Annotated in this window: 105 protein-coding genes, 9 tRNA genes and 1 pseudogene; 69 read left to right on the top strand and 46 right to left on the bottom strand. The window is 71.4% G+C overall.

The window, feature by feature from the left end; genetic code table 11:
• Nucleotides 1–29: 29 nt before the first annotated feature.
• On the bottom strand, nt 30–437 hold the full coding sequence (locus ACQEU8_RS17290) for an NUDIX hydrolase (RefSeq protein ID WP_433102463.1): 408 nt from the start codon (nt 435–437) through the stop codon (nt 30–32).
• 113 nt (nt 438–550) lie between these two features.
• On the opposite strand from ACQEU8_RS17290, the gene ACQEU8_RS17285 reads away from it, so the two are divergent.
• From ACQEU8_RS17285 to ACQEU8_RS17235, 11 genes are all read left to right on the top strand, one after another.
• Nucleotides 551–1,339 carry a GntR family transcriptional regulator gene (locus ACQEU8_RS17285; RefSeq protein WP_433101523.1) on the top strand — a complete coding sequence of 263 codons (789 nt, stop codon included), beginning with the start codon at nt 551–553 and terminating at the stop codon, nt 1,337–1,339.
• 201 nt (nt 1,340–1,540) lie between these two features.
• On the top strand, nt 1,541–1,891 hold the full coding sequence (locus ACQEU8_RS17280) for a hypothetical protein (protein WP_433101521.1): 351 nt from the start codon (nt 1,541–1,543) through the stop codon (nt 1,889–1,891).
• Between the two features lie 3 nt (nt 1,892–1,894).
• Nucleotides 1,895–3,262 (top strand): FtsK/SpoIIIE domain-containing protein, encoded by a 1,368-nt coding sequence (locus tag ACQEU8_RS17275; RefSeq protein WP_433101519.1) that lies wholly within the window; start codon nt 1,895–1,897, stop codon nt 3,260–3,262.
• Nucleotides 3,263–3,349: 87 nt separating this feature from the next.
• Nucleotides 3,350–3,961, top strand: a complete 612-nt coding sequence (locus ACQEU8_RS17270; protein ID WP_433101518.1) for a DUF2637 domain-containing protein — start codon at nt 3,350–3,352, stop codon at nt 3,959–3,961.
• A 14-nt stretch (nt 3,962–3,975) separates the two neighbouring features.
• Nucleotides 3,976–4,161 (top strand): hypothetical protein, encoded by a 186-nt coding sequence (locus tag ACQEU8_RS17265; protein ID WP_433101516.1) that lies wholly within the window; start codon nt 3,976–3,978, stop codon nt 4,159–4,161.
• A gap of 2 nt (nt 4,162–4,163) precedes the next feature.
• Nucleotides 4,164–4,355: a mobile element transfer protein gene (locus ACQEU8_RS17260; protein WP_433101514.1), complete on the top strand. Its 192-nt coding sequence runs from the start codon at nt 4,164–4,166 to the stop codon at nt 4,353–4,355.
• 22 nt (nt 4,356–4,377) lie between these two features.
• Entirely contained in the window at nt 4,378–4,572 is a 195-nt protein-coding gene (locus tag ACQEU8_RS17255) for a hypothetical protein (protein ID WP_433101512.1), read from the top strand.
• Between the two features lie 11 nt (nt 4,573–4,583).
• Nucleotides 4,584–4,856, top strand: coding sequence for a SpdD protein (locus ACQEU8_RS17250; protein ID WP_433101510.1), 273 nt, complete (start codon nt 4,584–4,586; stop codon nt 4,854–4,856).
• Nucleotides 4,857–6,335 (top strand): replication initiator, encoded by a 1,479-nt coding sequence (locus ACQEU8_RS17245; RefSeq protein ID WP_433101508.1) that lies wholly within the window; start codon nt 4,857–4,859, stop codon nt 6,333–6,335.
• A complete protein-coding gene (locus ACQEU8_RS17240) occupies nt 6,332–6,544 on the top strand; it encodes an excisionase family DNA-binding protein (RefSeq protein ID WP_433101506.1) in 213 nt (70 codons plus the stop codon). The genes ACQEU8_RS17245 and ACQEU8_RS17240 overlap by 4 nt, the downstream gene beginning before the upstream one ends.
• Complete coding sequence (locus ACQEU8_RS17235) at nt 6,544–7,707, top strand: tyrosine-type recombinase/integrase (protein WP_433101504.1); 1,164 nt, start codon at nt 6,544–6,546, stop codon at nt 7,705–7,707. Before ACQEU8_RS17240 ends, ACQEU8_RS17235 begins: the two co-directional genes overlap by 1 nt.
• A 50-nt stretch (nt 7,708–7,757) precedes the next feature.
• Here the strand turns inward: ACQEU8_RS17235 and ACQEU8_RS17230 are convergent.
• Nucleotides 7,758–7,831, bottom strand: a tRNA-Gly gene (locus tag ACQEU8_RS17230).
• Nucleotides 7,832–8,432: 601 nt separating this feature from the next.
• Between ACQEU8_RS17230 and dcd the strand changes: the two genes are divergently transcribed.
• The 3 genes from dcd to ACQEU8_RS17215 all read left to right on the top strand — a co-directional run bounded on the left by dcd (nt 8,433) and on the right by ACQEU8_RS17215 (nt 11,292).
• Nucleotides 8,433–9,008 carry a dCTP deaminase gene (dcd, locus tag ACQEU8_RS17225; RefSeq protein WP_433101502.1) on the top strand — a complete coding sequence of 192 codons (576 nt, stop codon included), beginning with the start codon at nt 8,433–8,435 and terminating at the stop codon, nt 9,006–9,008.
• A 75-nt stretch (nt 9,009–9,083) separates the two neighbouring features.
• Complete coding sequence (locus ACQEU8_RS17220) at nt 9,084–9,587, top strand: phosphoribosyltransferase (RefSeq protein WP_433101500.1); 504 nt, start codon at nt 9,084–9,086, stop codon at nt 9,585–9,587.
• A gap of 166 nt (nt 9,588–9,753) precedes the next feature.
• Nucleotides 9,754–11,292, top strand: coding sequence for a ricin-type beta-trefoil lectin domain protein (locus ACQEU8_RS17215; protein ID WP_433101498.1), 1,539 nt, complete (start codon nt 9,754–9,756; stop codon nt 11,290–11,292).
• 117 nt (nt 11,293–11,409) lie between these two features.
• On the opposite strand, the gene ACQEU8_RS17210 is transcribed toward ACQEU8_RS17215, so the two are convergent.
• From ACQEU8_RS17210 to ACQEU8_RS17195, 4 genes are all read right to left on the bottom strand, one after another.
• Nucleotides 11,410–12,381, bottom strand: coding sequence for a Yip1 family protein (locus ACQEU8_RS17210; protein WP_433101496.1), 972 nt, complete (start codon nt 12,379–12,381; stop codon nt 11,410–11,412).
• Between the two features lie 159 nt (nt 12,382–12,540).
• A complete protein-coding gene (locus ACQEU8_RS17205) occupies nt 12,541–12,945 on the bottom strand; it encodes an ATP-binding protein (RefSeq protein ID WP_433101494.1) in 405 nt (134 codons plus the stop codon).
• A complete protein-coding gene (locus ACQEU8_RS17200) occupies nt 12,939–13,091 on the bottom strand; it encodes a hypothetical protein (protein ID WP_433101492.1) in 153 nt (50 codons plus the stop codon). Before ACQEU8_RS17200 ends, ACQEU8_RS17205 begins: the two co-directional genes overlap by 7 nt.
• A 244-nt stretch (nt 13,092–13,335) precedes the next feature.
• Complete coding sequence (locus tag ACQEU8_RS17195; RefSeq protein ID WP_433101490.1) at nt 13,336–15,675, bottom strand: (Fe-S)-binding protein; 2,340 nt, start codon at nt 15,673–15,675, stop codon at nt 13,336–13,338.
• A 293-nt stretch (nt 15,676–15,968) separates the two neighbouring features.
• Between ACQEU8_RS17195 and dnaK the strand changes: the two genes are divergently transcribed.
• Genes dnaK through ACQEU8_RS17175 form a run of 4 tightly spaced genes read left to right on the top strand, consistent with a single transcriptional unit; the run spans nt 15,969 to nt 20,273 of the window.
• Nucleotides 15,969–17,840, top strand: a complete 1,872-nt coding sequence (dnaK, locus tag ACQEU8_RS17190; protein ID WP_433101488.1) for a molecular chaperone DnaK — start codon at nt 15,969–15,971, stop codon at nt 17,838–17,840.
• A complete protein-coding gene (gene grpE, locus ACQEU8_RS17185; RefSeq protein ID WP_433101486.1) occupies nt 17,837–18,577 on the top strand; it encodes a nucleotide exchange factor GrpE in 741 nt (246 codons plus the stop codon). Before dnaK ends, grpE begins: the two co-directional genes overlap by 4 nt.
• A gap of 27 nt (nt 18,578–18,604) precedes the next feature.
• Nucleotides 18,605–19,798 (top strand): molecular chaperone DnaJ, encoded by a 1,194-nt coding sequence (dnaJ, locus tag ACQEU8_RS17180; protein WP_433101484.1) that lies wholly within the window; start codon nt 18,605–18,607, stop codon nt 19,796–19,798.
• Between the two features lies 1 nt (nt 19,799).
• A complete protein-coding gene (locus tag ACQEU8_RS17175; protein ID WP_307808336.1) occupies nt 19,800–20,273 on the top strand; it encodes a heat shock protein transcriptional repressor HspR in 474 nt (157 codons plus the stop codon).
• Between the two features lie 131 nt (nt 20,274–20,404).
• On the opposite strand, the gene ACQEU8_RS17170 is transcribed toward ACQEU8_RS17175, so the two are convergent.
• Nucleotides 20,405–21,313: a D-alanyl-D-alanine carboxypeptidase family protein gene (locus tag ACQEU8_RS17170; RefSeq protein WP_433101482.1), complete on the bottom strand. Its 909-nt coding sequence runs from the start codon at nt 21,311–21,313 to the stop codon at nt 20,405–20,407.
• A 188-nt stretch (nt 21,314–21,501) separates the two neighbouring features.
• On the opposite strand from ACQEU8_RS17170, the gene clpB reads away from it, so the two are divergent.
• From clpB to ACQEU8_RS17155, 3 genes are all read left to right on the top strand, one after another.
• Nucleotides 21,502–24,171 (top strand): ATP-dependent chaperone ClpB, encoded by a 2,670-nt coding sequence (gene clpB, locus ACQEU8_RS17165; protein ID WP_433101480.1) that lies wholly within the window; start codon nt 21,502–21,504, stop codon nt 24,169–24,171.
• 101 nt (nt 24,172–24,272) lie between these two features.
• A complete protein-coding gene (locus ACQEU8_RS17160) occupies nt 24,273–24,803 on the top strand; it encodes a YbjN domain-containing protein (RefSeq protein ID WP_433101478.1) in 531 nt (176 codons plus the stop codon).
• 243 nt (nt 24,804–25,046) lie between these two features.
• The gene (locus tag ACQEU8_RS17155; RefSeq protein WP_433101476.1) at nt 25,047–26,339 is read left to right on the top strand and encodes a phytase; all 1,293 of its coding nucleotides are present in this window, start codon (nt 25,047–25,049) and stop codon (nt 26,337–26,339) included.
• A 171-nt stretch (nt 26,340–26,510) separates the two neighbouring features.
• On the opposite strand, the gene ACQEU8_RS17150 is transcribed toward ACQEU8_RS17155, so the two are convergent.
• Nucleotides 26,511–27,725 (bottom strand): pyridoxal phosphate-dependent aminotransferase, encoded by a 1,215-nt coding sequence (locus tag ACQEU8_RS17150; protein ID WP_433101474.1) that lies wholly within the window; start codon nt 27,723–27,725, stop codon nt 26,511–26,513.
• Between the two features lie 146 nt (nt 27,726–27,871).
• On the opposite strand from ACQEU8_RS17150, the gene ACQEU8_RS17145 reads away from it, so the two are divergent.
• The 8 genes from ACQEU8_RS17145 (at nt 27,872) to fbaA (ending at nt 35,656) form a co-directional block, all read left to right on the top strand.
• Entirely contained in the window at nt 27,872–28,135 is a 264-nt protein-coding gene (locus ACQEU8_RS17145) for a hypothetical protein (protein ID WP_433101472.1), read from the top strand.
• A 1-nt stretch (nt 28,136) separates the two neighbouring features.
• Entirely contained in the window at nt 28,137–28,364 is a 228-nt protein-coding gene (locus ACQEU8_RS17140) for a hypothetical protein (protein ID WP_433101470.1), read from the top strand.
• A gap of 379 nt (nt 28,365–28,743) precedes the next feature.
• Nucleotides 28,744–29,322: a DUF2617 family protein gene (locus ACQEU8_RS17135; RefSeq protein WP_433101468.1), complete on the top strand. Its 579-nt coding sequence runs from the start codon at nt 28,744–28,746 to the stop codon at nt 29,320–29,322.
• A 54-nt stretch (nt 29,323–29,376) separates the two neighbouring features.
• Entirely contained in the window at nt 29,377–30,870 is a 1,494-nt protein-coding gene (locus ACQEU8_RS17130; protein ID WP_433101466.1) for a polyamine aminopropyltransferase, read from the top strand.
• A gap of 831 nt (nt 30,871–31,701) precedes the next feature.
• Nucleotides 31,702–32,661: a hypothetical protein gene (locus ACQEU8_RS17125; RefSeq protein WP_433101464.1), complete on the top strand. Its 960-nt coding sequence runs from the start codon at nt 31,702–31,704 to the stop codon at nt 32,659–32,661.
• A 233-nt stretch (nt 32,662–32,894) separates the two neighbouring features.
• Entirely contained in the window at nt 32,895–33,719 is an 825-nt protein-coding gene (locus ACQEU8_RS17120) for an aldose 1-epimerase (RefSeq protein ID WP_433101462.1), read from the top strand.
• A 140-nt stretch (nt 33,720–33,859) separates the two neighbouring features.
• Nucleotides 33,860–34,402 carry an orotate phosphoribosyltransferase gene (locus tag ACQEU8_RS17115; protein WP_433101460.1) on the top strand — a complete coding sequence of 181 codons (543 nt, stop codon included), beginning with the start codon at nt 33,860–33,862 and terminating at the stop codon, nt 34,400–34,402.
• A gap of 222 nt (nt 34,403–34,624) precedes the next feature.
• On the top strand, nt 34,625–35,656 hold the full coding sequence (fbaA, locus tag ACQEU8_RS17110) for a class II fructose-bisphosphate aldolase (RefSeq protein WP_433101458.1): 1,032 nt from the start codon (nt 34,625–34,627) through the stop codon (nt 35,654–35,656).
• A 266-nt stretch (nt 35,657–35,922) separates the two neighbouring features.
• Here fbaA and ACQEU8_RS17105 read toward each other — a convergent pair whose 3' ends face one another.
• The 4 genes from ACQEU8_RS17105 to ACQEU8_RS17090 are packed head-to-tail and all read right to left on the bottom strand — an operon-like array spanning nt 35,923 to nt 39,589.
• Complete coding sequence (locus ACQEU8_RS17105) at nt 35,923–36,726, bottom strand: SDR family NAD(P)-dependent oxidoreductase (protein ID WP_433101456.1); 804 nt, start codon at nt 36,724–36,726, stop codon at nt 35,923–35,925.
• The gene (locus tag ACQEU8_RS17100) at nt 36,723–38,000 is read right to left on the bottom strand and encodes a kynureninase (RefSeq protein ID WP_433101454.1); all 1,278 of its coding nucleotides are present in this window, start codon (nt 37,998–38,000) and stop codon (nt 36,723–36,725) included. Before ACQEU8_RS17100 ends, ACQEU8_RS17105 begins: the two co-directional genes overlap by 4 nt.
• Nucleotides 38,001–38,033: 33 nt before the next feature.
• Nucleotides 38,034–38,951, bottom strand: coding sequence for a tryptophan 2,3-dioxygenase (locus ACQEU8_RS17095; RefSeq protein WP_433101452.1), 918 nt, complete (start codon nt 38,949–38,951; stop codon nt 38,034–38,036).
• The gene (locus tag ACQEU8_RS17090) at nt 38,948–39,589 is read right to left on the bottom strand and encodes a DUF6875 domain-containing protein (protein WP_433101450.1); all 642 of its coding nucleotides are present in this window, start codon (nt 39,587–39,589) and stop codon (nt 38,948–38,950) included. Before ACQEU8_RS17090 ends, ACQEU8_RS17095 begins: the two co-directional genes overlap by 4 nt.
• 351 nt (nt 39,590–39,940) lie before the next feature.
• Here ACQEU8_RS17090 and ACQEU8_RS17085 point away from each other — a divergent pair.
• The 5 genes and pseudogenes from ACQEU8_RS17085 to ACQEU8_RS17065 all read left to right on the top strand — a co-directional run.
• Nucleotides 39,941–40,579, top strand: a pseudogene (locus ACQEU8_RS17085) (YczE/YyaS/YitT family protein); the annotation flags it as partial.
• Nucleotides 40,580–40,630: 51 nt separating this feature from the next.
• Nucleotides 40,631–41,044, top strand: coding sequence for a DUF3151 domain-containing protein (locus ACQEU8_RS17080; protein ID WP_433102461.1), 414 nt, complete (start codon nt 40,631–40,633; stop codon nt 41,042–41,044).
• A 261-nt stretch (nt 41,045–41,305) separates the two neighbouring features.
• Complete coding sequence (locus ACQEU8_RS17075) at nt 41,306–42,127, top strand: tryptophan 2,3-dioxygenase family protein (RefSeq protein WP_433101448.1); 822 nt, start codon at nt 41,306–41,308, stop codon at nt 42,125–42,127.
• Nucleotides 42,120–43,373, top strand: coding sequence for a kynureninase (kynU, locus tag ACQEU8_RS17070; RefSeq protein WP_433101446.1), 1,254 nt, complete (start codon nt 42,120–42,122; stop codon nt 43,371–43,373). Before ACQEU8_RS17075 ends, kynU begins: the two co-directional genes overlap by 8 nt.
• Nucleotides 43,370–44,083, top strand: coding sequence for an alpha/beta hydrolase family protein (locus ACQEU8_RS17065; RefSeq protein WP_433101444.1), 714 nt, complete (start codon nt 43,370–43,372; stop codon nt 44,081–44,083). The genes kynU and ACQEU8_RS17065 overlap by 4 nt, the downstream gene beginning before the upstream one ends.
• A gap of 118 nt (nt 44,084–44,201) precedes the next feature.
• Here ACQEU8_RS17065 and ACQEU8_RS17060 read toward each other — a convergent pair whose 3' ends face one another.
• Complete coding sequence (locus ACQEU8_RS17060; protein WP_433101442.1) at nt 44,202–44,468, bottom strand: hypothetical protein; 267 nt, start codon at nt 44,466–44,468, stop codon at nt 44,202–44,204.
• A 205-nt stretch (nt 44,469–44,673) separates the two neighbouring features.
• Between ACQEU8_RS17060 and ACQEU8_RS17055 the strand changes: the two genes are divergently transcribed.
• On the top strand, nt 44,674–45,237 hold the full coding sequence (locus ACQEU8_RS17055; RefSeq protein ID WP_433101440.1) for an HXXEE domain-containing protein: 564 nt from the start codon (nt 44,674–44,676) through the stop codon (nt 45,235–45,237).
• A 172-nt stretch (nt 45,238–45,409) separates the two neighbouring features.
• Here the strand turns inward: ACQEU8_RS17055 and ACQEU8_RS17050 are convergent, their stop codons facing one another.
• Nucleotides 45,410–46,693 (bottom strand): adenylosuccinate synthase, encoded by a 1,284-nt coding sequence (locus ACQEU8_RS17050; RefSeq protein WP_433101438.1) that lies wholly within the window; start codon nt 46,691–46,693, stop codon nt 45,410–45,412.
• Between the two features lie 300 nt (nt 46,694–46,993).
• On the opposite strand from ACQEU8_RS17050, the gene ACQEU8_RS17045 reads away from it, so the two are divergent.
• Nucleotides 46,994–47,887, top strand: coding sequence for a hypothetical protein (locus ACQEU8_RS17045; protein ID WP_433101436.1), 894 nt, complete (start codon nt 46,994–46,996; stop codon nt 47,885–47,887).
• 94 nt (nt 47,888–47,981) lie between these two features.
• Here the strand turns inward: ACQEU8_RS17045 and ACQEU8_RS17040 are convergent, their stop codons facing one another.
• The gene (locus ACQEU8_RS17040; RefSeq protein ID WP_433102459.1) at nt 47,982–48,443 is read right to left on the bottom strand and encodes a GbsR/MarR family transcriptional regulator; all 462 of its coding nucleotides are present in this window, start codon (nt 48,441–48,443) and stop codon (nt 47,982–47,984) included.
• A gap of 108 nt (nt 48,444–48,551) precedes the next feature.
• On the opposite strand from ACQEU8_RS17040, the gene ACQEU8_RS17035 reads away from it, so the two are divergent.
• Nucleotides 48,552–49,550: an ATP-binding cassette domain-containing protein gene (locus ACQEU8_RS17035; RefSeq protein ID WP_433101434.1), complete on the top strand. Its 999-nt coding sequence runs from the start codon at nt 48,552–48,554 to the stop codon at nt 49,548–49,550.
• On the top strand, nt 49,547–51,211 hold the full coding sequence (locus ACQEU8_RS17030) for an ABC transporter permease (protein WP_433101432.1): 1,665 nt from the start codon (nt 49,547–49,549) through the stop codon (nt 51,209–51,211). The genes ACQEU8_RS17035 and ACQEU8_RS17030 overlap by 4 nt, the downstream gene beginning before the upstream one ends.
• A gap of 70 nt (nt 51,212–51,281) precedes the next feature.
• On the opposite strand, the gene ACQEU8_RS17025 is transcribed toward ACQEU8_RS17030, so the two are convergent.
• The 3 genes from ACQEU8_RS17025 to ACQEU8_RS17015 all read right to left on the bottom strand — a co-directional run bounded on the left by ACQEU8_RS17025 (nt 51,282) and on the right by ACQEU8_RS17015 (nt 54,506).
• The gene (locus tag ACQEU8_RS17025; RefSeq protein ID WP_433101430.1) at nt 51,282–53,297 is read right to left on the bottom strand and encodes a serine/threonine-protein kinase; all 2,016 of its coding nucleotides are present in this window, start codon (nt 53,295–53,297) and stop codon (nt 51,282–51,284) included.
• Nucleotides 53,298–53,457: 160 nt separating this feature from the next.
• Nucleotides 53,458–53,925 (bottom strand): MarR family winged helix-turn-helix transcriptional regulator, encoded by a 468-nt coding sequence (locus ACQEU8_RS17020; RefSeq protein WP_433101428.1) that lies wholly within the window; start codon nt 53,923–53,925, stop codon nt 53,458–53,460.
• Nucleotides 53,922–54,506, bottom strand: coding sequence for a DJ-1/PfpI family protein (locus ACQEU8_RS17015; RefSeq protein ID WP_433101426.1), 585 nt, complete (start codon nt 54,504–54,506; stop codon nt 53,922–53,924). The genes ACQEU8_RS17020 and ACQEU8_RS17015 overlap by 4 nt, the downstream gene beginning before the upstream one ends.
• A gap of 157 nt (nt 54,507–54,663) precedes the next feature.
• Between ACQEU8_RS17015 and ACQEU8_RS17010 the strand changes: the two genes are divergently transcribed.
• The 3 genes from ACQEU8_RS17010 to ACQEU8_RS17000 are packed head-to-tail and all read left to right on the top strand — an operon-like array spanning nt 54,664 to nt 56,889.
• A complete protein-coding gene (locus ACQEU8_RS17010) occupies nt 54,664–55,434 on the top strand; it encodes a DUF4956 domain-containing protein (RefSeq protein ID WP_433101424.1) in 771 nt (256 codons plus the stop codon).
• The gene (locus ACQEU8_RS17005) at nt 55,431–56,318 is read left to right on the top strand and encodes a polyphosphate polymerase domain-containing protein (RefSeq protein ID WP_433101422.1); all 888 of its coding nucleotides are present in this window, start codon (nt 55,431–55,433) and stop codon (nt 56,316–56,318) included. The genes ACQEU8_RS17010 and ACQEU8_RS17005 overlap by 4 nt, the downstream gene beginning before the upstream one ends.
• A complete protein-coding gene (locus tag ACQEU8_RS17000) occupies nt 56,284–56,889 on the top strand; it encodes a hypothetical protein (protein ID WP_433101420.1) in 606 nt (201 codons plus the stop codon). Before ACQEU8_RS17005 ends, ACQEU8_RS17000 begins: the two co-directional genes overlap by 35 nt.
• Before the next feature lie 3 nt (nt 56,890–56,892).
• On the opposite strand, the gene ACQEU8_RS16995 is transcribed toward ACQEU8_RS17000, so the two are convergent.
• Nucleotides 56,893–57,345 carry an Lrp/AsnC family transcriptional regulator gene (locus ACQEU8_RS16995; RefSeq protein WP_433101418.1) on the bottom strand — a complete coding sequence of 151 codons (453 nt, stop codon included), beginning with the start codon at nt 57,343–57,345 and terminating at the stop codon, nt 56,893–56,895.
• A 110-nt stretch (nt 57,346–57,455) separates the two neighbouring features.
• On the opposite strand from ACQEU8_RS16995, the gene ACQEU8_RS16990 reads away from it, so the two are divergent.
• On the top strand, nt 57,456–58,085 hold the full coding sequence (locus ACQEU8_RS16990; RefSeq protein WP_433101416.1) for a LysE family translocator: 630 nt from the start codon (nt 57,456–57,458) through the stop codon (nt 58,083–58,085).
• 9 nt (nt 58,086–58,094) lie between these two features.
• On the opposite strand, the gene ACQEU8_RS16985 is transcribed toward ACQEU8_RS16990, so the two are convergent.
• The gene (locus ACQEU8_RS16985) at nt 58,095–59,459 is read right to left on the bottom strand and encodes a sensor histidine kinase (RefSeq protein ID WP_433101414.1); all 1,365 of its coding nucleotides are present in this window, start codon (nt 59,457–59,459) and stop codon (nt 58,095–58,097) included.
• A gap of 6 nt (nt 59,460–59,465) precedes the next feature.
• Nucleotides 59,466–60,209, bottom strand: coding sequence for a response regulator transcription factor (locus tag ACQEU8_RS16980; RefSeq protein WP_433101412.1), 744 nt, complete (start codon nt 60,207–60,209; stop codon nt 59,466–59,468).
• A gap of 202 nt (nt 60,210–60,411) precedes the next feature.
• Here ACQEU8_RS16980 and ACQEU8_RS16975 point away from each other — a divergent pair, with 202 nt between their 5' ends.
• The 5 genes from ACQEU8_RS16975 to ACQEU8_RS16955 all read left to right on the top strand — a co-directional run bounded on the left by ACQEU8_RS16975 (nt 60,412) and on the right by ACQEU8_RS16955 (nt 64,893).
• On the top strand, nt 60,412–60,924 hold the full coding sequence (locus ACQEU8_RS16975; RefSeq protein ID WP_433101410.1) for a hypothetical protein: 513 nt from the start codon (nt 60,412–60,414) through the stop codon (nt 60,922–60,924).
• Nucleotides 60,925–61,108: 184 nt separating this feature from the next.
• The gene (locus ACQEU8_RS16970; RefSeq protein ID WP_433101408.1) at nt 61,109–62,530 is read left to right on the top strand and encodes an aspartate aminotransferase family protein; all 1,422 of its coding nucleotides are present in this window, start codon (nt 61,109–61,111) and stop codon (nt 62,528–62,530) included.
• The gene (locus ACQEU8_RS16965) at nt 62,527–63,264 is read left to right on the top strand and encodes a GntR family transcriptional regulator (protein ID WP_433101406.1); all 738 of its coding nucleotides are present in this window, start codon (nt 62,527–62,529) and stop codon (nt 63,262–63,264) included. Before ACQEU8_RS16970 ends, ACQEU8_RS16965 begins: the two co-directional genes overlap by 4 nt.
• Nucleotides 63,265–63,383: 119 nt before the next feature.
• A complete protein-coding gene (locus ACQEU8_RS16960) occupies nt 63,384–64,244 on the top strand; it encodes an alpha/beta fold hydrolase (RefSeq protein WP_433102457.1) in 861 nt (286 codons plus the stop codon).
• Nucleotides 64,234–64,893 (top strand): hypothetical protein, encoded by a 660-nt coding sequence (locus ACQEU8_RS16955; protein ID WP_433101404.1) that lies wholly within the window; start codon nt 64,234–64,236, stop codon nt 64,891–64,893. Before ACQEU8_RS16960 ends, ACQEU8_RS16955 begins: the two co-directional genes overlap by 11 nt.
• A 64-nt stretch (nt 64,894–64,957) precedes the next feature.
• Here ACQEU8_RS16955 and ACQEU8_RS16950 read toward each other — a convergent pair whose 3' ends face one another.
• Nucleotides 64,958–65,653, bottom strand: coding sequence for an SLATT domain-containing protein (locus ACQEU8_RS16950; protein WP_433101402.1), 696 nt, complete (start codon nt 65,651–65,653; stop codon nt 64,958–64,960).
• A 211-nt stretch (nt 65,654–65,864) separates the two neighbouring features.
• On the opposite strand from ACQEU8_RS16950, the gene purD reads away from it, so the two are divergent.
• The 4 genes from purD (at nt 65,865) to ACQEU8_RS16930 (ending at nt 72,498) form a co-directional block, all read left to right on the top strand.
• Nucleotides 65,865–67,145, top strand: a complete 1,281-nt coding sequence (purD, locus tag ACQEU8_RS16945; RefSeq protein ID WP_433101400.1) for a phosphoribosylamine--glycine ligase — start codon at nt 65,865–65,867, stop codon at nt 67,143–67,145.
• Between the two features lie 390 nt (nt 67,146–67,535).
• Nucleotides 67,536–69,614: a hypothetical protein gene (locus ACQEU8_RS16940; RefSeq protein ID WP_433101398.1), complete on the top strand. Its 2,079-nt coding sequence runs from the start codon at nt 67,536–67,538 to the stop codon at nt 69,612–69,614.
• Between the two features lie 132 nt (nt 69,615–69,746).
• Nucleotides 69,747–71,363, top strand: coding sequence for a N,N-dimethylformamidase beta subunit family domain-containing protein (locus ACQEU8_RS16935; RefSeq protein ID WP_433101396.1), 1,617 nt, complete (start codon nt 69,747–69,749; stop codon nt 71,361–71,363).
• Between the two features lie 214 nt (nt 71,364–71,577).
• The gene (locus tag ACQEU8_RS16930; protein WP_433101394.1) at nt 71,578–72,498 is read left to right on the top strand and encodes a phosphoribosylaminoimidazolesuccinocarboxamide synthase; all 921 of its coding nucleotides are present in this window, start codon (nt 71,578–71,580) and stop codon (nt 72,496–72,498) included.
• A 66-nt stretch (nt 72,499–72,564) separates the two neighbouring features.
• On the opposite strand, the gene ACQEU8_RS16925 is transcribed toward ACQEU8_RS16930, so the two are convergent.
• The 8 genes from ACQEU8_RS16925 to ACQEU8_RS16890 form a co-directional block, all read right to left on the bottom strand.
• Nucleotides 72,565–72,637, bottom strand: a tRNA-Gly gene (locus tag ACQEU8_RS16925).
• Nucleotides 72,638–72,739: 102 nt separating this feature from the next.
• Nucleotides 72,740–73,360: a response regulator transcription factor gene (locus ACQEU8_RS16920; protein WP_433102455.1), complete on the bottom strand. Its 621-nt coding sequence runs from the start codon at nt 73,358–73,360 to the stop codon at nt 72,740–72,742.
• Nucleotides 73,361–73,370: 10 nt separating this feature from the next.
• The gene (locus ACQEU8_RS16915; RefSeq protein ID WP_433101392.1) at nt 73,371–74,720 is read right to left on the bottom strand and encodes a sensor histidine kinase; all 1,350 of its coding nucleotides are present in this window, start codon (nt 74,718–74,720) and stop codon (nt 73,371–73,373) included.
• 76 nt (nt 74,721–74,796) lie between these two features.
• On the bottom strand, nt 74,797–75,627 hold the full coding sequence (locus ACQEU8_RS16910) for an ABC transporter permease (RefSeq protein ID WP_433101390.1): 831 nt from the start codon (nt 75,625–75,627) through the stop codon (nt 74,797–74,799).
• The gene (locus ACQEU8_RS16905; RefSeq protein WP_433101388.1) at nt 75,624–76,610 is read right to left on the bottom strand and encodes an ABC transporter ATP-binding protein; all 987 of its coding nucleotides are present in this window, start codon (nt 76,608–76,610) and stop codon (nt 75,624–75,626) included. Before ACQEU8_RS16905 ends, ACQEU8_RS16910 begins: the two co-directional genes overlap by 4 nt.
• Before the next feature lie 578 nt (nt 76,611–77,188).
• A tRNA-Gly gene (locus tag ACQEU8_RS16900) sits at nt 77,189–77,261 on the bottom strand.
• A 79-nt stretch (nt 77,262–77,340) separates the two neighbouring features.
• Nucleotides 77,341–77,412 (bottom strand) — tRNA-Gly (locus tag ACQEU8_RS16895).
• A gap of 164 nt (nt 77,413–77,576) precedes the next feature.
• Complete coding sequence (locus ACQEU8_RS16890) at nt 77,577–77,894, bottom strand: histone-like nucleoid-structuring protein Lsr2 (protein WP_433101386.1); 318 nt, start codon at nt 77,892–77,894, stop codon at nt 77,577–77,579.
• Between the two features lie 357 nt (nt 77,895–78,251).
• Here ACQEU8_RS16890 and purS point away from each other — a divergent pair, with 357 nt between their 5' ends.
• From purS to purM, 6 genes are all read left to right on the top strand, one after another.
• The gene (gene purS, locus ACQEU8_RS16885; RefSeq protein ID WP_433101384.1) at nt 78,252–78,560 is read left to right on the top strand and encodes a phosphoribosylformylglycinamidine synthase subunit PurS; all 309 of its coding nucleotides are present in this window, start codon (nt 78,252–78,254) and stop codon (nt 78,558–78,560) included.
• Nucleotides 78,557–79,240, top strand: coding sequence for a phosphoribosylformylglycinamidine synthase subunit PurQ (gene purQ / locus ACQEU8_RS16880; RefSeq protein WP_433101382.1), 684 nt, complete (start codon nt 78,557–78,559; stop codon nt 79,238–79,240). The genes purS and purQ overlap by 4 nt, the downstream gene beginning before the upstream one ends.
• Nucleotides 79,237–81,519 carry a phosphoribosylformylglycinamidine synthase subunit PurL gene (gene purL / locus ACQEU8_RS16875; RefSeq protein WP_433101380.1) on the top strand — a complete coding sequence of 761 codons (2,283 nt, stop codon included), beginning with the start codon at nt 79,237–79,239 and terminating at the stop codon, nt 81,517–81,519. The genes purQ and purL overlap by 4 nt, the downstream gene beginning before the upstream one ends.
• Nucleotides 81,520–81,620: 101 nt before the next feature.
• On the top strand, nt 81,621–82,451 hold the full coding sequence (locus ACQEU8_RS16870; RefSeq protein WP_433101378.1) for a sterol carrier family protein: 831 nt from the start codon (nt 81,621–81,623) through the stop codon (nt 82,449–82,451).
• 54 nt (nt 82,452–82,505) lie between these two features.
• On the top strand, nt 82,506–84,059 hold the full coding sequence (purF, locus tag ACQEU8_RS16865; protein WP_433101376.1) for an amidophosphoribosyltransferase: 1,554 nt from the start codon (nt 82,506–82,508) through the stop codon (nt 84,057–84,059).
• A 116-nt stretch (nt 84,060–84,175) separates the two neighbouring features.
• Nucleotides 84,176–85,243: a phosphoribosylformylglycinamidine cyclo-ligase gene (gene purM, locus ACQEU8_RS16860; RefSeq protein ID WP_433101374.1), complete on the top strand. Its 1,068-nt coding sequence runs from the start codon at nt 84,176–84,178 to the stop codon at nt 85,241–85,243.
• Between the two features lie 129 nt (nt 85,244–85,372).
• Here purM and ACQEU8_RS16855 read toward each other — a convergent pair whose 3' ends face one another.
• The gene (locus tag ACQEU8_RS16855; RefSeq protein WP_433101372.1) at nt 85,373–85,633 is read right to left on the bottom strand and encodes a DUF3073 domain-containing protein; all 261 of its coding nucleotides are present in this window, start codon (nt 85,631–85,633) and stop codon (nt 85,373–85,375) included.
• A 271-nt stretch (nt 85,634–85,904) separates the two neighbouring features.
• Nucleotides 85,905–87,020, bottom strand: coding sequence for a Leu/Phe/Val dehydrogenase (locus ACQEU8_RS16850; protein WP_433101370.1), 1,116 nt, complete (start codon nt 87,018–87,020; stop codon nt 85,905–85,907).
• A gap of 202 nt (nt 87,021–87,222) precedes the next feature.
• On the opposite strand from ACQEU8_RS16850, the gene ACQEU8_RS16845 reads away from it, so the two are divergent.
• Together ACQEU8_RS16845 and bldC are read left to right on the top strand one after the other, a co-directional pair.
• Nucleotides 87,223–88,098, top strand: coding sequence for a hypothetical protein (locus ACQEU8_RS16845; protein ID WP_433101368.1), 876 nt, complete (start codon nt 87,223–87,225; stop codon nt 88,096–88,098).
• Nucleotides 88,099–88,607: 509 nt separating this feature from the next.
• Nucleotides 88,608–88,814, top strand: coding sequence for a developmental transcriptional regulator BldC (gene bldC / locus ACQEU8_RS16840; RefSeq protein WP_003949541.1), 207 nt, complete (start codon nt 88,608–88,610; stop codon nt 88,812–88,814).
• Nucleotides 88,815–89,186: 372 nt separating this feature from the next.
• Here the strand turns inward: bldC and ACQEU8_RS16835 are convergent, their stop codons facing one another.
• The 3 genes from ACQEU8_RS16835 to hrpA all read right to left on the bottom strand — a co-directional run bounded on the left by ACQEU8_RS16835 (nt 89,187) and on the right by hrpA (nt 93,633).
• The gene (locus ACQEU8_RS16835; protein ID WP_433101366.1) at nt 89,187–89,357 is read right to left on the bottom strand and encodes a DUF6274 family protein; all 171 of its coding nucleotides are present in this window, start codon (nt 89,355–89,357) and stop codon (nt 89,187–89,189) included.
• A 144-nt stretch (nt 89,358–89,501) separates the two neighbouring features.
• A tRNA-Asp gene (locus ACQEU8_RS16830) sits at nt 89,502–89,576 on the bottom strand.
• Between the two features lie 88 nt (nt 89,577–89,664).
• Entirely contained in the window at nt 89,665–93,633 is a 3,969-nt protein-coding gene (hrpA, locus tag ACQEU8_RS16825; RefSeq protein ID WP_433102453.1) for an ATP-dependent RNA helicase HrpA, read from the bottom strand.
• 239 nt (nt 93,634–93,872) lie between these two features.
• Here hrpA and ACQEU8_RS16820 point away from each other — a divergent pair, with 239 nt between their 5' ends.
• From ACQEU8_RS16820 to ACQEU8_RS16795, 6 genes are all read left to right on the top strand, one after another.
• Nucleotides 93,873–94,631, top strand: coding sequence for a SanA/YdcF family protein (locus tag ACQEU8_RS16820; protein ID WP_433101364.1), 759 nt, complete (start codon nt 93,873–93,875; stop codon nt 94,629–94,631).
• A complete protein-coding gene (locus tag ACQEU8_RS16815; protein ID WP_433101362.1) occupies nt 94,628–96,754 on the top strand; it encodes a tetratricopeptide repeat protein in 2,127 nt (708 codons plus the stop codon). The genes ACQEU8_RS16820 and ACQEU8_RS16815 overlap by 4 nt, the downstream gene beginning before the upstream one ends.
• A gap of 36 nt (nt 96,755–96,790) precedes the next feature.
• Complete coding sequence (locus ACQEU8_RS16810; protein WP_433101360.1) at nt 96,791–97,192, top strand: hypothetical protein; 402 nt, start codon at nt 96,791–96,793, stop codon at nt 97,190–97,192.
• Nucleotides 97,193–97,266: 74 nt separating this feature from the next.
• Nucleotides 97,267–98,112, top strand: coding sequence for a DsbA family protein (locus ACQEU8_RS16805; protein ID WP_433101358.1), 846 nt, complete (start codon nt 97,267–97,269; stop codon nt 98,110–98,112).
• A gap of 6 nt (nt 98,113–98,118) precedes the next feature.
• Entirely contained in the window at nt 98,119–98,955 is an 837-nt protein-coding gene (locus ACQEU8_RS16800) for a cytochrome c biogenesis CcdA family protein (RefSeq protein ID WP_433101356.1), read from the top strand.
• A gap of 76 nt (nt 98,956–99,031) precedes the next feature.
• Nucleotides 99,032–100,156, top strand: a complete 1,125-nt coding sequence (locus tag ACQEU8_RS16795; RefSeq protein WP_433101354.1) for an ABC transporter permease — start codon at nt 99,032–99,034, stop codon at nt 100,154–100,156.
• Nucleotides 100,157–100,202: 46 nt separating this feature from the next.
• Here ACQEU8_RS16795 and ACQEU8_RS16790 read toward each other — a convergent pair.
• From ACQEU8_RS16790 to ACQEU8_RS16770, 5 genes are all read right to left on the bottom strand, one after another.
• A tRNA-Phe gene (locus tag ACQEU8_RS16790) sits at nt 100,203–100,276 on the bottom strand.
• A gap of 63 nt (nt 100,277–100,339) precedes the next feature.
• Nucleotides 100,340–100,414 (bottom strand) — tRNA-Asp (locus ACQEU8_RS16785).
• 134 nt (nt 100,415–100,548) lie between these two features.
• Nucleotides 100,549–101,163: a DUF2867 domain-containing protein gene (locus ACQEU8_RS16780; protein WP_433101352.1), complete on the bottom strand. Its 615-nt coding sequence runs from the start codon at nt 101,161–101,163 to the stop codon at nt 100,549–100,551.
• Between the two features lie 211 nt (nt 101,164–101,374).
• A tRNA-Glu gene (locus tag ACQEU8_RS16775) sits at nt 101,375–101,450 on the bottom strand.
• A 144-nt stretch (nt 101,451–101,594) separates the two neighbouring features.
• A complete protein-coding gene (locus ACQEU8_RS16770; RefSeq protein ID WP_433101350.1) occupies nt 101,595–103,163 on the bottom strand; it encodes a metallophosphoesterase family protein in 1,569 nt (522 codons plus the stop codon).
• Nucleotides 103,164–103,312: 149 nt separating this feature from the next.
• Here ACQEU8_RS16770 and ACQEU8_RS16765 point away from each other — a divergent pair, with 149 nt between their 5' ends.
• From ACQEU8_RS16765 to ACQEU8_RS16750, 4 genes are all read left to right on the top strand, one after another.
• A complete protein-coding gene (locus ACQEU8_RS16765; protein WP_433102451.1) occupies nt 103,313–103,678 on the top strand; it encodes a metallopeptidase family protein in 366 nt (121 codons plus the stop codon).
• Nucleotides 103,679–103,801: 123 nt separating this feature from the next.
• Nucleotides 103,802–104,437, top strand: a complete 636-nt coding sequence (locus tag ACQEU8_RS16760; protein ID WP_433101348.1) for a hypothetical protein — start codon at nt 103,802–103,804, stop codon at nt 104,435–104,437.
• Between the two features lie 218 nt (nt 104,438–104,655).
• On the top strand, nt 104,656–106,824 hold the full coding sequence (locus tag ACQEU8_RS16755; RefSeq protein WP_433101346.1) for a DEAD/DEAH box helicase: 2,169 nt from the start codon (nt 104,656–104,658) through the stop codon (nt 106,822–106,824).
• Between the two features lie 113 nt (nt 106,825–106,937).
• Nucleotides 106,938–107,010: transfer RNA gene (locus ACQEU8_RS16750), tRNA-Lys, on the top strand.
• A 395-nt stretch (nt 107,011–107,405) separates the two neighbouring features.
• Here ACQEU8_RS16750 and ACQEU8_RS16745 read toward each other — a convergent pair.
• The 6 genes from ACQEU8_RS16745 to ACQEU8_RS16720 all read right to left on the bottom strand — a co-directional run bounded on the left by ACQEU8_RS16745 (nt 107,406) and on the right by ACQEU8_RS16720 (nt 110,901).
• Nucleotides 107,406–107,606 carry a hypothetical protein gene (locus ACQEU8_RS16745; protein WP_433101344.1) on the bottom strand — a complete coding sequence of 67 codons (201 nt, stop codon included), beginning with the start codon at nt 107,604–107,606 and terminating at the stop codon, nt 107,406–107,408.
• Between the two features lie 54 nt (nt 107,607–107,660).
• Complete coding sequence (locus ACQEU8_RS16740) at nt 107,661–108,164, bottom strand: hypothetical protein (RefSeq protein ID WP_433101343.1); 504 nt, start codon at nt 108,162–108,164, stop codon at nt 107,661–107,663.
• A 254-nt stretch (nt 108,165–108,418) separates the two neighbouring features.
• Nucleotides 108,419–108,619, bottom strand: coding sequence for a hypothetical protein (locus ACQEU8_RS16735; protein WP_433101341.1), 201 nt, complete (start codon nt 108,617–108,619; stop codon nt 108,419–108,421).
• Nucleotides 108,616–109,002: a hypothetical protein gene (locus ACQEU8_RS16730; RefSeq protein WP_433101339.1), complete on the bottom strand. Its 387-nt coding sequence runs from the start codon at nt 109,000–109,002 to the stop codon at nt 108,616–108,618. The genes ACQEU8_RS16735 and ACQEU8_RS16730 overlap by 4 nt, the downstream gene beginning before the upstream one ends.
• A gap of 301 nt (nt 109,003–109,303) precedes the next feature.
• Nucleotides 109,304–109,510, bottom strand: coding sequence for a hypothetical protein (locus ACQEU8_RS16725; protein WP_433101337.1), 207 nt, complete (start codon nt 109,508–109,510; stop codon nt 109,304–109,306).
• 200 nt (nt 109,511–109,710) lie between these two features.
• Nucleotides 109,711–110,901: a helix-turn-helix domain-containing protein gene (locus tag ACQEU8_RS16720; protein ID WP_433101335.1), complete on the bottom strand. Its 1,191-nt coding sequence runs from the start codon at nt 110,899–110,901 to the stop codon at nt 109,711–109,713.
• Nucleotides 110,902–111,020 lie beyond the last annotated feature (119 nt).

Below are 111,020 nucleotides of genomic sequence, written 5' to 3'. Positions count from 1 at the left end.
TGGTGGCCGCTATGGGTGGTGGGTGTGTGCTAGACGAGTCGCACGCCGTCGTGGGCTCGGACGGCCGGCGGGGATGCCCCATCGAGCGCGTCCAGTACGCGGATTGCGTATGCCTCGTCGGCGAGCTGGGTGATCTCTTCGCGGGTGGCCCAGCGAAGGGCGTAGGTCTCCTCCCCGGTGGTCGGGGAGCCGTCCGCCGCCTCACAGCGGAAGACAAGCGAGACGATCAAGCCGGTCATGTTCTTGTAGACGCCGGTCAGTATCGCTGGGAGAGCGATCTTGAACCCGGTCTCTTCGAGGACCTCGCGCTGAAGCGCGTCGGGGATGGTTTCCCCGGGCTCCAGGACGCCGCCGGGCGGCTCCCACTGGCCGTTGTCGCGGCGCTGGATGAGCAGCGCTCGGCCCGCGTCGTCAACGATGACCCCTGCGACGCTCACGGAGTGGGGGCGCTCTACCGTGCTCACGTTCCTCGGTCCCCTCAGATGGCTAGGCTTCTCCACCGTAGCAACAGCACTCAGCATCTCGTCTAGATATCCAAAGGAGTACACACATGGCAGCTCTTCCCTCCGGCATTCTCGGTGCCCTCGACCCCACCAGCGATCGAGCGGTCTTCCGGCAGATCGCCGACCAGATCCGGGAAGCCATCGACAAGAGCCGCTTCAAGGAAGGCGCCAAGCTGCCCTCCGAATCCGAGCTCGTTGAGCACTTCGGCGTCTCCCGGATGACCGTCCGCAACGCGCTTTCGATCCTCCAGAGTGAGGGGCTGGTCTCCTCCGAGCACGGCAAGGGCGTCTTCGTCCGGCCACGGCCCCCAGTGCGGCGGCTGGCCTCGGACCGATTCGCGCGGCGTCATCGTGATCAGGGGAAGTCGGCCTTCACGGTGGAAGCGGAAGCCGCGGGGAGCAAGCCCGAAGTGGACAGTCTTGAGGTGAGGGAGGAGAAGCCCATCCCGGACATCTCCGCGCGGCTCGGGTCGGCCCGAAAGGTCCTCGCCCGGCGTCGGCGGTACCTGCTGGACGGACGGCCCGTCGAGTTCGCTGTCTCGTACCTCCCTCTGGACCTGGCGCGCGGTACGCAGATCGCCGAACCCAACCCCGGGCCCGGCGGTATCTACGCCCGGCTGGAAGAGTTGGGGCACCGCCTGGACCACTTCGACGAAGAGGTGCGCGCCCGAATGCCGTCTCCGGCCGAGGTGAAGATGCTTCGGCTGTCTTCCGGCGTTCCCGTCATCAGTCTGATCCGGACCGCCTACGACACCGAGGGCCGCGCCGTGGAGGTCTGCGACACCGTCATGGCTGCCGACGCCTACGTACTGGCCTACCAACTCCCCGCAAACTGAGGACTCTTGGGAGCTCTCGACGTCTTGGTGCGGGTCATCTCTCCGGACTCGTACACACCTAGAGGCATACTCGTATAGACGAGCAGCCAAGACTTGTGGCACAGTGGTCTGCATCCCAACGGCACGCCGGGATCTGCCACATGAGCTTGTCTAGACGACTAGCCATCGTAGTCCGGTGTACACACGAAGGAGAGAACGACCTTGCGCACCATTCGAGTTGAGACTTCTACCGCGACGATCCTGCTGACCGAGGCACCCGCGCCGAAGGTGCGGGATCGTCAGACTGGCGAGCGTGCCAAGGATGCGGTGAGCGGTGAGGCGTTGATGAAGGTCGGCGTTGTCTACATCGATGAGGGTGAGTCCTCGCTGATCCACGTGACCGTGCCCGAGAGTGGCATCACTGAAGGGCTGACGCTGGGGGCGCCGGTCTCCCTGCCGGGGTTGGTGGCTCGTCCGTGGGAGTCGGTGTTCAACGGGCAGCAGCGGCACGGCATCGCCTACCGCGCTGCCGCTGTCGCCCCGGGCGCCGTTCCGGCGGGCGTGGGGGCCTGACCCGTGTCCGAGCTGATGACACTGGTGGAGGTGGGCGGTCCGGTTGCCGGTCTCGGTGCTGGTGCTGCCTACCTCCGGGCCCGGCACCCGGCCGCGTACGGGTCCACGGTCGGCATGCCTGCCTCGGCCCTTCGGCTGGTGGGTTCCTACGGGTCGGTCATGGACTCGTGCGGGCTGACGGTGGAGCCCTCCCGCCTGCGGGCGCTGGCCGTCCGCGCCACCACTCGCCGGGAAGTGCGGCCGGTGCCCCCTCGGCGTGGGATGTTGCGGCCGACCTCGACGGGTCTGCGGCTCCGGCTGCGGCTGGCGGCGGGGCAGGAGCCTGCCGACATAGCCGCCTCGGCTGAGCGGCTGCGGCATGCCTGGGGCGTGCATGGCGTCTATGTCGAACCGGTCAAGCCCGGCGTGGTCGAGCTGCGGCTGGTCGCCTTCGATGTCCTGCGGCGGGTGCGGATGCCGCGTAAGGCGGGTGGTGGGTTTCTGCGGGTGCCGGTGGCGCTGCGGGAGGACGCGACCGCCTTCGTACGCGATTTCCGCGCTATCCCGCATGAGCTGGTGCTGGGGGCCACGCTGTCGGGCAAGTCCATGTACCTGCGGCACCTGATCGCCGGGCTTGCCGGTCAGCCGGTCGCGTTGGCCGGTATCGACTGCAAGCGCGGGGTGGAGCTGGCGCCGTTCGCGCCCCGGCTCTCCGCGCTGGCCACCGACCCGGGGCAGGCTGCCGAGCTGCTGCCCGTACTCGTACAGGAGATGGAGGACCGCTACGACCTGATACGCGCCCGGCAGGGCATCGCACCGTCCACACCCGATGAAGAGATCACCTCGGACGTGTGGGGCCTGCCGGAGGGCGAACGGCCGGTGCCGATCGTGCTGTTCGTCGACGAGGTGGCCGAACTCTTCCTCGTCGCTTCCCGCAAGGACGAGGAGCGGCGGGATGAGATGGTCACCCAGCTCATCCGGCTCGCCCAGCTCGGGCGGGCTGCCGGGATCTATCTGGAGGTGTGTGGGCAGCGCTTCGGCGCCGAGCTGGGCAAGGGCGCGACGATGCTGCGGGCCCAGCTCTCCGGGCGGGTCTGCCACCGGGTCAACGACGAGCCCTCGGCCAAGATGGCGCTGGGCGACATCGCTCCCGAAGCGGTCGGCGCCGCTTGCACCATCGCGCCCGAGCGGCCTGGGCTGGCCGTGGTCGGTGACACGTCTGGCGGTTGGTCCCGCATCCGCACTCCGTACCTGTCCCTGTCCGATGCTGCCGCGCGCTGTGAGAGCTCCGCCGATCTGGTGCCGGACCTGCCCGCACTCCAGCCCTTCCGGCCCGCCGCCTCGCTCGTCCGGTCTGCCTCGCTGACCAAGCCCCGGCCCGCTACCGCCTGACCCTTCCGTTCTCCGATTCGGCCGGCGCGTCCGCCTCGCGCCAGCTCCCTACCCCTCCCATGCCGGAAACAGAAAGGAGGTGCCCCTGTGCGCGCCCAACTCGCCCGGGTGGATGCGGTGCTGGTGCAGGCGGTGATTGCTGCCGCGCTGTCCTTCGCGCACCTGCACGACCTGGCCTCGGCCGCCGGGCAAGACGGCTGGAAAGCCTGGGCCTACCCGGTGTCGGTCGATCTGCTGTTGGTCGCGGCCTGGCGTCGGCTGCGCTCCGGCCACGATCGGGCGGCTGGCTGGTGCTGGTTTCTCGTCGCCCTGACGGCATCCCTGGGCGCCAACATCGCCACCGCCGGGCTCCTCGACCTGGGCGACGTGCCCGGCTGGCTGCGCATCCTCGTCGCCGGATGGCCTGCGCTGGCCTTCCTCGGCGGAACCCTCCTCGCCCACAGCACCCCGGCACCATCGCCGGACGCCACGGACAAGGAAGCGCCCGCGCCGGACGCCGAGCCATCACGCCCGGCTGCGGATGAACCGGCCGCACCTGCGCCGACGACGCCGGTACCGGCCGCCCTCATCGAGCACGCCCGCAGGATCGCCGACGCCCACCAGACACGCACCGGCGCACCCATCGACGCTGACACGCTCCGCGCCCGCCTCGGCGTCCCCGCGCCCCTCGCCGACCAGATCGCCGCCCACCTGACCTGACAGGGAGACCAGCCATGCCCGGACACACCCTGACCCGCGCCGAATTCCTCGAGGCCGCACACGAGATGGCCCACACCGGCCGCCCGTTCCTCGCCCGGCTGCTCGCAGAAGAAGCTGCCTCACTCACCAGTGATCCCGACGAAGCGGCCCGCATCCTGCGCCACTTCCCCAACCCCGCCCGCCTGCGCTCGGAGGACTGATCATGCCCCTCAACCGCCGCTTCCGCTCCGTGACCCGCATCGGCCCCGTACAGGTCGGCACCGCCCACGACAGCCGTGGCCGGGAGAAGCACACCGCCGCCTGCACCGCCCCACGTTGCGGCTTCTCGGCCGACTACGACTCGCGTGCCGCCGCCGAGCTGGCCGCCCGCACGCACCGCTGCCCCGTTCGCTGACCACAGACAGGAGATCCACCCCGTGAATGTAGAGCTGCCCCTGGTCGTTGTGCTGGGCCTGCTGGTCTGGGGCGCTGTGAAGTTCCTCGGCGTCCGCGTCTGGCTCGTCGTCGTGATCGCGCTGTTCGGCTTCTACCTCGCCGACACCTTCCTTGCCCCCGCCATCGACAACGGCACCCGCAACGGAGTCGAAACCGTCAACGGCACCCACGACTGAAGGAGTCATCCATGCTGCTGCGCCCCCAACTACCCCCGGCCCCGAACCTCCCGGCCACGACAGACGCAAATGAACCCGCCTGCTCTTGCCAGCCCTCCCACGCGCCCACGGCTCCGGCTCGCCGGTCGCTGCCTTCGGTCAGTACGGGCGCTGTCGGCCTGGTCCTGGTGGGCGGTGTCGTCCTGACGGCCCTGCTGACGGCTGTCGCCGTCTCGGCCGTCTCGGTAGCGGTCGCGGCCGTTGTGCTGCGCTGGCTGCTCAGCTCTCAGCACCACAACCGCTGAATGGCTCCCGGGGCGGCCTCGATACCGCCAAGCATCCGCCGCCCCGGCAGCCCTGCCCCTTCCCGACTCGCAAGCCTGAGAAGGAGTACTGCCATCATCACCCGACCCACCCCGCCCCCGCTCCCAGAGCTGGCGAACCTCGCAGCAACCGGCACCCTGCCCGGTATCCTCCGCCAGCTCTCCAGCCTGGGCGGCTGCACCAACCCCATCCGCCTGGCCGGCCACCGCACCGAACACCGCCTCAACACCACGACCGGCGAGATCGGCCCGGCTCTGCGCCGCCTCGACTCCGCCGAGCTGCCTGCCGGTGACCTCCTGATCCGCTGCGGCAACCGCCGCACAACCCGCTGCCCCGCCTGCGCCGAGACCTACCGCCGCGACACCTACCACCTGATCACCACCGGACTACGCGGCGGCAAAGGCACCCCAGAAGAAGTCACGACACATCCGCGCGTCTTCGCGACGTTCACCGCGCCGAGCTTCGGTCCCGTCCACAACCGGCCCGGCACACAGGGCCGTCCGCGTCCGTGCCGCTGCGGCCGTCGCCACCCCCCGGACGATCCCGCTCTCGGCACCCCGCTGGACCCGGAGCGCTACGACTACGAATCCGCGGTTCTCTGGAACGCCCACGCGGGCATGCTCTGGCGCCGCTTCACCATCCACCTCCGCCGCGAAATCGCACGCCGCGCCGGACTCACCCAACGAGAGCTCCCGGAGCGTGCCCGGGTTTCCTTCGCGAAGGTGGCCGAGTACCAGAAGCGGGGCGCGGTTCACTTCCATGCCGTCATCCGCCTCGACGGCCCCGCAGGCGGCGAATCCCGACCTCCGCACTGGGCCACGGCCGCGCTACTGACCGACGCCATCCGTGCGGCAGCATCCCGCGCGGTCGTGCCCGGTCCGGTCCTCGACGGCCGCACTCACACCTTCGCCTTCGGCCGCCAGCTCGACATCCGCACCATTCACGGCCCCGACCTCGACGTCGGCCAAGCCCTCACCGACCGCGCCGTGGCCGCCTACATCGCCAAGTACGCCACCAAAGGCGCCGAGACAGCCACAGGCACCCTGGACCGCCGTCTGCGCTTCATCGCCGAACTGGCAACCCTCAACCTCCCGGAACACGCCGAACGCCTCATCGGCACAGCCTGGGCCCTCGGCGCCCACAAAGACCTCGCACACCTCCGCCTACGCGCCTGGGCCCACATGCTCGGCTTCCGCGGCCACTTCTCCACCAAAACCCGCCGCTACTCCACCACTCTTGGCGCTTTGCGCACCGCCCGTGCCGAATGGCGCCGCCTCCAAGCCGCCATCGCACGCGGAGAAGACCCACAGCCTGTGGATGGTGCAGACGAGACGACAACCCTCGTGCTCGCTCACTGGGCCTACGCCGGAACCGGCCTCACCCCCACCGAGGAATGGCTGTCCGCCTCCCTCGCCGACACCCCAACGCCCACCGCCCCGGAAGGAGACAGCGCCCGATGACGGATCGGTACCTCAGCGTCGATCAGGTCGCCGAAGTCCTCGGCACCACACCCCGCTTCCCGCGCCGTCTCATCGCGGAGCGCCGCATCACCTTCGTCAAGGTCGGCCGTCACGTCCGCATCCCCGAGAGCGCACTGGCCGCCTACATCGAGGCGCACACAGTCCAGCCCCGCCACCGCACACGCTCCCGCTACGGGAGGGCTGCGTAATGGCGAAGAAGAAGCGGAGCTTCGGGCGCATTCGCAAGCTGCCCTCCGGCCGGTTTCAGGCGCGGTACCTCGGCCCGGACGGCGTGGACCGCCCGGCTCCTGTCACCTTCGAGAGCAGACGGGACGCGGACGACTGGCTGGCCGAGCAGCAGACCGAGCTGCGGCGCGGCGAATGGCGGGACCCGGACGCGGGCGCGGTCAACTTCGAGGAGTACGCGCTTCAGTGGGTGGCGGAGCGTGGTCTTTCGGCCACCACGGACGAGCTGTACCGCCGTCTCCTGCGCCTGCACATTCTGCCGACCTTCGGAGAGGTGGACCTGGACAGCGTCACGCCTCCGCACGTCCGCACCTGGCGTACCGAACGGCTCAAGGAGACGGGGCCGACGACCGTCGCCAAGTCCTACCGACTGCTGAAGTCCATCTTCGAGACCGCCGTGGATGACGAGCTGCTTCGCCGCAACCCCTGCCGTATCCGGGGAGCGGGCAAAGAGATGGCGGACGAGCGTCCTGTGGCAACGGTGGACCAGGTGGACGCCCTCGCTGACGCCCTCGGCCCTCGCTGGCGGCTGATGGTCTACATCCAGGCGTACGGGCCCGCCCGGCCGGAGGAACAAGCGGCGCTGCGGCGGCCGGATGTGGACCTCGTCCGCGTCGGCGTCTGGATTCGTACGGCCGAGCCGGAGCTGTGCACCGGCCGCCGTGCTCCGGGCGACACGAAGTCGGCGGCCGGAAAGCGGTTCATCGCGCTGCCTGCCTTCCTGGAGCCGGAGCTGCGGTTGCACCTGGAGCTGTTCGCCGAGAAGGAACCCGATGGGCTGCTGTTCGTGGGGGAGAAGGGCGCTCCGTTCCGGCGGTCCTCCTTCGGGCGGAAGTGGCGGAAGGCACGAGAGAAAGTGGGCCTGCCGACCAACTTTCGCTTCTACGATCTACGTCACACGGGCCACACGATCTCGACGCGATCGGGCGCCACCCTCAAGGACACCATGGTCCGAGCCGGCCAGTCCTCGGAGAAGGCGGCGCTGCGGTACCAGCACTCGAACGACGACCGGCAGCGCGAGGTGGCCGACGGCATCGACGCTTACGTACAGGCTCGTCGGGCACGCTCAAACAGCAACAAGACGGCGCCGCCACCATCGGGCACGCGACGGGCACGGGACACATAACCCGCCCCGGCAACAAATAAGACCCAGGTCTCTGACCTGGGTCTTCATCATGGAGCGGGCGACGGGAATCGAACCCGCGCTCTGAGCTTGGGAAGCTCATGTTCTACCATTAAACTACGCCCGCGAGGAGCCGGAAGTGGTGGTGGCTCGTCGTCGGACACTGTACCTCATGGGAGACCCAGGCCGCATATGGCCTGGGTTTTTCTGTTGTGGTGAGGGGGCGTTCCGGGTGTCTGGCAAGGGAGTTGGGGGGCGTACGGTGGGTGTGGAGTGCCGGGCGCGGGGGCGTCGGACTCATCCCCTAACGTGGCTTTTGTCGTCCACGCATCCACGTGACTGGGGAGAGGGAAGCGATGGAATCCACGGTCGTCCGGTGTGCCGAAGGGCACGTGTTCAGCACCACGACGTTCCCGATGCAGCAGCTGGGATCCTCCCGGATCGGACCAGGGCGGCTGTTGCGCTGTCCCCGGTGCGGGCGGCTCCGGCAGGCGGTGCCCGTGGGGCGGCAGCGGAAGGGCTGAGAGGGGCTTCCGATGACAGAGAGCTTCCGATGACAAGAGGGCTCCCGATGGTAGGAGGGCTCCGATGACAAGGGGCTCCCGCTGACTGGGGGGGTCCCCCGAGGCCGAGCCCCTCGGCTCGACAGAGCTCCCTCCCGGGATTCCCCACCCCCGCGGGGCCGGTCCGATTGGGCCGGCCCCGCTTCGTGCGCGTAGTCTCGGCCCGTGCTTCTCTCAGACAAGGACATCCGGGCCGAGATCGATGCCGGCCGGGTGCGGATCGATCCGTACGATCCGGCCATGGTGCAGCCCTCCAGTATCGACGTCCGGCTGGACCGCTTCTTCCGGGTGTTCGAGAACCACCGGTACCCGCACATCGACCCCGCCGTCGAGCAGCCCGATCTGACGCGGCTGATCGAGGCCGAGGGCGACGAGCCGTTCATCCTGCACCCCGGGGAGTTCGTGCTGGCGTCGACGTACGAGGTGATCACGTTGCCGGACGACGTGGCCTCGCGGCTGGAGGGGAAGAGTTCGCTGGGGCGGCTGGGGCTGCTGACGCATTCGACGGCCGGGTTCATCGACCCGGGTTTCTCCGGCCATGTGACCCTCGAACTGTCAAATGTCGCGACGCTGCCCATGAAGCTGTGGCCGGGGATGAAGATCGGCCAGCTGTGCATGTTCCGGCTGACCTCGCCCGCCGAGTTCCCGTACGGGTCGGCGCAGTACGGTTCCCGCTACCAGGACCAGCGCGGACCCACCCCCTCCCGCTCGTACCTGAACTTCCACCGGACCCACGTCTGAGCACCGGACCACGTCTGCACCGGACCACGTCCGAGTGGCCCGAAGCCGAGACGAGACAGCTGGAGAGCAACACCTGTGAGTGACGAGCGCGAGCGCGAGAACCTGACGTACGGCCTCTTCGGCCAGGCCATCCGGGAGCTGGCGCAGCGGGTGGCCGACGACGGGTATGAGCCGGACATCATCCTCTCGATCGCCCGCGGCGGTCTCTTCGTGGCGGGTGGGCTCGGCTACGCACTCGACGTGAAGAACCTCCATGTGATGAACGTCGAGTTTTATACCGGTGTGGGGGAAACACTTGCCATGCCAGTGATGTTGCCTCCTGTCCCGAACGTCGTCGACCTCAGCCGTAAGAAGGTGCTCATCGCCGACGATGTCGCCGACACCGGCAAGACGCTCAAGCTGGTGCAGGACTTCTGCGCCGAGCATGTGGCCGAGGCGCGCAGCGCGGTGGTCTACGAGAAGTCGCACTCGCTGGTGAAGTGCGACTACGTCTGGAAGCGTACGGACCGGTGGATCAACTTCCCGTGGTCCGTCGAGCCGCCTGTCGTCCGCCGTGCGGGTCAGGTTCTCGACGCCTGAGGACGGCCTGAGAGCGGCGCGGGACGCGTCAATTCCCCGGTGTCCGGCGGATGTCGGGGTTTGAGCGCTGCGCAGTGTTCTGGGCACGGGTGGTTCCCTTCTTCGGTACCTGCGGGTAGGTACCGCTGGTAACAACAACAGTTGCCAGCCGTAGGGAGACCACCTGATGGCGCGTATGAGATCCGCGACAGCGCTCGCGGCAGCTCTGCTCATGGTGTTCGGGGGTGCGGGTGCGGCGACTGCCGCGCCCACGAGCGGGGCGGGTACGAAGGCAGGCAGCGGCAGCAGCGCGAGCACGCCGCTGCCCGCTGAGCTGGAGAAGATCCGGGCGGAGGAGGCCAGGAAGCTCTACGGCAGCCCGGACGAGCGGCCCATGGCCGACCGCAAGACAGGTGTCATCTCGCTGGGCGACAGCGAGATCTCGGGTGAGGGCGTCGGTACGTACGAGCCGGGCACCGACGGGCCGGACAACTGGTGCCACAGGTCGCCGGATGCGGCCGTACACCGTACGGGCATCGGCGCGGACGTGACGTACAACGTCGCCTGCTCCGGCGCGAGTACCGAGAACGTACGGGTCGGCGGCACCAAGCAGTACGCCGACGAACTGGTGCAGAGCGACAGCCTCGCCATCAAGGCCCGCAACACGCGGCTCAAGCAGATCATGCTGGTCGTCGGCGCCAACGACGATCTCCAGTTCGGCCCTGTGATCACCGACTGCGTCACCCGCTACCTCACCCTCCAGGGCCCGTGCGAGTCCAAGTACGCCCCCGGCTGGCAGGGCCGTATCGACGGGCTCGTACCCAAGGTGGAGCGGACCGTGGGCGACCTCAAGGCCGTTATGCGGGACGCCGGTTACGCCGACGGCGACTACCAGCTCGTCCTGATGGCCTACCCCAGCCCCATCGGCCCCGACATCAAGGACAACCCCAAGTTCCCCGGCAAGCTCATCGGAGGCTGCGTCGGTTACACCAGTGACGCCGCCTGGGGCCGCAACGCGGCGGTGCCGAAGTTCGAGCAGGGCATCCGGTCGGTCGCCAAGCGCACCGGCGTCAGCTATCTGGACGCCTCGCGCCTCTTCCACGGCCACGAGGTGTGCATGGAGAACCCCTGGGCGCGCGGACTGTATGTGGACCTCAGCAATCCGTTCCCGCCGGACTCCAACTCCGTGCGCCAGTCCTTCCACCCGAACGAGCGAGGGCACGGCGCGTTCGCCGAGTGCTTCACCAAGATGTACGAGGCCGGCCGGCAGGGCGTACGGGAGGCCTCCTGCGCCGACCCCGCTGGCGCCGGCCAGCCGAAGCTGTACCAGCTGGCCTGGGACGACACCTTCAAGCCGCTGCGCAACGAGGGCACCGGCAGCTGTCTGGACGCCGACGGCGCCGCCAGCGCGGTCGGCACCGACGTACGGGGCTGGGCCTGCGGCGCGGACAAGCGCAACCAGCTGTGGTGGTACGACGCGGCGGGCAAGTCCCTCTACGCGGGACAGACGCACGACCGGTGCGTGCAGGGTGAGGGCGGCGTCAAGCAGGGGGCCGGGCTGGAGCTCGGCAACTGCTCCGGTGCCGCAGCGCAGCAGTTCGTACGGAACGGGGCGACCATCCGGCCCGCCTCGGACACGGGGCTGTGTGTGACGCTGCCGGGCGCGGAGGCACGGGCGAAGCTCGCCACGTGTGACGGCTCGGCAGCACAGCGGTTCGCCGGCTGAGAGGGACGGCGCTGCCCCGTCTCCTCCCGCTGTGCTGCGGGAGGGGGCGGGGCTCCGTTACGTACACCAAGTGCCGGGCACACAGCGCGTGCCCGGCACCTACCAGCGCGTCGACGCCTACAGCGTGCCCAGCTTGATCAGGAACAGCAGGCCCAGCAGCTGGATCGCCGAGGCGCCCAGCGCCTTCGGCCAGGGCAGATCGTGCGAGCGGCTCACCATCGAGGTGAACAGGAACCCGGCGAGCACCCAGGTCGCCCACCCGAGGGCCTGCACCAGGGTGGCCGTTCCGCCCAGGAACAGCGCGAACACCAGCCGCGGCGCGTCCGTCAGCGACATGATCAGCATGGCGAGCCCGACGGTGGGCTGCCAGGCCCCGTCGCCGCCGAACTGGCGGGCCAGCGTGTGGGTGACGGCGCCCAGGATGAGCCCGGCGATCACCACGGCGACGCCGGTGATCAGCACATAGGGCACGGCCTGCGAGAGCGTCGTGTTGAGGACGTCCTCGCGCGCCTTGTCCAGGCCGAAGACCGCCAGCAGCCCGTAGATGAACGTGACGATCAGCGCGGGGCCCCACATCGCGTAGTCCCGCATCTGCCAGAACGTGGCGTTCGGTCGCAGGACGACGCCGGTCAGCAGCTCCTTCCAGTGCAGCCGGGGCCCGGACGGCGGCGCGGGCGCGTTGCCCGCGTGGTACGTGCCGCCGTCGTTGTAGCCGTAGCCGTCCTGGCCGCCGCCCTGCGGACCGTGCCCGCCGTCGGGGCCGTACGGGTCGTGGATGCTGAACTGCTGGGTGTGACCCGGGTTGTTGGCGTACGGGTCCTGCCCGTGCCAGCCCTGCGGCCCCCCGTGCGGGGCACCTTGTGGGCCCCCGTGGTGCTGCGCGTGGGGGTCACCGAAGTACTCCGGCTCGTCGTGTCCCCGGCCGCCCTGCCAGGGTCCTGGCGGCCCTGGAACGGGTCCCGCTCCCGGGCCGGGCCCGGCGCCGGGACCCGGCTGCGGGTACGGCGGACCCGAGGGGTGCTGAGGGTACTGCCCATGCTGCTGCGCGCCCCGGGAGTCCCGGCCGCGTCCGCTCCTGAAACCAGCCACGCAATCGAACGTACCGTGTTCTGCGGTCCCCGCGTGCCACAGCCGGGCGAGATGACCGGACATCGCTGCTGACCTGTGACATCCCCTAGGGGAACCGGGTGGTGCGGCCCCCACCTGGGGTGGAGACGGCGCCGCCGGGCCCTTACCCGGGAGGAGGGCTCACTCCCCCGGAAGGCGGACGGCGAAGGTGACGACCGAGCCCTGGCCGGCCGCGTCGGCGACGGTCAGCCGGTCGGTCACCAGCTTGGCCAGCCACAGCCCGCGGCCGCTGGTCGCACCGTCGAGGCCGGGCAGCAGTTCGGGGATGACGTCCTCGGTGAAGCCGGGCCCCGAGTCGGCGACCTGGCACTCCAGCTCGTCGCCGAGGTGCCGCAGCACGAGCTGTCCGCCGCCGCCCGCGTGCTCGACCGCGTTGGTGGCCACCGCGTCGACCGCGACGACGAACTCACCCCTGCGCGGCTCGTTCAGCCCCGCCGAGGCGGCCCGCGCCTCGACCTCGGCGCGCAGCCGGGGCAGGTCACGGAGGGTGAAGCGGAGGCGGCACAGCAGCTCGGGGGTCAGCATCCGGCACCCTCCCGTACGGCGGGCAGGGGCCGGGCCCGTACGGCACGCGGGACGCCGGTGACCGCGCTAGCGTCGTGGCCCGGGGGCCGGTCGTTTTCGGCCGGTCCGTCCTGGGCCGTACGGCCCAGGGCCTCACGGTCCGCCACCTGGTGCTCCTCCTCGCCTGTCCAGCCGCTCCGCCGCGTGCGTAAGCGCGGTTAGGAGGCTAGGCCCGGCACGCTGCAATGGGTATACCGCGACAGCGGTTTGGCTCGTGTGGTGCATTAACTGATCGCATTTGACCACGACTTGCTGGAAAACGCGCAACGACCGGCCCCGTGGGTACGGGACCGGTCGTCGCGGACTGGACGAAGCGCTCGGTTCAGGCCACCGGAGGCATGAACCAGGCGGCTATTTCGCCGGCTCGGGCTCCGGATCGGGCTCCGGCTCCGGGTCCTTCGCCGTCTCGCCGTCCGCCGTCGGCGGCTCGCCGGGGGTCCTGACCGAGTCGAGCAGCAGCTGGGCCACGTCCACGACCTGGAGGTTCTCCTTGGCTTTCCCGTCGTTCTTCTTGCCGTTGACCGAGTCGGTCAGCATGACGAGGCAGAACGGGCAGGCCGTCGAGACGATGTCCGGGTTGAGGGACAGCGCCTCGTCCACGCGCTCGTTGTTGATGCGCTTGCCGATGCGCTCCTCCATCCACATGCGGGCGCCGCCGGCGCCGCAGCAGAAGCCGCGCTCCTTGTGCCGGTGCATCTCCTCGTTCCGCAGCCCCGGCACCCGGCCGATGATCTCGCGCGGCGGCGTGTAGACCTTGTTGTGGCGGCCCAGGTAGCACGGGTCGTGGTAGGTGATCAGCCCCTCGACCGGGGTGACCGGCACCAGCTTGCCCTCGTCGATGAGGTGCTGGAGCAGCTGGGTGTGGTGGATGACCTCGTAGTGGCCGCCCAGCTGCGGGTACTCGTTGGCGAGCGTGTTGAAGCAGTGCGGGCAGGTGGCGACGATCTTCTTCGAGGACTTCGGCTTCTGGGTGGACGGATCTTCATCGTCCTCGCCGAAGGCCGCGTTCAGCGTGCCGACGTTCTCCTCACCCAGCTGCTGGAAGAGGAACTCGTTGCCCAGGCGGCGGGCCGAGTCGCCGGTGCACTTCTCGTCGCCGCCCATGATGGCGAACTCGACGCCGGCGATGTGCAGCAGCTCCGCGAACGCCTTGGTGGTCTTCTTGGCGCGGTCCTCGAGGGCACCCGCGCAGCCGACCCAGTACAGGTACTCGACCTCGGTGAGGTCCTCGATCGTCTTGCCGACGATCGGCACCTCGAAGCCCGCCTCCTTCTGGAGCTCCTTCGTCCACTCCAGCCGCTGCTTCTTGGCAAGCCCCCAGGGGTTGCCCTTCTTCTCCAGGTTCTTGAGCATCGTGCCCGCCTCGGAGGGGAACGCGGACTCGATCATCACCTGGTAGCGGCGCATGTCGACGATGTGGTCGACGTGCTCGATGTCGACGGGGCACTGCTCGACGCAGGCACCGCAGGTGGTGCAGGACCACAGCACGTCCGGGTCGATGACCCCGTTCGCCGCGGCGGAGCCGCCATCAGACGCTGCCGCCGTGCCGACCAGCGGGCGCTCGGCCTCGTCCAGCGCGCTCTGCGGAACGCCCTTGAGCTGCTCCTCGGTGGCCTTCTCCTCGCCCTCCATCGTCTTGCCGCCACCGGCCAGCAGATACGGCGCCTTGGCGTAGGCGTGATCGCGCAGCGACATGATCAGCAGCTTCGGCGAGAGGGGCTTGCCGGTGTTCCAGGCGGGGCACTGCGACTGGCAGCGGCCGCACTCGGTGCAGGTGGAGAAGTCGAGGATGCCCTTCCAGGAGAAGTCCTCGACCTGGGAGGCGCCGAACCGCACCTCCTCCTCGTTGTCCTCGTCGAGGGCCGTCTCGAAGTCGATGACCTTGCCGCCGGACATCATCGGCTGGAGCTCACCCAGCGCCGCGCCGCCCTTGGCGTCCCGCTTGAACCAGATGTTGAAGAACGCCAGGAAGCGGTGCCAGGCCACACCCATGTTGGTGTTCAGGCCGACCGTGATCATCCAGATCATCGTGGTGCCGAGCTTGATCAGCGCCCAGACGTAGACGAGGTTCTGGAGCGTGCTGACATCCAGCCCGTGGAACGCCGCGACCAGCGGGTACGAGACGAAGTAGGCGGGCTCGTAGCTGTCCACGTGGTGCAGTGCGCCTTCGAGGCCGCGCAGCATCAGGATGGCGAGGCCGATGATGAAGATGACGTACTCGACGAAGTAGCCCTGCCACGCCTTGGAGCCCGCGAAGCGGGACTTGCGGCCCGCACGGGAGGGCAGGCTCAGCAGCCGGATGACCATGAGGACGGCGATGCCGGCCGTGGTCGCGAAGCCGATGAAGTCGATGTACATCTCGTACGGCAGCCAGCCGCCGACGATCGGGAGCGTCCAGTCGGCCTGGAAGAGCTGGCCGTAGGCGTTGATGATGGTCGGCGGGAGGGTGAGGAAGCCGATCGCCACGAACCAGTGGGCCACGCCGACGACGCCCCACTTGTTCATCTTCGTATGCCCGAGGAACTCCTTGGCCAGCGTGGCCGTTCGCTGCTTGGGACTGTCCTTGCGGGTGCCCGCGGGGAGTGGCTGTCCGAGCTTGACGAAGCGGTAGATCTGCGCGATGGCGCGGGCGAACAGCGCAACGCCGACCGCGGTGAGCAGCAGCGTGACGACGATCGCGGCGAGTTGCATAGCGGCTCCTCGGAGCACGGAGGCGGCGTTTACTAAGCAGTAACTTATCCAGTCCGTACGAGACTACCCACTTGTCGCGGATCGCTGTACCGCACGCCTCGGTGATTTGCGTCGCCCCCGTACCGGGGCGGTGGCGGGCGGTCGACGGCCGCCTTTCTGGCCCGCCGCAGGCGTCCATGCGCGCACTGTAATCACTCTCCTTGAGTCGCCCTGACTCAGTCTTCTTGACGCAAATTCCCCGGTCGTGCACTCTTGAGTCAGCTTCACTCAAGACCAAGCTGGAGGAACCCGAAATGGCTCGTGCGGTCGGCATCGACCTGGGTACGACGAACTCCGTCGTCAGTGTTCTCGAGGGCGGTGAGCCCACCGTCATCACCAACGCCGAGGGCGCCAGGACCACGCCGTCCGTCGTGGCCTTCGCGAAGAACGGCGAAGTGCTCGTCGGTGAGGTGGCCAAGCGGCAGGCGGTCACCAACGTCGACCGGACGATCCGGTCGGTCAAGCGGCACATGGGTACCGACTGGAAGATCGGTATCGACGACAAGCAGTTCAACCCGCAGCAGATCAGCGCGTTCGTGCTCCAGAAGCTGAAGCGGGACGCCGAGTCGTACCTGGGCGAGAAGGTCGCCGACGCGGTCATCACCGTTCCGGCGTACTTCAACGACGCCGAGCGGCAGGCCACCAAGGAGGCCGGCGAGATCGCGGGCCTGAACGTGCTGCGGATCGTCAACGAGCCGACCGCCGCCGCCCTCGCCTACGGGCTGGAGAAGGAGGACCAGACGATTCTGGTCTTCGACCTCGGTGGCGGTACCTTCGACGTCTCGCTGCTGGAGATCGGCGACGGTGTCGTCGAGGTCAAGGCGACCAACGGCGACAACCACCTCGGTGGTGACGACTGGGACCAGCGCATCGTCGACTACCTGGTCAAGCAGTTCCACTCCGGCCACGGCGTGGACCTGGCCAAGGACAAGATGGCCCTCCAGCGGCTCCGTGAGGCCGCGGAGAAGGCGAAGATCGAGCTGTCCTCGTCCACCGAGACGACGATCAACCTGCCGTACATCACCGCGTCCGCCGAGGGCCCGCTGCATCTGGACGAGAAGCTGACCCGCGCGCAGTTCCAGCAGCTGACCCAGGACCTGCTGGAGCGCTGCAAGACGCCGTTCCACAACGTGATCAAGGACGCGGGCATTCAGCTCAGCGAGATCGATCACGTCGTGCTCGTCGGTGGCTCCACCCGGATGCCCGCCGTCGCGGAGCTCGTCAAGGAGCTGACCGGCGGCAAGGACGCCAACAAGGGTGTGAACCCGGACGAGGTCGTCGCCATCGGTGCGTCTCTCCAGGCGGGTGTGCTCAAGGGTGAGGTCAAGGACGTCCTGCTGCTGGATGTGACTCCGCTGTCCCTCGGTATCGAGACCAAGGGCGGCATCATGACCAAGCTGATCGAGCGCAACACCACGATTCCGACGAAGCGTTCGGAGACCTTCACCACGGCCGAGGACAACCAGCCCTCCGTGCAGATCCAGGTCTTCCAGGGTGAGCGGGAGATCGCGGCGTACAACAAGAAGCTCGGGATGTTCGAGCTGACGGGTCTGCCGCCGGCCCCGCGCAACGTGCCGCAGATCGAGGTCACCTTCGACATCGACGCCAACGGCATCATGCACGTCTCCGCCAAGGACCTGGGGACGGGCAAGGAACAGAAGATGCAGGTCACCGGCGGCTCCAGCCTGCCGAAGGAAGACATCGAGCGCATGATGCGCGAGGCGGAGCAGTACGCCGAGGAGGACCACAAGCGCCGCGAGGCCGCCGAGACGCGGAACCAGGCAGAGCAGCTGGTCTACACGACGGAGAAGTTCCTCAAGGACAACGAGGAGAAGGTCCCCGCCGACACCAAGTCGGAGGTGGAGTCCGCCCTCGAGGACCTGAAGGAGAAGCTCAAGGGCGACGACACCGCGGCGATCCGCGAGGCGTCCGAGAAGGTCGCGGCCACCAGCCAGAAGCTGGGCCAGGCCCTCTACGCCGAGGCGCAGCAGGCCCAGGCCGGCGCTGCCGAGGCCGGTGCCGGTGCGGCCGGCGCGGGTGCGGGCAAGCCCGAGGGCGGCGACGATGACGTCGTCGACGCCGAGATCGTCGACGAGGACCAGAAGCCGAAGGATGGTGCGGCGTGACGGAGGAGACCGCGGGCTTCAAGGAGCCCGACGTTCCCGCCGACGCCGGTGAGCTGACCGATGCCGACCGTGCCGCCGCCGAGCAGGAGGCGGCCGGTGGGACGCCGCCGGCCGGCGAGGCGCAGGGCAGTGAGGCCGAAGTGAGCACGCAGGAGATGCGGGAGGCGGAAGGCGCCGGCCCGGAGCAGGGCGAGGCCGCCGAGGGCGGCCCGGCGACCGAGCTGGAGGCTGCCCGGAAGGCCCTCAACGAGCGCACCCAGGACCTGCAGCGGCTCCAGGCGGAGTTCCAGAACTACCGCCGCAGAGTCGAGCGGGACCGTGCGGCGGTCAAGGAGATCGCCGTCGCGAACCTGCTGACGGAGCTGCTGCCGGTGCTGGACGACATCGGCCGGGCGCGGGACCACGGCGAGCTGGTGGGCGGCTTCAAGTCGGTCGCCGAGTCGCTGGAGATGGTCGCCGCCAAGCTGGGCCTGATGCAGTTCGGCAAGGAGGGCGAGCCCTTCGACCCGACGGTCCATGAGGCGCTGATGCACTCCTACTCTCCGGATGTCACGGAGACGACGTGCGTGCAGATCCTCCAGCCCGGGTACCGAATCGGCGAGCGGACCATCCGTCCCGCACGGGTCGGGGTCGCCGAGCCGCAGCCCGGCGCCGCAGGCGGTACCGGCGGCAAGGGTGAGGCCGGGGCCGAGGCACCGGCGGCTGAAGAGGAGAACGGTGGCCCGGACGAGGGCTGACCGCGTACGGGAGGAGGGACGTCGAGGATGAGTACCAAGGACTTCATCGAGAAGGACTACTACAAGGTCCTCGGCGTCCCCAAGGACGCAACCGAAGCCGAGATCAAGAAGGCGTACCGCAAGCTGGCCCGGGAGAACCACCCGGACGCCAACGCCGGTGACCCCAAGGCCGAGGAGCGCTTCAAGGACGCCTCCGAGGCGTATGACGTGCTCGGTGACCCCAAGCGGCGCAAGGAGTACGACGAGGCGCGCACCCTCTTCGGCAACGGGGGCTTCCGGCCGGGCGGCGGTCCGGGCGGGCCCGGTGGCGCCGGAACGTTCAACTTCGACCTGAGCGATCTGTTCGGCGGCGGCCAGGGCGGCGGCGGTGCCGGCGGTCCTGGCGGGTTCGGCGGCGGGCTCGGCGATGTCTTCGGCGGGCTGTTCAACCGCGGTGGCGCCGGTACCCGCACCCAGCCCAGGCGCGGCCAGGACATCGAGTCCGAGGTGACGCTCAGCTTCACCGAGGCGGTGGACGGGGCCACGGTCCCGCTGCGGATGTCCTCCAGCGCCGCGTGCAAGGAGTGCGCCGGTACGGGGGACAAGAACGGCACCCCGCGGGTGTGCCCCACCTGTGTGGGCACCGGGCAGGTCTCGCGGGGCACGGGCGGCGGCTTCTCGCTGACCGACCCGTGCGTGGACTGCAAGGGCCGCGGGCTGATCGCGCAGGACCCGTGCGACACCTGCAAGGGGTCCGGGCGGGCGACCAGTTCGCGGACGATGCAGGTGCGGATCCCAGCGGGCGTCACCGACGGGCAGCGCATCCGGCTGCGCGGCAAGGGCGCCCCGGGCGAGCGGGGCGGACCCAACGGCGACCTGTATGTCGTCGTGCACGTGGACAAGCACCCGGTGTTCGGGCGCAAGGGCGACAACCTGACGGTCACCGTGCCGGTCACCTTCCCCGAGGCCGCGCTGGGCGGCGAGGTGAAGGTCCCCACGCTCGGCGGCCCACCGGTCATCCTCAAGGTCCCGCCGGGTACGCCGTCCGGGCGCACCATGCGGGCCCGGGGCAAGGGCGCGGTCCGCAAGGACGGAACCCGCGGCGACCTACTGGTGACAGTGGAGGTCGCGGTGCCCAAGAATCTGGACGACAAGGCGAAGGACTCCCTGGAGTCCTACCGGGACGCGACGGCGGGAGAGGATCCGCGGGCCGCGTTGTTCAAGGCAGCGAAGGGAGACTGAGGTGGACGGCCGGGACGGACGCAGACGAGCATTCGCGGCTGGGCGCTCCGCGGCGTACGAGCTGACGGACGAATCTCCGGTCTACGTCATCTCGGTCGCCGCCCAGCTCTCGGGGCTGCATCCGCAGACCCTGCGGCAGTACGACCGGCTGGGGCTGGTCTCGCCCGACCGCACGCCCGGGCGGGGCCGGCGCTACTCGGCGCGGGACATCGAGCAGCTGCGCGAGGTGCAGCGGCTCAGCCAGGACGAGGGCATCAACCTCGCCGGGATCAAGCGGATCATCGAGCTGGAGAACCAGGTCGCGGCGCTTCAGCAGCGGGTGGCGGAGCTGTCCGCGGCGGTTGAGGGCGCCGCGGCGGCGATGCAGCAGCGGGAGGCGCAGGTGCATGCCTCGTATCGGCGCGATTTGGTGCCGTACGAGGATGTGCGCTCCTCCAGCGCCCTGGTGGTCTGGCGCCCCAAACCGAGGGAGTAACCCCTCGGGCTCCTCACCCCGGTTGTGCCCACCCGTTCCGCCTGGGGGTCCCCCCGGCCGGAGGCTGGGGGAGGAACAGATGCCCACAACCGGGGAGGGGCGGGGCTGGGCCCGCAGCGGCCAGTGAGGGCTTACTTCGCGAAGCCGTACGACAGGAGCTTCCTGGCGTCCGTCGCACGTTTGGCGGCGGAGGACGACGCCAGCACGGTGCCGATCACCGTTTTGCCACCGCGCTTGGCGGCGAAGACGAGGCAGTACTTGGCTTCGGGGCCTGAGCCGGTCTTGACGCCGAGGGCACCCGAGTAGCTGCCCAGCAACGGATTGGTGTTGGCCCAGGACATATAGCGGTGGCCACCGCTCTTGGTGACCGTCTTCTGCTTCGTCGAGCGGGTCTTCACGATCGAGCTGAAGGTCGAGTAGCTCATCGCGTTGCGGGCGAGCTTGGTCAGATCGCGCGGGGTGGAGTAGTTGCTGCCCCTGCCGATGCCGTCGAACGAGTCGAAGTGCGTGTTCTTCAGGCCGAGGCTCCTGGCCGTGGAGTTCATCTGGCCGATGAAGGACTTCACCCGCGCCTTGCGGGTGCTGCCCTTGCCGAAGGTGTCGGCGAGCGCGTAGGCGGCGTCGCAGCCCGAGGGCAGCATCAGTCCGTACAGCAGCTGGCGGACGGTGGCCTTGTCGCCGACGATCAGCCGGGCCGAGGAGGCGGTGTTGCGGACGATGTAGTCGCTGTAGGCCTTCCGGATGGTGACCTTGCGGGAGAGGTTGAGGTTCTTCTGCGCCAGCACCACCCGAGCCGTCATGATCTTGGTGGTCGAGCCGGTGGAGCGCCGGGTGTCGGCGCCCTTGGTGTAGAGGCTCTTCCCGGTGCCGCTGTTCATCACATAGCCGCCCCGGGCGGTGATGGACGGTTTCTTCGCCGCGACGGCTGCGGCGGGGGACGCCGTGGCGGCCGGGGCGGCCAGCGCACCCGTCGTCAGCACGGCTCCGGAGGTGAGCATCACCGTGACGACACGGTGGGTGCCAGCAATGCCAATTTTCACTTCGTCAGCTCCAAATGCCGCTTCGGCGCGGCTCGTTGGGCGGGTACCCGGGTCCTGGAGCGGCCGGGAACTAAAGGCGATAGTAGACGTTTTTGCATTGAGCGGAATAGACTCAACTTGTTGCATGCTGTAGGTAGCAAGCGCCGATGGCGGGCGCTACGGACAGCACTGGAGGAGGAGCGCAGGAAGTGGACGCGGAGCTGACCAACAAGAGCCGGGACGCCATCAGCGCGGCCAACGACCGCGCGGTGACCGACGGCCACCCCGACATCACCCCGGCCCATCTGCTCCTCGCCCTGCTCACGGGCGAGGACAACGAGAACATCCAGGACCTGATCGCCGCCGTCGAGGCCGACCAGGCGGCGCTGCGCTCGGGCGCCGAGCGGCAGCTCGCGGGGCTCCCCACCGTGCAGGGGCAGACGGTCAGCCGGCCGCAGGCCGACCGTGACCTGCTCGCCGTGATCGCGGACGCCGCGCAGCGTGCCAAGGACCTCGGCGACAGCTTCGTCTCCACCGAGCACCTGCTGATCGCGCTGGCCGCCAAGGGCGGGGCCGTCGCCGAGCTGCTGAAGCAGCAGGGCGCCGACGACAAGAGGCTGCTGGACGCCTTCAACGGGCAGCGCGGCAGCAGGCGCATCACCAACCCGGACCCCGAGGGCACCTACAAGGCCCTGGAGAAGTTCGGCACCGACCTGACCGCAGCGGCCCGCGACGGCAAGCTGGACCCGGTCATCGGCCGGGACCAGGAGATCCGCCGCGTGGTGCAGGTGCTCTCCCGTCGTACGAAGAACAACCCCGTCCTCATCGGCGAGCCAGGCGTCGGCAAGACCGCCGTCGTCGAGGGACTGGCCCAGCGCGTGGTGAAGGGCGATGTGCCCGAGTCGCTGCGGAACAAGCGGCTGGTCGCCCTCGACCTGGGCGCCATGGTGGCGGGCGCCAAGTACCGGGGCGAGTTCGAGGAGCGGCTCAAGACCGTGCTGGCCGAGATCAAGGAGAGCGACGGCCAGATCATCACGTTCATCGACGAGCTGCACACCGTCGTCGGCGCGGGCGCGGGCGGCGACTCCGCCATGGACGCGGGCAACATGCTCAAGCCGATGCTGGCCCGCGGCGAGCTGCGGATGGTCGGCGCCACCACGCTGGACGAGTACCGCGAGCGGATCGAGAAGGACGCGGCCCTGGAGCGCCGCTTCCAGCAGGTGCTGGTCGCCGAGCCCACCGTGGAGGACTCCATCGCGATCCTGCGCGGCCTCAAGGGGCGCTACGAGGCGCACCACAAGGTGCAGATCTCCGACAGCGCGCTGGTCGCGGCGGCTGCACTCTCGGACCGCTACATCACCTCCCGGTTCCTCCCCGACAAGGCCATCGACCTGGTGGACGAGGCGGCCTCCCGGCTCCGGATGGAGATCGACTCCTCACCCGTCGAGATCGACGAGCTCCAGCGCTCCGTCGACCGGCTCCGGATGGAGGAGCTGGCCCTGGAGAAGGAGACCGACCCCGCCTCCGTCGAGCGGCTGGAGCGGCTGCGCCGCGAGCTGGCCGACAAGGAGGAGGAGCTGCGCGGCCTGACCGCCCGCTGGGAGAAGGAGAAGCAGGGCCTCAACCGCGTCGGTGAGCTGAAGGAGAAGCTGGACGAGCTGCGCGGCCAGGCCGAGCGCGCCCAGCGCGACGGCGACTTCGACACCGCCTCCAAGCTGCTCTACGGCGAGATCCCGGCCGTCGAGCGCGAGCTGGCCGCGGCCACCGAGGAGGAGGAAGAGGCCAAGAAGGAGGCCGCCGCGGGTCAGTCGGGCAAGAACGACAAGATGGTCAAGGAGGAGGTCGGCTCGGACGACATCGCCGACGTCGTCGCCTCCTGGACCGGTATCCCGGCGGGCCGGCTGCTGGAGGGCGAGACGCAGAAGCTGCTGCGGATGGAGGAGGAGATCGGCCGGCGGCTGATCGGCCAGACCGAGGCCGTGCGCGCCGTCTCCGACGCGGTCCGCCGCAGCCGGGCCGGTATCGCCGACCCCAACCGCCCCACGGGCTCCTTCATGTTCCTCGGCCCGACCGGCGTCGGTAAGACGGAGCTGGCCAAGGCGCTCGCCGACTTCCTCTTCGACGACGAGCGGGCGATGGTCCGGATCGACATGAGCGAGTACGGCGAGAAGCACAGCGTCGCCCGGCTCGTCGGCGCGCCGCCCGGGTACGTGGGCTACGAGGAGGGCGGCCAGCTCACCGAGACCGTACGGCGGCGCCCGTACAGCGTCGTACTGCTGGACGAGGTGGAGAAGGCACACCACGAAGTCTTCGACGTGCTGCTGCAGGTCCTCGACGACGGCCGGCTCACGGACGGCCAGGGCCGCACCGTGGACTTCCGCAACACCATCCTCATCCTCACCTCCAACCTGGGCAGTCAGTTCCTGATGGACCCTCCCTCCTTGCCCGCCATCGGGCAGGAGGGGCCCAAGAAGGAGGAGGAGAAGCGCGAGCAGGTGCTCGCGGCGGTGCGGGCGACCTTCCGGCCCGAGTTCCTCAACCGGCTGGACGATCTGGTCGTCTTCTCCGCGCTGGCCGGGGACGAGCTGCGGCGGATCGCCCAGCTCCAGGTCGAAGCGCTCCAGGCGCGGCTCGCCGAGCGGCGGCTGACGCTGGACGTCACCCCGGAGGCGCTGGACTGGCTGGCGGCCGAGGGCAACGACCCCGCGTACGGCGCCCGGCCGTTGCGGCGGCTGGTGCAGACCGCCATCGGGGACCAGCTCGCGAGGGAGATCCTCGCTGGTGAGGTCCGAGACGGTGACACCGTGCGGGTGGACCGCGTCGAGGGCTGGGACGGGCTGATGGTGGGCTCCGCGCAGAGCGCGCCCGCGGCGGGCTGACTCGTCCGTCCCGGCGCATCGGAGGGCGCCGACCTCCAGGGTTGTCATTGCGGGGGGCGGGTGCGGGAGGATGGACGGAGCCGTATGAAGGGAACACCCACGTGAGCATCGACCCGTCCTCGATCCCGAACTTCGGGGGCCAGCCCGACGAGCCGGAGGAGTCCGGTCCCACCGGACCGATCATCCCCGACCAGGACCTCGTCAAGCAGCTCCTGGACCAGATGGAGCTGAAGTACGTCGTCGACGACGAGGGAGACCTCGCGGCGCCGTGGGAGGAGTTCCGCACCTACTTCATGTTCCGAGGGGAGGAGGAGCAGCAGGTCTTCTCGGTCCGTACGTTCTATGACCGGCCGCACACCATCGAGGACAAGCCCAAGCTCCTCGAGGCCATCGACGACTGGAACCGCCGCACCCTGTGGCCCAAGGTCTACAGCCACACCCACGACGACGGCAGCGTCCGCCTCATCGGCGAGGCGCAGATGCTGGTCGGCACGGGTGTCTCGCTGGAGCATTTCGTCTCGTCCACGGTCAGCTGGGTGCGTGCCTCCATCGAGTTCGACAAGTGGCTGGTGGAGCAGTTCGGCCTGGAGAAGGACATCGACTCCTCCGAGGGGGACGGCGACAGCGCATAGCCGTCGGCACCGCACAGCCGAGGGGCCGGGCGCACACCCCGCGTGCGCCCGGCCCCTCGCGCTGTTCACCGCCCCCTGCTGTGGCCCTCCCGCTGGTTCACCCGGACCACCCCGCTCCGTCGTGCCCCGTATGGACGCGGGCCACCCGGCGCACCCATGCTCACTCCCGGCAATTGACCTGTTCCCGTCAGTCAGGGGTGCCCCGTGTTAAGACTCCGCACAGTCCGCCCGCTCGCCCTCGTCATGGGGACGGCACTCGCCACGCTGACCGCGCTCACCGCGGAGGCGGGATCCGCAGGCGCGCACCCCCACCGGAACGACAGCGCGCTGCCCGCCGTCCAGCCCCGCGCCGAGACGCCGACGCTGTACGACGGCGAGGCTGGCGGCAACGCCGACGCCGACGACCCCGCGATCTGGCGCAACCCCGCGGACCCGGACGCGAGCCTCGTCGTCGCGACGGCGAAGGAGGGCGGGCTGCGGGTGTACGACCTGGCGGCGCGCCAGGTCCAGTCCGTGCCCGCGCCGCCCGCGTCCGGTCCTGACGACGCGCCCGGCCGCTTCAACAACGTCGACCTCGTCCAGGGGCTCCGGCTCGGCTCCGGCCGCTCGGACCTGGCCGTCACCACCGACCGCGGGCACGACCGGCTGCGCTTCTACCGCATCGCGCCCGACCGCAGCGGCGGCCCGCTCACCGATGTGACCAGCCCCGAAGCCCCGCCGGTGTTCTCCTCGGGACAGGACGAGATCAACGAACAGCGCACCGCCTACGGCCTCGCCACCTGGACCGATCCGTCGACCGGCCGCTCCTGGGCGCTGGTCAGCCGCCGCAACACCACCCGCGTGGCGCTGCTGGAACTCACCCCGACCGCGGCCGGGAAGGTCACCTACCGCACGGTCCGCACCCTGGATCTGCCCGCCTCGTTCCGCCTCCCCAACGGCGACTCCTGGTCCCCGTGCGGCGAGCCGGACGAGCAGCCGCAGGTCGAGGGCATAGTCGTGGACCCGGCCGACGGCACGCTCTACGCGGGGCAGGAGGACGTCGGCATCTGGCGGATGCCCGCCGATCTGACCGGCACCCCGCGCCTCGTGGACCGGGTCCGCGAGTACGGCGTACCCGCCACCTACGACGAGGAGACCGAGGAGTGCGTCCCCGGAGCCGACCCGGGCTACGGCGGCGAGCATCTGTCGGCGGACGTCGAGGGGCTGACGCTGCTCACCGAGGCGGACGGTGACGGATATCTGCTCGCCTCCAGCCAGGGCGACAACACCTTCGCCGCGTACGACCGCGAACGGGACGGGGACGACGGGGCCGGCGAGCACGAGGGCGGCTTCCGCGTCACCGCCGCGGGCCGCACGCTCGACGGCTCCGAGGAGTGCGACGGCGCCGCCGTACTGAACGCCCCGCTGGGCAAGCGGTATCCGCACGGACTGCTCGTCGTCCAGGACGGCCACGACACCCCGGGCGACGGCGATCGCGAGGCCACCGGCTTCAAGTTCGTCGACCTCGGCGACGTCAGGGAAAGCCTCGACGACTGACGCGCTCCTCCCCTGACACACGTCAGGTACCACGCGGGGTCCCGTGCCCGGAGACTCTTCAGTAGAGCGCGGGACCCGCCTACGGGGGAAGCACGGGGGTGAGGAGTGGGTCCCGCGCACGGGGGTCGCGGGCGGACTCGGGGGAGCCCGCGAGCGCTGCGGGGTGGCGGGTCAGCCGGTGCCCGCCACACCCTGCAGCCGCTGTGCCGCGTCGGCCAGCACGTCCTCCCGTTTGCAGAACGCGAAGCGGACATACGGCGCGCCCGCCTCGGCGTGGTCGTAGAAGACCTGCGTCGGGACGGCGACGACACCGACCCGCTCGGGGAGCGCGAGGCAGAACGAGACACCGTCCGTGGCGCCCAGCGGGCGGATGTCGGTGGTGATGAAGTACGTGCCCGCGGGACGGAAGACCTCGAAACCGGCCTCGCGCAGCCCCTTGGCCAGCAGATCCCGCCGGGCGCGCAGGCCCTCCCGCAGCGCGGTGTAGTAGCTGTCCGGCAACGCCAGCGCCTCGGCGATGGCGTACTGGAAGGGGCCGGCGGAGACATAGGTCAGATACTGCTTGGCCGAGCGCACCGCGCTCACCAGCGCGGGCGTGCCGGTGATCCAGCCGACCTTCCAGCCGGTCAGGGAGAACGTCTTGCCGCTGGAGGAGATGGTGACCGTGCGCTCCCGCATCCCCGGGAAGCCGGCCAGCGGGTGGTGCTCGCCGTCGAAGACCAGATGCTCGTAGACCTCGTCGGTGACGGCGAGCAGATCGCGCTCCACACACAGTTCCGCGACGGCGGCCAGCTCTTCGCGGCGCAGCACGGTGCCGGTGGGGTTGTGCGGGGTGTTGAGGAGGATCAGCCGGGTGCGGTCGGTGACCGCGTCGCGCAACTCGTCCAGATCGAGGTGGTACGCACCGTCGCGCGGGCGCAGCGTGACCGGCACCCGGGTGCCGCCCGCCATCGCGATCGAGGCGGCGTACGAGTCGTAGTACGGCTCCAGCGCGATCACCTCGTCCCCGGGCTCGACCAGCGCGAGCAGCGAGGCGGCGATGGCCTCGGTGGCGCCGGCGGTGATCAGCACCTCGGTGTCGGGGTCGTACCGCAGGCCGTAGAAGCGCAGCTGGTGCTCGGCCACGGCCGCGCGCAGTTCGGGGATGCCGGGGCCCGGCGGGTACTGGTTGCCGCGCCCGTCCCGCAGGGCGCGCACCGCCGCCTCGCGGATCTCCTCCGGCCCGTCCGTGTCGGGGAACCCTTGGCCCAGGTTGATCGCGCCGGTCCGGACGGCGAGCGCGGACATCTCGGCGAAGATCGTGGTGCCGAACTCGGCGAGGTGGTGGTTGAGCAGCGGACGCCCACGTTCCCGCGCGCCGGGGACAGCAGCTTGGCCAGCAGTCATGGCTGTCATCCTCCGGCAAGCTCTTATCTTCCTCAACCCTGCTTTGGGGTGCCGCCGCCTCGGGCAGGAGCCGCCTACGCCTGCGGACGGCAACGCACGGGAACGGAAAGGAAGTTGCCGCCCAAGGACCTCAAGGGGGATATCTCATGACAGCAGTCATGGTGTTCATCGGCATAGTGGCCGTCTTCGCGTTCATCGCCGCGCTCGTCAAGTCGGCCGATTCCAGCCGTCCCGGCCGTTCGCGCAACAGCGGTTCCTGGTGGGCCGGTGGCGGTGGCACCGGGGGCAGCAGCTGCGGCAGCAACTCCTGTGGCGGCGGCTCGTCCTGTGGCAGCAGCTCGTCCTGCGGTGGCGGTGGCGGCGGCGGGGGTGGTGGCTGCGGCGGTGGCGGTGGTGGCGGGGGGAGCTGACGTGGAGAACGCGGCCCCGGCTTTCCTCATCATCGGCCTCGCCATTGTCATCCAGGTGATCGTCGCCCTGGTCAGAGCGGCCAACGGCACCCCACCCCGGCGCCGCAGGCGGCGGGGCTCCTGGTGGGCCGGCGGCGGTGGCGGCAGCTCGTGCGGCGGCGGTTCGTCCTGTGGGGGCGGCGGTGGCGGCTGCGGCGGTGGTGGCGGTGGTGGCGGCGGCGGGTGTTGAGGCCCGCCGGAGATGGCGCCGACGGCGGGCGTTGAGACCCGTCAAAGATGAGGCGAGCGGCGGGTGTTGAGATCCGCCAAAGATGAGGCGGACGGCGGGAGTTGGGGCTCGTGCGTCGGCCGTGCGCAACGGTGCGCACGGCCGGGTGTGCGGCTGCACGTGCGGCACCCTCGCAGCTGGAAGGGAACACTTGACCTGTTCCATACCTATGGGATGGAAATCCGCTGAACCTGGGTAAAAGCGCTGGGGACGCAGCGCGTTCCGTGATTCGGTGAATCGTGAACTGTCGTCCCCGAGCGCTCCCAGCCCCCGGCCGGGAGGCTCGGGAGATCGAGGGGTGGGGCGGCCCACCCTCCCTGCGTGTTTGCGGAGCCGACCCATGCTCACCATCCTGAAGACCGCCTACTCCGACACCCGCGCGCACGACCTCGGCTGGGACCTGGGCCGCGGGCCCCTTCCGGCCCTCGCCTGCATGGACGTCGAACTGGACGACACCCACGTGCAGTTGCGGCTGCTCGGAGCCTCGCACCAAGTGCTGCTCGGCGAGGAGTACGGCAGCTGTTCCGAAACCGTCGCCTGTCTTCCGGGCCGCAGTAGCCCGCTCCCGCTCGGCGTCTCCAAGCGCTTCGGCGACTGGGAGTATGAGTTCGCGGCCCGCGTCGAGAGACTGTCACCCGGCTCGTTCGCGGGGCGCGCGCAGGAGTTGCTCGCGCTGGTCGCGGACCATCCCAACGGTTTCGCCGGCACCTTCCCCGGTTCGCCGAGCGCGTTCACCGCGCTGCTCGTCCAGCGGCACGAGGGGCAGATCCGCTGGCGCACCTGGCACTCGTATCCACAGGAGGGCTGTCTGGTCTCCACCCGTACCCGGGTGGCCACCAGGGCGCGCGAGGTGCGGGAGGGTGCCGGAGGCCCGCGCGAGCCGGCCACGGTCCCGGTGTGCGGCCCGGCCATGGCCTGAGCGCCACTCATGTGAGTGACCAGAGGTGCCCCATACGTGACGTAGCGTGCACCCATGATCGACCGTCCACAGCCCTACGTGGAGAGCGCGCGGTTGCCCGTACCCGCCGGGCTCGGGCGCGGTTTCGTCCTCGCCTCGGTCTTCGTGTGCGCCGCCTGCGGCCTCGTCTACGAACTCGAACTGGTCGCGGTGGCCTCCTCGTTGGTCGGTGACTCCGTCACCCAGGCATCCGTCGTGCTGTCCGTCATGGTGTTCGCGATGGGCGTCGGCTCGCTGCTCGCCAAGCGGCTGCGCTGCCATGCCGCCGCCGGTTTCGGTTACGTCGAGGCGCTGCTCGCGCTGGTCGGCGGCGGCTCGGCGATGGCGCTGTACGCCTCCTTCGCCTGGCTGGGCGGCACCCGCGTGATGCTGGTCATCACCTCCTTCACCATCGGGGCGCTGATCGGTGCGGAGATGCCGCTGCTGATGACGCTCATCCAGCGGATCCGCGAGCAGGACCCGGGCGGCGCCCTCGCCGACCTGTTCGCGGCCGACTATGTGGGGGCGCTCGTCGGCGGTCTGACCTTCCCCTTTCTGCTCCTTCCCCTCGCCGGTGAGCTGACCGCCGGGCTGCTCACCGGCGTGGTCAACGCGGTGGCCGGCGGCGTGGTCGTGCAGTGGCTCTTCCGCCACGACCTGCGGGAGCGGGCGCGCTGGCGACTGCTGGCCGCCAACAGCTGCGTACTGCTCCTGCTGCTCGCGGGCACCGCGTTCGTCGGCCCGTTCGAACGTGCCGCGCGGCAGGCCGTCTACGGCGACGAGGTACGGGTCGCCGTGCACACCGCCCATCAGGAGCTCGTACTGACCGGCGGCGCGACCCGCGCACAGTGGCCCGCGGCGGGTGAGCTGCGGCTCTTCCAGGACGGCAGGCTCGCACTGCGGGGCCGGCAGGCCCACGCCGTCCACCGGCAGCTCGTCCGGCCCGCCGTGGTCGGCGGGCCGCGCGCCCGGGTGCTGATCCTCGGCGGCGGCGACGGGCTCGCCCTGCGGGAGGTGTTGCGGTACCGCGATGTACGAGAGGTCACCGTCGTGGAGCGGGATCCCGGTGTCGTACGGCTCGCCCGGCGCGACCCCGGGCTGCGGGCGCTGAATCGCGGTGCGCTGGACGATCCGCGGGTCCGCCTGGTGCATGCGGACGCCTTCGACTGGTTGCGGGACCGCGTGCGGGGGGATGCGGTGCCGTTCGATGTGATGGTCTCCGCGTTGCCGGGGCCCGGGCCCGGGGGTGCCGCCGGGCCGAGGTTGTATTCGCAGGAGTTCTACGGGCTCGCCGCGAGGGCCCTCGCCGACGAGGGGAGGTTCGCCCTGCGGGCGGGGCCGCGTCGGGAGCGGCACGACTTCTGGACGGTGTACGCCACCTTGCGGGCCGCGGGGTTGCGGCCTTGCCCGTACGCCGGTGAGCGGGGGTTTTTGCTGGCCGAACATGCGCGGCCGGCGCCGCCCACCTGCCTCCATGGCGGCCGCACCAATCTGCCGCCCTCCACCCTGATGCACCCCCGCTACCAATAGCTCCGCCGGTCACGCCGATTTTGAGGGCTGGGGGTGGGTTGGGGTGGGGCACGGGTGGGAGGGGGCAGTGGCGGTGCGGGGTGGGTTGGGTTGGGAGGGGTAGTGGCGGCTCGGGTGGGTGGGGGTGGTGGTGGCCTGGGGTGGGTGGGGGTTCGTGGTGGCGTGGGTGGGTGGGGGTTGGGGGCGGCTCCCCCCGCCTGCCGCCGGGTCGGCTGGCTTGTGGGGGCACGCCCCCTTTCGTTTTCGGCTGCCGCCGACAGGTCGTGTCGGGGGGCTCCGCCCCCCAACGGCCCCCCGCTAGGTGGGCTTCGCCCCCCTAGGACCCCCCTTCCGCAATCGCGGAAGCCATTGACGTAAGAGCCGTCCGCCTGCGAGTTGCTGCCTTTTGTCTGCGGGTGGCGCCCATATCTGGGGTTGTCGCATGGGGGCTGTTATCCACCCCAGATATGGGCGCCACCCGCAGCGAATAGTCCTGGACCAGGGGCGGAGGACAAATTGTCCAGACGGAGGCATGGGGTCGGGGGGGCTCCTAGGGGGGCGGAGCCCCCGTAGCGGGGGGCAGTTGGGGGGCGGAGCCGCCCCAACGCCCGTCCGGCGAGGACCGGGGGTTTGGGGGCAGCGCCCCCAACACAGGAGGGGGCCCAGGGTGGGGCCCTCAAGCCCGCCCACCACCCCCCACCCACCCAACCCTCAACCCACCACCACCCCCCACCCACCCAAGGCCCCCAAGGCTGGGCCCTCAACGATTGGCGGCGGCACCCAACTCGCGGAGCGGCAAAGTTGCGGCGCAGTCATATGTGTGGCGGACCGATGGGTAATAGGCTCCGCCCCATGGAGCACGAGGTGTACGTACCGCTTTCCGTCGGCTCTGTCCGCACCGCCCTCACCGACAGCGCCCGCGTCGCCCGCTGCGTCCCCGGATTCCAGCTGGAGCCGGAAGAGGACGCCGCGGAGCAACTCGCCGGCCGGCTCAAGGTGAGGATTGGCGGCTCGACCATCACCTACCGCGGCACCTTCTCCCTCACCCCCCGCGGCGGCACCGGCAGCACGGCGGCGCCCGACGCGCTGGAGCGACTGGAGGTGACGGGCCGCGGCACCGAGGCCCGCGGCGAGGGCACCGTCGAGCTCGCCCTGACCATCGAGCCCCGCTCGGCGGACGACGGCGAGGGCACCGCACTGGTGTGCGTCGGCACGGTCACCGGTACCGGCAGGCTCGCCGCGATCGAGGAGAAGACCGCCACCTCGGCCGGGGTGCGGCTGCTCGACCGGTTCGCCGCGGCGCTCGGGGACAGCATCCGCGACGAGCCGCCCGCGGGCAGCCCGGAGGCGGAGACGGATGCGACCGGCGAAGGGCCGGGGGAGGGCGAGGGCCCCGTCACGGGCGGCATCGGCGCACCCGGCGACAACGAACGTGCCATCCCCGGCATCCCGGAGCCGGAGCCCGAACCGGACCGCACCCCGCTGTTCGAGACGGAGGTGCCGCCCTCGTCGCTGGGCCGCGACGACGAGTCCGAACTCGACGCGGCGGACGCGGCGAGCGAGGGCTACGACGACGCGGAGGTGCCCGGGGACACGGGTGGGCTCGGCGCGGAGGCCGCGCACGCGCGCCGCACGATGATCGGCCGCAGCGCGGAGGAGGTCGACCACGCCCCGCCCCGCGGCCGCTACGCCCCCGTCCCGGCACCGGAGCAGACCTCGGCCACCGCGACCCTGCGCTGGGCCGCCCCCGCCGCCGCCGCAGTCGTCGCCGGCGCCGTAGTCCTCGGCCGCGTCCTACGCCGCCGCCGCTGACCCCGTATCCGGTACCCGCATCCTGCGCCACCGTCGTGAGTCCGCATCCCGTACCAAGGGCCCGCGCCCCCGACGCGTCGCCGACTGCGGGCACCCGGGCGCGCCGCCTGGGAGGGATCCGCGCCACCCCGCCAGGGAGGCACCCGTCCCGCACCCCGCGCGTACGCCCGTAGGGCCCCCGCTCACAGCGGGTCCTGCGGCGGCGTTGCTGACAGCGCCGTTATGGTCGCTGTATGACTGATCTGCCCACCTCCGCAGAAGCCACGTCCGTCGTGCTCAGCGCCCAGGGGACCGAGGTGACGGTCGAACCCCAGCATGGGTGCCGGCTCGCCTCCCTCCGGGTGGGCGGCACCGAACTCCTGCGCCAGGGGCCGAAGTACGGCTCGTTCGTGATGGCGCCGTGGTGTGGCCGCACCGCGCAGGGGCGTTTCCGCAACGGCGGCGAGATGTTCCAACTGCCGCTCAACAACGGGGGGCACGCCATTCACGGCACCGTCCGGGACGCGGTCTGGCGGCAGGCGCCCGGCGGTACCGGCACCAAGGCGTCGTTCACCTACGACCTGACCGACCCGTGGCCCTGGGAGGGCCGGGTCACCCAGGTCGTCCAGCTGGCCGAGGACGGCGGTTCGCTCACCCTGAAGCTCGCCGTGGAGACCTTTGACGTGTCGTTCCCGGCCCAGGCCGGCTGGCACCCGTGGTTCCTGCGCAACCTCGGCCAGGGCGGCGAGGACGTACGGATCGACTTCTCGCCCGAGTGGCAGGAGGAGCGGGGCGAGGACCACATCCCGACCGGTGCCCGGATCGAGCCGCAGCCCGGCCCGTGGGACGACTGCTTCGGAATGCCGGGCGGCGTCGACGTCACCCTTACGTGGCCGTCGGAGCTGTCGCTGCGGATGACCTCGCGTGCCGAGTACGTCGTGGTGTACGACGAGCCGGAGGAGGCCGTCTGCGTGGAGCCGCAGAGCGGCCCGCCGAACGGGCTCAACTCCCACCCGCGCCAGGTGACCCCCCTGGACCCGCTGGAGCTGACCACGACCTGGAGCTGGCAGCGGCTGTAGCCGTGGCCGGCGGCAAGGAGGTGGTGGCTGCCGTGGCACCGGCCGCGGCGCGTAGCTGTCACCGTCGTCACGCTCGAACAGCCCGGACCCCGCCGGCTGCGGGGCCATCGGCCGTTGGCAACGAATTAGGCTGAGGCCTCATGAACGACGACGTGCGCGCCGCGCTGCTGCGACAGATCAAGGACAAGGCCGTGGTGCACGGCCGCGTCACCCTCTCCTCCGGTGCGGAGGCCGACTTCTACATCGACCTGCGCCGTATCACCCTGGACGGTGAGTCGGCGCCGCTCGCGGGCCAGGTCATGCTGGACGCGACGGCGCATCTGGACTACGACGCGGTGGGCGGGCTCACCCTCGGCGCGGACCCGGTCGCGACGTCGATGCTGCACGCCGCCGCGGCCCGCGGCCGGCACCTCGACGCGTTCGTCGTCCGCAAGGCGGGCAAGGCGCACGGCCTCCAGCGCCGGATCGAGGGCCCGGATGTCGCGGGGCGCCGGGTGCTGATCGTCGAGGACACCTCGACGACCGGGAACTCGCCGCTCACCGCCGTCGAGGCGGCCCGCCAGGCAGGTGCCGAGGTGGTCGCGGTGGCGACCATCGTGGAGCGCGGCGCGGCCACGGCGATGGAGCGCGCCGGGGTGCCGTATGTATACGCGTTCGATTTGAGCGACCTTGAGCTGGCGTGAGCCGGACGGCTCGTACGTCGGCCGTTTCACGTGAAACCGCACTTGGTGAGCGCGCTTGGCGAATGCACCGAGCGGGTCGCGCCGAGTGAACGTGCACCTAGTGAATTTGTGAACCCCCGCGTCTGGAGCATCCGGTCCCGTCTGGGAAGATGGGCACGACGATGACGTCGTTCCGTTGAGCCGAAGCCGGATCACACCACGCACACCCCAAGGAGCGGTCTGATGCCCATCGCAACCCCCGAGATCTACAACGAGATGCTCGACAGGGCGAAGGAGGGCAAGTTCGCCTACCCCGCCATCAATGTCACCTCGACGCAGACGCTGCACGCCGCGCTCCGCGGGTTCGCCGAGGCGGAGAGCGACGGCATCGTTCAGATCTCCACGGGCGGGGCCGAGTTCCTGGGCGGGCAGTACAGCAAGGACATGGTCAGCGGCGCGGTGGCGCTCGCCGAGTTCGCGCACATCGTCGCGAAGAAGTACCCCGTGAACATCGCCCTGCACACCGACCACTGCCCCAAGGACAAGCTCGACGGCTACGTCCGCCCGCTGCTGGCGGTCTCCCGCGAGCGGGTGCAGCGCGGTGAGAACCCGCTCTTCCAGTCGCACATGTGGGACGGCTCCGCCGAGACCCTCAAGGACAACCTGGAGATCGGCCAGGAGCTGCTGGCCGAGGCGGCCGCCGCGAAGATCATCCTCGAGGTCGAGATCACCCCCACCGGCGGCGAGGAGGACGGCGTCACCCACGAGATCAACGACGAGCTGTACACCACCGTCGAGGACGCCGTCCGTACCGCCGAGGCGCTCGGTCTCGGTGAGAAGGGCCGCTACCTGCTCGCCGCCTCCTTCGGTAACGTGCACGGCGTCTACAAGCCGGGCAACGTGGTGCTCCGCCCCGAGCTGCTGAAGGACCTCCAGGAGGGCGTCGCCGGGAAGTTCGAGAAGCCCGCGGGCAGCCAGCCGTTCGACTTCGTCTTCCACGGCGGCTCGGGCTCCACCGAGGAGGAGATCGCCACGGCGCTGCAGAACGGCGTCGTGAAGATGAACCTCGACACCGACACCCAGTACGCCTTCACACGGCCGGTCGCCGCGCACATGTTCAGCAACTACGACGGCGTGCTGAAGGTCGACGGCGAGGTCGGCAACAAGAAGGTCTACGACCCGCGCAGCTGGGGCAAGGCCGCCGAGAAGGGCATGGCCGACCGGGTCCAGGTCGCCTGCGCCAACCTGCGCTCGACGGGCACCCGCCTGAAGTAGCCGCAGCGGACACTTGGAAGCCCCCGGTACGCCGGGGGCTTCTGTGTTCGACTGGTGCCGTGGAAGCCATCTGGACAAGGTCGTGGCGGTCGGCGGAACGCTGGTACCGCAAGGTGGAGGACCCCGCTGGTGCGCTGACGCGGGTCGATTGCTGGGGAGGGGGTGCCCCTCTCTGTGCGTCGCAGGCTGCGGGTTGGTTGTGGTTGCTGGGGGCACCTCCCGGCCGGAGGCTGGGGGAGCAGTTCCTCGCGCCCCCTCCGGGGCGCTCAGTGCAGATACGACGCACCGTTCAGATCCAGCACCGCGCCCGTGGCCCACTCGGAGCCGGGGGTGTCGGCGGTGAACCAGGCGACGGCCTCGGCGACGTCGCGGGGTTCGGCGATCCGGCCGATGGGGTGGTCGGCGATGATGCGCTTGCCCTCGGGGCTGTCCAGCAGCGGCTGGGTGAGGTCGGTGCGGGTGAAGCCGGGGGCGATGGCGGCGACGGCGATCCGGTGCGGTCCCAGGGCCACCGCGAGGGACTGGGCCAGCGCGTGCATGCCCGCCTTGCTGGCGCCGTACGCGGGGACGTCGGGTTCGCCGCGGTAGCCGCCACGGGAGCCGACCATCACCAGCCGCCCGCCGCGCGATCCCTCCGGGCGCCGGAGCAGATGGTGGGCGAAGCACCAGGACAGATGGGCCGCGCCCAGCAGGTTCACATCCAGCGTGCGGCGCCACAGCTGCTGCCACTCCTCCCACGGGGTGGTGGCAATGGGGTGCTCGATGTGCACGGCCGAGTTGTTGACCAGGACGTCGACGCCGCCGAGCGCGGCCACCGCGTCGTCGAAGAGGCGCGGGATCTGCTGCGGGTCGCCCACGTCCCCGACCACCAGGGCGTGCCCCTCGCCCGGCAGCGCGGCGACGACGGCCTCACCTGCCGCGGTGTCGGCGCGGCAGTGCACCGCCACCGCGTCCCCGCGCTCGGCGTGCACGGCCGCGATGGCGGCGCCGATGCCGGTGGGCCGCGAGGCTCCGGTCACCAGCACTCTCCTGCGGCGGCCGGCCTGGTGGTCGCGGTCCTCGGCGGTCATGCGTTCTCCTCCCTCAGCATGCGGTGGATGCGGTGTGCGGCCTCGTGGATGTCCTCGAAGCGGGTGGACAGCGGCGCGGGCGAGACGCGGATCCTGTTATGTGCGCCGTAGTCGACGAGGACACCGGCGCGCTCGGCGATCAGCGGCACCAGCTCCCGCGCCCGCTCGTGCGCGAAGGTGACATGGCCGCCGCGCCCGTCCGGGTCGGCCGGTCCGGCCAGGCGGAAGCCGTACGGGGTCAGCAGCTGCTCGGCGAGCCGTTGGAACAGCCCGGTCAGCGCGGTGCTCTTGGCCCGCATCCGCTCCAGGCCCGCCTCGCCCAGCAGCCGTACGGCGGGCTGGAGAGCGGCGAGGGAGAGGACGGGCGGGGAGCCGGTGAGGAAGCGGCGGATGCTGGGGTCGGGGTAGTAGTCGTGGCGCATCGCGAGCTGTTCGCGGTGCCCGTACCAGCCCTGCACCGGCTGGGTGAGCCTGCCGTGCAGCTCCTCGCGTACGTACAGCAGCGCGGGCGCGCCGGGACCGCCGCACAGGTGCTTGTAGGTGGAGCCGACCGCCAGGTCCGCGCCGGTGGCGGTCAGCTCCAGCGGTACGGCGCCCACCGCGTGGCTGAGGTCCCACAGCACCAGCGCACCGGCGGCGTGTGCGATCTCCTGGACGGCGCGCAGGTCGGCCAGCGCGCCCGAGCGGTGCGAGACCAGCGACAGCGACACCAGTGCGGCGCCGCCCTCGACGGCCAGCCGGAGCTGGTCGAGCTGCGGGCCGCGGTCCGGGTCGGTGCGTACGACGCGTGCCTCGCGGCCGTACTCCTCGGCGAGCCCGGTCAGCACGTACTGGTCGGTGGGGAAGTTGTCGTCGTCCAGCACCACCGCGCCCGGCCGGTCGCGGAGCGCGGCGGCGCCCAGTTTGTAGAGGTTGACGCTGGTGCAGTCGGAGGCCACCACCTCGCCGGGCCGGGCGCCGAGCACGGTGACGGCCAGCTCGTCGCCGACCCGCTGCGGCAGGTCGAGCCACTGGGTGCGGGCCTCGGCCAGCCGGTCGCCCCACTCACCGCGTACCAGCGCGTCGGTCGTATCGGCAGTGGCCGCGGGGAGGCGGCCGAGGGAGGCGCCGTTGAGGAACACCAGCCCGTCTGGCGTGGGGGCGAACCGGGAGCGGAAGGCGGCCAGCGGGTCCGCCGCGTCCAGCTGCCGGACGGTTTCCAGCTCGACGGCCCCCTCCTCGCGGGCCTCCTGGTACACGTCCTGCTTGTCCGCGCCCGGCTGTGTCGTCGTCATGGCCGCCCCCTCGTATCCGCCCCTGGACATCCCTCATAGCCGGCCCCGCGCCGCCCACAGATCGGGGAAGAACCGGTGCTCGCTCACCCGGCGCAGCCAGGCCACCCCATGGGTGCCGCCGGTGCCGGGCTTGGTGCCGATGATCCGTTCGACGGTGAGCAGATGCAGGGACCGCCAGCGGCACATCGCCTCGGCGACATCCGCCAGCGCCTCGGCCAGCAAGAACAGCTCCTCGTCCGGGGCGCTGCCCCTGGCGTACACCCGCGCCCACGCCAGCTCGGCCGCGTCGCTGGGCTCGTACGGCTGCGACCAGTCGCGCTCCAGCGCCGAGGCGGGAAGCGTGGCGCCGCGCCGGGCGAGCAGCGCCAGCGCGGCGTCGTACACGCTGGGCTCCTCCAGCGCCCGGCGCACCTGCTCGGCGACGCCGGGGACGCCCAGGTGCGGGCGGGCGAGCTGGGGGTCCTTGTTGCCGAGGACGTACTCCACCATCCGGTACATGTACGACTGGAGCCCGGACGCCTGCCCGAGGCTGTCGCGGAAGGCGTTGAACTCGGTGGGCGCCAGCGAGCCGAGCACGTCCCAGGTCGAGCACAGCAGCCCGGCCTCGCGGTGCACGCGGCGCAGCACCCAGAGCGCCTGCCGCACCTCGTCCTCGTCCAGCAGCGACCGCACCCGCACCAGTTCCTCGTACAGGAGCTTGAACAGCAGCTCCTTGACCTGGCCCAGGACATAGAAGGGCAGCTCGGCGGGTTCCTCGGAGCGCGGCTGCTGGAGGGAGAGGAGGACGTCGATGGACTGGTAGTCGATGTACGGGGTGGAGCGGCCCGCGAAGTCGGTCAGGGGCTCGCCGTCGCGCAGCGCCGCGAGCCGGGCCCGCTCCGCGTCGCTGCCCCGGCCGCCGAGGTCGCAGCCGTGGCTTCCGTTGCCGTTCGCGTTGGAGCCGGCCGTCATGTGCCGCACCCCGCGAGCCACTTCTCACAGGCGCGTGCGTACCGGTCGGCGAACAGCGGGTCGGGCATCGTCACCGAGGAGTACCGGCGGCCGAAGCGCGCGTGGTAGGCGGAGAACCACTCCATGTCGTCGTCCAGGAACAGCACATCGTGGAAGGCCATATGGCGCAGCGCGAACAGCGGCACCGGAGCGCGTGAGACGCGCAGCCCGGGGTTGCGGGCAGCGCGCTCCTCGCAGGCGGGATGGAACTGACCGAGCATCAGATACTGGCTCACCAGCTCCGGCTTGACCTTGCTGTGTGCCTCGTCCAGCAGCGGCAGCGCCGCCGCGTCCAGCCCGTTGAGTACGACCACGAACGCGTGCAGTGTGCGATTGCGGGTCGCCCACTCCATGTTCCGGAACGCGTCGACCATCCGGTGCACCAGCGCGACCAGATCGCCCACGCCCGGCTCGGGCCCGACCTCCCACTCGGCCACCCGCAGCGTGCCGGCCTCGATTGCCGGCCCGACGAACGGGCAGACATGTCCGTCCCTGCCGAGCTGCCCGTTGGGCCGGCACAGGAACTCCTCGAACCAGCGCCACGCCTGTTCCTGTGGTGCGGTGCAGCGCTCACCACTGTCCCCGTTGCTCAAGTCCATTCCGTAAGCGTCACGCCATCCCGAGCGGGGACGGCAGGCTCATCTCCGTCATCGTGTGCGGGTGCCAGGGGCATGCGCCGGATGCGCGATGCCTGGTGGGCCGGGACAGGCGTGATGGGGGAGCAGAGTGCGGCGGGAGGGGCCAGGGGTGTGTGGCTGCTTTTGCGTGGTTGCCGCCGGCCTGGCCGGGCGTGAGGGGCCGCGCGCCGCTGCGGTTCGCGCCACGATGAGGTGGTGACCCGCTCCCCGCGCCCCTTCCGCAGCGCCGCCGGCTTCCGCGGCGGCGGCTTACGCGGTGCCCGTTTCCGGGGCGGCGGCTTCCGCGGCGGCGGTTTCCGCGGCGCCCTCGGCCTGACGACCGGTCCGGTGCGGGGGCATGTCCCGCGCCGGCTGGCCCAGCTGTACGCCGGGCTGCTGCTGTTCGGCGCGAGCGTCGCCCTGCAACTGCGCGCCGGGCTCGGCCTCAACTCCTGGGACGTCTTCCACCAGGGCGTCGCCGAGCGCACCGGGCTGAGCATCGGCACTGTCGTCATCCTGGCGTCGGCCGCCGTACTGCTGCTGTGGCTGCCGCTGCGGGTGCGGCCCGGCCTCGGCACCATCTCCAATGTGCTGCTGGTAGGCGCGGCGATGGACGCCACCCTGGCCCTCACCCCCACGCCGCAGCCGCTGCTGGTGCGCGTCCCGCTGTTCCTGGCCGCCGTGGTGCTCAACGGTGCCGCGACCGGCCTCTACATCGCCGCGCGCTTCGGCCCGGGGCCGCGGGACGGGCTGATGACGGGGCTGCGCCGGGTCACCGGGCGCTCCACCCGGCTGGTGCGTACGGTCATCGAGGTCGTCGTGCTGGCGACGGGTTTCCTGCTGGGCGGCTCCGTCGGCGTCGGCACGGTGGTCTACGCGCTGGCCATCGGCCCGCTGATCCAGTTCTTCCTGCGCCTGTTCGCCGTACGGGAACCGGCGGAACCGGCGAAACCCGCGGATCAAGGCGGAGCGGCAGGTGGCGCGGTGTCCGGAGTGTCGGCACGTACAGGCACACTGGGGGTCATGGCCATTCACGAGAACCTGCTCGGGGGTCCGCCCCCGACCCACCTCCCCGACGATCCCGAGCCCCGCGAACTGCTCGCCGCCGGGACGGCGCCCGCCGAGGTCGCCGCGCAGCACCCCACCTCGTCGCTGGCATGGGCGCAGCTCGCCGACGACGCGTTCGAGGCGGGCCGCGTCGTCGAGTCGTACGCCTACGCGCGCACCGGCTACCACCGGGGGCTGGACGCGCTGCGCCGCAACGGCTGGAAGGGGCACGGCCCCGTGCCGTTCGAGCACGAGCCGAACCGCGGCTTCCTGCGTGCCCTGCACGCCCTCGCGCGTGCGGCCCAGGCGATCGGCGAGCAGGATGAGTACGAGCGCTGCTCCTCCTTCCTCAAGGAGAGCTCCCCAACGGCGGCAGCCACCTTGGGCTGACGCCCGGGTTGTGGGCTGCGCCCCGAAGGGGCGCGGGGAACTGCGCGCTCAGCCAACGAAGCGCCCGCAGCCTGCGGGATCGGGCAAGGGGCACCCCCTCTCCAGACCAGGGGAGGGGGCACCCTCGCAGGGAACTTGCCGCCCAGCCGGGCAACCCGCATGATGCGCAGTGGGCCTCAAGGGGCCCGAGGGGACCGGGGCTCCGACGTCTATCGGAAGGGAGCGGACCGCTACCCGGAAGCACAGCGAGTGGAGACAGCGATGTCACACGACCCCGATGCCCCGGTACTGGATTTCGCGGGCACCACACCGTACGAGGACTATGTCCGCGCTGACGTCCTCACCCACCTCCAGCACCCGCTCTCCGAGGACCCAGGAGAAATGGCGTTCCTCGTCACCACGCAGGTCATGGAGCTGTGGTTCACCGTCATCGTGCACGAGTGGCAGACGGCGGCGACCCGGCTGCGGCAGGACGACATCGAGGGCGCACTGGCGGCCCTGAAGCGTTCCACGCACGAGCTGCGGTCGCTCAACGCCTCCTGGGAGCCGCTGGCACATCTGACCCCGGCCCAGTTCAACGCCTACCGCTCAGCGCTCGGCGAGGGCTCCGGCTTCCAGTCCGCGATGTACCGGCGGATGGAGTTCCTGCTGGGCGACAAGTCCGCCTCCATGCTGGTGCCGCACCGTGGCTCGCCCCGGGTGCACGCCGAGCTGGAGAAGGCGCTCCAGGAACCGAGCCTCTACGACGAGGCGCTGCGGTTCCTCGCCCGGCAGGGCGCGGACGTACCCGAGACGGTGCTGCACCGGGACGTCGCGCTCAGGTACGAGCCCGATCCGGGTGTCGAGGCGGCGTGGGTGCGGGTCTACGCGGGCGATCCGTCCTCCGCTGCGCACCGGCTCGGCGAGGCGCTGACCGAGGTCGCCGAGCTGGTCTGGCGCTGGCGGAACGACCATCTGGTGGCCACCCGCAGGGCGATGGGGGCCAAGGTCGGCACCGGCGGCTCGGCCGGGGTCGCCTGGCTGGAGAAGCGGGCCGCCAAACAGGTTTTCCCCGAGCTGTGGACGGCGCGCAGCCATGTCTGACCGCGCGCCCACGCCATCCGACCTCGCCTCCGAAGCCCTCTCCCGGGACGCCGCCGACCCGCTCGCGCCACTCCGTGAGCTGTTCGTGCTCGACCCCGCCACCGTCTACCTCGACGGCAACTCCCTCGGGGCGCTGCCCAAGGCCGTCGAGGGGCGGCTGGCCGATGTCGTCTCCCGGGAGTGGGGGCGGCTGCGGATCCGGTCCTGGGACGAGTCCGGCTGGTGGACCATGCCGGAGCGGGTCGGCGAACTGGTGGCGCCGCTCATCGGCGCGGCGCCGGGGCAGGTCGTCGTCGGGGACTCGACCAGCGTGAACGTCCTCAAGGCCACGATCGGCGCGGTCCGCATCGCACGGCAGGACGACCCGGCACGCGACGAACTCCTCGTCGACGAGGCGACGTTCCCCACCGACGGCTACATCGCCGGGTCCGCGGCCCGGCTCACCGGCTGCACCCTGCGCGCCGTCGCCCCCGAACAGGTGCCGGCGGCGGTGGGCCCGCGCACCGCGGCCGTGCTGCTCAACCACGTCGACTACCGCACCGGCGCGCTCCACGACCTGCCCTCGCTGACGGCCGCCGTGCACGCGGCGGGCGCCCTGGCGGTCTGGGACCTGTGCCACAGCGCGGGTGCCCTGCCCGTGGGGGTGGACGAGCACGGCGTGGACCTGGCGGTTGGCTGCACCTACAAGTTCCTCAACGGCGGCCCCGGAGCGCCCGCGTTCCTCTACGTACGCGGCGATCTCCAGGAGCGGTTCGACTCGCCGCTCCCCGGCTGGAACTCGCACGCGGACCCGTTCGCCATGGCCCCGGCCTACGAGCCCGCGAACGGCGCCGCCCGCGGCCGGGTTGGCACCCCGGACATCCTGTCCATGGCCGCGCTGGAGACCGCGCTCGCGGTCTGGGATGGGGTGCGGATCGAGGACGTACGGGCCAAGTCGCTGGCGCTCACCGACTTCTTCCTGCGCTGCGTGACCGCGTACGGGCCCGACAGCCCGGCCCGTACGGGGATTTCGGTGCGCTCCCTGACGCCTGCCGACCCGGCCCGGCGCGGCAGCCAGATCGCGCTGCTGTGCGACCCGGCCGAGTCGGCGGAGCCGGTGATGAAGGAGCTGATCGCCCGCGGTGTCGTAGGAGATTTCCGCCGTCCCGGTGTCCTGCGCTTCGGTTTCACCCCGCTCTACACTTCGTTCCAGGACGTCGAGCGCGCTGCCCGCGTCCTTGGCGAAGTGATCGGGGGAGCACGATGAGCCAGGACGACCACAAGGCGCTGTTGGCCCTTCCACCGGCCACCCCGGAGCGCCAGGAACGGTACGGACCGCACCCCTCGCAGGTCATCGACCTGTACGGGGAGGCCGCCGGCGGCGGTCGGGTGGTGCTGCTGCACGGCGGGTTCTGGCGCGAGGAGTGGGACCGCGGCCATCTGTCGCCGTTCGCCGCCGCGCTGGCCGGGCAGGGCATACCGGTCGCGCTGATCGAGTACCGCAGGGTCGGCGGAGGCGGCGGCTGGCCCACGACGGTGGAGGACATCGACGCCGCGCTCGACCACCTGGGCGCTGTGCCGAGCGTGCTCTTCGGCCACTCGGCGGGCGGGCAGCTGGCGCTGTGGGCCGCGGCCAAACGGGACCGGGTCGCGGGGCGCGTGGTCGTACTGTCGCCGGTCGCCGATCTGGAGCGGGCCCACGAGCTGCGGCTGAGCGGCGGCGCGGTGTCCGCCTTCCTCGGCGGCGAGGACAAGGTCGCCTCCACGCTGTGGGAGGCGGACCCGATGCGGCTGCTGCCCCGCGCGCCGGTGGAGATCCTGCACGGCACCGCCGACCAGGAGGTGCCCATCGAACTGTCCCGCCGCTACGCCAACAACTGGGGCGCCCGCCTCCATTTGATGCCCGGGGTGGGCCACTACGCCCCCCTCACCCCGCGCACCCCCTCCTTCGACGTTCTGGTGCGCTCCCTGCGCTAGGGCTCGTCCGGCTGCCGCACTCCGCACGTTCGCGAGTCCTCACGCACGCGTCCGGCCCCGCACCGAGCGGGGCCGGAACGGCGCGCGGGCGCCGGAGCGCCCTGACGATCCGCAGGTCTCACTCCACCTCGATCTCGCCGACCGCGAGACCGCTGCTGATGTTGTTCAGCTCGTTGTCGGAGACGTTCGTTGACTGAAACGACTTGATGTCGGTGGTGTCGTTGTCGCTGCTGCTCACTCGGTGGCTCAGGACGCGGTCGCTGAAGTCCTGGGCGACGGACGTCCAGGGGCTCTGGTTGTTGTCGTGGGCGGCAACGGTGCCGGCCGAGCCGAGGACGGCGGCGGTCGCCAGTACGGCGGCGGCAGTCGCGGTACGGATGCGCATAGGTGCTCCTCGCGGGTCTGGTGCGCGGTCTCGCGCGGTTCTGGCTGTGCGTCGAGACTCCTTCCACACCTCGCACCGAAACGATCATCATTAGTCCGTACGTGCCGGTCATATACCTCGCACGGGCGCTTACCGGCCGCCCCGGCACCTAAGCTGACAGGGGGTGCATGCATGCCTCCCGGCCGGCTCCCGGCACACTTCCGCCATGAACACAGAGCGGACGAAAGCGGCCGGGAACAACCAGGAGCCGGGCGACGCGATCGGAGTCGGCGTCACCCTGGGCCTGTTCGCGGCATGGGCACTGCACGACGCGGAGGAAGTGGCCATGGTGCCCCGCTGGACCCGTACCCGCGTTCCCGAGTTGCGGGAACGGATACCCGGCGTGCCGGAGGCGGTATGGACGCGGCTGGAGTCGATGGACGCCCGCCGGTTCACGACCGCGGTCGGCGTGATGGCCGCCGTCGTGGGGGCCGCCGCCGCGGACGGGTACCGGACGGGCGGGCGCAGCGCCTTCTACCAGCAGGCGCTCACCGGCTTCGGCTTGCACGGCTTCATGCATCTGGCACAGGCAGCCGCCATCCGCGGCTACACCCCCGGCTCCGTGACCTCACCTCTCCTGGTCATCCCCTTCACCGCCTGGGCCCGCAAGCGGCTGCGCGCAGCGGGTGTGCTTCGCCCGGTCACCGCACGCGATGTGGCTCTCGGCGTCGGTGCCGCCGCGGCGGCGACGGCCCTCTCACATGTGGTGGCGGGTCGGCTCCTGCGCTAGCCCGCCACCGCGGGTAGGGCGGTCCGGCGGATCTGACCCCTCTCCGCTGTTCCGGTCAGGGGGTGCCCCTGTCCGTCGCTCGCGGGCTGCCGGTGTTCTGTGGCTTGTCGCGCTCACGCGGCGGAGCCGCACATGAACACAGCCCCGCGCCCCTTCGGGGCGCGGGGTCCGCTCAGAGGAAGGAGTTGATCTCGATCGTTTCGTCGCGGCCCGGGCCGACGCCGATGGCGGAGATGGGGGCGCCGGACATCTCCTCCAGGGCCTTCACATAGGCCTGGGCGTTCTTGGGGAGGTCGCCGAAGGTCTTGGCCTTGGTGATGTCCTCGCTCCAGCCCGGCAGGTACTCGTAGACCGGCTTGGCGTGGTGGAAGTCGCTCTGGTTGTAGGGGAGCTCGGTGGTGCGCTCGCCCTCGATCTCGTAGGCGACGCAGACCGGGATCTGCTCCCAGCCGGTGAGCACGTCCAGCTTGGTGAGGAAGAAGTCGGTGAGGCCGTTGACGCGGGTCGCGTAGCGGGCGATGACCGCGTCGAACCAGCCGCAGCGCCGGTTGCGGCCCGTGGTGACGCCGAACTCGCCGCCGATCCGGCGCAGCGCCTCGCCGTCGTCGTCGAACAGCTCCGTCGGGAACGGGCCCGCGCCCACCCGTGTGGTGTACGCCTTCAGAATGCCGATGACCCGGCTGATCTTCGTCGGACCGACGCCGGCACCGGTGCAGGCGCCGCCCGCGGTCGGGTTGGAGGAGGTGACGAACGGGTACGTGCCGTGGTCCACGTCCAGCAGCGTGCCCTGGCCGCCCTCGAACAGGACGACCTTGCCCTCGTCGATCGCGTCGTTGAGGATCAGCGTGGTGTCGGCGACGTAGCCCCTGATCTGCTCCGCGTAGCCCAGCAGTTCCTCGGCGACCTGCTGCGGGGAGATCGCGCGGCGGTTGTAGAGCTTGGCCAGCACCTGGTTCTTGAAGTCGAGCGCGGCCTCGATCTTCTGCATCAGGATCGACTCGTCGAACAGGTCCTGGACCCGGATGCCGACCCGGTTGATCTTGTCGGCGTAGCTCGGGCCGATGCCGCGCCCGGTCGTGCCGATACGGCGCTTGCCCAGAAACCGTTCCGTCGTCTTGTCGAGCGTCGCGTGATACGAGGTGATCAGGTGCGCGTTACCGCTGACCAGCAGCTTGGAGGTGTCGACGCCGCGCTCCTGGAGCCCGCTCAGCTCGGAGAGCAGGACCGAGGGGTCGACGACGACGCCGTTGCCGATGACCGGGGTGCACCCCGGGGAGAGGATCCCGGAAGGGAGGAGGTGCAGCGCGTACTTCTGGTCGCCCACGACGACCGTGTGGCCGGCGTTGTTGCCGCCCTGGTAGCGCACCACATAGTCCACGGAGCCGCCGAGCAGGTCGGTGGCCTTTCCCTTGCCTTCGTCACCCCACTGAGCACCGAGCAGCACAAGTGCGGGCACAGGCGTACACCCCTTCCGGGCGGGGCATGTCCCACGTGCGGTGACGCCGTCGGGCGCCATCGCAAGAGCCGCAGGCCGGTACCCCAGATAGAGGAAGCCCCTGGCGCAACAGCGGCAGGGGCTCTTGCACCGAGAGATTACCGAACAATTCTCGCGGGTGACGAACAGGGGAGTGCCCCGAGCCGGACGGACGTACGAACCAGCACCACCTCAGTACGTATCGGAACCATCCGGATCCCTCCGGATTCATGAGGAAGGATCGTGGTGTCGGCTCCAGATTCCGCGAGGCCCCCCGCGAGCGTGGACCAGGCCCCGGGGGTTCCGCTGCTCGTGGTCGTCGACCCGGTCGCCCGGCTCACGGACGCCGAGTCCGTACGGATCGCGCGCGACGTACTGCGCGCCGCGACGCCGGAGCTCAAGCTGTGTCTCCCCGACGATCCGGCGCAGACGCCGCGGCTGCTGGCGCGGCGCGGCGGCAGACGCCCCGTGCTGGTCGGCAACGACCGGGCCCTGCTGCGCGCCGTCCAGCATCTGCACGGGGAGCGCGCCCTGGAGGAGGCGGCACTGTCGGTGGTGCCGGTCGGCAACGGCCCCTCGGTCGCCCTCGCCCGCAGCCTCGGCCTGCCACTGGACGCGGTCTCGGCTGCCCGTACGGTGCTGCGCGGCCACCCGCGGGCGCTGGATCTGCTGGTCGACGACGAGGACGGCATCGTGCTCGGCGGCCTGCGTACGGAGAGGGCACCCGCCCCGTCGCCGCATCGGGAGGGCTCTCCATCGGCTGCGGCCTCCCCGTGGCGGCGGATGTACCACGCGCTGACCCGCACGGTGCTGTCCCGGGCCCACCGTGAGGAGCAGGGCGCCGCGCCGATGACCCCCGCGCCCCGTGCGCCGCAGGTGCGTACCGTGCAGCGGTTGCGGGTGGAGGCGGACGGCGCCGTGGTCACCGGCCCTGACCGGCCGGTGACGGATGTGACGGTACGTACGGCCGGCGCCGGGCTCGCCGAAGTGTCCGTCCACCCGCTCGCGGGGGCGCCTGTCCGGGTGCGGGCCACGTCCGTGACGGTCTCAGCGCCGGAGGGCTTCCGCTATCGCGCCGACGCGGATGCGGGGGCTGTGGCCGCCCCGGCCGAGTCCCGCACCTGGACGGTGCTGCCCCGCGCCTGGCACCTGGTGCTTCCGCCGGGCGAGGGGTGAGCGCCCCGAAGGGGCGCGGGGAACTGCGCGACCAGCCACAGACAACCCGCAGTCCGCAACCCTGGGGCAGGGGCAGCCCCTCCCGGAAGGAATCTCAACCCTGGCGCGACTGCCAACGCTTGAGCAGATCCTCCAGCCCCTCCCGCATGAACTCCAAAAACTCCTTGCTCTCCCGCACCCGGCGCCCACCGGGCGTATCAATGCCGACGCTCTCCGCGCCGGCGGACAGCGTGCCGAGCCACCGAGTGAGCAACTGATCGCGATTGAGCATCGTCGTGTACCAGACATCGTGATGCAGCAGATACCGCTCGCGGCGTGACCCGGGATCGCGCTGCCGCGACACCAGCGCCACCTGCGACAGATAGCGCACGGCGCCGGAGATCGCGGCGGGGCTGGCGTGCAGCCGCTCGCTCAGTTCGGCGGAGGTGAGGGCGCCGTCCTCGGACGCGAGCAGGCAGGCGAAGACGCGGGACGCCATGCGCTGCATGCCCGCCTCGGTGAGGTCGGCGGCGAACCGTTCGACGAAGGGGGAGACCCTCTTCTCGTAATCCTCCATGGAGTCATCTGCCACGACTGTCAGCTTCTCCCTGCTCAGCGGTCCTGTGCACGATCCTAACGCTTCCTTAACTTCACAAATTTGTGAAACCAGCGTAGCTTCCAAATCATGAACACGTCCACGACCGCTCCCGTGACCCCCGCAACGGCGCCCGCCACCACGGCGATCTCCGTGACCGGCCTCGTCAAGACCTTCGGCAGGACCCGGGCCCTCGACGGGCTGGATCTGGAGGTCGCCACCGGCGAGGTGCACGGCTTCCTCGGCCCGAACGGCGCCGGGAAGTCCACGACCCTGCGCATCCTGCTGGGCCTGCTCCGCGCCGACACCGGCACCGCACGGCTGCTGGACGCCGACCCCTGGCACGACGCGGTGGCCCTGCACCGGCGGCTGGCGTACGTCCCCGGCGACGTCGAGCTGTGGCCCAACCTGACCGGCGGCGAGGCCATCGACCTGCTCGCAAGGCTGCGCGGCGGTATCAACGCGGACAAGCGCGCCGAGTTGATCGAGCGCTTCGACCTCGACCCGACGAAGAAGGGCCGCAGTTACTCCAAGGGCAACCGGCAGAAGGTCGCCATCATCGCCGCGCTCGCCTCCGACGCCGAGCTGCTGCTGCTGGACGAGCCCACCTCCGGGCTCGATCCGCTGATGGAGGTCGTCTTCCAGGACGTCATCCTCCAGGCGAAGGCCCAGGGCCGCACCGTGCTGCTCTCCAGCCACATCCTGTCCCAGGTCGAGAAGCTCTGCGACCGGGTGAGCATCGTCCGGCTCGGCAGGACCGTGCAGTCCGGGACGCTCGGCGAGATGCGCCATCTGACCCGGACCACCATCGAGGTGGAGACCGAGCGGCCGCTGACCGGGCTGGCCGAGCTGCCCGGCGTCCACAACCTGCGCACCGACGGCGACCGGGTGCACTTCGCCGTCGACGGTGCCCAACTCGACGCTGTCGTACGGCACTTGAGCGGGCTCGGCGTCCGCAGCCTGGTCAGTCACCCGCCGACGCTGGAGGAGCTGATGCTGCGGCACTACGGCGACGAGCTGTCCGAGCTCGGGCACCCCGCGCCCGAGGGCTCCGCCGACGCCTCGGCCGCGGAGGGCAGCTCGCGATGAGCACCGTCACCGACGCCGCGCCCCGCACCGGGGCCGTACGCGACCGGAGCCGGACGGCGGGGCACGCGCTGGCCGGAACCGGTGCCCTCTTCCGCTTCGCGTTGCGCCGCGACCGGGTACGGCTGCCCGCCTGGGTGCTGGCCACCTTCCTGTTCACCCTGTCGAGCGTGCAGAAGGCCACTCAGATGGCCCCGGACGACCCGAAGAAGTCCGCCGACATGGTCAAGACCCTCAGTGGTCCCGCCATGCTCGCCATGACCGGGCCCGAGCACTTCCTCTCCCAGCTCACCCCGGCCTCCGCGCTGAGCATGCTGATGCTCGGCTACGGCGCGATCCTCACCGGACTGATGAGCGTGCTGACCGTCGTACGGCACACCCGCGCCGACGAGGAGAGCAACATCGCCGAACTCGTCCGCTCCGGCGTCGTCGGACGGCACGCCACGCTCACCGCGGCCCTCGCCACGGCGGCGAGCGCCGGTGTGCTGCTGGGACTGCTGCTGGCCGTCGCGCTGCCCGGCACCGGGCTGGACGGTGTCACCGCCGGCGGCGCACTGCTCTACGGCGCCGCGCACACCGTCATCGGTCTCGTCTTCGCGGGCGTCGCGGCCGTGACCGTACAGCTGTCCGCACACGCCAGGGCTGTGTCCGGAATGGCGCTGGCCGTGCTGGGTGCCTCCTACGCGCTGCGCGCAGCGGGCGACGTCGGCACCGACGCGGTCTCCTGGCTCTCCCCGATCGGCTGGATGCAGCGCACCTACCCCTTCGTCGACAACCGCTGGTGGCCGCTGCTGCCTGGTTTGGTGCTGGCTGTCGGCGCGGCTGCCGCCGGGTATGTGCTCAGCACCCGGCGGGATGTGGGCGCCGGCATCCTGCCGCCCCGGCTGGGCAGGCCGAACGCCTCGGAAGTGCTCACCCACCCGTTGGGCTTCGCCGTCCGGCTGCACCGCGGGCTGTTCCTCGGCTTCTGCGCCGCGCTGCTGCTGCTCGGCGCGATGTACGGCTCGATCCTCGGCGACGTGGACGACATGCTGAAGGATCTGGGCGACGTACGGGAGGCGCTCGCCAAGGCAGGCGGCACGCTGGTCGAGTCGTTCGCCTCGACGGTGCTGCTCGTCGTCGCCGTCGTGGCCTCGCTCTTCGTGGTGATGGCCGCGCTGCGGCCCCGCTCGGAGGAGACCTCGGGGCGCGTCGAACCGCTGCTGGCCACCGGTCTTTCCCGGTCCCGCTGGGTCGGCTCGCACCTGGTGGCCGCACTCGGCGGCGGCACCCTCGTGCTGCTGCTCGGCGCGCTCGGCCTCGGCCTGACGGGAGCCGCCTCAGCGGGCGACGGCGACCTGGTGGTACGGCTGCTGGGCGCGGGGCTCGCCTACGCGCCGGCGCTGTGGGTGACGGGCGGCGTCGCCGTCCTGCTGTTCGGCTGGGCACCGCGCGCGACCGCGCTCGCCTGGGCCGTCCCCGCCTACGGCTTCGTCGTCGGCTACCTCGGCAAGCTCCTCGACCTGCCCGGCTGGCTGAACGACCTCTCCCCCTTCGGCCACGTCCCCCAACTCCCCGCCGCCGAGATGCGCTGGACCCCCATGCTGCTGCTGACCCTGGTGGCCGCCGCCCTGGTGGCCTGCGGGCTGGCGGGGTTCCGGAGGCGGGACCTGGACGCGAAGTAGCAGGCGGCCCCGGGCGGTTCGGGAGGGGTGCGGGGCTCGTCCCGCACCCCTCTCCCGCCCCTTTCAGCCCTCAGTCGGCAGGGCTGTACCGCAGCACGCGCCCGTCCGGGAACTCGCGGAGCAGCGTGCCGTCCTGGTCGGCGCGCAGCGTGGAGGTGTTACCCGCGGCGCAGGTGCCTCGCGACTTGGCCCGGTCCACGTCGGGCGGCGCCAGCCGGGCCGGTTCGGTGTCGCTTCCGGCGGAGAAGACATCGACGCGTGCCTCGCAGTGCTCGGTGCCGTCCGAGACCATCGTCAGGCCGTTGTCAGCCGGGTCGTCGGCGTGGATGGTCAGCGTCTGGCTGCCGCCGTCGGACAGCGGGCGGCGCCACTCGCCGATCAGCGCGTCGGGCAGCCGCTCGGGGGTGGCGACCTTGCGGAGTGTCGCCGTGCGGCCCGCGGCCCGCCATTCGAGGACGCCGCCGGGCTCGGCCGTCAGTGTGTGTTCGCCGATTGCCGCGCACTTGCCGGCCGGTGTGCTCTCCACGACCTTGGTGTCGAGCCGCATTCCCCCGTCGGCGCTGCCGGGCTCGGGGGCGGAGGCGAGCTTGCCGTCGCTCTTGCACTCGTAGTCGGCGCCCAGGCTGATGCTGGTCGCGACGATCTCGCCCTCCTTGCCCTTGGTGATGACGAACCGGCGATACTGGCCGGTCGGTTTGCCATCCCGCTCGACGGCACCGACCCAGGTGCCGAGGAAGGGCTTCGGTACGTCGGAGGACTCCTTGCCGCCGTTCCTGCCCCCGCTGTCACTGGCCAGCGGCCCGATACCGGCGCCCGTGGCAGCGACTCCGGCACCCACGAGGACGACGGCCGCCGCGGCGGCGAGCAGCGTACGGCGGCTGCGCCGGGTGCGGCGGCGCCCGGACCCGGCGGGCGCCGCACTGGACGGGGGCACCACGGAAGTCGGCGCCTCGGGCCCACCCGCGAACGTCGCGGCGGAACCGGAACCGGAACCGGAAGGGGAACCAGACCCGGAACCGGAAGTGGAACCGGAACCAGGGGCAGCGGCAGCGGCCCCGACCGCGCCCGGTTCCGCCGTACCGCCCCCGTCAGGCTTCCCCGACCCCTGCGGCGGTGTGTCCGTGTCCAGCAACCGCACGGCCTCACGCCCCAGTTCGGCCAGCAGCCCGGCGGGCAGCCACGGCGGGGCCGAGGCGCCGACGGACACCGGCTGTACCCGCGCCACGACCTCCTCGGGCGCGGGCCGCGCCGCGGGATCCTTGGCGAGGCAGTCGAGGATCAACTCGCGGAGTCCTGCGGCCTCTTCGTCGGCGGGGTCCGTGCCGAAGCCGGCCAGATCAGGTTCCTCGGAGGCGATGCGGAACATCACCGCGTGCACCCCGCCGCCGCCCCCGGTCAGTCCGAAGGGCGGCTGTCCGGTCGCGGCGTAACCGAGCACCGCGCCGAGGGAGAACACATCGCTCGCCGCGGACAGTTGACCACCGGTGATCTGCTCCGGCGCCATGTAACCGGGCGAGCCGACGACCATTCCGGTGCTGGTCAGCGTCGAGGTGGGCACCTCGTCCAGGGCACGGGCGATACCGAAGTCGATGACGCGCGGCCCGTCGATGGTCAGCAGCACATTGGACGGCTTCAGGTCCCGGTGGACGAGCCCGGCGCCGTGGATGTCGAGCAGCGCGGAGGCGAGACCGTACGCCAGCACCCGCACCGAGCCGGGCGGCAGCGGCCCGTGCCCCTGCCGTGCCGCCTGCGCGGGGCTTCCGGCCCGCCCGGCGGAGATCACCTGTTCGAGCGAGGGCCCCGCGACGTACCCGGTCGCCACCCAAGGGGTGTCGGCCTCGGTGTCGGCGTCCAGCACCGGCGCGGTCCACCGCTCGGCGACCCGGCGTGCGGCCGCGACCTCCATCCGGAACCGGGTACGGAACAAGGGGTCCGCCGCAAGCTCCGCCTTCACCAGCTTGACGGCAACCGTCCGGCCACCGGCGGAACGCCCCAGGTACACCCGTCCCATGCCGCCCGCGCCCAGTCTCCTCAGCAGCCGGTAGCCGCCGATTCCGACCGGATCCTCCGGCGTCAGGTCCGTCATACGCCGCCCGCCCCCGTGCACTCGTTGGTCTTCGGTCCTCTCCTCCTTCACTCTCCGTCAGTGAGGTCACGGTCGGGCTGCCAACGGGCTTCGCTTTGATGGTGTGCGCCCCCGACCCCGGCATCACTTCGATGGTGTGCCGGAACGGACCGGATCCCGCTCACTTCTCGGGCTTCTGCGGATACAGGGCCTCCATCGCGTCGGACAGCCGGCGCAGTGACTCGGCGACGCGGGCGAACTCCCCCTCGCCGCCGAGCTCTTCGCACAGCCGGCGGGCCAGCTCGGCGTGGCCGGGGACGATCCGCTCGACGGCGGCCCGGCCCTCGGGGGTGGGGGTGAGGAGTTTGGCGCGGCGGTGTGCCGGGTTGGGCTCGTACGCGGCGAGGCCCCGTTCGACCAGCAGATCCGCCACGCGCTGCACGCTCTGCCGGGTGATGCCCATGACGCGGGCTATCCCGGAGACGGGGAGCGGTTCGCGGAGTACGGCACCGAGGACCTGCCACCAGGCGGCGGTCAGCCCGGCCGGGCGGGCGATCAGTTCGGAGGCGGCGAGGAACTGGCCGTTGAGCCGGAAGACGGCCAGAGCGGTCTCGCTGAGCAACTCCGTTTTCCCGGGGGTCTCGCTCATGCCCGCCCCGCCGCGAAGACCGCGTACGCCTCCGGGTCGGAGTGCTGGTGGAGCCGGTAGAAGGCGTCGACGACCGGGGGCTCGTAGGTGCCGAGCCGGGAGAAGATCTCGCGGGCGAAGGCGACGGGTTCGGTCGGTCCTGCCGTGATCAGATCGCGGTCGGTGACGGCGTCGGCGTCCCGGTAGAGCGCGCCGCCCGTATAGCCGTTCGCGGCCTGGAGGAACTCCGGCGCGGCGCTGGTGTGCGCGCGCTCGTTGAGCAGCCCCTCGTCCGCGAGCCCGTAGACGGCACCGCAGATCGCGGCGACGGGCACGCCCGCGTGCAGGAACTCCCGTGCGGTGTAGGCGAAGTCGACGAGCTCGCCGCTGAGCCAGGTGTCGGCGCCGGGCAGGATCAGCAGCCGGCTGTCGACGGGACGCAGACCGTCGAGGGTCATGTCGGGCTCGATGCGCAATCCGCCCTTGGTGGTGACGGTGCTGCCGGTGAGGCCGACGGTGCGTACGCCACCGGGCAGGTGGGCGACGGCGTGACCGTACTCCCAGTCGGCGAGGGTGTCGTACACGGCGAGATGGACGGTCATGGCGGCCTCCGTGGGCGCTCGATGTTGAATGACAGAATTCTGTCATTACGACAGCACACTGTCAATAGAAACGGCCTGCCTGATCCCGTACCGGCCTGCCTGATCCTTAACGTGCCGAGGAAGCCCTTTTAACCCGCGCGTCCCTACGTTCACCGGCATGGATTCGTATCGCCAGTTCCTCGACCACCTCGCGCTCGACCTCGCCGCGGTGCTGGTCCTCACGTTCGCCGTGTACTTCCCCCGGCACCGGCGGCGCGACCTGCTCCCCGCCTACCTCGCCCTGAACGTGGCGCTGTTCGCCGTCGTCGCGGCGCTCGCCCGGGTGGGCGGCGACGGCGGGCTGGCGCTCGGCTTCGGCCTCTTCGGCGTGCTGTCGATGATCCGGCTGCGGTCGGAGTCGATCCAGAACGAGGAGGTGGCCTACTACTTCACGACACTCGTCATAGGGCTGGTGGCCGGTCTGCCGCATCTGCCGTTCGGCCTCGCGGCCGTGCTGTGCCTGCTGCCCGTCGCCGTGCTGTACGCGGCCGACCACCCGCGGCTGTACGCCCGTACGCGCCGTGTGGTCATCACCCTGGACGCCGCCGTCACCCAGCCCGACGCCGTCCGTGCCCATGTACGCAGGCGGCTGGGCGAACCGCTCGCTTGGAAGGTCAGCGAGGTGGACTACGTCCGCGATCTGACAGTCGTGGACGTCCGCTACCGGGAGGGTGCGGCGGTCCCGGGCGGCGAACGGCAGGACCGGGGAGGCAGGGGTGAGGTCACCTGGCACCGGCAGAGCACCCCTGGTGACCTCGGCGACCGTGCCGGCCTCGGGTACGCCGACGGCCCGGACACCGCCGGTGACAGCGACAGCGACACCCGGACGACGCGCACGCGCACCCACCCGTCCGCCACTGCCGCTCACCCGAGGGAGACCTCCCGATGACCGCGCCCAGCACCGCACCCGGCCAGGGCCGCACCCGCGTCGCCCCCGCCGTCCGGGCGCTGGCCCGCGCCGCACTGGCCGCCCACCCCATCGGGCTGGAGGCCGTCATGGCCCGCGCCGAGCTGCTGGACCGCTACGACCGCTGCTACCTCGTCCCCGCGCACACCTTTCAGGCCATCGCCGCCCGGCTGACCGACCCGCACCGCGACGAGCCGTACCGCGCGCTGTCCATCGGCGGCCGCCGCTGGTTCCGCTACCACTCCGTCTACTACGACACCCCCGGCCTCGGCGCCTACCACGACCACCGGCAGGGCCGCCGGCAGCGCTGCAAGATCCGGGAGCGGCTGTACGAGGACACCGGGGAGCGGCAGTTCGAGATCAAGCTGAAGGGCGGGCGGGGCCAGACGCTGAAGTTCCGCCGCCGCCTCGCGGAGCGCGCCCACGCCTTGGAGGACGCCTCCCGTACGTTCCTGTCCCGCACACTCCACGACGTCTACGGCCCGGACTACGCCGTCCCGCGCGAGCTGACCCCCAGCCTGGTCACGGACTACACCCGCGCCACCTTCGTCGCCGACGGCCAACGCATCACCGCCGACGCGGACATGGCCTGCCGCGACGCCGCCGGTGCCGAAGTGCGCGCAGCAGGCGATCTGATCCTCGTCGAGACCAAGTCCTACGGCCACCTCACCGAAGCCGACCTCCTCCTGCACGAACACGGCCACCGTGCCGCGGAGTTCACCAAGTACGCCTCCCTGGCAGCCCTCGACCCCTCCCTCCCCGCCAACCGCTGGCTGCGCTCGCTGCGGGAGACGTTTCCGGCGGCGCGGCCGTCCTGGCACCATGGCGCGTATGACGGGGGATCGCAGCGCGGCGCTGCTTCATGAGGTACGTGGTGGACCCGGCAAGCAGAAGGTGGAGTTGCCGCCGTTGCCGGCGGGGCCGGTGCTGCTGGAGGGCCGACTGGCCGAGGACGAGAGCTGCACCGTGAAGGGCGAGGGGCTCTTCTGCGGCTTCGGGCAGGTGTCGCCGGAGAAGGGGGTGGCGGAGCGGGCTCTGTGGTGTACCGACGGGGAGCCCAAGACCGTCAAGGTCAAGGCGAAGACGGAGTGGACGCTGCGGTTCCACGGGCCCGAGGCCGCCACCCCGCTCACCGACTCGGTGACCGGCGTCGGAACGGATGTCCTGGTCTACAACGGGCCGGCCGCCGATGCCGCCGTCGTCAGCCACGAGCACCCCGATGCCTTCCTGGAGAAGCTGATCGCCGACGGCTTGAACAATGCCCAGGTCGACTTGTTCCTGCCGCCGGACGCGACCCATAAGAAGCAGTGGGACGTCCTGTCCGTACGGAGTGCCGGCAAGCGGGATGCCCTCTTCACGCTGCCGGAGCGCTGCCTGTTCCAGCTGAGCGCGGGGCCCTGGTGCGAGTGGACGGTGACACTCGTCGGCCGGCGGTGACTCTCACGCCGGCAGCGGCCGCTCGTGCACCACATGTTTCATCACCAGCGTGGAGCTCAGCCGCTGGACGCCCGGCAGCGTGGCGAGGTTCTCGTCGTAGAGGCGCTGGAAGGCGGGCAGGTCGGCGGTGACGACGCGGAGCAGATAGTCCGGGTCGCCGAAGAGCCGCTGGGCCTGGATGACCTGCGGGAGTTCGGTGAGCGCCTGCTCGAACGCGGAGATCGTGGTGCGGTCCTCCTGGCGCATGGTGACGAAGACGAGCGCGTCGAAGGTGAGGCCCACCGCGTCGGCGTCGACCACGGCGCGGTAGCCGCGGATGGCGCCACTGCGTTCGAGTTCGCGCAGCCGGCGATGGCACGGGGAGAGGCTGAGCCCCACCCGTGCGGCCAGCTCGGTGACGGTCAGCCGGCCGTCGTTCTGGAGCTCCGCAAGAATCTGCCGGTCCATGTCGTCCATGGGGAAGATTCTTCCACGGGAGCAGCGCAGGGCGACCTTTTAGGGGAACACCTTCGGGGCATTTCTTCCTATTCTTCCTTCCTGCACCGTCACAGAGGAAGGACCGCCCCATGGCTGCCAGTTCCATAGCCGCGTTTTTCGCCGTCTCCTTTCTCCTCGTCCTCGTCCCGGGCGCGGACTGGGCGTACGCGATCACCTCCGGCTTGCGGGACCGGTCGGTGGTGCCCGCCGTCGGTGGACTGATGCTGGGGTACGTGGGGCTCACGGCCGTCGTCGTGGCGGGCGTGGCGGCCGTCGTCGCGCAGACCCCCGGAGTGCTGACCGCGCTGACCACGCTGGGCGCCGGCTACCTCGTATGGCTGGGAGTGACGACCTTCGCCGGGGCGAAGCAGGCCGGGCCGCCGGAGGTGGCGGAGGGCGCCGCCGCGGGCCCCGGCGCGCGCACCCGGGTGCTCAAGGGCGCCGGGGTCAGCGGGCTGAACCCCAAGGCGCTGCTGCTCTACGTCGCGCTGCTGCCCCAGTTCGCCGACCAGCACGGCCACTGGCCGCTCGCCCTCCAGATCGGGCTGCTCGGGCTGCTGCACATGTGCATCGCCGGCGCCGTCTACCTGGGCGTGGGCTCGCTGGCCCGCACCGTACTGCGGGCCCGCCCCACCGCGGCCCGCGTCGTCACCCGGCTCTCCGGCGTCGCGATGGTCGTGCTGGGCGCCCTGCTGCTGGTGGAGCAGATCCCGCACTGAGCGGCCGCTTCAGGACTCCGCCGTACGGAAGCTGCACCTCACCGAGGCCCCGCCGTGCTTCGCCGAGGTTCCCAGCTCGACCGCTCCCCCCGATGCCTCCGCCGTCGTACGGGCGATGTCCAGCCCCAGCCCCGTCGAGCCCGCGCCGCTCCGGCCGCGTACGCCCACCTCCCGGGCACCGTCGGCGAAGCCGGGCCCGTCGTCCTCCACCGTGAGCAGGCCATGGGTGCCGTCGGGCGACACCGCGACCGTGAGCCACAGCCCCGTTCCCTCCGGGGTGTGGTCGAGGACGTTGCCGATCAGCGCGTCCAGCACCGCCGACAGCTCCTCGGCGAGGGCCCGCACCGGCACCTGGCCCGGCGCGGAGACGTGCAGCGCCCGGCCCTCGTCCTCGGCGAGCGGCGCCCAGAAGGCCGCACGCTCCCGCGTCAGCTCCGCCAGATCGCACAGCGGGCTGTCCGGCGGCGCGCCCGCGCGCCGGGCCGCGCGGATCACGCCGTCCACGCTGCGTTCCAGCGCGGCCACCGACCTGCCGATCCTGGCCGCCTCGTCCGCGTCCCGCAGCCCCTCGGCGTCCAGCCGCAGCGCGGCGACCGGCGTGCGCAGCCGGTGCGCCAGGTCGGCGCCGCGCTCCCGCTCGGCGGTGACCAGGACATCGATACGCTCGCCCAGCTCGTTCAGCCGTCCGGCGAGCTGGCGCAGCTCACGCGGCCCCAACGGTTCGGCGCGGGCTGTCAGTTCGCCGCCCGCCAGCCGGTCGGCGACGGCCGCGAGCCGACGGGTGGCCCGGACGATCCGCGCGGCGAGCCGGTCTGCGAAAGCCAGCCCCAGCAGCATCAGCGCCACCCCGAGACCAAGAACCGCCAACCAGGAGGGCAGCACCCCCCTGTGCAGCCGCTGCTCGCTGACGGCGACCTCCACCACGGACGCGGAGTGCCCGCCGCTGCCGCCCTGCTGGGCGCCCAGTACGGGCACCATCACCACCCGGCCGCCGCCGTTCTCGTCGCCGGGCGCGTAGGTGAAGGCCCGCCCGCTGCGGGCGAGGTCGAGCGCCGCGCGGCTCACGCCCGCCGCGCGCGGGCCCAGTACCGTGCCGTCCGCCAGTACGACACATGTGCGGGGGCGGCCCTCGCCGTTGAGCCCGTCGAGTACGCCGGTGACGACCTCGCGGCCCTGCTGCCGTCCTGCTCCGCCGTCCCCGCCCCGGCCCAGCGAGCCGCCCACCACCGCCGCGACGGACTGCGCGCGTTCGGTCGCGTCCGTCATGGCCCGGTCCTCGGCGTGGCTGCGGACCAGCAGCGCGAGCGGGACGAGCAGCACGGCGAGTACGACGGCGGTCGTCGTGCCGACGAGTACCAGGAGCTGCCGCCGCATCGTCCGTCAGCCCTGTTCCGGATCGGCGTCCGGAACCGCGTCGGCCTCCGGGGCCGCGTTGGTCTCCGGAGCCGCCAGCTTCACGCCCACCGTCCGTACGGTGTGCAGATAGCGCGGGCGCTGCGCTGTCTCGCCCAGTTTCCGCCGCAGCCAGGACAGATGGACGTCGACCGTCTTGTCGGCCCCGCCCAGCGGCTGCTGCCAGACCTCCGCCAGCAGCTCCCGCCGGGAGACGACCTGGCCCTGCCGCCGGGCCAGATAGCACAGCAGGTCGAACTCGCGCGGGGTCAGCTCCAGCGGCTGCCCGTCGAGGGTGACCTCACGCGCTGAGGGGGCGACGACGAGGCCGCCGACCCGTACCGGCGGCTCCGGCTCGTCCGGCTCACCGCTGCCGAGCCGCCGCAGCACCGCCTTGATACGGGCCTCCAACTGCCCGGAGCCGAACGGCTTGACGAGGTAGTCGTCGGCGCCGTCCTCCAGCGCGGCGACGATCTCGGGCTCGTCGTCCCGCGCCGTCGCGACGATCACGGGTACGTCGCTGACCGCGCGGAGCATTCGCAGTACCTGGCCGCCGTCCACATCGGGCAGGCCCAGGTCCAGTACGACCAGATCGGGCCGGTGCGTCACCGCGGCGTCGAGCCCCGCCATGCCGGTGTCGGCCGTTGCCACGGCATGCCCGCGGTCGCGCAGCGCCCTTACGAGGGCCGCGCGGAGTTGGGGGTCGTCCTCCACCACTAGTAGATGCGGCATGCAGGTACGTTAGTCCTTCGGACTGGGGAGGGAGTGCGCCTGGCTGTTGTCTGCAGGCTGCGGACGCGTCGTGGCTTGTCGCGCAGTTCCCCGCGCCCCTTCGGGGCGCGTCCCCCCTGCTGCGCTTGGGCAGTCTGCGCCAGGGGCGCAGGGTGGGCAAGCGCAGCCCCATTGCCGGGTACGCGAGAGTGAGGGATGAACCATGGCGCAGGCGGACGAGGGCAACCCCTCTCGGCGACGTCTGGCCGCCGCAGGCTGGGTGTGCGCCGTCGGCGCCGCCTTGGCGCTCGGCGTGTGGTCGTTCGCCCAGGCCGACCCCGGAAACCAGTACGGCCGGCCCGAGCCGCTGACCGAGGCGGGCGTCCAGCACGAGCTGGACCAGACCAAGCAGCGGGCCCGCACCAAGGACCCCGCGCCGGATGCGTCGCCCTCCCCCTCCGTGGAGCACCCAGCGGAGCGCCCCCGTACCGTGCGCTTTCCCGGCGGGCTCGGCACCGCGGTCGCCGAGTGCCGTACCGACGCCCGTACCGTCAAGCTGCTGAGCTGGACCCCCGCGGAGGGCTACAGCGCCGACGACGTCGAGCCCGGCCCGGCGCTGACGGCCACCGTCGAACTGGAACCGGCCGCGGACGACGCCGACGACCGCACCGTCCAGGTGCGCTGCGTGGACGGCAAGCCGCGGGCCACCGGCGACAGCGAAGCGGACGACGACTGACCCGCCCCTCCGGCGCACACCGCACGCCCCCGCGCGCGGCCTCCCGCCCTCCCCGCGCCCTCCCTGAGCGGGAAAGAGGAGGGCGACATTACGCTGGCTGTCACCCTTCCGGGGGCCCTCCCCGCCCGGAAGGCGTCCGTCCCGGGCCGGGCGGGCACCCCGCGAGCGAACCGAGGTACCGATCGTGACCACGCACCACCCCTCATCGCACAACCCCGCCCCCGCCTCGGCGGCCGCCCCCGACCCCGGCACCGGCCGGGCCGTGCACGAGGCCGACCGGGCGCATGTGTTCCACTCCTGGTCGGCGCAGGGACAGATCGACCCGCTGGCGGTGGCGGGCGCCGAGGGGTCGTACTTCTGGGACTACGAGGGGAAGCGGTACCTCGACTTCACCAGCGGCCTCGTCTTCACCAATATCGGCTATGCGCACCCCAAGGTCGTCGCCGCGATCCAGGAGCAGGCCGCGAAGATGTGCACCTTCGCGCCCGCCTTCGCCGTCGAGGCGCGCTCCGAGGCGGCCCGGCTGATCGCAGAGCGGACGCCGGGCGACCTCGACAAGATCTTCTTCACCAACGGCGGCGCCGACGCCGTCGAGCACGCCATCCGTATGGCCCGCCTGCACACCGGCCGCCCCAAGGCGCTCTCCGCCTACCGCTCGTACCACGGCGGCACCCAGCAGGCCATCAACCTCACGGGCGACCCGCGCCGCTGGGCGTCCGACAGCGGCACCGCGGGCGTCGTCCACTTCTCTGCGCCGCACCTCTACCGCACCCCGTTCTACTCCGAGACCCAGGAGCAGGAGTGCGAGCGGGCGCTGGCGCACCTGGAGCAGACGATCGCGTACGAGGGTCCGCAGACGATCGCCGCCGTCATCCTGGAGACCATCCCCGGCACCGCCGGGATCATGATGCCGCCGCCCGGCTATCTGGCGGGCGTGCGGGAGATCTGCGACCGGTACGGGATCGTCTTCGTGCTGGACGAGGTGATGGCGGGCTTCGGCCGCACCGGCACCTGGTTCGCGGCCGACCTCTACGACGTCGTACCCGATCTGATGACCTTCGCGAAGGGCGTCAACTCCGGCTACGTACCGCTCGGCGGGGTCGCGATCTCCGCGAAGATCGCCGAGACCTTCGAGCAGCGCCCCTACCCGGGCGGCCTCACCTACTCGGGCCACCCGCTGGCCTGCGGCGCCGCGGTCGCGACGCTCCGCACCATGGCGGAGGAGGGCATCGTCGAGCACGCCGCGCACCTGGGCGAGACCGTCATCGGCCCGGCGCTGCACGAGCTGGCAGCGCGCCACCCCTCGGTCGGCGAGGTGCGCGGCACCGGCGTCTTCTGGGCCCTCGACCTGGTGCGCGACCAGGAGACCCGCGAGCCGCTGGTCCCCTACAACGCGACCGGAGCCGACAACGCGCCCATGGCCGACTTCGCCGCGGCGGCCAAGCGCGGCGGCCTGTGGCCGTTCGTCAACATGAACCGCACCCACGTCGTGCCGCCGTGCAACATCACCGAGGCCGAGCTCAAGGAGGGCCTCAGCGTGCTGGACGAGGCCCTGACCGCGGCCGACGCGCACACCACCGCGGGCGCGGGGAGCGCGGGGGCGTGATCAAACGCAGCACCCTGCGCTCGCAGATCGCCACCGCGCTGCGCGACGAGATCCTGGCCGGCCGGCTCGCCACGGGCCGCGACTTCACGGTCAAGGAGATCGCCGAGCAGTACGGCGTCTCCGCGACACCCGTCCGCGAGGCGCTGGTCGATCTCGCGGCGCAGGGGCTGCTGGACGTGGAACAGCACCGCGGTTTCCGCGTACACGAGTTCACGCTGGCGGACTACCGCGCCATGTGCGAGGCCGGGCAGTTGGTGGTGGACGGCGTCTTCCAGCGGATCGAGCGCGACCCGGAACACGCCGCCGACCCCGCACGCCCGCCGGGCTCGGCCGGTACGTCGGCCGCCCGCCGGGCCCTCGGCGGCTTGGGGCCCGAGGCGCTGGCCTCGGTGCGCCGCCGTGCCGACGCCGCCGAACGCGCGGCGCGCGCCGGGGACCTCGACGTACTGATCGCCTACGACCTGCGGTTCTGGCGTGAGTTGAGCGGGCTGCTCGGCAACCCCTACATCTGCGACTTCCTCGACCGGCTGCGGGTCCAGTGCTGGGTCTTCGCCGTCCCGGTGCTGCGCCGGCACGCCTCGCTGCGCGGCCGGCTGTGGTCGGGGCACAACGCGCTGCTGGACGCCGTCGCGGCGGGGGACGCGCCTGCGGCCCGCGAGGTCATCGCCACGTACAACCAGCACGCGCTGGCACAGGTCGGCGCGGCGGAGACAGCAGAGGAGAAGGACATATGAGCACGCGGCCCGAGGCGTCCCCCGTGCTGGTCGCCCCCGCCGCCCGTACGGGCACGACGCCGCTGCCGGACGGCCGGGAGCTGGCGTGGGCGGAGTGAGGGCCCAAGGACGGCACCCCCGTGCTCTTCTCACCGGGCGCCGCCACCTCCCGGAGCCTCGGCTTCGGCGCGGGCGTCGTCGACGGGCTCGGCGTGCGGCTGATCGCGCTCGACCGCCCGGGGCTCGGCGCCTCGACACCCGCGCCGGGCCGTACGTTCGCCGACTTCGCCGCCGACATCGCCGCGTTCGCCCGGGCACGCGGACTGGACCGGCCCGCGATGGTGGGCAACTCGCAGGGGGCGCCCTTCGCGCTGGCCTTCCCCCAGCCTCCGGCCGGGAGGTGCCCCCAGCGCACGGGGTGGTCCGGGCGCTGGCGGTGGTCTCCGGCGCGGACGAGGTGGCCGACCCCCGGTTCGCCGAGCCGCCGTTCACCGAGGTGCTGCCCGCCGAGCTGTACCGCCTCACGGAGCTGGCCACCCGCGAACCCGAGGCGGCGCACGCGGAGTTCGCCCGCTTCACGCCACAGGCGATGTGGGAGATGGTGCTCTCCTCCAGCCCGCCCGGCGACCGCGCGGTCTACGAGCGCGCCGACTTCGCCGCCGCCTACCGCGGGGCTCTGGAGGAGGCGTTCGCGCAGGGCCCCGACGGCTACGCACGTGACACGGTGCTCGCCATGGGCCGCTGGGACATCGATCTGGCGGCGATCGGGGTGCCGGTCGACTTCTGGTACGGCGACCAGGACTTCGGCCACTCGCCCGACCAGGGAGCAGGGCTGGCGGCGCGGGTGTCCGGCGCGGAACGGCATCTGCTGCCCGGGGTGGGCGGCGCACTGCTGTGGACGCACGCCTCGTCCGTACTGCCCGTCCTCACCGGGCGTTGATCGCACTACGCTGGGGTACAGGCAGGTCCCTGACGGTATTGGAGCGCCCCTTGGCCTGTGACCTCTGGCTCGTCCCCCTCGTCGACGTGCTCTGCCACAGCCCCGACAACCCCTTCTCGGAAGAGATCGCCACCTACGACAGGGCGCTGACCGAAGCCGGCCTGCCCACGGTTCCCGTCTTCGGCTACATGCCGGGCCTCTCGGGCGACGTCGCCCCGGTCGCGGGCTTCGACTACGAGGCCCTGCACTATCTGCGCCGCGCCTATCTGCTGCTGGCCGCCGGTCTGGAGGTCACGCCGGTGGGGGAGTTGGGCAGCGACTACGAGCAACTCCTGGAGATGTTCGAGCAGCCGGCCCAGCAGTCGCATCTGGTGTGGCACTACGACCACGCGGGCGCCTACATCCCGGTGGACTTCGCCGCGCCGCTCTCCGGCGACGAACTGCTGGAGGGCGGCGGCCCGCTGGGCTCCAGCCACGGACTGCTGCGCGAACTGCGTACGGTGGGGCCGCATCTGGGGATCGACCCGGACAATCCGCCGCCCGCACCGGCGGCACCGCTGCGCCCCACCGAACTGGACGAGCCCGCCGCCTCCGCTGCCATCGGCTACGAGGACGGCACCCCGTTCGGCAGGGAGCGGCATGTGTGGCTGAGCCTGCACGCCGCCGCGACCCGCAGCCTGGCCCAGGGGTCGATGATCGTCTTCGGCTGAGCCGGCGAGGGAGGTGACCCCGCGAGGGAGCAGCCCCGGGGGTGTCCCGGCCCCCGGGCCCGCGTCAGCCGCCCGGTGGCCGCTGCCGCGGCATGGTGGCCCAGCCCCCAGCGCCGTTCGGCGGCGGGGGCAGCCTCCGCACCGGCGTGCCGCGCCCGGCGGGCCCCACGCTCTGCGAGGCCAGCAGAAGGGGGGAGCCCGCGGTACGGAACGAGACCATCCAGTCCACCGTCTCGGCCCGTACGGTCTCGTTCACGTCCTCCGAGAAGCGGCGGAGCACGGCCAGCGCCCGCTCCGCCGCCTCCCCGGCCGAGCCCTCGGCCGGGCCGAGGACCTCACGGACGTTCTCGGCCGCCCACTCGTAGCGCAGCATCTCCAGCCGCCGGTGCACCGCCAGCGCGGCGGCGACATCCCGCATCCACCCGGACGTCAGTCCCAGCCAGCGGTCGGCGAGGGCGCACACGGCGGCGAACAGCAGCGCGACGTAACCGACGTAGCCGGAGTGCCCCTGCGCTAAGGCGACCCCCGCCAGATCCGCGAGCGGTACCAGCGCGCCCACCGCGGCCCCCGCCACGACACCGCCCCGCAGCCACCGTGCCCACCTGCGTTTGCGTACCCGGTCCGCCAGATACCACTCGACGAGACGCATCGCCTCCTGCTCCACCCACTGGTACAGCTCCTCGAGGCGCTCGGCGGGCTCGTTCCAGTCCCCGGACGGGAACCCCCGCCCCAGCAGATCCGGCTGCTTGACCCGCTTCACCCGTGCTCCTTCGGCGTTGTGTCCGGCTGCGCGGCGTTCCCGGTGTTCCCGGCGCTCCGGCGACCTCCCTTCCTACCGCCAGAAGTGGGACCACGCCGACGATCCGCGCCGATTTCCCCCCAGAAGTGGCGCCCCGTCGGGTATAGGGCGCCGCCCTGTCACTCGTAAGGGCCGCACGAGCGGGGCCGCGCGGGCCGTTAGGGTTGGCGGCGTGAGGATTCTGGTCATTGGCGGCGGTGCCCGCGAACACGCAATCTGTCGCTCGCTCTCCCTCGATCCCGAGGTCAGCGCCGTGCACTGCGCGCCCGGCAACGCCGGGACCGCCGAGGTGGCCACGCCGCACACCGTGGACCCGCTCGACGGCGCGGCGGTCGCCGAGCTCGCCGCCTCCGACGCGGTCCGCGCCGACCTCGTCGTCATCGGCCCCGAGGCCCCGCTGGTGGCCGGCGTCGCCGACGCGGTCCGCGCGCGCGGCATCCCCGTCTTCGGCCCGTCCGCCGAGGCGGCCATGCTGGAGGGCTCCAAGGCGTTCGCCAAGGAGGTCATGGCGGGCGCCAACGTGCCCACGGCCCGCAGCTATGTGTGCACCACCCCCGAGGAGGCCGACGCCGCGCTGGACGCGTTCGGCCCGCCCTACGTCGTCAAGGACGACGGTCTCGCCGCCGGCAAGGGCGTCGTGGTGACCGACGACATCGAGCAGGCACGCGCCCATGCCCGCGCCTGCGGCGGCGCCGTCGTCATCGAGGAGTTCCTGGACGGCCCCGAGGTCTCCCTCTTCGCGGTGACCGACGGCGAGACCGTCGTACCCCTCCAGCCCGCACAGGACTTCAAGCGCGCCTACGACGCCGACGAGGGCCCCAACACCGGCGGCATGGGCGCCTATTCGCCGCTGCCGTGGGCGGACCCGAAGCTGGTGGACGAGATCACCGCGACGGTCCTGGAGCCGACCGTGGCCGAACTGCGCCGCCGCGGCACCCCCTTCTCCGGGCTGCTCTACGCGGGCCTGGCCCTCACCTCGCGCGGGGTGCGCGTCATCGAGTTCAACGCCCGGTTCGGCGACCCGGAGACCCAGGCCGTCCTCGCCCGGCTCCGCACGCCGCTGGGCGGGCTGCTGTACGCGGCGGCCACCGGAGCCCTCGCCGACTTCCCGGCGCTGCGCTGGAGCGAGGGCGCGGCGGTCACCGTCGTGGTCGCGGCCCACGGCTACCCGGCGAAGCCTCGTACGGGTGATGTCATCGAGGGGCTCGACGAGATCGAGCGCGCGGACGGCCCGCAGGCGTACGTCCTGCACGCGGGCACCAAGGCCGACGAGGACGGCACGGTACGCAGCGCGGGTGGCCGCGTCCTGTCGGTCACCGCGACCGGCACCGACCTCACCGAGGCCCGCGAGCGTGCCTACGCGGCAGTCGGCCGCGTCCGGCTGGCGGGCGCGCACCACCGCACGGACATCGCGGAGCGGGCCGCGGCCGCGGCCGAGGCCGGCGAGGGCTGATCCGCCTGTTCGGGGCCTGTTCGCCGCCTGCCGGCCCCCTGCTCGCCGCCTGGTCGCCCCCCTGGTCGAAAAAGGGGCCGACCCATATACCTCCGGCCCCGCCCGGGCAAGAGCTCTCCCCAAAGCCATTCCATCGAGTGACGACGGCCGCTTACGGCTGACGCCCGCAAAGGCCCCAACTATGGTGCCGCACAAGCGCCGTGAGGCTGCCGTAAGGCCGCCGTGCGGGCGGTGTGCAGGCGGCGTAGGGGCTGCTCGCGCGCGGTCTGCCGACTGTCCGTCGAACCGTCCGTCGACTGGCGCAGCGCGCATTGCGGTGTCGGAGCGCGGTGACACAGTGGGTGGAAGCCGGAGAGCCCGGCTGCGGCCTGGAAGGTGCGGGGGTGAGACGTGAGCGGTCCCGATGGTCCGGTCCCCGGCCGGCGGACGGTCGCGCGCTCCGCGCGCGCCCATGCCCTCGCCGTGCTCCGGGTGCGCAGCACAGCGCTCGCCCTGGCCCTGCTCCCGGCCGCCGCCGCGGTGATCCTGTGGGTGGGGCGTACGACGGGCCAGTTCGGCCCCGGCCCCGGCTGGGACGCTGCGCGCTGGTCGGTCACCGGACTCGCGGCAGCCACCCTGGCCTGCGCCGCGGTCGCCGGGCTCGTCATCGCCCGAGGCCGCCCCGCCGTCTCGCCGACGGTGCCCGTCGAGGAGCGCGCGGCGCCCGATCTGCACGCCCTGGTCCGCGATCTCGCCGACCGGCTGGAGGTCCCGGCGCCGTCCGCCATCGCGCTGACCCCGGACTGCGACAGCTGGCTGGAGGACCGTACGCACTTCCGCGCTGACACGGGGGAGGGCGGAGTACGCGGCGCGGCCCCCGTCCTGGTCATCGGCTCGCCGTTCCTGTGGTGGATGCGCGTTGCCGAACTGCGCGCCCTGCTCGCCCCGGTGGTCGCGGGCACCGGCCCTTCGGCCCACCCCGACATAGCGGCAGCGCGGCGTTTCGTACGCGGGCTGGACGCGGCGGTCGCCAACGCCGAGCACCCTCCTGCCGACCTGACGGGAGGTCCGGGACACGCCTCGGTCTGGGGGCCGGGCCCGCCGGGGCCGCACGCCTCGTCGGGCGGGTCCGGAGCGCTCGGGCGTGCCGCTGGAGCGGGCGCGGCCGGGCTGCGCAGGGCGGTGCACCGGCTGGTGGGGCCGGTCGCCCGGCTGATGCTCCGTGCGGCGGGCCCGTACGCCGCCGCGATGGAGCAGGGCGTCGCCGCTGCCGCCGCCGACCGCGCCCAGGCCGTCGACCAGGGGCTGCGGGCCGCGGCCCAGGAACAGGTCGGCCTCGCCTACGCCGGCTGGGACCGGTTGCTGACCCGGGTGGCGCTGCCCGCCTGGCGGCTCGGGCTGTGGCCCACCCGGCTGGACGCGGGGGTGGTCTCCGCGCTGACCGAGCTGTCCCGCCGCGACCGGCTCGCGGAGGGCTTCACCTCGCGGCTCGGCGAACGCCCCGCCTGCGACCTGCTGAAGGAGCCGGGCACCGTGGACGGCGCGGTCTCGCTGCTCGCGGCCCGCCTCTTTCTGGGGTCGCGTCCGCCGCTGCAGGTGCCGGCCGGGCCGCGCGAGGCGACGCCGGAGTGGACGCCGGTGGAGTGGTCCGCGTACCCGGAGGAGGTCGTCGACCGCATCTGGCGTGCGGAGGCGTCCCGTCTCTTCGCGGCGCTGGACACCGTCGGCTCCCCGTCGCCGGCCGCAGCCGACGCACCCCGCCCCGCCGAGAACACCAACTCCCCGCTGGCCGTCGGCCACCCGGCCCCGGCACCCGTCGTCGGCGCCGCCTCCCCGGCCCCCGAGGGCGACAGACGCCCACTCTCCGAGGGCGACAGACGCCCACTCTCCGAGGGCGACAGACGCCCACTCCGCGAAAGCGACAGGCTTCCGCCGCACGACGGCGACAGGCTGCCAGCCCTCGACGGCGGCGGACCGCCCCCCACCGGTAGCGACAGATCACTGCGCGCCGATGGTGCCGATCATGAGCTGGCGGGGCCGACGCTGGCCCGTGTGCTGGACCGGTTCGCTTCGCCGGGCGGGATCGACGCGCTGGCCGCGCGTATCAGCGCGGAGGTGGCGCGCGCGGAAGCTGCGAGCGCCCCCGGTGTCATCGGTGCGAGCCCCGGCGCGGGGCTCCCGCCGGGTGCGGGCAGTACACATCTCGCGCCCCTGGCCCCCATGGGGCTGCCGCTCCAGCCGCCGCGCGGCGGCAAGGAGCTGCTGGCCGACCACATCACCGCAGCCGTCTGCTGCGCCGCTGTCGACACTGCGGGGGCGACACCGGGTCTGGACTGGCTGGACGGGCCGGCACTGTACGTCGACGGCCGGCGCACCAGCGAACTCTCCGCACTGGTGCTCGCACTCGTCGAGGACGGCGAGACGGCGGGGCTGCGGGACTGGCTGGCAGCGATCGGTGTGCGACCGGAGAAGCCCGTTCGGCTCGTCTGAAGATCATCTCCAGCCATTTAGCGACGAAGGGTGACCACACCCTTGCGTAATGTGATGTGCTGTCTGCCGTCACACCTGCGGCACGGCGGCAGCACGGCGGAGCGGAGCGAGGGCGCCGGGGAGGGAGCAGCGATGGGAACCGAGCGGACCGGGCAGCCCGTACGTGAAGTCGAGCGGATCGAGCAATCCGTAGCTCGTGCGGCCGGGGTCACCGAGCCGATCCGGCGCTGGGAGTCGGGGGCGCTGGCGCACGCGGTGACCGACCCCTTCGGTCAGGGCCCGCTGCCCTGGCTGCGGGTGAGCGAGAACTACTTCGAGAACGGCCGCCTCGTGCCCTGGTACGTCGACTGCGTCGACCAGGCCCCCGGCCAGACCTCGCGCACCCCCGAGTTGGTGCGGGAACTGGCGGGCGGCGGCCAGACCGTCCCCAAGCCACGCACCCGCGGACTGTCCAGCAGCGCCCCGCCCACAGCGGACGACGTGCGCTGCCAGATCAAGGGCTTCGCTTCCGTGGCGGGCGGCACCCCGCCCGGTGAGTCCATCGACTTCCGGATCACCGTCAACCCGCCGCAGCCCTTCAGCGTCGACGTCTACCGCATCGGCCACTACGGCGGCGCGGGCGCCACCAAGATCACCACCAGTCCGCGGCTGTCCGGCATCATGCAGCCCGCGCCGCTCACCGCGGACCGCACCGTCTCCTGCCACCACTGGTGGCTCTCCTGGCGGCTCCAGATCCCCGACTACTGGTCCACAGGCGCCTACGTCGCCGTACTGACCACCGCCGACGGCCACCGCTCCCACATCCCCTTCACCGTTCGCGACCGGGACCCCGCCGACCTGCTGCTCGTCCTCCCCGACGTGACGTGGCAGGCGTACAACCTCTTCCCGGAGGACGGCCGCACCGGCGCCAGCCTCTACCACGCCTGGGACGACCAGGGGCGGCTGCTCGGCGAGAGCGAGGCGGCGATGACCGTCTCCTTCGACCGCCCCTATGCGGGCTCGGGCCTGCCCATGCACGTGGGCCACGCCTACGACTTCATCCGCTGGGCCGAGCGGTACGGCTACGACCTGGCCTACGCCGACACCCGCGATCTGCACGCCGGGCACATCGATCCCACCCGCTACCGGGGGCTGGTCTTCCCCGGCCACGACGAGTACTGGTCGGTGCCCATGCGCCGGGCGGCCGAGCGCGCCCGCGACAGCGGCACCGCGCTGGTCTTCCTCTCCGCCAACTCCATGTACTGGCAGGTCGAACTCGACGCGCTGCCCTCCGGAGCCCCCGACCGGCTGCTGACCTGCCGAAAACGGCGCGGGCCCGGGCGCCCCGCACTCTGGCGTGAGCAGGGCGAACCCGAGCAGGCGCTGCTGGGCATCCAGTACGCCGGCCAGGTCGCCGAGCCCTACCCGCTGATCGTCCGCAACGCCGGCCACTGGCTGTGGGAGGCCACCGGCGCATACGAGGGCGACGAGTTGCCCGGCCTCGTCGCGGGCGAGGCGGACCGCTACTACCCGCGCACCGCACTGCCGGAGCACACCTCCCGGATCCTGCTGGCCCACTCGCCCTACCGCGACCGCGGCGGCGCCCGCCGCCACCAGGAGACCTCCCTCTACCGCGCCCCCTCCGGCGCCCTCGTCTTCTCCTCCGGCACCTTCGCCTGGTCCCCCGCGCTGGACCGTCCCGGGTACATCGACTCCCGCGTACAGCGCGCCACCAGTAATCTGCTGGACCGCATCTGCAAACGGGACTGAGGCTTTGCCGCCGGGTCTTGGCCGGCCCTCTCAGTTGTTCCGGTGGGGGGTGCCCCTGTGCGTCGCGCGCGGACTGCAGGCGCGTTGTGGCTGGTCGCGCCGTTCCCCGCGCCCCTTACGGGGCGCAGCCCTCACGCCGCGCAAAGGGTGGGCGGGTGGGTGAAAGAATCAGGGCACCCGCCGAGAAACGTCGGCTGCCCCCGGGAGGAACAACGTGACCGGATTCGTCGAGAAGCCCGAGCCCGCCCAGGTCCCCGACCTGGTGCACCTGCACACGGGCAAGGTGCGCGACCTCTACCGGAACCAGGACGGCAACCTGGTGATGGTCGCCAGCGACCGACTCTCCGCGTACGACTGGGTGCTGCCGACCGAGATCCCGGACAAGGGCCGCGTCCTCACCCGTCTCTCCCTGTGGTGGTTCGAGCAGCTGGAGGACCTGCTGCCCAACCATGTGCTCAGCACGGACGTACCCCCGGGCGCCCCCGCCGACTGGGAGGGCCGCACGATGATCTGCCGCTCCCTGCGCATGGTGCCCGTCGAGTGCGTGGCCCGCGGCTACCTCGCCGGGTCGGGGCTGGTGGAGTACGAGGAGTCCCGCACCGTCTGCGGGCTCGGCCTCCCCGACGGCCTGGAGAACGGCTCCGAGCTGCCCGGCTCGATCTTCACCCCCGCCACCAAGGCGGCCGTTGGCGAGCACGACGAGAACGTCGCCTACGAGGAGGTGGCCCGCCGGCTCGGCCCGGAGACCGCCGCCGAACTGCGCCAGGCCACCCTCGCCGCGTACGACCGCGGCCGGGACATCGCCCGCGAGCGCGGCATCATCCTGGCCGACACCAAGTTCGAGTTCGGCTGGGACGACGCCAACACAGTCGACGGCGAGCCGGTGCTCACCCTCGCCGACGAGGTGCTCACCCCCGACTCGTCCCGCTTCTGGCCCGCCGACCAGTGGCAGCCGGGCCGCTCCCAGCCCTCGTTCGACAAGCAGTACGTACGCGACTGGCTGACCTCCCCGGAGTCCGGCTGGGACCGCACCTCCGAACAGCCGCCGCCCGCCCTCCCCGACGAGGTCGTCGAGGCCACCCGCGCCCGCTACATCGAGGCCTACGAACGCCTCACCGGCGTCCCCTGGAGCTGACGGGTCCGGCCCGTACCCACGTGAAAGGGCCCCGGTCGGTGACCGGGGCCCTTCACTGGTGAACCGAGCGGACGACGAGGCTCGAACTCGCGACCTCAACCTTGGCAAGGTTGCGCTCTACCAACTGAGCTACGTCCGCATGCCCCACCCTCGGCCCGAGCGGGCCGCCGTGGTGCGGGGCCCAGTATAGCCGGACCTTTCCCGGGCCCGGGACCGCGCCGGATCGCGGCCCGGGACCGCGTCAGATCCAGCCCCGTTCGCGGGCCATCCGGGCCGCCGTGTGCCGGTTCTCCGCTCCCAGCTTGGCGGCGGCGGCCGAGAGGTAGTTGCGGACGGTGCCCTGGGTCAGCGACGCCTTCCTGGCGATCTCCGCGACCGGCGCCCCGTCGGCGGCCAGCTCCAGCAGTTCGGCCTCGCGTGCGGACAGCGGCGAGTCCCCCGCACTGATGGCGTCGGCGGCCAGCTCGGGGTCCACGTATCGGCTGCCACCGTGGACGGTGCGGATGATCTCCGCGAGCTGCTCGGCCGAGGCCGTCTTGGGCACGAACCCGCGGACGCCCGCCGCGAGCGCCCGCTTCAGATGGCCCGGCCTGCCGTAACTGGTGACGATCATCGTCCGGCACTCGGGCACCGACTCCCGCAGCGAGGCCGCCACCCGTACCCCGTCGGCGCCCGGCATCTGGAGGTCGAGCACGGCCACGTCCGGGCGGTGCGCCCGCGCCATGGCCAGCGCCTCGGGCCCGGAAGCCGCCTCGGCGACGATGGCCAGATCGTCCTCCAGCGCCAGCAGGGCCGCCAGCGCACCCCGGATCAGATGCTCGTCGTCGGCCAGCAGCACCCTGATGGCCGCTCCGCCCCGCACCGTCTCCCCGTCACTCACGGCTCTCCCCTCCCGCCGGGCCCGCAGCGCCGACGACGACGTCCACGGCGTCGGGCTCCTCGGGGCCGACATCGACGGACTCCCCCGGCCCCGGCCCCCGCCCCGGCTCCGTCCGGTCGCCGCGGGACATAGGGACCTCGGCGCGCAGCCGGTAGACCTGCGCGGTCTCGTCACGTTCCGCCGTCAGCGTGCCGTCGAGGGCGGCCAGGCGCTCGCGGAGACCGGTGAGGCCGGAGCCGGCCCGGGGGAGCTCCGGCCGCAACCCGTCGTTCTCCATCACCAGCACGGCGGTGCCCGCCGCACCGGCCGTGAGGCGGATCGCGCACCGGCTCGCCTCCGCGTGCCGCAGCACATTGGTGGCACCCTCGCGGACGACCCAGCCCAGCGCCGACTGCGCCTCCCGCGCCATCCCGAGCTCCGCGGACTCGATACGGCAGTCCACTCCGGCGGCCCGCAGCACCGAGCGGGCCCCGGCGAGTTCGGTCTCCAGCCCGGCCTCACGGTAGCCGCGGACCACGGCGCGCACCTCGGTCTGCGACTGGCGGGCCAGCTGCTGCACCTCCTCCAACTGCTCGACGACCGACTCGGCACCCCGCCGGGCGAGCTGGGTCGCCAGCTCGCTCTTGAGCGCGATGACCGACAGATTGCGGCCCATCACGTCGTGCAGGTCGCGGCTGAAGCGCAGCCGCTCCTCCGCGACGGCGAGCCGCGACTGGGTCTCCTTCGCCCGGTCGAGCTCCCGCATCACGTCGATGTACCAGACCGAGCAGCGCGGCGAGAAGAGGCCGATCAGCCCACCGAACCCGAGCACGAGCAGGGTGCCCAGCAGCGCAGGCCACGCCATGCCCGCGACGGCGAACACGCAGCTGACGAGCACGCAGCCACCGACTGTCACCGCCACCCCGCGCCGGGGCGGGACCATCAGCCCGTACACCCCGGTCAGGCTCGCGATGCCGGCGAACAGCGCCATCGCGGCCCCCGCGGCGTCCCCTGCCCACCCGCGCGCGATCAGCACCGCAACCACCGCCGTAGTGACGGCGAACGTCGTCACCCCCGCCGCCAGCAGCCGGCGCGGCGCCTCGCCGGCCCCCAGATAGTGGTCCACCCCGCGCCGCAGCCCGCGCACCCCGAGCACGCACTGGACGAGCCCCAGTACGAGGACGAGATAGCTCAGCGTCAGCGGCAGCCGCTCGGGCGTCACCTCGACGAAGAACTGCGGCATGCCGCTCAGGAAGTAGACCCACGGGACCAGCAGCAGCATCCAGCGCGTCGAGACCTCGACCTGCTCCAGCTTGCTGCGCCGCTGCCAGTTCCGCTGCTTCTGCCGCCCCCAGCGGATCATCGGCGACCGCCTCCTCCTCGTCTCGCTTACGGCACACGGTACGGCGGCATCCGCCGGAGCCCGCCCCGGCGGCCGGTCAGCGGCGGGGCTCCCACCGGAACCGCTTGCGCACCGCATATCCGGCCACCGCCGTCCAGCCCACCGCGACCGCGAGCGCCCGCAGCGTCTCCGGCCCGCTGAGCTGTTCCGTCCAGCCGCTCCGCAGCAGGTCCATGACCGGTGTCATCGGCAGCCAGCGGCAGATCTCGGCAATCCGGTCGGGATAGATCTCCAACGGCACGAAGACCCCGGACCCGGCGAACGTCGCCAGCATCAGCGGCATCGGCGTGAGCTGCGCCAGCTCGACGGTCCTGGTGAAAGCGGCCGACGCGGCGGCCAGCGTCGCCATCAGCAGCAGGCCCAGCACCAGCCCGGCCACCACCAGATGCGGCCGGGCCGGCGCCCCCACGTCCAGCAGCACGGCACCACCCCCGAGCAGCAGCACCGACTGGACGACGCCGATCGTGACCGATGGCAGCGCGGCGGCGCCCAGGATCTCCAGGTCCTGCGCCTCCCCGGTCCGCAGCCGCTTGAGTACGAGTTCCTCGCGGCGGCCCACATAGACGCCGACGAGGTTGCTGTAGACGGCGAACAGCAGAACCATCCCCACCGTCCCCGGCAGCATGGCGGTGCCCACCGAGAGCCCGGTGCCGGACAGATCTGCCTGCTCGACGGTGGACTTGAGGGAGAAGGTCAGCGCGGTCGGCAGCAGCAACGCGACGAACAGCGCCGACCTGTTACGGATCAGCAGGGTCAGCTCCGCCCTGGCCAGCGCCCGTACCCGCCGCGCCGACAGCCTGCTCACCCTGCCCGCCCGGATGCTCCGCGCCGCCCCCGCCGGCTGTGCCGTGGTCGTCGTCCCGTTCATGCCCGAACCCCCGTCATCGCTCGCTCGTTCTCCCGGCCCGGCTGGTTCCCCGCCTGGGCGATCTCCAGGAACGCCTCCTCCAAGGAGGCCGACCTCGCCTGCAAGCCCTCCAGCGTGACGCCGGACTCCCGTGCCCACAGCAGCAGTTCGGTCAGCGCCCCCTGGAGGTCCTGCGTCTTGACCGTCACGGCCTGCCCGTCCGCCGCCGCGGGAACGCTCAACGGCAGCCGCTCGGGCGGGACCCCGGCAGGGAGCCGGAAAGTGATCCGCGAGGGCCGGGCGGCCACCACCTGTTCCGGGGTTCCCGCCGCCACGATCCGCCCGGCCTGCATGATCGCCAACCGGTCGGCGAGCTGCTCGGCCTCCTCCAGATAGTGGGTGGTCAGCAGCACCGTCGTGCCCTCGGCCCGCAACTCGCGCACCAACTCCGCGGTGTCCCGGCGCCCTTCGGGGTCCATCCCCGTCGTCGGCTCGTCCAGGAAGAGCACCTCGGGCCGCCCGATCAGCGCCAACGCCAGGTCCAGCCGCCGACGTTCACCGCCGGACAGCTGCTTGACCCGTACGTCGGTCCTGCCGCCGAGCCCGACCATCTGCAGTGCTTCGCGCGGCGGCCGGGCCTCGCTGGAGACGCCCGCCCACATCGTCGCGGTCTCCATGACGGTCAGTTCGGAGGGAAAGCCGCCCTCCTGGAGCATCACGCCGGTACGCGGCCGTACGAAGGCACGCTCCCCGAACGGGTCGAACCCCAGCACCCGTACGCTCCCCGCGCTGGGTCGCGCCAGCCCCTCCAACACCTCGACGGTGGAGGTCTTCCCGGCCCCGTTGGTGCCGAGCAGCGCGAAAATCTCCCCCTCGCGTACGGAGAACGAGACGTCCCGCACCGCCTCGAACCCGCCCTCGCCCCCACCGGCCCCGGCCCGGCGCCCGCCGCGCGTCTCGGCCGCATAGCGGCGTTTCAGTCCTTCGACCTCTATCGCGTCCATGCCTCCAGGCTTCCGCCGGCCAGGGCGCGAGGGGAGTGCGGGCAGTCATGGGTGCGGATGACAAACGTCATCCTGGGGCTGGGGCTGGCTCAGCCCTGCCGGGCAGCGCTCTGTGGCCACGTCACGGTGACGACCAGGCCGACGGCTTGGGTTGCTGCTCGATGTCTGCGGTGCCGCCGCCCTTCCCGGGTGTTCTGGTCCCCGCTTTGAGGGCTCCGTTGTGGGGTGGCGGCTTTGCTGGGATGCGTAAATTTGGCGTTGGTTGCCGGGGTTCCGTTTCGTGCGAACGCGCCTTGCGGCTGGCTACGGGGGGAGGGGTCGTCGGTTGCGGTGCGTTCTGAGTGCTGTGCGGGTTTCTTTGGGGTTGCGCGCCGTGCCGCCGCCGTCGCGGGGTGGGGGTTCGTGAGCCGACCAGCCGGTCGGTATGGGTTGCGGGGGAGCTGGCTGCTGCCGCGTTGTAGTTGCGGCTTCGTACTCTCGCTCCGCTCGTGGCACGCCGGTGGGCGGTTGGCCGAGGGTGCGGACCCATGCAAAAACGCCCGGCTGGGAAACCAGCCGGGCGTCTCACTGTTGAACCGAGCGGACGACGAGGCTCGAACTCGCGACCTCAACCTTGGCAAGGTTGCGCTCTACCAACTGAGCTACGTCCGCATTGCCTCCACCCGGCTTTCACCGAGTGGCGCGACCAATACTCTACCTGATCGTTTCCGATCGGCGGTCCGTACTGGAGAGCGGGTGACAGGAATCGCACACTGCGCCTCCCTCTTGGAAAGAGGGCGCTCTACTACTGAGCTACACCCGCACGCTTGCTTGAGGTCCTCCCTTTCGGGGGCTCCCTCGCGGCGTGCCTTGACTCTATCCGATCACCCGGGGCCTCTGGCAAGTCGAGCCCCGATGACGACCGTTCCGGCCCGTCGAGCTGTGGCGGGGCGCCCCTCCAACTGTCCCGGGGCGCCCCCTCAGCCATCAGCTCGCGGCGCGGAAGGCCTCGTACACCTTCTTCGGGATGCGGCCCCGCGCGGGCACGTCGAACCCGTTGGACTCCGCCCATGCGCGCACCGCGCGCGGATCGGGGTCGATCGCGGTCCTGCGGTACGTCTTGCCGGACCGCGCCCGCTTGCGGCCGGCTTCCACGAAGGGGGCCAGCTCGGTGCGGAGCCGCTTCGCGTTGTCGGAGTTCAGATCGATCTCGTAGGTCTTGCCGTCGAGGCCGAAGGAGACCGTCTCCGCCGCTTCTCCGCCATCGATGTCGTCGGAGAGCATCACTACTACGCGCTGTGCCACGGATATCGGTCCTTCCTCAGGATCACGAAAGGGGGTCACCCGGCATTACGGCGTCGTCGGCAGGACCCCGCCGACCGGCGGGTATGCGGGGCGAACCCGAGTAGGAAACAGGTTCTTATTCAACTATGCGCTGCACACCGGCACCGGAGTGCAAAGGGCGCACAAAGATTGTGGCCCACGGAATTGATTCCGGTTCCGGCCGCAATCGGGACCCTACTTTTTTCCCGCCGGTTTTCCCAGTGCTTCGCGAAGTCCTACCAGGATCGGCACACCTCACGGTACACATATCAACGCGCGTAGATTCTGATGCCGGGTACGCTGGCCAGCGCAGCGCCCCGCTAAGCACTAGGAGTACCTGTGGCTCGCGTCGTCGTCGACGTCATGCTGAAGCCGGAGATCCTCGACCCCCAGGGACAGGCGGTGCAGCGTGCACTGCCCCGCCTGGGTTTCGAGGGCATCTCCGATGTCCGCCAGGGCAAGCGCTTCGAACTCGAAGTGGAGGGCCCCGTCGACGGGGACACCCTCGCCCGCATACACGAACTCGCCGAGACGTTTCTCGCCAACACCGTGATCGAGAACTTCACCGTTCGCGTCCAGGACGCGGACGGCAACGAACGTCCCGTCGAGGCGGGGCAGGACGCCGCATCCGAAGGAGCAGTGGCGTGACCACCCGTATCGGCGTCGTCACATTTCCCGGTTCCCTCGACGACAGCGACGCACGGCGCGCCATCCGTATCGCGGGCGGAGAACCCGTCGCGCTCTGGCACCGGGACAAGGATCTGCGCAAGCAGCAGGTCGACGCGGTGGTGCTGCCGGGCGGATTCTCGTACGGCGACTATCTGCGGTGCGGCGCAATTGCCCGGTTCTCGCCCATCATGGAGACGGTTGTCGAACAGGCGAAGGCCGGAATGCCGGTGCTCGGCATCTGCAACGGTTTCCAGGTCCTGTGTGAAACCCATCTCCTCCCCGGTGCGTTGACCCGTAACGACCATCTGCACTTCATCTGCCGCGACCAGCGGCTCCGCGTCGAGAACGACACCACCGCCTGGACGTCGGACTACGAGCGCGGCCAGGAGATCGTCGTGCCGCTGAAGAACGGCGAGGGCGGCTACGTCGCCGACGAGCGCACTCTGGACGAGCTGGAGGGGGAGGGCCGCGTCGTCTTCCGTTACCTCGACGGCAACCCCAACGGTTCGCACCGCGACATCGCCGGAATCACCAACGAGGCCGGGAACGTGGTCGGCCTCATGCCGCACCCCGAGCACGCCGTCGAGGCCCTGACCGGGCCGACGACCGACGGGCTCGGTTTCTTCACCTCGGCCCTGAAGAAGCTGGTCGCCTCATGAGTCCCCAGAGCCACAGCCACACCCTCGACACCGTCAAGCACGCCGAACAGACCCCCGACACCGAGCTCCCCTGGAAGGAACTCGGCCTCAAGGAGGACGAGTACGCCCGCATCCGGGAGATCCTCGGCCGCCGTCCCACCGGCGCCGAGCTGGCCATGTACTCGGTGATGTGGTCCGAGCACTGCTCCTACAAGAGCAGCAAGGTGCACCTGCGGCAGTTCGGCGAGAAGGCCCCCACCGAGGGGCCGGGCGCCGAGGCGATGCTCGTCGGTATCGGCGAGCAGGCCGGCGTGGTGGACGTCGGCCAGGGCTACGCCGTCACTTTCAAGGTCGAGTCCCACAACCACCCCTCGTATGTGGAGCCGTACCAGGGCGCGGCCACCGGCATCGGCGGCATCGTCCGCGACATCATCGCCATGGGTGCCCGGCCGGTCGCGGTGATGGACCCGCTGCGGTTCGGTGCGGCCGACCATCCCGACACCAAGCGGGTGCTGCCCGGTGTGGTGGCCGGTATCGGCGGCTACGGCAACTGCCTGGGGCTGCCCAACATCGGCGGCGAGGTCGTCTTCGACCCCTGCTACCAGGGGAATCCGCTGGTCAACGCGCTCTGCGTGGGTGTGATGAAGCACGAGGACATCCACCTGGCGAAGGCCGCGGGCACCGGCAACAAGGTCATCCTCTACGGCGCCCGGACCGGCGGCGACGGCATCGGCGGCGCCTCCATCCTGGCGTCGGAGACCTTCGATGACGAAAAGCCGTCGAAGCGCCCCGCCGTCCAGGTTGGTGACCCCTTCCAGGAGAAGCTGCTCATCGAGTGCACCCTGGAGGCGTTCCACGCCGACCTCGTTGTCGGTATCCAGGACCTGGGCGCGGCCGGGCTGTCCTGCGCCACCAGCGAGCTGGCCTCCAACGGCTCGGGCGGTATGCAGGTCGAGCTGGACACCGTGCCGCTGCGCGACTCCTCGCTCTCCCCCGAGGAGATCCTGATGAGCGAGTCGCAGGAGCGGATGTGCGCGGTGGTCGAGCCCGGCAAGGTGGACCGCTTCCTGGAGATCTGCGAGAAGTGGGAGGTCACCGCCACCGTCGTCGGTGAGGTCACCGACGGCGACCGGCTGGAGATCTTCTGGCACGGCGAGAAGATCGTCGACGTCGACCCCCGTACGGTCGCACACGAGGGCCCCGTCTACGAGCGCCCCTACGCACGCCCCGACTGGCAGGACGCGCTCCAGACCGACGACCCGGCCAAGCTGCCCCGCCCGGCGAACGGCGAGGAGCTGCGGGCCGCCGCGCTCGCGCTGATCTCCTCCCCGAACCAGGCCGCCAAGTCCTGGATCACCGACCAGTACGACCGTTACGTCCTCGGCGACACCGTGCTCGCGCAGCCCGAGGACAGCGGCATGATCCGCATCGACGCCGAGAGCGGTCTGGGTGTCGCCGTCGCCACCGACGGCAACGGCCGTTACGCCAAGCTCGACCCGTACGAGGGAGCGCGGCTGGCGCTCGCGGAGTCGTACCGCAATGTCGCCGCAACCGGTGCGCGCCCGCTGGCCGTCACCGACTGCCTCAACTTCGGATCCCCCGAGGACCCGGCGGCCATGTGGCAGTTCGCCGAGGCGTGCCGCGGGCTCGCCGACGCCTGCAAGGAGCTGGGCACCCCGGTCACCGGCGGCAACGTCTCGCTGTACAACCAGACCGGCGAGGCCGCCATCCACCCCACCCCGGTGGTCGGTGTGCTCGGCGTCATCGACGACGTCGCCCGGCGCACCCCGATGGCGTTCCGCGACGAGGGCCATCTGATCTACCTCCTCGGTGACACCGCGGAGGAGTTCGGCGGCTCGGCGTGGTCCCAGGTCGCCCACGACCACCTGGGCGGCCGGCCGCCCCAGGTCGACCTGGAGCGGGAGCGGCTGCTCGCGGAGATCCTCATCGCCGCGTCGCGGGACGGTATGGCCGACGCGGCGCACGACATCTCCGACGGCGGCGTCGTCCAGGCCCTCGCGGAGTCCTGCCTCAAGGGCGGCAAGGGTGCCCGGATCGTCGTTCCCGACGGGCTCGACCCCTTTGTCTTCCTCTTCTCGGAGTCGCAGGGCCGGGCGCTGGTGGCCATCCCGCGGAGCGAGGAGGTGCGCTTCACCGATATGTGCGCGGCGCGCGGAATGCCCGCGGCGCGGATCGGTGTCGTGGACGGGGAAGCGCTGGAGATCCAGGGCCAGTTCTCCCTGCCGCTGGACGAGTTGCGCCGCCACCACGAGGCCACGATCCCGGAGCTCTTCGGCTGAGCACCGGACCCCGGTCGTCACTGAAGGCCCCTGTCCCCGAAAGAAGTGCGAGGCAGGGGCCTTCTCCCGCAAAAGGGTGCCCTGCGGCTAATCTCACGCGTATGCCGCCCGCTCGACGCACCACCAGCCCCTCTGGAAGAGGCCGGCGTACGTACGACCCGTCCCGCATCCGCGCCGCGCTCATCAACCAGGTCGAGGCCGTGGCCGACGCCGCGCACCGCCTCACGCCCGAGCAGCACACCCTCCCGTCCGGGCTGCCCGGATGGGACGTGCACCACCTGCTCGTGCACATCGCCCGGCAGATCGACGCCGTGCCCCGCTTCCTGGCCCGCCCGGAGACGGAGGTGACGAGCAAGGCGCCGCAGATCTCCCTCTCCCACTGGGCCCTCTCGACCGCGACCATCGCCGAGGAACTGGACGCGGACACCCGCAAGGACGCGGAGTCCTCCCCCGACGGGGCGGCCCGTATCGACCAGGCCGTCGCCGACCTGGAGCCGGTCATCGAGTCGGCCGTACGCGAGGACCTGCTGATCCCGCACCCGTTCGGCGCGATGCGGATCCTCGACTTCACCGTGACCCGGCTGGTCGAGCTGGTGGTGCACAGCGACGACCTGGCACGGGCCACGGGTGTGCGGGTGGCGCTGGACCGGCAGGCGACGGCCGCCACTGTCCGGCTGCTCGCCGACGCGCTGGCGGCCAAGGCCCCCGGTGCCTCCGTCGAGGTGCGGATCCCGCCGTTCGCCGTCGTCCAGGCCGTCGAGGGCCCCCGGCACACCCGCGGCACCCCGCCGAACGTGGTCGAGACCGACCCGCTGACCTGGATCCGGCTGGCCACGGGCCGCCTCACCTGGTCCGAAGCCCTGAGCACACCCCACCTCACAGCCAGTGGCGCCCGCGCCGACCTCGGCCAGGTGCTGCCCGTACTGGGCTGAAGGTCACAGGTCCCCGGTTCGGCGCAGGAGTCGGCTGGCCGTAGACTCGAAGACGTGCCACGTGGTGACGGAAAGCTCAGCCACGACCTCCTCCCCGGTGAGAAGGGCCCCCAGGACGCATGCGGCGTCTTCGGTGTCTGGGCTCCGGGGGAAGAGGTCGCGAAGCTCACGTATTTCGGCCTGTACGCCCTGCAACACCGCGGTCAGGAGTCCGCGGGTATCGCGGTGAGCAACGGTTCCCAGATCCTGGTCTTCAAGGACATGGGGCTGGTCTCACAGGTCTTCGACGAAACCTCTCTCGGTTCCCTGCGCGGCCACATCGCCGTGGGTCACGCGCGCTACTCGACAACCGGCGCCTCGGTCTGGGAGAACGCCCAGCCGACCTTCCGCGCGACCGCCCACGGCTCCATCGCCCTGGGCCACAACGGCAACCTGGTCAACACGGCGCAGCTCGCCGAGCTGGTCGCCCAGCAGGCCGACGCCCCAGGCGGGCGGGCCACCCAGGTGGCGGCCACCAACGACACCGACCTGGTCACCGCGCTGCTCGCCGGCCAGACCGACGAGGACGGCAAGCCGCTCACCGTCGAGGAGGCGGCGCCGCAGGTGCTGCCCCAGGTCAAGGGCGCGTTCTCGATGGTCTTCATGGACGAGGACACGCTGTACGCGGCCCGCGACCCGCAGGGCATCCGGCCGCTGGTCCTCGGCCGCCTGGAGCGCGGCTGGGTCGTCGCCAGTGAGACCTCGGCGCTGGACATCGTCGGCGCGAGCTTCATCCGGGAGATCGAGCCGGGCGAGCTCATCGCCGTCGACGAGGACGGACTGCGCAGCCAGCGGTTCGCCGAAGCAAAGCCGAAGGGCTGTGTCTTCGAGTACGTGTATCTCGCGCGCCCCGACACGGACATCGCGGGCCGGAACGTCTACCTCTCCCGGGTGGAGATGGGCCGCAAGCTGGCGGCCGAGGCCCCGGCCGACGCCGACCTGGTGATCGCGACGCCCGAGTCCGGCACCCCTGCCGCGATCGGCTACGCCGAGGCCAGCGGCATCCCCTACGGCTCGGGCCTGGTCAAGAACAGCTACGTCGGCCGGACCTTCATCCAGCCCTCGCAGACCATCCGCCAGCTCGGCATCCGGCTCAAGCTCAACCCGCTCAAGGAAGTCATCCGCGGCAAGCGCCTGGTGGTCGTCGACGACTCGATCGTCCGCGGCAACACCCAGCGCGCCCTGGTGCGGATGCTCCGCGAGGCCGGCGCTGCCGAGGTGCACGTACGGATCTCCTCGCCGCCGATCAAGTGGCCGTGCTTCTTCGGCATCGACTTCGCCACCCGCGCCGAACTGATCGCCAACGGGCTGTCGACCGACGAGATCGGCAAGTCGCTCGGGGCCGACTCGCTGGCCTACATCTCCATCGACGGGATGATCGAGGCGACGACGATCCCCAAGAACGACCTGTGCCGGGCCTGCTTCGACGGGGAGTACCCGATGGAGCTGCCCGACCCCGAGCTGCTGGGCAAGCACCTGCTCGAGACCGAGACCGCCGAGACCGATGTCGACGGGGTCAACACGCTGGCCGCGGGCGTCGGCGCCGCGGACGCACTGAAGCGCCCGTAGCGCTTCCCGCCCGTTTCCCGGGGGCCCATCGGCCCCGACCCCGTTCCCCGCGCCCACCTGTCCGCCTGCCAGGAAGCCGGGGGAGCGGTCTCACCCACACGAGAGACGACGTACCGATGACACACAGCGAAGGCGTCAGCTACGCGGCCGCCGGCGTCGACATCGAGGCCGGCGACCGGGCCGTGACGCTCATGAAGGAGTGGGTCGCCAAGACCCAGCGCCCCGAGTCGATCGGCGCGCTCGGCGGCTTCGCGGGCCTGTTCGACGCGTCCCGCCTCAAGAGCTACGCCCGCCCCCTCCTCGCGTCCGCGACCGACGGCGTGGGCACCAAGGTCGCCGTCGCCCAGCGTATGGATGTGCACGACACGATCGGGCACGACCTGGTGGCGATGGTCGTGGACGACCTGGTGGTGTGCGGCGCCGAGCCGCTGTTCATGACGGACTACATCTGCGTCGGCAAGGTCGTCCCGGAGCGCGTGGCACATATCGTCAAGGGCATCGCCGAGGGCTGCGTCCTGGCGGGCTGCTCGCTGGTCGGCGGCGAGACGGCGGAGCACCCTGGGCTGCTCGGCCCGGACGAGTACGACGTGGCAGGCGCGGGCACCGGCGTCGTGGAGGCCGATGCCGTACTCGGCCCCGATCGCATCCGTACGGGTGACGTGGTGGTCGCGATGGCCTCTTCCGGTCTTCACTCCAACGGGTACTCGCTGGTGCGGCACGTGGTCTTCGACCGCGCCGGCTGGGCGCTGGACCGGCACGTCCCGGAGTTCGGCCGCACCCTGGGCGAGGAACTGCTGGAGCCGACGAAGATCTACTCGCTGGACTGCCTGGAGCTGACCCGTACGACCGAGGTGCACGCGTTCTCGCACATCACCGGTGGCGGGCTGGCCGGCAATCTGGCCCGGGTGATCCCCGACGAGCTGCACGCGACCGTGGACCGCTCCACCTGGCGGCCCGGACCGGTGTTCGAGGTGGTCGGCGGCGCCGGTGACGTAGCGCGCGCCGAGCTGGAGAAGACGCTGAACATGGGCGTCGGCATGGTCGCCGTCGTTCCGCAGGCGTCGCTCGACACCACGCTGGCGACCCTCGCCGACCGGGGTGTGGACGCCTGGGTGGCGGGCGAGATCACCGAGCGCGGGGACCGCACGGAAGCGGTCACCCTCACGGGTGACTATGCACGGTGAGCTCCTGACAGCGGGCATGCGGCTGCACCGCACAGGGTGGCCGCATGGCTGCTGTGCCGCGTCGCGAATTCGCCGCGCGCGCCAGAACCCGGCCCGGCGGTTGCCGGACCGGGTCAGTACGGGCGAACGTCAGGCGCCGCGGCGCTTCGACTGGGGGTCGGACGACCCGGGCGCACCCGCGTCGTCGTCATCCTCGTCGTCGTACAGATCCGCGTACCGTGCGTACGGGTCGTCCTGCTCATCGTCCTCGAAGCGCTCGCCGTTCGGCGACTCGTTCGATGTCGATGCGCCCAGCTCCTCGGCCAGGCGCGATAGGTCCGTCCCGCCAGTGTTGTACTTCAGCTGGCGGGCGACCTTCGTCTGCTTGGCCTTGGCCCGGCCGCGCCCCATGGCTCGACCCCCTCAACGACGGGGCTCGACGGCCCCAGAGTCTTGACACGCGTTCATGGTTCATAGCGGCCTCTCGACCGAGAGACCGGTACTCAGGGCTTCAACGGTACCTGCTTCCGCCGCCGTACGGTACGTCGCCCGCACGACACGGCCGCTGTCCGACGCGCCCGTTGACCCTTCTCGTGCTGGTCAGTGGCGATTTTACCTTCCTGTAGCGGAGGGACCCGCCGTGGGGTGGTGAGACCACTGTCACGGTGGTCCCCCGCGCCACTCATCGGCCCATGCGCTGTTCGGCGAGCCGGTCGGCGGCGACCACCGGAGGTACGCCGTCCGCTTCCGCCCGCTCGAAGATGGCCACCGTCGTGTTGTGGATCTTCTCTGCCTTTGCTTTCGCACGTGCGAAATCGAAGCCGTGGAGTTCGTCCGCGACCTGGATCACGCCGCCCGCGTTGACCACATAGTCCGGCGCGTAGAGGATGCCGCGCTCGGCCAGGTCCTTCTCCACGCCGGGGTGCGCGAGCTGGTTGTTGGCGGCACCGCAGACGGCCTTGGCGGTCAGCACCGGCACCGTCTCGTCGTTCAGCGCGCCACCGAGCGCGCACGGCGCGTACAGGTCCAGGCCCTCGGTCCTGATCAGCGCGTCCGTGTCGGCCACGGCCGTCAGCGGGGCGCCGGGGTGCGCCTCCAGCACGGCCCGTACGGACTCCTGGCGCACGTCCGTGACCACCACCCGCGCCCCGTCCTCCAGCAGGTGGGCGACCAGGTGCTTGCCGACCTTGCCGACGCCTGCGATGCCCACCAGCCGGCCGCGCAGCGTGGGCGCGCCCCACAGCCGCTGTGCGGCGGCCCGCATGCCCTGGAAGACGCCGAAGGCGGTCAGCACGGAGGAGTCGCCCGCGCCGCCGTTCTCCGGCGAGCGGCCGGTCGTCCAGCGGCACTCCTGGGCCACCACGTCCATGTCCCGCACATAGGTGCCGACGTCGCAGGCCGTGACGTAGCGGCCGCCGAGGGAGGCGACGAAGCGGCCGTAGGCACGCAGCAGGGCTTCGGTCTTGATCTGCTCGGGGTCGCCGATGATCACGGCCTTGCCGCCACCGTGGTCGAGCCCGGCCAGCGCGTTCTTGTACGACATCCCGCGCGCGAGGTTCAGCGCGTCGAGCACCGCGGCCTGCTCGGGGTCGGCCGAGCCCGGGTACGCGTGGAAGCGGGTGCCGCCCAGCGCGGGGCCGAGCGCGGTGGAGTGCAGCGCGATGACGGCCTTCAGCCCGCTGGGCCGGTCCTGGCAGAGCACGACCTGCTCGTGTCCGCCCTGCTCGGAGTGGAAGAGGGTGCTGATGACCGGGTCCCCAGCGGGGACGCCGGTGGGAACAGGTGATACCTCGATCACGGTTGGTGACTCCTGGGATCGCGTCGTAGCCCTCGGCGGACACGCCGCTTGTGGCAGTCGAAGCCCGGGGAGGGCCGGTCGGGAAGCAGCGTACGACCTGCGCGTCACGGGCACGTTGCGGTCCCACGATCGGGGTAGTCAACTGTCTTCCAGGCTCGCTCGTGCGACCCGTTCGTGAGGCGTGGAGGCTTGGAGGCAATGCGTGGCTGAGAAAGCGTCGGTCGTCGTCCCGTACGCGGCGTACCTGCGGGTGTACGAACCGTTGGCCGCCTTTCCCGAGCCGGAGCGCTCGCACTGGATCGCATATGCGAAGGGGGAGCGCTTCCCGACCGCGCAGGACGAAATCCGCCGCGCCCTGGCCGACTTGGTGCCCGTGCCGCCTGTGGTAGTGCCGGTCCGGGAGAGCGCCGAGGCGTTCGTGACGGAGGTGGACGGTGTGACGTGCGTCTGCCCCTGGCGCACCCGGCTGCGCAGCTGGCAGGCGCTCACAGCGCTCACCCAGGCCGCCAGTGACCGCGAACTCGCCCTGCCCCAGCCGGTGCTGGACGCCGCGCTGCCGCCTGTCGTACGGCGGCAGGCCGCGGCCGACTACGAACAGTGGCGCGAGCGCAACCCGGACGCCCGGCCCTGGATCCGTACGGCGCTGTGGCATGTGCCGCTGCGCTGGTTCGTTCTCTTCGAGGACGAAGAAAGGGAGTTTGCGAAGCCGGAATCGGGTCAGGAGAGCGGACAGCAGTTCGTTTTCCGCTATCGCACGCCCATGGTTCAGGCGAGGCGCCGCCTCGCTCGCGGCCTGAAGGTGCTCCGCGAGGAGCTGGAAGAGGGGCCGCTCGTCGAGGGTCTGATCGATGTGGGTCGCTGGCTGGAGGAATTCCACCCGCGCTCCCTGGTCGAGCTGGACTACGGCGGGCTGGCTCACGCCATCCCCGAGGAGCAGCTGGCGGGCGACCACTCCGCCGCCGATGTGGCGGAGGGCCTGGAGGCCCTCCGCGAGGGCGACGGTGAGCGTGCCGGTGCGGCGTACGAGCGGCTGACGGCGCGCTGGAGGGCGATTCGCCAGCTCCAGTACGCGAGCTGACCCCTCCCCGTCACACGGCGGGGGTGGACTGTCACGCGAGGCCCGCCGAGTGGCGGGGTGGGAGTGGGACCTACGTCCCGAACCGGGTGTTTGCCTCAAGCGTGATGGATTGCACTTAAACGGGTCTTGCTCTCAGAGCTACCCCTCGTGTCAAAATAGGACAAGGAGTCCGCACGGGGCTCCTTCCGTCCAACTATGGGCGGATAGATCGGTATTGCGCTCCTTGGTGGGTCTGATGACCCCTGCTCCCGTTGTGACTGATCGTTACAGGGGGATGACTGTCCGCTATGGGACGGTCCATCGGCTTCCGCCGAGGTTGAACACCTGAGAGGGCAATTCCATCGGTTTGGCCGACGTGGCTGGACAGATGGTGTAGTTGTAGTGCCGAGGACAAGCCGTTCGTCCTATAACCGACTCGGCTCGCGTCCGCCATATCGGGCAACGCGGGTCAAGGTGCAGAATTTAGAGGAAAGAACCGTGATGGTTCGGTTCTCCCGAGGAGGCCGCTCATGACCGCTCGCACCCCTGATGCCGAGCCGCTGTTGACCCCGGCTGAGGTTGCCACGATGTTCCGTGTGGACCCCAAGACGGTCACGCGCTGGGCAAAGGCGGGCAAGCTCACGTCCATCCGCACGCTCGGAGGACACCGCCGTTACCGCGAGGCGGAGGTTCGCGCTCTGCTTGCGGGCATTCCGCAGCAGCGCAGCGAAGCCTGATCAGGGTTCCTGAGCAGGCGCAACAGCACCACACAGGGGCGTATCCGGGGCCCCCACCCCATCGATCCGCCCACTGCGCACCACACGGCCAGGTCGCTGCCCCAACAGTGCTTGTCCGTTGATCGCGCTGGACTCCGCCGGGTCCAGCGCGATCTTTTTTGTGTCCATGCCTTTTGCGTACGCGACCTTCTGTGCGGACCTGTGCGGGCCATCGCGGTGGGCGGTGCAATTGCACATATTAAATTGAGGGGGTCTGAGGGACCCTCAAGTTCCCGGCCGGTACGGATCGATTGAGTGACTCCCGCCACAGCAGGGAGGTCTTGTGACGATCAGCCCTCGTACGGTAATGCGCCAACAGCTCGGCGCCGCCCCTCACTTGTACTTCCGCGCGGTCTCACGCGGAGCCGCCATCGCGAGGCGGAGCAGGCGGTGACACAGCGGGCAGTGCCGGGTCGCATGATGCCGGCGCCCTCTTGCGGCGAGGTGGTTCCGCAGGAGCGCCCTCGCCTCCTGCCGCCCCACATCGACGGGCTCCCTCGCCATGAGCCACCTCCTCCAGGGCCAGAACTACCCATCGTCCCCCCGCTCGTCAACATCGTGGGGGCAACGGGCGGGTGGTGGGCGATCCGTCACGGCGCAACGAAAAGGGCCCGGCAGCCATTGGCTGTCGGGCCCTCTCAAAAAGTGCGGTCCTGACGGGATTTGAACCCGCGGCCTCCACCTTGACAGGGTGGCGAGCACTCCAAACTGCTCCACAGGACCTCGCGAGATGGAACTGTACAGCAGGTCAGGGGCTCGGAGCGAACTCACCCTGAGCGACGGGGTGATCACGCGCGGCGCGGGCGGAGCCCTACGGCGCCGCGGCGTCCACCGCCTTCACGATCCGTTTGTCGGAGACGGGATACGCGGTGCCCAGCGCATGGGCGAAGTAGCTGACCCGCAGTTCCTCGATCATCCACCGGATGTCCCGCGCGGCCTGCGGTACCGGCCGCCCCGGCGGGAACTGCTCCAGCAGCCACAGGTACTCGTCCCGCATCTCGTGCACCTTGGCCATCCGCGTCCGGTCGCGCTCCACGTTGTGCGGGAGCTGCTGGAGGCGCCGGTCGGCGGCGACGAGGTAGCGCATCAGGTCGGGCAGCCGCCCGGCCCCGTGCTCGGTCACGAAGCCGGGCTTGATCAGCTCGGCGAGCTGCTGCCGTACGTCCGCGACGGAGTCGGCCAGCACCGGGCTCGTCGTCGACCGCAGCCGGCCCTCGCACGAGTGCCAGGCGGCCAGCACCTCCTGCACCTGCCGCACCGTCCGCAGCGTGGCGTCCACCAGATCGGCGCGTACGGCGTCGAAGAGCTTGCGGAAGGACTCCTCGTCCCAGGCGGGCCCGCCGCGCGCCGCCACCAACTGGTCGACGGTGGCCGCCACGCAGTCCTCGAACAGGGCCTGCACGCTGCCGTGCGGGGAGCGGGAGAGTGCCAGCTTCTGCTGGTTGTTCAGCTTCGACTGGGCGAACTTCGCGGGGTCGGAGGGGACGTTGAGCAGGATGAGGCGCCGGGTGCCGCGCCACATGGCGGTGCGCTGCTCCGTCTCGGTGTCGTACAGCCGGACGGCCACCGATGCGCCCTCGTCCACCAGTGCCGGGTACGCCTTCACCGGCTGGCCGGCGCGGCGCGTCTCGAAGGTGCGGGGGAGCGCGCCGATCGTCCAGCTCGTCAGCCCGGTGCGCTGGAGGGCGGAGGCGGGCGCGGTGGCCTCCGCGGGCGCGGCGGCGTCCGTGGCGGCCTTGCGGGACTTGTTGCGGGCCGCCCGCGCCGATGAGTCGAACGCCTTGGAGATCGCCGTCTGCGTCTGCGACTTGAGCTGGATCTGGAGCGCCTCGATGTCCTTGCTCTCGGCGAGCTTGCGGCGGCGCTCGTCGGTCACCCGGAAGGTGATCTTCAAGTGGTCCGGGACCTTGGCCCAGTCGAAGTCCTGGGCCGCCACCGGCACGCCGACCATCTGCTTGAGCTCCCGCGCGAGCGTGTACGTCAGCGGCTCCTGCCCCGGCGTCGCGCGGCGCAGGAACTCCTTGGCGTAGTTCGGCGCGGGGACGTAGTGCCGGCGGATCGCCTTGGGGAGCGAGCGGATCAGCTCGGTGACCAGGTCCTCGCGCAGTCCCGGGATCTGCCAGTCGAAGCCTTCCCCCGTGACCTGGTTGAGCACCTGGAGCGGGACGTGCACGGTGACGCCGTCCGCGTCCGTGCCCGGCTCGAACTGGTACGTCACCGGGAGCGCGAGGCCGCCCTGCCGCCATACGTCCGGATAGTCGGCGGCGGAGATCTCCTCGGCCCGGTCGCTGATGAGCATCGACTTCTCGAAGTTGAGCAGGTCGGGCTCTTCCTGGCGCTTCTTCTTCCACCAGGAGTCGAAGTGCGCCCCGGAGACGACATGTTCGGGCACGCGCTGGTCGTAGAAGTCGTACAGCGTCTCGTCGTCCACCAGGATGTCGCGGCGGCGGGCGCGGTGCTCCAGCTCCTCGACCTCGTCCAGCAGCTTCCGGTTGTCGCGGAAGAACTGGTGGTGGGTGCGCCAGTCACCCTCGACCAGCGCGTTGCGGATGAACAGATCGCGCGAGGTCTCCGGATCGATCCGGCCGTAGTTGACCTTCCGCTGGGCGACGATCGGCACGCCGTACAGCGTCACCCGCTCGTACGCCAGCACCGCCGCCTGCTTCTGCTCCCAGTGCGGTTCGCTGTACGTCCGCTTGACCAGGTGCTGCGCCAGCGGCTCGATCCACTCCGGGTCGATCTTCGCGTTGACCCGGGCCCACAGCCGGGAGGTCTCCACCAGCTCGGCGGACATCACCCAGCGCGGCGGCTTCTTGAACAGCGCGGAACCCGGGAAGATCGCGAACTTGGCGCTGCGCGCGCCCAGATACTCGTTCTTGTCGGTGTCCTTGAGCCCGATGTGGGAGAGCAGGCCCGCCAGCAGCGACTGATGGACGGCGTCCTCGTTCGCCTCCTGGCCGGTCAGCTGGATCTTCATCGTCTTCGCGACCTGGCGGAGCTGGCTGTAGATGTCCTGCCACTCGCGTATCCGCAGATAGTTGAGGAACTCCGCCTTGCACATCCGGCGGAACGCGGACGAGGACAGGTCCCGCTGCTGCTCGCGTACATAGCGCCACAGGTTGAGGAACGCGAGGAAGTCGCTGCCCTCGTCCTTGAAGCGGGCATGGTGCTGGTCGGCCTGCTGCTGCTTGTCCGAGGGGCGCTCGCGCGGGTCCTGGATGGAGAGCGCCGCCGCGATCACCATCACCTCGTGCGCACAGCCGTTCCTGTCGGCCTCCAGCACCATCCGGGCCAGCCGCGGGTCGACGGGCAGCTGGGCGAGGCGGCGGCCCAGCTGGGTGAGCTTCCGCGTCGGTGCCCGCTGCGGCTCCAGCGCGCCCAGTTCCTCCAGTAGTTGGACGCCGGCCTTGATGCTGCGGTGGTCCGGCGGATCGATGAACGGGAACTTCTCGATGTCGCCCAGCCCCGCGGCCGTCATCTGGAGGATGACCGAGGCCAGGTTCGTACGCAGGATCTCCGGGTCGGTGAACTCCGGGCGGGCGAGGAAGTCCTCCTCCGAGTACAGCCGGATGCAGATACCGTCCGACGTACGGCCCGAGCGGCCCTTGCGCTGGTTGGCGCTCGCCTGGCTGATCCGCTCGATCGGCAGCCGCTGCACCTTGGTGCGGTGGCTGTAGCGCGAGATGCGGGCCGTGCCCGGATCGATGACGTACTTGATGCCGGGGACGGTCAGTGACGTCTCCGCCACATTGGTCGCCAGCACGATGCGGCGGCCCGAGTGCGGCTGGAAGACGCGGTGCTGCTCGGCGTTGGACAGCCGTGCGTACAGCGGGAGCACTTCGACGCCGCCGCCGGGGCGTGCCCCCTGGCCGCCATTGAACTTCTTCTCCAGCGCGTCCGCCGTGTCCCGGATCTCCCGCTCACCGGAGAGGAAGACCAGGATGTCGCCGGGCCCTTCGGCGTGCAGTTCGTCCACCGCGTCGCAGATGGCGGTGACCTGGTCGCGGTCGGGGGCCGCGCTCTCGGCCGCCTCGTCGGTCTCCTCCAGCAGCGGCCGGTAGCGGACCTCCACCGGATACGTCCGGCCGCTGACCTCCACGATCGGGGCGTCACCGAAGTGCCGGGAGAACCGTTCCGGGTCGATGGTCGCCGAGGTGATGATCACCTTGAGGTCGGGCCGTTTCGGCAGCAGCTGCGCCAGGTAGCCGAGCAGGAAGTCGATGTTGAGGGACCGCTCGTGGGCCTCGTCGATGATGATCGTGTCGTACTGGCGCAGCTCGCGGTCCTGCTGGATCTCCGCCAGCAGGATGCCGTCGGTCATCAGCTTGACCAGCGTGTGGTCCTGCACCTGGTCGGTGAAGCGCACCTTCCAGCCGACCGCCTCGCCCAGCTGCGACCCCAGCTCCTCCGCCACCCGCTCGGCGACCGTGCGCGCCGCGATCCGGCGGGGCTGCGTGTGACCGATCACACCCTGGATGCCGCGGCCCAGCTCCATGCAGATCTTCGGGATCTGCGTCGTCTTTCCGGAGCCGGTCTCGCCCGCGACGATCACCACCTGGTGATCGCGGACGGCCGCCAGGATCTCGTCCTTCTTCTGGCTGACGGGCAGCTGCTGGGGATAGGTGATCCGCGGAACGGCCTCGCGGCGGGCGGCCACCCGCAGCTCGGAGGCGTCCATCGCCGCGGAGATCTCCGCGAGGACGGCCGCGCGGGCCTCTGACTTGCGGATCTTCCGCGCCCCCGCGAGTCGGCGGGCCAGCCGGTGCTGGTCGCCGAGCATGAGGTGCGGGATGCGCTCTGTCAGCTCCTGGGGAGAGGGGGCGGGGGTCTGGGTGAAAGTCGACATACCACGCCAAGGATCGCACTCGCGGCCGACGCCTGGCGAACGGTTTGCAACCGGGGGCGCGGCTTCCGCGTCGCAGTACGCGGATGGCAGGGTTCCTGTTACTTGTGGGGCCCAGGGGGCGGGGGCATCCGGGAGGGACGGGGATCACGGTGGGCGGGGACACCAAGCGACCGATGGGCGGGGACATCAGGCGACCGGTGGGCGAGGGCACCACGCGACTGGGCGGGGACACCACGCGACGCCGCAGGCGGTGGGTGCAGGGAGCCGTGCTCGGCTGCGTACTGGCGCTGCTGCCCGCCACCTGGATGCAGCTGTCGACCGACAGCCATATCCGCGCGGATGTCGCGGACGCCCCCGCGGCGCCGGTGGCCCTCGTCTTCGGCGCGGGACTGTGGGACGGCGAACCGTCCCCCTATCTGGCGCACCGCCTCGACACCGCGGCGCGGCTCTACCGCACGGGCAAGGTCCGCGTACTGCTGGTCTCGGGCGACAACAGCCGCCGCGACTACGACGAACCCGGCGCCATGCGCGACTACCTCACCGACCGCGGCGTCCCGGCCTCCCGCGTCGTCGCCGACTACGCGGGCTTCGACACCTGGGACTCGTGCGCCCGCGCCTCCCGCGTCTTCGGGGTGCGCCGCGCGCTGCTCGTCAGCCAGGACTACCACATACGCCGTGCCGCCGCGCTGTGCCGGGCGGCGGGCATCGACTCGTACGGGATCCCGGTACCCGAGCCGCGGGACGCGACCTGGTACGCGGGCGGACTGCGCGAGCTGCCGGGCGCGGTGAAGGCGGCCTACGACGCCGCGCTCACCCCCGACCCCCGATTCCTCGGCCCCCGCGAGCCCGGCATCCGGCGGGCCCTCGCGGAGTCCGGAGAGCACCACCGCCATCACCCGAAGAGACGCCAAGAAAGCGACACCCACCCATGACATCAACGGGGACCAGCACCGAGGGCACCGACGGCGCCGGCAACGCCGAGATCAGCGCCGAGGAGCGCACCTACCGGACCGCCGCCGAGGAGGGCGACGCCGCGGACAAGCAGGCGTACGGCGAATACCTCGTCGGCAGGGGCCGCGTGGACGACGCCGTCCCATGGCTGGAGGAGGCGGCCAGGGGCGGCGATGCGCGGGCCGCGCGGCTGCGTGCCGTCACGGCGAAGGACCGGGGCCAGTTCTCGGTCGCCGAATACTGGTACCGGACGGCGGCCGAGCGGGACGGCGACTGCGCGTTCGGGCTCGCCGAGCTGCTGCTGGAGCGGCTGGACGATCCGCAGGGCGCCGCCGAGTGGTACGCGAAGGGCGCGGCACTCGGCAGCGTCAAGTGCCGCACCAACGGCGCCCTGCTCATGCTGCGCCAGGGCCGCACGAGCGAGGCCAAGGACGAGCTGGAGGAGGCGGCGCCGTACGACCATGTCGCCGACCAGATCGAGTCCCGGCTGCTGGAGCTGGACGACCGGATCGAGCACTACCGGGACCGGATCACCGAGCTCGCCGCACTGTGCGCGCTGCCGCCCGAGGAGCGCCCCGCGGACCTCGACGAGCAGCTGGAGGAGTTCCTGGAGGACGGTGAGGACGAGCACGAGCCGTTCGGCGAACTGCACACGGAACCGGAGTGGTTCACCTCCTACCCGTCCTTCCTGCCGGACGCGGAGCGGGCGTACGAGGAGGCGCAGGCGCTCGGCGACCCGCGCACCGACCGCTGGCACGGGCTCCTGTACTACAACCTCGACCGGTACGAGGACGCGTGCCGGGTGCTGGAGGACGGGCTGCGCAGGCACCCGGACTCCCGGATGCTGGCCCGCACCCTCAGCGCCGTACACCTGCAGTACGGCGAGCTGGAGAAGTACGAGGCGTCGCTGCTGCCATGGGCCGAGGCCGGCGACCGCCTCCAGCAGCGCCGGCTCGGCGACTACTACCGCGACCAGTGGCGGCTGGCCGAGGCCCGCCGCTGGCTGGAGGCGGCGGAAGAGGGCACCGAGGGCGACGACGACTTCTACGAGCCCGCCGCCGAATCCCTCGAAGAGCTGGCGGAGGACGAGCAGGCCACCCCGCCGGCGCTGGCCGCCGACGAGGAGTCCCGGCTGCCCGCGCTCCGCGAGGCCGCCGAGTCCGGTGACCCGGCCGCCGAGCTCGAACTCGGCCGTCTGATGGAGAAGCTGCGCCGCTATCCGGAGGCCCAACGGCACTACCGGCGTGCCATGTCCGTGGCCGCCGCCGACAGCCCGCACGCCCCTGCTGCCTCGTACGCTCTCGGCCGCATGCTGCACGAGAAGTGCGGCGCCCACGAGAAGGCGGTCGTCCCGCTGTATCTGCCAGCGGCCAAGGCGGGCGACTTGGACGCGATCGAGGGACTGGGCGCGCTGTACGTACGGCTGGACGAGCCGGTCAAGGCGGAGCCGTGGCTGCGCAAGGCAGCGCGCTTCGGGCGGCCGGACGCCGCGAGCTGGGTCGGCAACCGGGTCGGTGACGACTACGGCGACATGGAAGAGGCCGTCCGCTGGTGGACGCGTGCCGCCAAGGGCGGGCGGCCCTGGTACGGCTGGCGCGCGGGTAAGCAACTGGTGCGGTGGAAGCGGTACGCGGAGGCGGAGGGGCTGCTGCGGCTCGCCTGGCCGGGCCGCGAGGAGAAGGATCCGCTGCACGAGGCCGCGTACTGGCTCGGGCTGGCGCTGCACGGGCAGGGCAGGACCGCGGAGGCGGTGGAGTGGCTGCGTACCGCGCGGGATGTGCACCACATCGTGCGGCGCGGCTACAGCGGCTTCATGCTCACCTCGCTCTTCGACCCGTCGCTGGAGCTGGCGGAGCTGCTGGTGAACGAGGTCGCGACGGAGGCGGCGTACGAGGAGGCCGAGACGCTGCTCACTCCCGTACTGGAGAAGTCCCCCAAGCACCGCACCGTCCGGCATCTGCTGGCACGCATAGCGGAGCAGCGCGGGGACCTGGACACAGCGCGGGGCCACATCGAACAGGCGTACACCCCGGAGGGGGAGGAGACCGGGCCGCTGCTGACGGCGGAGGAGGTGGCGGGGGTCCTCCGGCGCGTACTGGGGTGAAAGGACCGGCCGACTGCGCCCCGTTAGGGTGGCGGCATGCACGGTGGTGAACAGGCAGTACGAGGCAAACGGCGGGCCGCCGCCGTACTCGTGGCACTGCTGCTCGCCCTGTGCGGCGCCGTTCAGCCAGCGGGGGCGCAGTCCGCTCCGGCGGGGGCTCAGTCGGCTCCGGCGGCCGCCGACGCGCCCGTCGCCTCCGCTGCCGCTCCCCCCGTCGACGCGGGTCCCTCCCACTGTCACAAGTCGAAGGACGGGGGAGGCGCGCTTCCCGCGGCACCGGCCGCCGGTCAGCAGCAACTGCTGCCCCTCGCGCTCCCGGTCTGTCTGACACCCCAGTCGCACAGCGCGATCGGTGCGGCGCACGCGCGGCCGCCCGTGCGCGGTCCCGCGCCGATACCGCCACCCACACCCGTCGAGCTCTCCGTCCTGCGCGTATAGCGGCACCCGCCGACGCGGCTCCGCGTCGGCGCCGGTCCGTCGCTTTCCGCCTTCGCAGCACAGGAGACGTTCGCATGCCGTCGAACAACCAGAACGAGCAGAAGAAGCAGAACAAACCGAACAAGCCCACCCCTCCGTCTTCCTCTCCGTCCCGCACCCGCAAGGGCGTCGTCATCGGCGCGCTGGTCGCCGTCGCCGCGCTGCTGGCGGGCTGGCTGTCGCAGTACGCCGTCAGCGGCGGCTCCGCGGGTTCGGCCGGCGGCAGCGGCGCGGGCTCCGGCAACGCCACCGCCGAGGGCCGCTCCGACAACTCCGCCGCCGGTGACCCCGCGCTGCTGAAGCTCGCGCGCCGCGACGCGGACGATCCGTTCGCGCGGGGCGACAAGGACGCGCCGGTCGTGATGATCGAGTACGCCGACTTCGGCTGCTCGTTCTGCGGCAAGTTCGCCCGGGACACCGAGCCGAAGCTGGTGAAGAAGTACGTCGAGAAGGGGCTGCTGCGTATCGAATGGCGCAACTTCCCCGTCTTCGGCAAGGGCTCCGAGCGCGCCGCGCTGGCCAGTTACGCGGCGGGGCAGCAGGGCAGGTTCTGGCAGTTCTACGACGCCGTCTACGCCGACAAGGGCAACGAGAAGAGCTCCTTCACCACCGGTCGGCTGCACGAACTCGCCGAGGAGGCGGGTGTGAAGGACCTCGACCGCTTCGACCGCGACCGCGCGAGCGGGGCCGCCAGGAAGCTGCTGGACAAGGACCGCACCGAGGCGTACGGGCTGGGCGCCAGTGCCACCCCGGCCTTCCTCATCAACGGGCAGCCGATCGCGGGCGCCCAGCCGGACGAGGCGTTCACCGACGCGATCGAACGCGCGGCGGCGACCGCGAAGAAGTCCGGCGGGTCCGGCAAGTCCGGCCGCGAGGGCTGACGGGCGATGGACGTCGGATATCTGGCCGCCTTCCTGGGCGGCCTCCTCGCCCTGCTCAGCCCGTGCAGCGCCCTGCTGCTGCCCGCCTTCTTCGCGTACTCGATCGACTCGGCCGGCCGGCTGGTGGCCCGTACCGGCATCTTCTACCTCGGCCTGGCCACGACGCTGGTCCCGCTGGGCGCCGCCGGCTCCTTCGCCGGGCGGCTGTTCTACGGCCACCGCGACCTGCTGGTCTCGGCGGGCGGCTGGCTGATCATCGCCCTCGGGCTGGTGCAGATCGCGGGGCTCGGCTTCGCCCCCCGCCGCCTGGCGGAGGCGTCGGGCCGGATTCGCCCGACCACGGCGCTGTCCGTCTACGCGCTGGGTGCGGTCTACGGCCTGGCCGGGTTCTGCGCGGGTCCCATTCTCGGCAGCGTGCTGACGGTCGCCGCCGTGCACGGCAACCCTGTCTACGGCGGTGTGCTGCTGGCGGTGTACGCGCTGGGCATGGCCGTACCGCTGTTCGTGCTCGCGCTGCTGTGGGAGCGGTTCGACCTGGGCCGGCGGCGCTGGCTGCGGGGGCGGGAGCTACGGCTCGGCGGCCGGCTCCGGCTGCACACCACCTCGCTGCTCTCCGGGCTCTTCTTCATCCTGCTCGGCACCCTCTTCCTCGCCTTCGACGGCGCCGCCGGACTGCCGGGGCTGACGGATGTCGACGGCGCCTTCGCCGCGGAGACCTGGGCCCGGCGGGTGGGCGACGCCGTGCCGGACGGCGCGCTGGTGGCGGCGCTGGTGCTCGCCGGGGGCGCGGTGCTGGGGGCGCGCGCGGTGCGGGGCCGCCGCCGGGCGCGCTCGGACTCGTAGGGGCTGCGGGGGCCGGGCAGGCGCCGACCGCGCGAAAGTAATGGAATGCCCCTTATGCCCGCATAGTGTGAGGGCCATGAGCGAGGAACCCGAGTGGTCAGAGCACCGCGCGGACCCAGGCCCCGGCCGGCAGCCCCGCCCTCCGCACGGCACGCACCGCGGCACCAGGCGCACCCCGTCCCGGAGGTGGCAGGAGTTCAAGGATTCGCCGTTCCTGCCGGCCACCGTCCTCGTTCTGATCCTCGCCGCCTCCGCCGGGCTGTTCGCCGCGTCGTACACGTACGCGATGGCCAACCCGACCCCGCACAATGTGCCCGTCGCGGTCGTCGGCGAGCCCGACAGCAAGCGGGACGGCAGCGCTTTCGTCTCCGGCATGGAGAAGGCGCTCGGCTCCTCGCTGAAGCTGCGCCGCTACCGCACGCATACGGCGGCGGAGCAGGCCATCGAGGCCCAGCAGGTCTTCGCCGTCCTGCGGGTGGAGCGACCGCAGGGCGTCGAACTGGACGTCTCCAGCGCGTCCGGGGCCTCGGTGGCGGAGCTGCTGGAGGAGGCGGGCCCGAAAGTGGGCAAAAAGATCGGCGTCCCCGTCCGGGTACGCGACCTCAAACCCCTGAACCAGGGCGACCCACGCGGGCTGGCGATCTTCTACATCTCGCTCGCCGCCGTCATCATCGGCTTCGTCGGCGCCATCCAGCTCAGCGTGCACGCACGCGCCCTCGAACCGCTGGAGCGCATCGCCTTCACCGTCGCCTACGCCCTCCTCGGCGGCTTCGTCATCGCCGCCGTCGTCGACTGGGGACTCGGCGCGCTGGCCCTCCCCTTCGTCCACTCCTGGCTGATCCTGGCGCTGACGCTGTTCACCAGCGGGATGGTATTCACAATGTTCAACACCCTCATCGGCCGCTGGGCGATGCTGCCGACCTGGGGCGTGATGGTGCTGCTGGGCAACCCCTCCTCGGGCGGCGCCGTCTCCTGGCCCCTGCTGCCGTCCGCACTCGGCGAGATCGGCCGCTGGCTGCCGCCCGGCGCCTCTGTGAACGCCCAGCACACCGCCGTCTACTTCCCGGACCACCAGCTTCTCCAGCCCTACCTGGTGCTCGCCGCCTGGGCCCTGGTCTCCTGCGCCGTCTTCTGGATCTGGCGCCACCGCCACCCGGGCGGCCGCCCACCCCCCACCCACGCCGCGGCCGCCCCGGGCTGACCCACGAAAAAGCCCCGTCCCAAGGGACGGGGCCTTCCTCACGCTGTGGCTGGGGCCGGGGTCGAACCGGCGACCTTCCGCTTTTCAGGCGGACGCTCGTACCAACTGAGCTACCCAGCCCGGGAGCTGAGGGCGGAGCCCTCAGTCGGGAGGGCCATCGAGATGCGTAACAACCGATGGCAGCGGTCCTGACGGGATTTGAACCCGCGGCCTCCACCTTGACAGGGTGGCGAGCACTCCAAACTGCTCCACAGGACCAAGCGTTCGTACGAGCTCCAGTCTCGCACAGTGCGACGATTGCTCCCAACCGCTTTTGTGGGCCTCGTGGGGCTCCCCAGCAGGGGCGACGTCGCCGGAAAAGAGTAACAGACCCCGGGGGCTCCCCCGAACCGCTAGCGGCCTGCCGTGCTCCTTTCGGCGGCGGTCGCCCGCCATTGGCGGCCGAGGGCGAGAAGCATCTGCTGGTACACCCCCAGGTAGCGGAAGGGCTTGATGCCTGCCATGTACACGGTGCCGAAAAGTCCGTTCGGCCGCACCAGGACGGCCATCTGGCCGCGATAGCCGCCGGGGGCCTTGGGGTCCTGGACCCAGCCGACGTGCAGCACCCCGTGCACCGTGCGGTTGGCCATTTCGGCCACCCACTCGTCGTCGGTCTGGTAGACGGAGACGAACGGGATGGGGACGCCCTTGAGGTCAGGCCCTCGCGGGGCTTCCAGCAGGTCCGCGGGGAGCCGGTCGCGCAGGGTGGGGACGCGGGTGCCGAGGCCGGTGTCGGGGTCGTCCCAGCCGAGGAGCGCGCCGAGCTTCCAGCGGACCGCGAACAGGAGGCGGGAGACGGGGGAGGAGCGGTGCGCCTCGCGGCCGTTCGCCATTTGGTGGACGAGGTGGGGAAAGTCGTCCGGCCCGCCGGGGGTCGGGATCCGCCATACGTCTTCGAGCCGGAAGTCGGGCGCGATCTCGTGGATCCGCCAGGGGTGGGAGGTGTGCGCGGTGGGGTGGAGTCTCATGGCCGGCCCTCTCTATACGGCTCCGTATAGAGCTAGGCTAGCGCCAACTGTACGGCGCCGTATACAGGTTTCGGTGTTTTCGGCGTCACATGCGGGGTCTTCGGCGTCCCACGCGGGTCCGGACACGCGGGGCATTCGGCGTCCCACGCGGGTCCGGGCGCACAAAAAGGCCCTGCTACCCGCGTTTCCGCAGGTCACAGGGCTGTTTCGGTGGTGCCCCCAACGGGATTCGAACCCGTGCTACCGCCTTGAAAGGGCGGCGTCCTGGGCCGCTAGACGATGAGGGCGAAGCGGCCGACCGAGCGCCTGAACAGCGTTTCGGCAGGCTCGGGCAGCATATGGGATGTACGGACGGTTCGCCAAAACATATCCGGCGGCGCTGCCCCTCGCCCGCGCCGCCGCTGCCCGCCCAACTGCCCGGCGACGGCCCGTCAACGGCCTGTCGCCGGGCTGGTGACGGTGGGGCTCGACGAGGAGGGGGACGGCGAGGGGGCCGAGCCGGGCCTTATGTCCCCTGGGAGGTGCCGGGAGACCTCCGCCTTGGACAGCCCGAGGCCGCCCAGGTTGATCTCGTCCCACGCCTGGAGCCGGTTGCTGTCCCGGTCCAGGTAGAGCACGGAGGCCTGCACCTTGTCGGGGGTATCCCCCTCGACGGCGCGCAGCCCGCTGCCGCCCGTGGAGCCCTCGATCATCAGCCGGGTGTCGTGCGGCAGCACCTGTGTGCTCCGGTTGTGGGTGTGCCCGGCGAGGGCGAGCGGCACGAGGCCGTCGGTCTGCTTGGCGAGTACCGGATTGTGGCCGACGGCGATGTCCACCGGGGTGCCGGCGGCCCGCTGGGCGCGCAGCGCTTCGGCCAGTTGGCGACCCTCCGCCCGCTCCGCCGGGTCACCCTCGGGCATCACCGAGCGGTCCGGGGTGAACTGCGGGTCGCCCCAGCCGGCGAAGCGCAGGCCCGCGACGTTCACCGGTACGCCCTCGTCCAGTACGTGCACCTGCGAGCCGCGCTCGGCGGCCAGCTTCTCCATGGCCTTCTGGGTGGTGGCCGAGTCGTGGTTGCCGCGTACCCACACATACGGCGCGCCCAGGTCCGGGATCGGCTCCAGGAAGCCGTTCTCGGGGGCCGTGCCGTGGTCCATGGTGTCGCCGGTGTCGACGATCACGTCGATCTTGTACTGCTCGACCAGCGACCGGATGATGTGCCAGGCGGCCGGGTTGAGGTGGATGTCCGAGACGTGCAGCACCCGCGTCGTCGACGGGTCCGGCTGGTACGCCGGAAGGGTGGAGGCGGCGTCGTAGAGCTTCGTCACATTGGTGACCAGGCGAGCCAACTCCTTCTGGTAGACGTCGAATTCCGTGGCGATGCTGCGGGCGTTGCCCACCACCGACGGGGCGCTCGCCAGCAGTCCGGAGAACCTCGGCTCCAGCACCGACTTCGGGTTCCAGGTCGCCGCCGCTGTCGCCCCGCAGGCCACCAGGAGCGCGAGGGAGAGGCCGCCCGCTGCCAGTGCCTTGCGCGGGCGGCGGTAGACGGCGAGGGCGAGCGCGGTCGAGCCGGTCAGCACCGCGACGGCCGAACGCAGCCCGAGATCGAGCGCGCCCGAGCGGACGTCGCCCGAGATCTCGTCCTCCAGGCCCTCGATGCGCTCCGGATGGTTCACCAGCGCCGCGGCGCGCTGCTGGTCGAGCTGGTCGACGTCGACGTCCAGCCGGAGTGGCGCGGTGTGGCTGTGCAGCTCCAGCGCGCCCAGCGGGGAGACGTTGACCTTGGTGCCGCCGGTGAGGGAGGGACGCAGCGTCATCGTCGTATCGACCGGTCCGACGGGTGTGCGGACGTTGCCCACCACGAGCAGCCCCAGCCAGGCGCCGAGCAGTGTGACGACGACCAGGCCGGCGGCGCGTTGGTAGGGGCGGGGGTGGCGGACGGCGGCGGTGAGCCGGTCGGCGAGCTTTCCGAACCAGCCCCCCGCGGCACGCGACGGCTTGGTGGCAACGCTGGCCATGTGGGCCCGTATGCCCCTTGTGCGGCATCCGTATGCCCGGAAAGGGCGGAAGCCCCCGCAGGGACTCCGCGGTGGCTCCGTGCGGACTCCGGGGTGGCAGGGATGATGCCTCCGCGCGGATGCTGGCCGACAATGGGCGCGTGCTGGAGATGACGCGTGAGGAGTTCGAGGAGCTGGTCGCCGAAGCCCTCGACCGGATACCGCCCGAGCTGACCAGGCTCATGGACAACGTCGCGGTGTTCGTGGAGGACGAGCCCCCGGCGCACGACCCCGAGCTGCTCGGGCTCTACGAGGGAACGCCGCTGACCGAGCGCGGGGAGTGGTACGCGGGTGTCCTGCCGGACCGCATCACGATCTACCGCGGGCCGACCCTGCGGATGGTCGAGCGGGAGCTCGGGGGCGAGGGCGAGGGCCGGGAGGGGGTCGTGGAGGAGGTCGAGATCACCGTCGTCCACGAGATCGCGCACCACTTCGGCATCGACGACGACAGGCTGCACGCGCTCGGGTACGGCTGAGCGGCGCTCCGCGTCAGGACGCGCGCCGTGCCGGGCGCCGTCGGCGCCGTGCGGCGTGACCTGTTGGGGTGACGGGGAGTTGGGCATGGCACTCGCCTGAAGTCCCGCGCAGGAGGTCCCGCCGTGCGCCGATCCCGTACCGCCGCGCCCACCACCACCGTCGTCGCGCGGACGACCGCCGGTGCGCTGATACTCGCGGCTGTCTCCACCCTCAGCGGCTGTATGACGGTGCAGGGCACCGGCGACGCCGGAGAGGGCGCGGCCCCGGTGGGCAGCCGGGCTGACGACAACGGCGGGGCCGCCGAGCCCGAGGGCGGGCTGGACGGCACCGCCTACCGGAACGGCCGCGCCCACGGCGGTGCCGATGACGCCGACGGGCGCAAGAAGCGGGAGCGCGCGCGGGACGGCAAGGGCAAGCACGCGAAGCGCGGCGCGCACGGTGACGGCGGACGCTCCGCTGGCAGCGACCGCACGGACAGCGACGGCGCGGGCGGTGACACCACGTCCTCCGCGGGCGCGGGCTCGTCCGGCTCCTCCTCGGACAGCGACCGCAACCGGCCCCGCCCCCGCCCGAGCGGGGGCGACCGTCCGGGCAGCTCCGGTGGCGGGAGCGGACACGGCGGCGGCTCGGGCTCGCCGACCAGCTCGCCCAGCCCCACCCCGACCAAGCCGGCCCCGGACCCCTCGCCGACCCGGACGACCGCGTCACCCACCGGCTCCGACACCTACGCCCGCCGCACCCAGCCCAGCCCCGCCTGAGCGGGTGGGCCGGGTCGCCCCGGGGCTCGTTTGCGCGTTGCTCCCGGGGCCGCGTATGCTGGTAGATCGTTTGATCCCATTTGCCCGGCGCCGTCAGCACAGCGCGCCGTGTGGCGCGTTCTCTCCGACCGTGGCTGACCGCATCGAGGCGGTTCTTTGCGAATTTCACGGAGTTATGGGCGCGTGCCGAATGACTCCGGAAGGTTGTCGCAACTCGCATGTCTGTCACCACCCCTGCCGCCGTACGGCCCGAGGACTTCCCCGAGCCGACCGCTGAGACGGTCGCCGAAACGGCTCCCGAAACCACCGAAACGGCCCCCGAGATGACGGAAGCGGCCGAAACGACGGCGGACGCAAGCGTCGAGGCGGAGGACGAGACGAAGATCACGTTCGGCGACCTCGGGCTCCCCGAGACCGTCGTACGCAAGCTCGCCCAGAACGGCGTGACCGCGCCGTTCCCCATCCAGGCCGCCACCATCCCCGACGCGCTGGCCGGCAAGGACGTGCTCGGCCGTGGCCGCACCGGCTCCGGCAAGACCCTCTCCTTCGGTCTGCCGCTGCTCGCCCGGCTCAGCGGCGGCCGCACCCAGCGCAAGCGCCCGCGCGGCGTCATCCTCACGCCCACCCGCGAGTTGGCCATGCAGGTCTCCGACGCCCTCCAGCCGTACGGGGACACGCTCGGCCTCAAGCTGAAGGTCGTGTGCGGCGGTACGTCGATGGCCAATCAGATCTCCGCGCTGGAGCGCGGTGTCGACGTCCTCGTCGCCACCCCGGGCCGGCTGCGTGACCTGATCAACCGCGGCTCCTGCTCCCTCGAGGACGTCGAGACGGCGATCCTGGACGAGGCCGACCAGATGTCCGACCTGGGCTTCCTGCCCGAGGTCACCGAGATCCTCGACCTGGTGCCCCAGGGCGGCCAGCGGATGCTCTTCTCCGCCACCATGGAGAAGGAGATCGACTCGCTGGTGCGCCGCTACCTCGTCGACCCGGTCTCCCACCAGGTGGACGCCGCGCAGGGCGCCGTCACGACCATGACGCACCATGTGCTGGTCGTGAAGCCGCGCGACAAGGCGCCGGTCACCACCGCCATCGCGGCGCGCAAGGGCCGCACCATCATCTTCGTCCGCACCCAGCTGGGCGCCGACCGCGTCGCCGAGCAGCTGCGCGAGTCCGGCGTACGCGCCGACGCGCTGCACGGCGGTATGACCCAGGGCGCGCGTACCCGCACGCTGGCCGACTTCAAGGACGGCAAGGTCAATGTCCTGGTCGCCACGGATGTCGCGGCCCGCGGTATCCACGTCGACGGCATCGACCTGGTGCTGAACGTCGACCCGGCCGGTGACCACAAGGACTATCTGCACCGTTCGGGCCGTACGGCGCGCGCGGGCGAGTCCGGGACGGTCGTCTCGCTGGCGCTGCCGCACCAGCGGCGGCAGATCTTCCGGCTGATGGAGGACGCGGGCGTGGACGCCTCGCGGCACATCATCGGCCGCGGCGACGTCTTCGACGAGGACGTGGCCCGTATCACAGGCGCCCGTTCGCTGACCGAGGTCCAGGCGGAGTCCGCCGCCAACTCGGCCCGGCAGGCCGAGCGCGAGGCCAAGAAGCTCAGCCGCCAGCTGGAGAAGCTCCAGCAGCGCGCCGCCGAACTGCGCGAGGAAGCCACCCTGCTGACCGCGCGTGCGGCGCGTGAGCGCGGCGAGGACCCGGAGGCCGCCGTCGCTGCCGCCGCCGAGGCGGAGGCGGCCCAGGCCGCCGAGGAGGCCCGCGCCGAGGCCCGCCGCGAGGCGAAGGCCGACGCGGACCGCCGCGAGCGGGCGGAGCGTGAGCGGTCCGACCGCGACCGCGGCGACCGCGGCGGACGCTCTTCGTACGGCGGCAGGGACGGTGGCCGTGGCGACCGCCGTCCGTACGACCGGGGTGACCGTGGCGACCGTGGTGGCTTCCGCCGCGACCGGGACCGGGATGAGCGCTCGTATGGGCGCGACCGGGATCGTGATGACCGTTCGTACGGGCGTGACCGCGACCGCGACGACCGTTCGTACGGTGGTGGCCGCGACCGCGACGACCGTTCGTACGGGCGTGACCGGGACCGTCGTGACGGTGGCCGGGACGGCGGCAGGGACGGTGGCCGGGGCGGCTCCGGCGCGGCGGGTTACCGCCGGGACGACGTCCGCCGTGACGACCGTCGCGAGGGCGGCGACCGCGGCTTCCGCCGGGAGGGCTTCCGTGGCGGCGACCGCTCGTACCACCGCGACCGCCGCGACGACCGTCGCCCGCACGGCCGCGCGGACGACCACCGCACCAGCTCCCACGCCCCCGGCCGCAACGGCGCCCGCACCCCGGACCGCCGCGCGGACAAGCCCCGCTGGAAGCGCAACGGCTGACGCCCCGTGAGGGCCTCGGCCCTCCCGAACGCGTGCCCGACCGCAGCCTCGAAGGCATGCAACCCGGAATGCCTTCGAGGCCCGGCCAGGGCCCGGGCTATGCTGCTTCGTGCGGGCCGTTAGCTCAATTGGCAGAGCAGTGGACTTTTAATCCATTGGTTGTGGGTTCGAGTCCCACACGGCCTACCGCTAGACCCCAGGTCAGACTCGGTCTGACCTGGGGTCTTTGGCGTTCCAGAGGGTTCGTAGATCGCTTGCTGGCCCGCTGCTGGCCCGAGCGGACACAGAGGAGCCGCCGAGGCTCAGCCTCGGCGGCTCCGAGTCCGCCACCGGGCGGGGTGCGCGATGTCGGACGTCTTACTCGGCCGGGGGCCGATGTCCAGCTGTCAACGAGCGGGGTACCCGGATGCGATGAACCAAAGCTGACCCCAGCCAGGCGCAGACAAGTTGATCTTTGCCACGAGCCGTTTGCTGGGTGCCCGTTTGGACCGCCGTCCCCGCGCGTCGCGGGGCCGAACTCGCCGACTTGGTGCGGGACTGCCCTGGTCGCCCGTGACCGGGGCACCCGCATGGCCAGAGGGCTACGAGCCGCGGATGCAGTCGCAGCAGGCGACGCGTCGGCCGTCCTGGGTGGGGACGAGGAAGGCGGGGACGCCGCCGAACGCATCGTGCGCGCGGCGCCTGAGGCGGTGACCTTCCTGCTGCTGGTGCGCCTGGAAGTGCGCGGCCACGTCCTCGTAGCCAGCCACCGTGGATTCGTGTGGCGTGCTGTCCTCGCTCACCCTCGCCCCCTCCGCAGGCCACTCCTTCAGTACGGAGCGTACCGGTACGGCTACTCAGTTCGGGCCGGTGTTGCTGCAACTGTCGGAGCAACTGCCCTCGGGGCTGCCGGGCCCGTGCTCGCAGTCCGCGGCCACGGGGATGGTGCGGTCCCTCGGGGGCAGCCACAGCAGCGGGTCTGTGCGGTAGCCGGCCGCGGTGATGGCTTGCTGGGTGCGGTCCAGTTCGCTCGCGTCGTGGCGGCTGGGGTCCGGGGGCTCCGGGATGTGGTGCACGAAACCGCCGAGGTGGTCGCACAGCGCGGCGTAGATGCGGGTGTGGAGGATGAGGGCGTGCCAGCCCTCGTCCACGGTGCGGGCGGGACGCAGGCCGCCGTCGTGCGGCTGGGCGGCGGTGGCGACGAACGCCAGGGCCTCGGCCGTGATCCGCTCGGCGATGTCCTCGCTCATGCCCGGGTTGTTGGTGCGGATGGTTCGGGCGGCGGCCGCGAACTGGCCGGCGGGCAGGAGGTGTCGGGCACCGGTCTCGGCCGGGGCTGCGGTGTCGTGCTGTACTGGCATTGCCTCTCCTTGTGTGGTTGAGGTGGCCTGGTCCCCGGTGGCCGGCGCGCGTTGGATTGGACCCCTGTGCGCGGCGGTTCACCCGGGGGCGGGGGTCAGTCGGCCATGATGAGGCCGTGGCCGTTGGCGGATTGGCAGCTTCCGTTGCTCGTGCCGCACAGGGCACAGCCGTCACCGGTCGGCGGGTCCTCGTCCGGGTCGTCGCTCATGTGTCACCTCCCTTCCGGCTGAGTTGCTGACGGCAGTCGCCGTGATCAGGTGCTGTGCAGTAGTCGCTCCCCGGCGTGATGCGCGCGCCAGTGCAGGTGCAGCGCGTTGGTCAGCGCCTCTTCCAACTCGGTCTCCTCCTTGTGCTGCGCGACGGTGATCTGGGAGCGGTACTGGTCGCAGTAGCTGCACGGCACGTGGTCGCGCTCTATGGACTCGGCGACGGAGTCAGGTGCTGGTTCGGTCACGGCGTGTCCCTCGGCTCGGCGACGGCGACGGGCAGGGCGACGCGGCGGTCCGGGCAGGCGTCGAGGAGCACCAGGGCGGCCTCCATCTGCCGGCGCCAGTCCTTGGGCAGGCTGTCGGGCGGCACGGTGAACGCGGCGAAGTCGTCGTGGAGCCGAGCGGCCTGTTGCAGGTCGGCCGCGTAGCGGGTCCCGCCGCTGGCCGGCCAGGCCAGGGCCTCGTGCCGGGCGACGCGTCGCAGGCAGTCAGAGCGGGCCCCACTTCCCGTTGTCTTCCACACGGCCTGGAGGTAGGTCGACTGGTTGCTGAGGCGTCCGTGCCGGTGCAGTTGCTCGCGCAGATGGCGACGCAGGGACTGCACGGGACTATCAGGGTTCTCAGGCACGGGGCTTGTCCTTCGGTAAGGCCGCGCAGCGGCAGCGGCTGCTGACGACGCGGACTTGGCCGTCGCGGTCGCTGGTGAGGCGGAGGGGCTTCCTGCAGCGGGGACATGTCCCATACCAGGTGCCTCGCCGTGTTGCGGTGGTCACCGGTTCACGTGCCATTGCGGTCACGTCTCCGTCGGCAGAGCGGGCAGTCACACGGCGGGTAGTCCGGAGTCACCATGGGAGGGCCGTCTCCACGAACGGTCCGCTTCCGCGTCCAGGAGCGGCCGTTGTCGCGGGAGACGCGGAGCGTCATACGGCTCACGGCTGTGCCCCCAGTCGGTGGGGTACGGCGGCGTCGTAGGCGGCCCGCTGCGCGGCAGAGGCGGCGGCCAGGTCCGCCACGTGGGCGGTCCATTCAGCGCCGGGCGGCGTGACCAGCCGGACGTGCTCGGCAGAGATGACCATCTGAACCCGGCCCACCCAGGCGGGCTCCGGCGGCACCGTCTGCTCGGTGGCTGTGTCCACCAGGTAGTCACCGCGCCTAGGCGCAGGCTGCGACGGTTCTGCGGCAGCCACCCCAGCAGCGCTCGGTTGCGTCATCGGCTCACCCTTGTCAGGTCAGTGATCGTCTAGTCACCGACCGTAGGGCGAGCGTGGTGCTGGTCACCATGGCACTTTCACCGGCTGCACTCCGGAAGTGCCAATGCGCTGACCAGCGTTGCTTGCTACAGCGGCAGACGAACGGCGTCAGCCAACTCCCGCATCTCCGGTGTCAGGGTCCGCCGGCGCCGGACTACTCGGCTCAGGATGTCCCGGGCGTACCGCTGCTGCGGCAGCCACTGCGGCGACGCGGCCCGCACCTCTTGAAGTACGTCGACCGCGTCCGCGTAGCGCCGCAGACGCACATGCGCGTCAGCTACGTCGAGGAGATGGCGGTTGCGGTTGTTCGACGTGGGACGAAGGTCGCCGATCGGTACACGACTGGCGGCCTCCAACACCCGGTCCGGACGGCCGGTTACCGACTCGTGCTCGGCCGACTTCAGCACCACAGTGGTCGGCCCAAAGGTTCGCAGCCAGTCCTCGCCCGGCGTGTGTTCGCGACCGAGGGCAGCCGCAGCAGCCCCCGCCATCCGGAGCGCGTCCGCGGCCTGCCCTTCCCGCGCATCACGCACGGACGCCGCAGCCATGCGCAGCATCAGCCAGCCCCACGTCGACAGTTCATCCGCCGTCGCACGGGACAGCCGCGGCTCCGTCTCGTCCGCCCACTGCTCAGCCAGTGTGCGTGCCTCTGCGAGGCGCCCGGTCCGCAGCAGCAGCCAGCATTGCGTCGTGACGGTGGCCGCGCCGTCCAGCCGGTCGACTGCGTTGATCAACGCTTGATCGAGAGCATGTGCCGCCGCGTCGAATTGGCGGTTCTGTGTCAGCAGCCAGCCAGTGAGTTGCAGCAGCCGTACTCGGACAGCGCGCGCCCGTGCGTCGTCGGTGTCGAGTGCGTCGGCGTCCCGCAGAAGGTGCGGTAGTACGGTCGCCAGCTCGGTGAAACGGTCGCTGGCGAACAGCCGCTCCGTGTCGCGGAGTGCGTCGGACAGACCGCCCGCGGTCGGTTCTGCGCCAGCGAGGTCGGGTGCGTGCGGCGGCGCGGCGAGCGCGGCCCGTACCTGGGCCCACGGCTCCCCAGGCTCGGCGCCTTCTCCGGCGTCGCCATGGTGCAGGAGCGCACTTGTTGGCAGGCGCAGAGCAACTGCCAGCGCACGCGCTGTCTCCATGCGGGTGTCCCGCAGTTCTTGCTGCTCCAGCTTGCGGATGAGAGAAACCGATACCCCGGAGGCGCTGGCGAGTGCGCGCTGTGTCAGGCCGCGACGCTTCCTCGCCTCCCGGAGCCTGTCACCGATGTGCGTGTCACTGCTCTCGGGCATACTGGACTCCTCGTTCTGACCTCGACACTCAGAACGGTACGCCTCCCGGGCCCGGGGCGGCGATGTCTCGGCCTCTACTCCCCTGCGGATAGAGGCCGTTGGCTTGCCTGGACATGCCA

Source organism: Streptomyces sp. CA-250714 (assembly GCF_050936705.1).
Lineage (GTDB): Bacteria > Actinomycetota > Actinomycetes > Streptomycetales > Streptomycetaceae > Streptomyces.
Note: the sequence above shows the minus strand (reverse complement) of the source record. Positions and strands in the feature narration are given on the sequence as shown.

Coding starts and splice junctions, on each gene's coding strand:
- ACQEU8_RS17285 (WP_433101523.1), top strand. CDS start 551: ATGGCAGCTCTTCCCTCCGGCATTCTCGGTGCCCTCGACCCCACCAGC.
- ACQEU8_RS17265 (WP_433101516.1), top strand. CDS start 3,976: ATGCCCGGACACACCCTGACCCGCGCCGAATTCCTCGAGGCCGCACAC.
- ACQEU8_RS17260 (WP_433101514.1), top strand. CDS start 4,164: ATGCCCCTCAACCGCCGCTTCCGCTCCGTGACCCGCATCGGCCCCGTA.
- ACQEU8_RS17250 (WP_433101510.1), top strand. CDS start 4,584: ATGCTGCTGCGCCCCCAACTACCCCCGGCCCCGAACCTCCCGGCCACG.
- ACQEU8_RS17245 (WP_433101508.1), top strand. CDS start 4,857: ATGGCTCCCGGGGCGGCCTCGATACCGCCAAGCATCCGCCGCCCCGGC.
- ACQEU8_RS17240 (WP_433101506.1), top strand. CDS start 6,332: ATGACGGATCGGTACCTCAGCGTCGATCAGGTCGCCGAAGTCCTCGGC.
- ACQEU8_RS17235 (WP_433101504.1), top strand. CDS start 6,544: ATGGCGAAGAAGAAGCGGAGCTTCGGGCGCATTCGCAAGCTGCCCTCC.
- ACQEU8_RS17215 (WP_433101498.1), top strand. CDS start 9,754: ATGGCGCGTATGAGATCCGCGACAGCGCTCGCGGCAGCTCTGCTCATG.
- ACQEU8_RS17205 (WP_433101494.1), bottom strand. CDS start 12,945: ATGCTGACCCCCGAGCTGCTGTGCCGCCTCCGCTTCACCCTCCGTGAC.
- ACQEU8_RS17195 (WP_433101490.1), bottom strand. CDS start 15,675: ATGCAACTCGCCGCGATCGTCGTCACGCTGCTGCTCACCGCGGTCGGC.
- dnaK (WP_433101488.1), top strand. CDS start 15,969: ATGGCTCGTGCGGTCGGCATCGACCTGGGTACGACGAACTCCGTCGTC.
- dnaJ (WP_433101484.1), top strand. CDS start 18,605: ATGAGTACCAAGGACTTCATCGAGAAGGACTACTACAAGGTCCTCGGC.
- ACQEU8_RS17155 (WP_433101476.1), top strand. CDS start 25,047: ATGGGGACGGCACTCGCCACGCTGACCGCGCTCACCGCGGAGGCGGGA.
- ACQEU8_RS17150 (WP_433101474.1), bottom strand. CDS start 27,725: ATGACTGCTGGCCAAGCTGCTGTCCCCGGCGCGCGGGAACGTGGGCGT.
- ACQEU8_RS17145 (WP_433101472.1), top strand. CDS start 27,872: ATGACAGCAGTCATGGTGTTCATCGGCATAGTGGCCGTCTTCGCGTTC.
- ACQEU8_RS17135 (WP_433101468.1), top strand. CDS start 28,744: ATGCTCACCATCCTGAAGACCGCCTACTCCGACACCCGCGCGCACGAC.
- ACQEU8_RS17130 (WP_433101466.1), top strand. CDS start 29,377: ATGATCGACCGTCCACAGCCCTACGTGGAGAGCGCGCGGTTGCCCGTA.
- ACQEU8_RS17125 (WP_433101464.1), top strand. CDS start 31,702: ATGGAGCACGAGGTGTACGTACCGCTTTCCGTCGGCTCTGTCCGCACC.
- ACQEU8_RS17120 (WP_433101462.1), top strand. CDS start 32,895: ATGACTGATCTGCCCACCTCCGCAGAAGCCACGTCCGTCGTGCTCAGC.
- ACQEU8_RS17115 (WP_433101460.1), top strand. CDS start 33,860: ATGAACGACGACGTGCGCGCCGCGCTGCTGCGACAGATCAAGGACAAG.
- fbaA (WP_433101458.1), top strand. CDS start 34,625: ATGCCCATCGCAACCCCCGAGATCTACAACGAGATGCTCGACAGGGCG.
- ACQEU8_RS17105 (WP_433101456.1), bottom strand. CDS start 36,726: ATGACCGCCGAGGACCGCGACCACCAGGCCGGCCGCCGCAGGAGAGTG.
- ACQEU8_RS17100 (WP_433101454.1), bottom strand. CDS start 38,000: ATGACGACGACACAGCCGGGCGCGGACAAGCAGGACGTGTACCAGGAG.
- ACQEU8_RS17095 (WP_433101452.1), bottom strand. CDS start 38,951: ATGACGGCCGGCTCCAACGCGAACGGCAACGGAAGCCACGGCTGCGAC.
- ACQEU8_RS17090 (WP_433101450.1), bottom strand. CDS start 39,589: ATGGACTTGAGCAACGGGGACAGTGGTGAGCGCTGCACCGCACCACAG.
- ACQEU8_RS17080 (WP_433102461.1), top strand. CDS start 40,631: ATGGCCATTCACGAGAACCTGCTCGGGGGTCCGCCCCCGACCCACCTC.
- ACQEU8_RS17075 (WP_433101448.1), top strand. CDS start 41,306: ATGTCACACGACCCCGATGCCCCGGTACTGGATTTCGCGGGCACCACA.
- kynU (WP_433101446.1), top strand. CDS start 42,120: ATGTCTGACCGCGCGCCCACGCCATCCGACCTCGCCTCCGAAGCCCTC.
- ACQEU8_RS17065 (WP_433101444.1), top strand. CDS start 43,370: ATGAGCCAGGACGACCACAAGGCGCTGTTGGCCCTTCCACCGGCCACC.
- ACQEU8_RS17060 (WP_433101442.1), bottom strand. CDS start 44,468: ATGCGCATCCGTACCGCGACTGCCGCCGCCGTACTGGCGACCGCCGCC.
- ACQEU8_RS17055 (WP_433101440.1), top strand. CDS start 44,674: ATGAACACAGAGCGGACGAAAGCGGCCGGGAACAACCAGGAGCCGGGC.
- ACQEU8_RS17040 (WP_433102459.1), bottom strand. CDS start 48,443: ATGGAGGATTACGAGAAGAGGGTCTCCCCCTTCGTCGAACGGTTCGCC.
- ACQEU8_RS17035 (WP_433101434.1), top strand. CDS start 48,552: ATGAACACGTCCACGACCGCTCCCGTGACCCCCGCAACGGCGCCCGCC.
- ACQEU8_RS17030 (WP_433101432.1), top strand. CDS start 49,547: ATGAGCACCGTCACCGACGCCGCGCCCCGCACCGGGGCCGTACGCGAC.
- ACQEU8_RS17025 (WP_433101430.1), bottom strand. CDS start 53,297: ATGACGGACCTGACGCCGGAGGATCCGGTCGGAATCGGCGGCTACCGG.
- ACQEU8_RS17020 (WP_433101428.1), bottom strand. CDS start 53,925: ATGAGCGAGACCCCCGGGAAAACGGAGTTGCTCAGCGAGACCGCTCTG.
- ACQEU8_RS17015 (WP_433101426.1), bottom strand. CDS start 54,506: ATGACCGTCCATCTCGCCGTGTACGACACCCTCGCCGACTGGGAGTAC.
- ACQEU8_RS17010 (WP_433101424.1), top strand. CDS start 54,664: ATGGATTCGTATCGCCAGTTCCTCGACCACCTCGCGCTCGACCTCGCC.
- ACQEU8_RS17005 (WP_433101422.1), top strand. CDS start 55,431: ATGACCGCGCCCAGCACCGCACCCGGCCAGGGCCGCACCCGCGTCGCC.
- ACQEU8_RS17000 (WP_433101420.1), top strand. CDS start 56,284: ATGACGGGGGATCGCAGCGCGGCGCTGCTTCATGAGGTACGTGGTGGA.
- ACQEU8_RS16995 (WP_433101418.1), bottom strand. CDS start 57,345: ATGGACGACATGGACCGGCAGATTCTTGCGGAGCTCCAGAACGACGGC.
- ACQEU8_RS16990 (WP_433101416.1), top strand. CDS start 57,456: ATGGCTGCCAGTTCCATAGCCGCGTTTTTCGCCGTCTCCTTTCTCCTC.
- ACQEU8_RS16985 (WP_433101414.1), bottom strand. CDS start 59,459: ATGCGGCGGCAGCTCCTGGTACTCGTCGGCACGACGACCGCCGTCGTA.
- ACQEU8_RS16980 (WP_433101412.1), bottom strand. CDS start 60,209: ATGCCGCATCTACTAGTGGTGGAGGACGACCCCCAACTCCGCGCGGCC.
- ACQEU8_RS16975 (WP_433101410.1), top strand. CDS start 60,412: ATGGCGCAGGCGGACGAGGGCAACCCCTCTCGGCGACGTCTGGCCGCC.
- ACQEU8_RS16935 (WP_433101396.1), top strand. CDS start 69,747: ATGGGAACCGAGCGGACCGGGCAGCCCGTACGTGAAGTCGAGCGGATC.
- ACQEU8_RS16915 (WP_433101392.1), bottom strand. CDS start 74,720: ATGATCCGCTGGGGGCGGCAGAAGCAGCGGAACTGGCAGCGGCGCAGC.
- ACQEU8_RS16910 (WP_433101390.1), bottom strand. CDS start 75,627: ATGAACGGGACGACGACCACGGCACAGCCGGCGGGGGCGGCGCGGAGC.
- ACQEU8_RS16905 (WP_433101388.1), bottom strand. CDS start 76,610: ATGGACGCGATAGAGGTCGAAGGACTGAAACGCCGCTATGCGGCCGAG.
- purL (WP_433101380.1), top strand. CDS start 79,237: ATGAGTCCCCAGAGCCACAGCCACACCCTCGACACCGTCAAGCACGCC.
- ACQEU8_RS16870 (WP_433101378.1), top strand. CDS start 81,621: ATGCCGCCCGCTCGACGCACCACCAGCCCCTCTGGAAGAGGCCGGCGT.
- purM (WP_433101374.1), top strand. CDS start 84,176: ATGACACACAGCGAAGGCGTCAGCTACGCGGCCGCCGGCGTCGACATC.
- ACQEU8_RS16855 (WP_433101372.1), bottom strand. CDS start 85,633: ATGGGGCGCGGCCGGGCCAAGGCCAAGCAGACGAAGGTCGCCCGCCAG.
- bldC (WP_003949541.1), top strand. CDS start 88,608: ATGACCGCTCGCACCCCTGATGCCGAGCCGCTGTTGACCCCGGCTGAG.
- ACQEU8_RS16835 (WP_433101366.1), bottom strand. CDS start 89,357: ATGGCGAGGGAGCCCGTCGATGTGGGGCGGCAGGAGGCGAGGGCGCTC.
- hrpA (WP_433102453.1), bottom strand. CDS start 93,633: ATGCTCGGCGACCAGCACCGGCTGGCCCGCCGACTCGCGGGGGCGCGG.
- ACQEU8_RS16820 (WP_433101364.1), top strand. CDS start 93,873: ATGGGCGGGGACATCAGGCGACCGGTGGGCGAGGGCACCACGCGACTG.
- ACQEU8_RS16815 (WP_433101362.1), top strand. CDS start 94,628: ATGACATCAACGGGGACCAGCACCGAGGGCACCGACGGCGCCGGCAAC.
- ACQEU8_RS16810 (WP_433101360.1), top strand. CDS start 96,791: ATGCACGGTGGTGAACAGGCAGTACGAGGCAAACGGCGGGCCGCCGCC.
- ACQEU8_RS16805 (WP_433101358.1), top strand. CDS start 97,267: ATGCCGTCGAACAACCAGAACGAGCAGAAGAAGCAGAACAAACCGAAC.
- ACQEU8_RS16800 (WP_433101356.1), top strand. CDS start 98,119: ATGGACGTCGGATATCTGGCCGCCTTCCTGGGCGGCCTCCTCGCCCTG.
- ACQEU8_RS16795 (WP_433101354.1), top strand. CDS start 99,032: ATGAGCGAGGAACCCGAGTGGTCAGAGCACCGCGCGGACCCAGGCCCC.
- ACQEU8_RS16780 (WP_433101352.1), bottom strand. CDS start 101,163: ATGAGACTCCACCCCACCGCGCACACCTCCCACCCCTGGCGGATCCAC.
- ACQEU8_RS16770 (WP_433101350.1), bottom strand. CDS start 103,163: ATGGCCAGCGTTGCCACCAAGCCGTCGCGTGCCGCGGGGGGCTGGTTC.
- ACQEU8_RS16765 (WP_433102451.1), top strand. CDS start 103,313: ATGACGCGTGAGGAGTTCGAGGAGCTGGTCGCCGAAGCCCTCGACCGG.
- ACQEU8_RS16755 (WP_433101346.1), top strand. CDS start 104,656: ATGTCTGTCACCACCCCTGCCGCCGTACGGCCCGAGGACTTCCCCGAG.
- ACQEU8_RS16740 (WP_433101343.1), bottom strand. CDS start 108,164: ATGCCAGTACAGCACGACACCGCAGCCCCGGCCGAGACCGGTGCCCGA.
- ACQEU8_RS16720 (WP_433101335.1), bottom strand. CDS start 110,901: ATGCCCGAGAGCAGTGACACGCACATCGGTGACAGGCTCCGGGAGGCG.